The sequence below is a fragment of the Bacillus glycinifermentans genome, assembly GCF_001042475.2.
GTDB classification, from domain to species: Bacteria; Bacillota; Bacilli; order Bacillales; family Bacillaceae; genus Bacillus; species Bacillus glycinifermentans.
The window spans coordinates 114,213-228,153 of record NZ_LECW02000004.1 but is presented as its reverse complement, the minus strand read 5'-3'; the positions used below and the strand labels follow the sequence as shown (position 1 = coordinate 228,153).

Here is a 113,941-nt window from a genome sequence, read left to right as displayed (position 1 = left end):
TCGAAGCTGAATGCCGTATGCGCAAGGGGCGGCCTGCTCCGGCCGATCGAAGGCGGAACATACGAAGTGAATGATGCGATGATCAAGGATTTAAAAAACGGCTATGCCGGCGAGCACGCCTCAAATCTCGGAGGGATCATCGCCAGGGAAATAGCCGACGGCCTTAATATTCCGGCTTTTATCGTCGATCCCGTTGTCGTCGATGAAATGTCGGATGTCGCTAAAATTTCCGGCACTCCGCTTATTGAAAGAAGGAGCATCTTTCATGCCCTCAACCAAAAAGCGGTTGCCCGAAAAGCGGCTTGGCAGTTTGGCAAGCGCTATGAAGATATGAAAATGATCATTACGCACATGGGAGGCGGCATTACGATCGGCGTCCATTGCCATGGTCGGGTCATCGACGTCAACAACGGCCTTCACGGAGAAGGTCCGCTCAGTCCTGAGCGGGCCGGCACCATTCCGGCCGGTGACCTTATCGATTTGTGCTTTTCCGGTGAATATACGCGGGATGAGCTGATGAAAATGCTCGTCGGCGGCGGGGGGCTTTCCGGCTATCTCGGCACGACCGACGCTGTGAAAGTCGAAAAAATGATTCAGGAAGGCGACCAAAAAGCGGCGCTTATCTATGAAGCGATGGCGTATCAAATTGCGAAGGAAATCGGTGCGGCCAGCGCGGTATTAAAAGGGGAAGTAGACGTTATCATTCTGACGGGCGGACTGGCTTACGGAAAAACATTTGTTTCCTCGATCAGAAAATACATAGACTGGATTTCGGATGTCGTCGTTTACCCCGGCGAAAACGAGCTTCAAGCTCTGGCCGAAGGCGCTTTTCGGGTGCTAAACGGGGAAGAAGAAGCGAAAGAGTATCCGAACCAGAGGAGGGAAAGTCATGGCAACAGAATATGATCTCGTGATTCTCGGAGGCGGAACGGGCGGATATGTAGCCGCAATCAGAGCTTCACAGCTCGGATTGAAAACAGCGGTTGTCGAAAAACAAAAGCTTGGCGGCACATGCCTTCACAAAGGCTGCATTCCGTCCAAGGCGCTCTTGAGAAGTGCAGAGGTTTACCGAACCGCGAAAAAAGCGGAAGAATTCGGGGTGATGATTCCCGAAGTTAACCTTCAATTTTCCCGGGTTCAAAGCCGGAAGCAAAAGATTGTCGACCAGCTCTACAACGGTGTGAAGCATCTGATGAAAAAAGGAAAAATCGATGTATACGAAGGAATCGGACGGATTCTCGGACCGTCGATCTTTTCCCCGATGCCGGGAACAGTGTCGGTTGAGATGGCAAACGGGGGCGAAAACGAAATGCTCGTTCCGAAAAACGTCATCATTGCCACCGGTTCAAGGCCGCGCCCGCTTCCAGGACTCGAGCCGGACGGTGAACGCGTCCTCTCTTCTGACGAAGCCCTTGAACTCGAGAAGCTGCCGGCGTCCATCGTGATTGTCGGCGGCGGTGTCATCGGCATCGAGTGGGCTTCCATGCTCAACGACTTCGGCGTTGACGTCACGGTCATTGAATACGCGGAGCGGATTTTGCCGACCGAGGACGCCGACATATCAAAAGAAATGCAAACCCGCCTGACGAAAAAAGGCATCAAGATCATCACGGGAGCAAAAGTGCTGCCTGACAGCCTCGAAAAGGGAGAGGGAATCAGCATTCAAGCCGAAAAAGACGGTGAAACACTTGCGCTTTCCGCTGAAAAAATGCTCATTTCAGTCGGCCGGCAGGCCAATATCGAAGGAATCGGCCTTGAAAATACGGACATTGAAGTCAAAAACGGCTTTATCTCGACAAACAACATGTATCAGACGAAAGAGTCCCATATATATGCGATCGGCGATGTCATCGGCGGTTTGCAGCTTGCCCATGTCGCTTCCCATGAAGGCATAACCGCTGTCGAACATATCGCCGGCGAAGAGCCTCATCAGATGGATTACTCTCTTGTTTCAAAATGCATTTACTCTAGTCCTGAAGCGGCGTCGGTCGGTTTAACGGAAGAAGAAGCGAAGGCTGAGGGACGTAATATGAAAGTCGGCAAATTCCCGTTTCAGGCGATCGGAAAAGCGCTCGTTTACGGAGAAACGGAAGGCTTCGTAAAAATCGTCGCTGACAAGGATACGGATGATATTTTAGGGATCCATATGATCGGCCCGCATGTGACGGACATGATTTCCGAAGCGGGGCTTGCAAAAGTGCTTGATGCGACGCCGTGGGAAATCGGCCAGACGATCCATCCGCATCCGACGCTTTCTGAAGCCATCGGAGAAGCCGCCCTTGCGGTTGATGGAAAAGCGATTCATTTTTAAAAAGCATAAAGGAGTGAAAAAAATGAGCAATAATCGTCACGAAGCAGTGGGGTTAACAGATGAACAAGCAATCGATATGTACAAAACCATGCTTTTGGCAAGAAAGCTCGACGAGCGGATGTGGCTGTTGAACAGATCAGGCAAAATCCCTTTCGTGATCTCTTGCCAAGGTCAGGAAGCGGCCCAAGTCGGCGCGGCTTTCGCTTTAGACCGGGACAATGACTATGTTTTGCCTTATTACAGAGACATGGGCGTCGTGCTCGCGTTTGGAATGACGGCAAAGGATTTAATGCTTTCCGCTTTCGCGAAAGCGGAAGATCCAAACTCTGGAGGAAAACAAATGCCCAGCCACTTCGGGCAAAAGAAAATCCGGATCGTCACGGGCTCTTCGCCGGTGACGACACAAGTTCCGCACGCCGTCGGCGTCGCTCTCGCGGGAAGGCTGGACAACAAGAATATCGCTACATTTGTGACATTTGGCGAAGGCTCTTCAAATCAGGGCGATTTTCATGAAGGGGCAAACTTTGCCGCGGTTCATAAGCTTCCTGTCATTTTCATGTGCGAGAACAATAAATACGCTATTTCCGTTCCGTACGAAAAGCAGGTCGCCTGCGAGAAGATTTCCGACCGTGCCGTAGGCTATGGAATGCCCGGGATTACGGTTGACGGAAACGACCCGCTCGAAGTGTATAAGGTGGTCAAAGAAGCGCGGGAACGGGCTGGAAGAGGCGAAGGCCCGACATTGATCGAAACGATTTCATACCGGCTGACCCCTCACTCCAGCGATGATGACGACAGAAGCTACAGAGGCCAGGAAGAAGTGGCCGAAGCGAAGAAAAAGGATCCGATCATAACATACGCGCAGTATTTAACAGAAGCCGGACTTCTTACCGAAGAGTCAGAAAAAGCGATAGCAGACGAGATTGCGAATATCGTCAATGAAGCAACAGATTATGCTGAACATGCTCCGTATGCCGATCCTGAAGAGGCGCTGCGGCATGTTTATGCGGAGTAGGGAGGAAAACCAATGCCTGTAATGTCGTATATAGATGCTGTTACATTGGCTTTAAAAGAGGAAATGGAAAAAGACCCGCGCGTCTTTATTCTCGGCGAGGACGTCGGAAAAAAAGGCGGAGTCTTCAAAGCGACAGCCGGCCTTTATGATCAGTTTGGGGAAGAGCGGGTCATGGACACGCCGCTCGCCGAATCGGCGATTGCCGGAGTCGGAATCGGTGCCGCCATGTATGGCATGAGACCGGTAGCGGAAATGCAGTTTGCTGATTTTATCATGCCCGCTGTCAACCAAATTATTTCGGAAGCGGCAAAAATCCGCTACAGGTCGAATAATGACTGGAACTGTCCGATCGTCATCAGGGCGCCGTACGGCGGAGGCATTCACGGAGCGCTGTACCATTCCCAGTCCGTTGAGGCCGTGTTCGCCAATCAGCCTGGTCTGAAAATCGTCATGCCATCTACCCCTTATGATGTAAAAGGGCTCTTAAAAGCGGCCATTCGCGATGAGGATCCAGTGCTGTTTTTTGAGCATAAAAGAGCCTACCGCCTCATAAAAGGCGAGGTGCCGAATGACGATTACGTCCTGCCGATCGGCAAAGCTGACGTCAAACGGGAAGGCGAAGACATCACTGTCATTACCTACGGATTGTGCGTTCACTTTGCCCTTCAGGCGGCTGAACGGCTTGCGAAGGACGGAATTTCCGCTCATATTCTCGATTTAAGAACGGTATATCCGCTCGATAAGGAAGCGATCATTGAAGCAGCTTCCAAAACGGGCAAGGTGCTCCTTATGACTGAAGATACGAAGGAAGGCAGCGTGATGAGCGAAGTCGCCGCGATCATTTCCGAGCATTGCCTCTTTGATCTGGATGCGCCGATCAAGCGGCTGGCAGGGCCTGATGTACCGGCAATGCCGTATGCGCCGGCGATGGAAAAATATTTTATGGTCAATCCGGAAAAAGCAGAAGCGGCGATGAGAGAACTCGCAGAGTTTTAAAAACACGATAAGGAGGACAATCGTATGGCAGTGGAACAGATGACAATGCCCAAGCTCGGAGAGAGCGTAACCGAGGGAACGATCAGCAAATGGCTTGTCAGCGTCGGGGATCGCGTCAACAAATATGACCCGATCGCCGAAGTTATGACGGACAAAGTCAACGCTGAAGTGCCTTCCTCGTTTACGGGGACGATCAAAGAGCTTGTTGCAGAAGAAGGAGAGACCTTGCAGGTCGGTGATGTCATTTGCAACGTCGAAACAAATGAAGGATCAAAGCCGGAAACCTCTTCAGATACAGAGGAACATAAAGCGGAGGAACTGCCAAAAGCAGAGACGCAAGACGCGCCGAACAAAAAGCGCTATTCACCGGCGGTTTTGCGCCTGGCCGGTGAGCATAACATCGATTTGGACCAAGTGGAAGGAACCGGAGCCGGCGGGCGGATCACCCGCAAGGACATCCAGCGCATCATTGCATCCGGCGGCATTCCGGTTCAAGGCGCGGCAGCGGAAAAACAGCCGGCAGAACCGCAGAAAACGGCTCCGGCCCGCGCGCCGAAAGCTGCTGAAACGAAGGCGCCGGAAACGGCGGCCGGCGACATTGAAATACCTGTCACAGGCATCCGCAATGCGATTGCTTCCAATATGGTCAGAAGCAAGCATGAAATCCCTCATGCCTGGACGATGATGGAAGTCGACGTCACAAACCTTGTCAGCTACCGCAATCACATCAAAGACGAATTTAAAAAGAAAGAAGGCTTCAATTTGACCTTTTTTGCTTTCTTCGTCAAAGCGGTTGCCCAAGCGCTGAAAGAATTCCCGCAAATGAACAGCATGTGGGCCGGCGATAAAATCATTCAGAAAAAGGACATCAACATCTCGATTGCCGTGGCGACGGAAGATGCATTGTATGTGCCGGTTATTAAGCATGCCGATGAAAAAACGATTAAAGGAATTGCAAGAGAAATCGCCGATTTGGCCCATAAGGTGCGGAGCGGCAAGCTGACGAGCGATGATATGACCGGCGGAACGTTTACCGTTAACAATACGGGCTCATTCGGCTCTGTCCAGTCGATGGGCATCATCAATCATCCGCAGGCGGCGATTTTGCAGGTGGAATCGATCGTCAAGCGTCCCGTTGTGATGGACCACGGTATGATCGCCGTCAGGGATATGGTCAATTTATGCTTATCGCTTGACCATAGAGTGCTTGACGGTCTTATTTGCGGAAGATTCCTTGCCCGCGTGAAAGACATCCTTGAACACATCGATGCAAATACATCTGTTTATTGAATATAAAAAAAGCTGGCCTTTCCGGTCAGCTTTTTCTGTTGACGCCCGGCACGAGCATGCGGAGGTGTCCGTTCAGCACGTTGATGGCCGCCGGCGCCTTAGAATAAATTTCACCGTCTGTATCGGCGTCCATTTCTTCAGCAGTTTCCACTTTGATCGTTTTTCCCTGAAAATAAGACAGCTCTCCTTCGAAGGTTTCCCATTCAGGCTGATCCATGGAGAGAAGTTCCTTTAATGCCGAGAGGCTGGTATTCCGGCAAACGAGTACATCCGCTTTTCCGTCAGAAGCTGTGGCTTTGGGGAGGGGCAGACGGTTCGTCCCGATAAACTGTCCGTTCAGCACCAACACCATCACAGCTTCATCTGTCAGTTCCGCTCCGTCGATGGTCAGTTTGTAGGGGAAAGGCTTGAGCTTCGGGATCGTCCGCAATGCGCTCGTAAAATAGCTGATTCTTCCGAGGAGCGCCTTTTCGGTTTGATTGATGTGGCTTGAAGCCTCTGTAATAAAGCCCACGCCCCAAAAATTTAAACAATAATGATCATTTGCTTTCAGCACGTCTACGGAGGCTTTGTCTCCGTGTACTAGCGCTTCGGCCGCTTTTTCGATGTTTTGCGGAATCTTAAGCGTTCTTGAAAAATCGTTGCAGGTTCCGCCGGGCAATATCCCGATTGCGGGTTTCGTCTGAAGCGGGCTGATGCCGTTTATGCATTCGTGGACTGTGCCGTCCCCGCCTAAAATATATAATTCGTCAACGCCTTCTCCGATGTGCCGGCATAAGCGGAAAGCATCTCCCTTTTGCCTCGTCGGGTTGATGATCAGCTCATCTATGTATTCGGAAAGGATCGGAACGGCTGTGCCGAGCGTTTTTTTGATGTTTTTTTGTCCGGCATTGCCGTTGTAAATCAGCATGGCTTTCCTTTTGTTCATATGGCTCACCTGTCTCTTTCGTCTCTTTTTATAGGTTTCCCCGATTGTTCCCCGCACTAAACCATTAAGACGCGTGATTTGCGGTATGAACGGTTTCAAAGTATCATTAAAAAAGACGATGAAAAAGGAGAGGACTCAAAGTGAACATGGATTTTAATTTGTTTATGAACGATGTTGTGCGCCAGGCCAGGCAGGAGATCACAGCGGCCGGATACAAGGAATTAAAAACGGCTGAAGAAGTAGACGAAGCATTGGCGAAAAAAGGGACTACGCTCGTGATGGTAAACTCCGTCTGCGGCTGTGCCGGCGGAATTGCAAGGCCTGCCGCCTACCACGCCGTCCACTATGATAAGCGGCCCGATCATCTCGTGACGGTGTTTGCGGGCCAGGACAAAGAGGCCACGGCAAGGGCGCGCGAATATTTTGAAGGATATCCGCCGTCTTCCCCGTCATTTGCTTTGCTGAAGGACGGAAAGATTTTGAAAATGGTCGAGCGCCATGAGATTGAGGGCTATGAACCGATGGCCGTCATCACGAAGCTTCAGGGAATGTTTGAGGAGTACTGTGAAGAAGTATAATGAACAAAAGCCTGTCGGCATGAACGGCAGGCTTTTTGTATATTAATTTAATAAATATGCAATTTGAAGGGTAAAAACGACAGGATTCTATTATTTTATACAAGCTTTTCTAAAGGTTTTTTATGCATTTTTTTAAAATAGTATTGCATCATGATAAGAAAATGTTTAAAATACATATCAACGAATAAATATTCAAATGGATTCAGGGGGATACAACATGAAAAAATGGCTTTTACTGTTAGTGACGGTTTGTGCCGCATTTTCTTTGGCTGCTTGCGGGACGAGCAGCTCAAGCGATAAAAAAACATTGGTGATGGGAACTTCTGCAGATTACCCGCCTTTTGAATCGAAGGATGGAGACAATATCGTCGGTTTTGACGTTGATCTGGCCAAAGCGCTTGCCAAAAAGACGGGCCATGAACTCGAAGTTCAGGATATGGATTTTAACGGATTGGTGACAGCCCTTAAAACGAATAAAGTAGACATCGTGCTGTCAGGCATGACGCCGACTCCTCCGCGCAAAAAGCAAGTCGATTTTTCAAACGTTTATTATACGGCTCACAATATGATCGTGACGAAGAAATCGAGCGGCATCAAATCGCTTGATGACCTGAAAGGGAAAACTGTCGGCGTGCAGCTTGGTTCCATCCAGGAAGAAAAAGCGAAGGAACTGACGTCAAAGTACGATTTGAAGGTTGAAAACCGCAACCGCATTTCCGATTTGACCGAAGAGATTAAAGCGGGCCGTTTTGACGCAGCTATTATCGAAGACATCGTTGCCGAAAAATATTTAAATAAAAACAAAGAACTCACCGCTTTCAATCTTCCGAAAGACCCGGGCGATCAAGCCGGATCGGCGATCGCTTTCAAAAAAGGAAGCGATCTGATGGAAAAGTTCAACAAGGCGCTTAAAGAAATGGAGAAAAGCGGAGAGCTGGACAAATTGAAAGAAAAATGGTTTAGCGGAGAAACACAAAAGTAAGCACGAAAAGTTCAACTTTTTTGTTGAACTTTTTTTGCTAAAAGTGATTGGACGCCTCTCTTACTTGAGGCGGGAGAAGGAGAGTCATTATGAATTTTCTTGATTTTTCAAGTACGATACCTGAAATGCCTTTTATTCTGGAAGGTCTCGGGGTTACATTAAAAGTAGTCGTCGCTGCGGCGGTGTTCGGATTTTTGCTGGGGGTTTTCATTACCCTCCTGAAAATCAGCTCGATCAAGGTTCTTTCATGGATCGCTGATTTTTATACCTCAATATTCAGGGGGACGCCGCTCGTTCTGCAGTTAATGATCGTGTATTACGGCCTGCCCCAGGTTCTGGGTTTTGACATCGACGCCTATTGGGCAGCGGTTGTTGCATTTGGGTTAAACTCGGCCGCCTATGTGTCGGAAATCATCAGAGCCGGCATCAATGCGATCGACAAAGGCCAAAAAGAAGCAGCGATGGCTCTTGGCGTGCCATACTGGAAAATGATGAAGGATCTCTTGCTGCCCCAGGCCTTCAAAAACATTATGCCGGCCCTTGTCAACGAATCGGTTACGCTGACGAAGGAGTCAGCGGTTGTCACGGTCATCGGGCTCGGCGATATCATGAGACGGAGCTATCAGGCGGGAGCGGCGATCTACAGCCCTCTTGAACCGATGCTGTTTGCCGGCTTGATTTACTATGTGCTCGTTCTGATACTGACGTTTGCCGGTAAAGCGATTGAAAGGAAGCTGAATGCAAATGATTAATGTTAGCAATCTCTCAAAATCTTTCGGAAAACTTGAGGTGCTGAAAAATATTTCCGTTTCCTTTGAAAAAGGAGAAGTAGCGGCTGTTATCGGTCCGTCCGGTTCAGGAAAATCGACGTTTTTGCGCTGCCTGAACCTGCTCGAAAAACCGACGGACGGAAGCATTTTCATCAAGGATCAGGAGATTACGAACAAGAAAACAAACGTGCTGAAAATCAGAGAGAACATCGGAATGGTCTTTCAGCATTTTCATTTGTTTCCGCATAAGACCGTTTTGGAAAACATCATATATGCGCCTGTTAAAGTCAAAAAAGAAAGCAGGGAAGCGGCTGTCAAAAAAGCGGAAGAGCTGCTCGAAAAAGTCGGGCTTCTCAATAAAAAAGACGATTATCCGAACCGTTTGTCAGGCGGGCAAAAGCAGCGGGTGGCCATCGCCCGGGCCTTGGCGATGAATCCGGAGATCATGCTGTTTGACGAACCGACGTCGGCGCTCGACCCCGAGATGGTGAAGGAAGTGCTTCAGGTTATGCAGGACCTGGCGAAAACGGGAATGACGATGGTGATCGTCACGCACGAAATGGGATTTGCGAAAGAAGTCGCCGACAGAGTGCTGTTTATGGACGGAGGTACGATCGTCGAAGACGCCGACCCGACATCATTTTTTTCTTCTCCAAAATCGCAAAGAGCTCAAGACTTTTTGGAGAAAATACTATAAAATAAGCGGAAGAAGACATAGATCTTCTTCTTTTTTGGTTCATTTGATCCAACGATAGAAAAAAAGATTGGGGTTTACGATGTTTAAAATAGGTTATCGCACATTGAAAACAGCACTCGGAACGGCACTATCGATTTATATCGCCCAGCTTTTGGGCCTGCACAATTTTGTGTCAACAGGCATTATTACCATCCTTTGCATTCAGGTGACGCAAAAGCGGTCTCTCCTGGCGTCATGGGCCCGTTTTGCCGCATGCTGCCTTGCGATTGGGTTTTCGTATATTTTCTTTGAACTGATCGGCTATCATCCGGCTGTCATCGGTCTCATGCTTTTGTTTTTCATTCCGACAACCGTTATTCTGAAAATCAAAGAAGGAGTCGTCACAAGCTCGGTTATCATTCTTCATCTCTATATGTCTGAAGGAATCACGCTGCCTCTCGTTTGGAATGAATTCCTCATTATCATTACAGGCATCGGGGTTGCGCTGCTCATGAACTTGTATATGCCGAGCCTGGACAAGCAGCTCAAACAGTACCAGCAGAAAATCGAAGACAATTTCGCCAAAATCTTCGAAGAGATCGAGCGCTATTTGCTGACAGGGGAGCAGGACTGGACGGGAAAGGAAATTCCTGAGACGCACCGCCTGATCAATGAAGCAAAAACACTGGCGTACCGCGATGTGGAAAATCACTTTTTGCGCCATGAAAACCTTTATTACTACTACTTTAAAATGCGGGAAAAACAGTTTGAAATCATTGAACGGGCTCTTCCGAAGATTACGTCGATTTCGATGACGGTTGAACAGGGGCATATGATCGCAGCATTTATTCATGATTTGAGAGGAGCCATCCACCCGGGGAATACGGCTCATAAATTTTTAAAGCGCCTCGTGAAAATGAGAGAGGAGATCGAAGAGATGGAGCTGCCGACGACGCGCGAAGAATTTGAAGCGCGCGCAGCCCTCTTCTATTTTCTCGGTGAAATGGAGCAATATTTGGTGATTAAAAGTTATTTTAAAGGGATTAAATCTCCTGCTTGATCGCATGAGTTCCCCCTTCATTGGTCAATCTAATGAAAAGGGAGGAGCTCATGCTATTTTTTTATGAAAACACGCCGTTTTCCGGTCACAAAAAGCACCGCATCTGTATTAGAAAATCATGCTGATTCCCGTCAGCAGGCTCGTCAGCACCATGACGCCGATCATTAGAATAACCATGATTTTAATCATTTTTTGAGACAAGCTTTTCACCTCTGTTTCGATTGATCTCCTTCCATTTTATCCTGCTTTTGATCAGCGGACAAGTTTTACGGGGGAACACCATTTCGTAAACGAAGGAGCTAAAAGATGATGAATATGTTTGATAAAGTCGATGATTTATATAAAAGCCGCCAAATCGCCGCGCTTGGCGGAGGAACGGAAAAGATCGACAAACAAAAACGAAAAGGAAAGCTGACTGCCAGGGAGCGGATCGGGCTTTTGCTTGATCAGGGAAGCTTCGTCGAGCTGAACGCTTTTGTGAGAAGCAGACAGCCTGGAGGTCCCTTAGGCGATGGCGTCGTCACCGGATTTGGAAAAATTCATGGAAGGCCGGTCTATTTATTTTCCCAGGACTTTACCGTCACAGGCGGCGCGCTCGGAGAGATGCACGCGAAAAAAATCGCGGCCGTCATGGATCTTGCCCTGAAAAATAAGACGCCTTTCATAGGTCTTAATGACTCAGGTGGTGCGAGAATTCAAGAGGGTGTGCTATCATTAGATGGGTACGGCCACGTTTTTTATCGAAATGTCCTTTGCTCCGGCATCATTCCGCAAATTTCTGTCATTCTCGGTCCTTGTGCCGGCGGTGCCGTTTATTCGCCGGCTTTGACAGACTTTGTCTTCATGAGCGAAAAAACGGGGCAGATGTTCATCACAGGTCCAAAAGTCATAAAAACTGCAACGGGAGAGAATGTCACCCCCTGCGAACTGGGCGGTGCGTCCATACATAATTCAATCAGCGGCAATGCTCATTTTTCCGGGGATTCGGATGAGGCCGTCCTTCAAGAGGTGCGGAAGCTTTTATCCTATCTCCCCCAGCATCATGAAGAGAAGCCTCCTGCCGGGCCGAAACCTGTGAAAGACGATGATATGAGGCCGCTTCTCTTGACCTTATTGCCCGAAGACGGCCAACGGCCGTATGACGTGAAAAACATCATTCGCGAAATTGCTGACAGCGGTACATTTTTTGAGGTGCAGCAGCATTTTGCGAAAAACGCCGTGATCGGTTTTGCGAGGATTGCAGGAGAGGTGACGGGGATCGTCGCCAACCAGCCGAAGTATTTGGCAGGCAGCTTGACTATTGATGCATCTGATAAAATGTCCCGATTTATCCGTTTTTGTGATTCGTTTCAAATTCCGATTTTGACGCTTGTGGATGTGCCTGGCTTCCTTCCGGGAATACGCGAAGAACACGGCGGAGTGATCAGGCACGGCGCCAAAATCCTTTATGCTTACGCTGAAGCGGCAGTTCCGAAGGTGACGGTTATTTTAAGAAAAGCATACGGCGGTGCATATGTCGCTTTAAACAGCAAGGCGCTCGGAGCTGATGTCGTATTCGCCTGGCCGAACGCTGAAATCGCAGTCATGGGAGCCGAAGAAGCAACCGATATTCTGCTGACAAAGGGTAAAAACACAGAGGAAGCCGACAGAAAGCGGCTTATCGCGGAATGCATGAAAGCCGCAAGTCCCTTTACGGCGGCCCGGCATGGGATGATCGATGATATCATCGATCCGAAAGAGACGCGGAAGAGGCTGATTCAGACATTTGACATGCTGAAGAGCAAACGGGACATCCGGCCGAAAAGAAAACACGGAAACATACCGCTATAAAAATGGAGGGGAACAACCATGAATGAAAAACGCCTGTTGGAAGAGTTTCTGGAACTTGTGCAAATCGACTCTGAAACAAAACACGAAGCAGCCATCTGCAAAGTGCTGAAAGAAAAATTTACCGCTCTCGGACTGGATGTCATTGAGGACGACAGCGCGGAAAGAACCGGGCACGGCGCCGGCAATCTCATATGTACGCTTCACGGAACAAAAGAAGCCGATACCATCTATTTTACGTCACACATGGATACCGTCGTTCCCGGAAACGGTGTAAAGCCCGTCGTTGAAAACGGCTACGTGAAAACAGACGGCACGACGATTCTGGGAGCAGATGATAAAGCTGGGCTTGCGGCTATGCTTGAAGCGGTCAAAGTTCTGAAAGAGAAGAACATTCCGCACGGAACGATCCAATTTATTATTACCGCCGGCGAAGAGTCCGGACTTGTCGGAGCGAAGGCTTTGGACCGTTCGCTCATTACGGCTAAATACGGATATGCCCTTGATTCAGACGGCAAGGTCGGAGACATCGTCGTGGCCGCGCCGACGCAGGCGAAAATAAAAGCGTCGATCTTTGGAAAAACGGCGCACGCAGGGGTAGAACCGGAAAAAGGCGTTTCCGCCATTACGATCGCATCAAAAGCGATTGCCAAAATGCCTCTCGGCCGCATCGACGAGGAGACGACGGCAAATATCGGCCGCTTTGAAGGCGGAACCCAAACAAATATCGTCTGCGACCAGGTTGAAATATTAGCCGAAGCCCGCTCGCTCGTTCCCGAAAAAATGAAACAGCAGACAGAGAAAATGAAAGCGGCTTTTGAAACGGCAGCCGCTGAAATGGGAGGCCGCGCCGAAGTTGAGATTGCAGTCATGTATCCCGGCTTTAAATACAAGGACGGCGACCTCGTGGTGGAAATCGCGAAAAAAGCAGCCGAAAAAATCGGCCGCCCGCATAAACTGCTGACGAGCGGAGGGGGAAGCGATGCCAACGTCATCGCAGGACACGGCATTCCGACAGTCAACCTTGCCGTGGGCTATGAAGAGATCCATACGAAAAACGAAAAAATGCCGGTTGAGGAACTTGTCAAGACTGCAGAAATGGTCATTGCGATTATTGAGGAAGTTGCAAATCCATCATAAAGGCAGGGGTTTTACGTGGAAAATCAACACGCCATTCTTTTTCAAGTGCATCAGGAAGATTATGGGGCAGACATCCGTCACATTCTAGGAATTGAACGGATGGGACATCTGAAAAAGGTCAGCGGGCTGCCGCCGGAAGTCCGCGGGATTACCAAGGTCAGAGAGGAGATGGTCCCGGTCATAGACACGGGCGTCATCCTGCATCATAAGCCGCTTTCGATCGATGACAAAAGTAAGCTGCTGATTTTTTCATCACAAACAGGACCCGCCGGCTTGCTTGTCTCGGATGCAAAAGAGATGATTCCGATCAATGGCGGCGACATCAAGCCATTTCACATGCAGGCCGATTGCTTCACAGGCGTTCTTGAACGGAACGGTGAACTGATCATTCAATTAGATCCCGACGTCATCGTGGAAAAAATCGAAGGCTTTGAGGCGATTTCCGAACGCTTTGAACGCGAGGAAACGGCAGCCGGATCATAAACACAACAAAAAAGGCTGCGCCGCATTTGGCGCAACCTTTTTATTTTGAAGCCGAACCCGCAGGCTCGATTCCTTTATCCTTTTTATACATTTGATGAAAGACGACGTTCTGAACCGTCAGGAACAATCCGCTCGTCATCCAGTAGAGCGGGAGGGCAGCCGGTACGTTGATTGAAAAGATCGTCATCATGACCGGGAAAAAGAAGCCCATGATTTTTGCCGACTGCTGTGCCGCAGGGTTGGACTGCGCCGCGTTTTGGGCGTTTAATTTTTGAGATACATAGAACTGGATAAAATACATAAAGCCGGCGCATAAAGACATGAAAATGTCCGAATGTCCCAGGTTGAACCAAAGGAAAGTATGCGACGCGATTTCAGGCGTCGAACGGATGGCGTAATAAAAACCGATCAAAATCGGGAATTGAATCAGCATCGGCAGACAGCCGATCGCCAGCGGATTGATGTTATGCTTTTGGTAAAGCTGCATCATTTCCTGCTGAATCTCCCTTTGTTTAACGGGGTCTTTCGTCTTTTTCAGTTTGCTTTGAATGGCATCCATTTCAGGCTTGGCCAGCGCCATTTTTTCCTGCATGATCCGCTGCTTTTTATACTGATTGGCAAACAAAGGCATCACGAGAAAGCGGACGATGATCGTTACAACGATAATGGAAAGTCCGTAGCTGCCGTGGAAAAAACCGGCGATTCCTTTAATCAGATTTGAAAAAGGCAGCACGATATAATGTTGGAATATATTTCCGTTGTCTGCCGCAGCCGTTCCGGCGGCAGAAGCGTGCTCTCCTACAAATAAGGTCATCATCAAAAACATTGCAATCGTAACTATTCGCGTTAATTTCTTGTTCAACACATGTTCCTCCTTCTTCATTTGAGGGCTTTTTAGAGCCCTGTCTCCATTTAAATGGCAAGAAGAAGGAAACGATGGTCTTCATCATCATTCGACGAAGCCTTCATGCGAATGACTTTACTAATCCATAAGGTAATGCGATGATATAGGATAACGAGAAAATCGATTCGATAAATGAAATGAATCGTTTTATATTCTTCAATCCGTTTCGTTTTCCAATTTTCCCCCGTGCTGCAATGCTTGAGCAGAAGGGCGATTCCGATCGCCGTCAGCGCGGGCAGAATGATTGTGAAAAACTCAAACAGAAAAAAAGCATCGTTAAAGGATTCGAGAATCATGATTATCACTTCCGTTTCAATAACATCTTACTATATGTACGGTCGTATGTCTAATCAGAGCAAGGGAGGGAGCCGTTTTGAAAAAAGGAAGAGTCATTTTTCACATCGATATGAACAGCTTCTACGCGTCTGTTGAAACGGCGTTCGATCCTGCCTTGAGCGGAAAGCCCCTCGCCATCGCCGGCAATGCAAAAGAACGAAAGGGGATTGTCGTGACTTGCAGCTATGAGGCGAGAGCCCGCGGCGTAAAACCGCCCATGCCGCTCTGGGAGGCGAAGCGCCTCTGTCCGGACCTGATTGTCAAACCGCCGAACTTCGACCGCTACAGAAGCTCCTCGAAAGAAATGTTTGAAGTCTTAAGGGAATACACCGATCTCGTCGAGCCCGTTTCGATTGATGAAGGATACATGGATCTTACCGATACGCCGTATCGGGAAAAAGCGTACGAAACCGCCTTGGAGATTCAAAAACGCCTGCAGGAAGAGCTTCTGCTTCCGTCAAGCATCGGAATTGCGCCGAATAAATTTTTGGCCAAAATGGCATCGGATATGAAAAAACCGCTCGGCATTACCATTTTGCGAAAACGGGAGGTACCTGACGTACTCTGGCCGATGGATATCGGCGAAATGTACGGGATCGGCCAAAAAACCGCTGAAAAGCTAAGAACGCTGAACATCGAAAAGATCGGGGATCTGGCAGCCGCGGATGAAATCGCATTAAAACGGCTTTTAGGCATCAACGGCCCAAGGCTAAAAAGAAGGGCGAACGGAATCGATAACGGCGAGGTCAATCCCGACAGAATATACGAATTTAAAAGCGTCGGCAATTCGTCGACCCTTCCGCACGACAGCACGGATGAAAAGGAGCTGGGCAGGCTGTTTGACAAACTGGCCGGCTCGGTCAGCGACAGGCTGAGGCGAAAGGACGTCATGGCTTCGAAAATCTTTATCATGATCCGCTATGCCGACTGGACGAACATCACGAGGAGCAAGACCCTTCAAAACCCGACAGATCGGGCCGATGAGATTGCCAGCACAGCTAAAGCGCTTTTTCATCAGCATTGGCAGGGGAATGCGGTCAGGCTGCTCGGAGTGACAGGCACAGGCCTCGTGAAACGGGATGAAGCCTTCAAACAGCTCGATTTGTTTTCATTTCAGGAGGATGCCAAAGACGAACCGATTCAAAAGCTGATGAACGAGCTGAACGAAAAGTACGGTACTGACCTCATCAAAAAAGGGATCAGAGTCGTCAAAAAAGAGAGCAATACAAGCGGAACAAGCTTCAATAAAGATTTTTTCCAGGAACGGAGACAGGATCAATAGCTTGAAAATGTGGGTCAAAGTATGGTATTTTCATCTTACAAATACAAAATAAAAATCTATGCAAAGCGCTTTAGAAGGGACGTTAGACATGGCAAAACAGCAAATAGGTGTAGTTGGTTTAGCGGTAATGGGAAAAAACTTGGCTTTAAATATTGAAAGCCGCGGATTTTCGATTTCTGTATACAACAGATCAAGCGCGAAAACGGAAGAGTTTTTGGAAGAAGCCAAAGGCAAAAATGTCGTCGGCACATTCAGCATTGAAGAGTTTGTCGAGTCTCTTGAAAAACCTCGCAAAATCCTTTTGATGGTTAAAGCGGGAACGCCGACGGACGCTACGATCCAGTCGCTCCTTCCTCATCTTGAAAAAGGCGATATCCTGATCGACGGCGGAAATACATACTATAAAGATACGCAAAGACGCAACCAGGAGCTTGCCGAAAGCGGCATTCACTTTATCGGCACCGGCGTTTCCGGCGGTGAAGAAGGCGCGCTGAAAGGCCCGTCTATCATGCCGGGCGGACAAAAAGAAGCGCACGAGCTCGTCAAACCGATTCTTGAAGCGATTTCCGCAAAAGTTGACGGTGAACCTTGCACAACGTATATCGGGCCGGACGGCGCGGGCCACTACGTCAAAATGGTCCACAACGGCATCGAATACGGCGACATGCAGCTGATCTCCGAATCTTACTTCATTCTGAAAAATCTTCTCGGCTTATCATCTGATGAGCTTCACGAAGTGTTCTCTGAGTGGAACAAAGGAGAGCTTGACAGTTATCTGATCGAAATCACCGCCGATATCTTCACGAAAAAAGACGAAGAAACAGGCAAGCCGATGGTTGACGTGATTTTGGACAAAGCAGGCCAAAAAGGCACAGGAAAATGGACAAGCCAAAGCGCGCTTGACCTTGGCGTGCCGCTTCCGATCATTACGGAATCCGTGTTTGCCCGTTTTATCTCGGCGATGAAAGAAGAGCGCGTCAAAGCGAGCAAGCTGCTTACAGGTCCTGAAGCGAAACCGGTAACTGAAAACAAAGAAGAATTAATTGAAGCGGTCAGAAAGGCTCTCTTCATGAGTAAAATCTGTTCTTATGCGCAAGGCTTTGCCCAAATGAAAGCAGCTTCAGAAGAATACGGCTGGGATTTGAAATACGGCGATATCGCGATGATTTTCCGCGGAGGGTGCATCATCCGCGCAGCCTTCCTGCAAAAAATCAAAGATGCGTATGACCGTAATCCGGAGCTTGACAATCTGCTGCTCGACCCTTACTTCAAGGATATTGTGGAAAGCTATCAAGGAGCGCTCCGCAAAACGATTTCCCTTGCGGTTGAACAAGGAATTCCGGTGCCGTGCTTCTCAAGCGCACTCGCTTATTTTGACAGCTACCGCACAGCAACGCTGCCTGCCAACCTGATTCAGGCTCAGCGCGACTACTTCGGTGCCCATACGTATGAGCGCACAGACAAAGAAGGCATCTTCCATACCGAGTGGATGAAATAAACGTATATAAACGAAAACCGCAAGCCTATGGCTTGCGGTTTTTTCATGCATTCTTTCAGCTGTTCTGTGGCAACCTATCAACACACATCGTTTTAAATAAGGAGGAATCAAAAACATGTACCCGAGTCTAAGCGGAAAAACGGTTGTGATCACAGGTGCCGGAACAGGCCTTGGAAAAGCGATGGCGTTGCGGTTCGGTGCGGAAAAGGCAAATGTCGTCATCAATTATTTTAAAGAAGAAGAAAACCCTGAGGAAACGGTAAAAGAAATTGAAAAAAACGGTGCAAAGGCGGTCGCTCTCAGAGGAGACGTCTCAAAAGAAGAAGACGTCAAAGCGCTGATCCAAAAAGCGGTCGATTCGTTCGGCTCTGTCGATGTCATGGTGAATAACGCGGGAGTTGAAAACGAAGTCCCTTCGGAAGATTTGTCGCTTGAAGACTGGAACCGCGTCATTTCAACAAATTTGACGGGAATGTTTTTAGGGTGCCGGGAAGCGCTCAATTATATGCTTGATAACGGAATCAAAGGATCGGTCATCAATATGTCGTCCGTTCACCAGCAGATCCCGTGGCCTCACTTCGTCCATTATGCGGCAAGCAAAGGGGGAGCCAAGCTGCTTACGGAAACGCTCGCTCTCGAATACGCTCCGAAAGGCATCCGGGTTAACGCCATCGGGCCCGGCGCAATCGACACGCCGATCAACGCCGAAAAATTCGCTGATCCGGAATTAAAAAAAGGGGTCATCGAACTGATTCCGATCGGCTATATCGGAAAGCCGGAAGAAGTCGCGGCGTGCGCCGCCTGGCTTGCTTCAGATGAAGCGAGCTATGTTACGGGGCTGACGCTGTATGTTGACGGCGGAATGACGAAATATCCCGGATTTCAGGCTGGAAGAGGGTAAGACAAAAAGAAGGCGGCAAGCCTTCTTTTATCATAACGCAAAAAAATAAACATAAGATTAATAGAAAATATAAAACCTGTTTACAATGGTTTGATAGTGTAAGGTTGTCAGGAAATAATGCAGTAATGGAGGGAGTACATATGGGCTCTTTACGAAACAGGATCACAGGCATCGCATTGGCGGGGGCCGTGGCGTTAGGTTCTGCGGGTACAGGCAGCGCAGCAATGGAAACAGCGAAAAAAAAGGAAGATCGCAAAGTCAAAAACGTCATTATGATGGTGATGGATGGAACGAGCTCTACGGCGACAACCTTGGCCCGCTGGTATAAAGGTGAGCCTCTTGCGCTTGACAAAATCGTCACCGGCGGGGTCAGAACGTATTCAGCAGAATCGGCGATTACGGATTCAGCACCGGCAGGAACGGCGATGGCAACAGGGCACAAATCAAACTCTTCATATGTCGGAGTACTGCCTTCAGTGGTAAATTCGCCGGGAGCAGAACCCATCAGTGAGAAAGATCATTTCCGGCCATTAGCAAACGTATTGGAAGGGGCGAAGCAAACCGGCAGAGCAACCGGAATTATCGCCACATCTGAAATTCAGCACGCTACGCCTGCTTCTTACTCCGCACACCATTTGGACCGCAATAATTTCGAAGTGCTCGGCGAGCAGCAGGTTTACCAAAACATTGACGTCGTGCTCGGGGGAGGAAAGGAATCGCTTCAGCCGGGAACGAAGGAAAAAAGCCGCAAGGACAATGAAGACTTAGTGAACGTAATTAAAGATAAAAAATACGATTTTGTTGAAACGAAGGATGAGCTCGTCCGTTCAAAATCGAAAAAAATCTGGGGCGCTTTCTCCCAGCGCGATCTGGCTTATGACATGGATAGAAACAGGACGCATCCCGAGCAGCCGACGCTTGCCGAGATGACGAAAAAGTCGATTCAGACGTTATCAAAGGATAAAGACGGATTCTTCTTATTTGTTGAAGGAAGCAAGCCGGACTGGGCTGCGCACCAGAATGATCCGATCGGCATCATAAGCGATGTACTCGCATTTGATCATGCTGTCAAAGAGGCGCTGAAATTCGCTGAAAAAGATAAGAATACGATGGTTATCGCCGTTTCCGACCATGGAAACAGCGGGATATCGATCGGCAACAGCAATACGACGAAAGGCTATGATTCAACGCCTGTGTCGGCGTACATCGATCCGTTGAAAAAAGCAAAAATGACGCTTGAGGGTGCGACAGGCAAATTAAAAGACGATTTATCAAACATCGAAGAAGCCGCACAGCTTTACGGCCTCGACAATTTAACGGCATCTGAAAAAGAACAGCTGAAAGGTGCAAAAGACAAAAAAGCGGCTGCCTCGGTTTTTGTTAAGCTGCTGGCAAACCGAGCGAACCTCGGCTTTACGACAGGAGGGCATACGGGGGAAGACGTCTTCCTTTATTCCTACGGACCCCAAAAGCCGCAGGGGCTTCTCGAGAATACCGACATAGCCAAAACGATGGCAAAAGCGATGGGCTTTAATTTGGACAGATTGACAAACGACATCTTCAGCGAAGCACGCCAGGCGTTTAAGAAAGCCGGAGCGCGAGTCACAGTTGATAAAAAAGACCCTGCAAATCCGGTTGTTATCGCAGAACGCAAAAACGTCAAAGCAGAAATGCCGGTCAACAAAAACATCATCAGGATCAAAGGCAAAGAATACGAATTAAACAGCGTGATCGTAGAAAGCGACGGCTCGTTCTATGTGCCGAAAGAGGCGGTCCGCCTCTTTCAAAAAAAAGCACGGTAAATATATGCAAAAGCCCTCATCTGAGAGGGCTTTTTTTAGTCAAAATAAATACAAACATTTATTTTTAAATGTATAGACATTTAAAAATAAAAAGATATAATAATAGATAATGAAAGCGCTTTTAAAAAAGAAAGGGGATCAAACATGAAGAAAATTTTGTTGGCATGCAGTTCAGGAATGTCGACCAGCCTTCTCGTCACCAAAATGGAGGAGTATGCAAGATCAATCGGAGACGAGGCGAAAATTTGGGCGGTCGGACAAGATCAGGCGAAAAAAGAAATGGACCAGGCGCATGTTGTGCTAATCGGGCCGCAGATGAGCTTTTTAAAAAACGAGCTTCAAAAAGAAGCGGACAAATACGGAATTCGGGTCGATGTGATCGATATGGCGGCTTATGGAATGGCAGACGGAAAAAAAGCGTATGAACAGGCCATAAGCCTGATAGGAGATTGAATGTGATGGAAAAGACAACATTCGGCGAATTAACGCATGAGCAAATTTGCTTTCAGCTGATTCTTCACAGCGGAAACGCACGCAGCAAAATCATCCAGTCCTTGAGGGAATATAGAGAAGGAAGCATCGAGAAAGCGGAAGAGCTGCTCGTTCAGGCCGGTGACGATCTGCAGCAGTCCCACGACATCCATTTCCAAATGGTTCAGAAGGAAGCAGGCGGAGAAAAGCAGGATGTCTCCCTGCTTCTCTTGCATGCAGAGGACCATTTCATGTCGACGCTTTCGATGAAGGAGCTCGTTTATGAGCTGCTGGAAATCTTTAAAGATAAAATGACAGAATCAAAAAAATAGAAGGGGAGAGAAGGCCGTGTTTGAAAAACTGAGCAATATTTTGGTTCCGATTGCCGGAAAGCTCAATAACAACAGATATTTAGGCGTGCTTAGGGACGCGTTCATGCTGGCTTTTCCGCTTACGATTTTCGGGTCGATCATCGTCGTATTAACCAATTTGCCGTTCCTCGATAAAATGATGAGCAAATCTGCGCTTGAAGCGTTTCAATCCGCTTTAAGCATCGCGCCGAGTGCGACGATTAACATCATGTCCGTTTTCGTCGTCTTCGGAATCGGTTACTACCTGTCGAAAAGCTATGAGGTCGAGGCCGTGTTCGGGGGAGTCGTCGCATTGGCATCTTTCCTCGTTTTGACGCCGTTTATGTTAAACAGTGAAGGCGGAGAAACGATTGCCAATGTCATCCCGGTCGACAGGCTTGGCGCAAAAGGGATGTTTCTCGGAATGATCACCGCGTTTACATCAGCCGAGATTTTCAGATTTTTTGTCCAAAAAAATTATACGATCAAAATGCCTGCAGGCGTTCCGCCAGCCGTGTCAAAATCCTTTGCGGCGCTCATACCGGCCGTGATGACGCTGTCGGTCTATTTAATTATCAATATCATGATCACTCAGGCGTTCAACACGAATATGCACGATTTGATCTACAATCTCGTTCAGGCTCCGCTTGTCGGTCTGGGAAGCGGCATTATTCCGACTTTGATCGCGATATTTTTCACCCAGCTGCTGTGGTTTTTCGGGCTGCACGGCCAAATCATCATCAACTCTGTCATGGACCCGATTTGGAATACGCTTTCTCTGGAAAATTTGAACAGCTATACGGCCACAGGGGAAGTGCCGCACATTATCAATAAGCAGTTTATGGAAGTATATACCGTCGGAATGGGCGGAACCGGCATGACTTTAGCCGTCATCATCGCGATTTTGCTGTTTATGAGAAGCAAGCAGATGAAGCAGGTGGCAAAGCTTGGAGCAGCTCCTGGGATATTCAACGTCAATGAGCCGATTATTTTCGGGCTGCCGATCGTCATGAATCCGCTGATTATCATTCCGTGGGTCGTATCACCGATGGTCGTCACGCTGATTACGTATTTTGCCATGGCCTCAGGCCTTGTACCTCCGCCTACAGGCGTTACGATTCCTTGGACGGTTCCGATTTTTATCAGCGGCATGATGGCGACCAATTCCCTTGCTGGAGGCATCCTGCAAATCGTCAATTTAGCCGTCGTCTTTGCGATATGGTTTCCGTTCCTCAAATTCATCGACCGCATGAATCTGAAGAAAGAGCAGGAAATCAACGTTCCTGATCAAAACAAGACGATAGGATTGTAAAAGGAGATTGATCACATGTCAAAGACAGAAGCAAAAACAGAGCCGGTCCAATACCGTTTTCCAGAAGGCTTTTGGTGGGGATCGGCAGCCTCCGCCACCCAAATTGAAGGGGCGGCGGATGAAGGAGGAAAAGGGAAGAACATTTGGGATCACTGGTACGAAACAGAGCCGAACCGCTTTTTTGACGGCACGGGTCCTCAGAAGACCTCGCGTTTTTATGAGACGTATAAAGAAGACATCCAGCTGATGAAGGAGCTTGGACACCATTCGTTCCGTTTTTCGATTTCATGGTCGAGGCTTTTTCCCGAGGGAAAAGGCGAATTAAATCAGGAAGGCGCTTCCTTTTATCATAACGTAATCGATGAGCTGACAGCGGCGGGGATCGAGCCTTTCGTCAACCTTTACCATTTCGATATGCCGCTCGCCCTTCAGAACATCGGCGGCTGGGAAAACCGGGAAGTCGTCAGCCATTTCGTCTCCTATGCGGAAACCTGCTTCCTCCTGTACGGAGACCGGGTCAAGACATGGTTTACGCATAATGAGCCGATCGTCCCTGTAGAAGGCGGTTATCTATACGATTTTCATTACCCGAACGAAATCGATTTTCAAAAAGCGGTTCAGGTCGCCTATCATGAGATCTTATCGAATGCCAAAGCGATTGAAGCTTACCGCAGACTCGGCGGAGACGGAAAAATCGGCATCATCCTGAATGTAACGCCGTCTTATCCGCGAAGCCGGCATCCCGAAGATGTGAAAGCATCTGAAATAGCAGACGCCTTCTTTAATCGATCATTTCTCGATCCTGCGGTTAAAGGAGAGTTTCCTTCACTTTTAACCGATATTTTAAAAGAGGAAGGCTTCCTTCCAGACGTGAAGCCCGGCGATTTGGAGCTCATCAAAGCCAATACGGTCGATTTGCTCGGGATCAACTATTATCAGCCGAGACGGGTGAAGGCGAAGGAACATTTGCCAAACCCGAACGCGCCTTTTACGCCTGAGCGCTTTTTTGACCATTATGAAATGCCGGGCAGGAAAATGAACCGCCACCGCGGATGGGAAATCTATGAAAAAGGCATATATGATATTTTGATGAATCTCAAAGACAATTACGGCAATATTGAATGCTTTATTTCGGAGAACGGCATGGGTGTCGAAGGGGAGGAACGCTTCCGCGGCGAAGGCGGGATGATTCATGATGACTACCGGATTGAATTTATAAAAGATCACTTAAAATGGGTTCACAAGGCCATTCAGGAAGGCTCAAATGTAAAGGGATATCATCTGTGGACCTTTATGGACAACTGGTCATGGACGAACGCTTATAAAAACCGCTACGGCTTTGTATCAGTCAACCTTGACAAAGACGGCGAACGGACGGTTAAAAAAAGCGGATACTGGTTCAAACGCATGACAGAGATGGGCGGTTTTTAGCATTCGGCTGCTAAGGGTTTTGGAGGCAAAACGAATATAAAAGAGATGGTCTTTTCGGCCATCTTTTTATTTCCCTGAGGAAATCGATATAATGATAAAGAAGGCGCTTCATATCAAACAGAATCCTTAGTACTGGTGGTTAAAACATGAGAAAATACGAATATATTTCAAATGAAATGAGGAAAAGAATCCGGGAAGGATATTACCCGGACGATCAGCCGATACCTGATGAGCTGTCCCTTGCCAGAGAATTTTCCTGCAGCAGAATGACGATGAAAAGAGCGCTCGATATCCTCGTGTCAGAAGGCATGCTGTACCGCAAACGGGGGCACGGCACCTTCATCATCAAATCGTCCATTCAAGACCTTCCCGTCAGTGTGACAGATCGCGAAAACCTCGGCCTGACAAAACTTCTCGCCAACAAACAAATCGAAAGCACCGTCATTCAATTCGATGTCGAATTTCCGGCAGATGAAGTGGCAAAGCAATTATCAATCGAAAAAAGCGTTCCGGTTTACCATATTATCCGGCTGCGGAAAGTGGAAGGCGAACCGTATGTTATCGAGGAAACGTATATGCCTTCAAACCTGATTTCGGAATTGAATGAAGAGGTGCTGCACGGCTCCGTTTACCGGCATATTACCGAAACGCTGAAACTGACTATCGCCGGCTCCCACCGGAAAATCAGGGCCGATAAATCGAACGGGCTGGACAGAAAGTATTTGGAGTGCGCCAGTGACGACCCGGTGCTTGAAGTCGAACAGGTCGCTTTTTTAAATACCGGGGAGCCGTTCGAATATTCGTTTGCGCGGCACCGCTATGATAAATTTGTGTTTTCCAGCGTCCATATTCGAAAGTAGCGGTATTGTCATCCATTCCGCAAAAAACCAGCCTTCGAAATTGAAGGCTGGTTTTCATGAATATTAGATCGGCCACCAATGAAAACCGTCTTTTGCGAGCAGGTCGTCAGCGGCTTTCGGTCCCATTGAGCCCGCTTCATAGTTCGGTGACAATGTTTTGTTCTCTTCCCAGTATCGCGAAATCTCGTCGACAAAGCTCCAGGAAAGAGCCACTTCATCCCAGTGGGCAAAGTTTGTCGCGTCTCCGTGCAGGCAGTCGAGAATCAGCTTTTCGTAAGCTTCAGGCGTGTTGATGCCGTCGCCGCAGTTGTGGCAATAGTCCAGCTTGATCGGCTGGGCAAATGTGCCGCCGCCGAGTTTTCTCGCGTTTAGGTGAAGGGTGATCCCTTCATCTGGCTGGATGTGAATCACGAGAAGGTTCGGATGCATCGTATTGCCGTTTCCGTAATACAGATTCATCGGAATGTCTTTAAATTGGACGACGATCTGTGTCGATTTTTTCTTCATCCGTTTGCCCGTCCGGATATAAAACGGTACTCCGGCCCAGCGGAAGTTGTCGATTAAAAGTTTACCGGCAACGAATGTTTCCGTGTTCGAATCTTCCGCAACGTTCTGCTCATCGCGATAGGCGGGAACCGGCTGATCATCAATGACGCCGGCGTCATACTGACCGCGGACAAAATATTGGTCGACTTCGTCTTTTTGAATCGGCCGCATCGCTCTGAGCACCTTGACCTTTTCACTGCGGATCTCTTCGGTGTTCAGTTTGATCGGCGGCTCCATCGCAAGCAATGCGACCATTTGCAGAATATGGTTTTGAACCATGTCCCTTAGAGCGCCAGAGGTTTCGTAATACCTCGCACGGTCTTCAACGCCTAATTCCTCGCTTGAGGTGATTTGAATGTTGGAGATGTAGCGGTTTGTCCAAAGCGGTTCAAATATGGCGTTGGCAAACCGGATAACCTCGATATTTTGGACCATCTGCTTTCCTAAATAGTGGTCGATCCGATAGATTTGATCCTCTGAAAAGGCTTCGCGAATCTCCTGGTTGAGCGCTTTTGCACTCGGCAGATCATGGCCGAACGGCTTCTCGATGACAAGCCGCGACCAGCCGTTTGTCGATGTGACACCCTCCGATTTTAAAAACTTGGCAATCGTTCCGAAAAATTCGGGAGCCATCGCCAAATAAAACATCCGGTTATTCGGAATATTATATGTATGCTCGAGCTTTTCGATCAGCTCGTTCAGCTCGCTGTATGAGCCTGGATTTGTGACATCGAACGGATGGTAGTAAAAGTGAGACGTAAATTCCTCGACATCCTTCTCATTTAGCGGAAATTTTGAAATCGATTGCTGGACGGTGCTCCGCAAGTCCTCGTTTGTCCAAGGCCGTCTTCCTACCCCGACGACAGCGAATTCCCGGCCGATTTGGCCGTTTTCGTAAAGCCTGTGAATAGACGGGTAAAGCTTTCGTTTTGCCAAATCCCCTGTTGCGCCAAATATAACGATTACAGCTTTTGGTTCAATGTGTTCTTTTTTCAACTAAACGTACCTCACTTTACTCGAAGCATAAGTTTATTTTCTTCATTTTAAAGCTAATAGTCCCTTAAAGCAAACATTTGAGACCATTTGCTTTCGAAAAGCCGGGAAATTTTCCTTACACCATATCATAAACGCCTCCATTTCTTTTTTTTCAGACTTCCTGTATGCTTGTACATATATCATGTTTGATCAGTTACAGGAGGAACGACATTGGAATTATTATTTTTAGGAACGGGAGCGGGCATTCCGGCGAAAACGCGGAATGTAACGTCCATTGCGCTCAAGCTTTTAGAGGAAAGGCGGTCTGTCTGGCTGTTTGATTGCGGGGAAGCCACACAGCATCAAATTTTACATACATCGATTAAACCTGGAAAAATCGAAAAAATCTTTATCACGCACCTGCACGGAGACCATGTGTACGGCCTTCCGGGGCTCGTCAGCAGCCGCTCTTTTCAAGGCGGGGAAAGCTGTCTCACCGTCTACGGGCCAAAAGGAATCAAAGCATTCCTCGAAACCGCGCTTGAGGCAACAGGAACGCATTTGACGTATCCTTTAGTCATTGAAGAGATCGAAGAGGGGACGGTATTCGAAGATGACCAGTTCATCGTCACGGCTAAACGCGTTGTTCACGGAATTCCGGCTTTCGGCTACAGGGTGGAGGAGAAGGATGTTCAGGGAGCGCTCGATGCAGAGGCTTTAAAAGAGATCGGGATTTCCCCCGGACCGGTTTATCAAAAGCTGAAAAACGGGGAAACGGTGACATTGGAAGACGGCCGTACGGTCAATGGTGCCGACTTTATCGGTCCTCCGAAAAAGGGGCGGATTATTGCCATTTCCGGTGATACGAGGAAATGCGAGAACGTGAAGGTCCTGGCGGAACATGCAGATGTCCTCGTTCATGAAGCGACATTTGCAGGAGGCGACCGGGAGCTTGCCGGCGATTATTACCACAGCACGACTGAACAAGCTGCCGAAACGGCGAGAGAAGCCGGGGCGGAGAAGCTGATTTTAACCCATATCAGCGCACGGTATCAAGGCGAGAGCGTGAATGAACTGATAAACGAAGCGAAGGAAATCTTCCCGAACAGCACGGCTGCCTATGATTTTTACGAATATGAAGTGAAGCGGAGATAACAAAAAGCTTCCCGGTCCAACGAGGCTCGGGAAGCTTTTTGTTGACACGGATGAAAGATGCTGTATAATAAAACGTAATTATTACGATTTAAGAGGAGGATCAACATGAGAGTAAAAATTACGCTCGCTTGCACCGAAACAGGTGACCGAAACTATATCACAACAAAGAACAAACGGACGAATCCGGACCGGCTTGAATTGAAAAAATATTCTCCGCGTCTGAAAAAATACACGATTCACCGTGAAACAAAGTAAACCAGCGGCCTGTTAAAGGCTGCTGGTTTTTCTTTTAGTTGGCGGTTTGATATACATAACTGTGCTGCTTTCGGGCGGCATACCATACATCATATATCGCAAGCTGGACGATATGCGGCTCATCATGGTGGATCAGGTGGGAGCTGTTTTTGGCCTGAATCCAGCCGCTTTGATGCGATAAAGAAAGCAGTCTGCCGTGAAGCTTCAGCCATTCATGATGCGCTTTTTTGAAAGATTCCGAGCATTTTCCGGAAGAGAGCACAAGCAAAGGAACTGCCCCCAAATGTTTTTGCTCCTGTTTCAGCATATTCAGGCTTTGGATAAACTCTCCGTGGGAAGCCTCGAGTAAAAACTGCCTGAAATAATCGTCCTGCGCATCATTTGGCAAAAGCGGGAGCACATATTGCTCCTGGTCCTCACAAGCGGGGTCAAGCAGCACCATGCCGATGATGTCGCCTTTGTACCGGCTGGCAAACAGCCTGGCGATGACGGCGCCGAACGAGTGAGCGACGAAGACGTAAGGAGGTTTTACACCGGCTGCCTGAAGAAGCGCTTTTAATTCCTTCACCATCTGGTCAGCCGTTCTTGTTTCTCCGGCGGGTCCGCTTTTTCCGAGACCGGCGCGGTCGTATACAAAAAGACCCAGCTCTTCGTCTATATCAGGCAAAATCGGCTCCCACGTATCTGAAGAAAAACCGTAGCCGGCTTCAAAAATAATCGTTGCGTCTGTTTTTCCTTGTCTATGTTTCGTATAAAACGTACACCCTTCAACCGTATATGTTTTTTCTGCAATATCTGAACTCATGGAGGTCATCCTCTCTCTATATATGGTGTTCTATTAGGGAAGACGGATGAATACGGGGTAACGTTTCTCGAAAAAAAGAAATACCCCGAACATGCGGGGTATTTCTGAAACAATCTTACCAGGCTCTATCGTATTGAACAGGGCCTTCGATTGTTGTATTCAGCTGTTTTGCGGCCGTTTTCGGCCAGTATGGATCTCTCAGCAGCTCTCTTGCGACAAAGATCAAATCGGCCCTTCCGTTTTGAAGGATTTCTTCAGCCTGCAAGCCGTTTGTGATTAATCCGACCGCACCTGTTTGGATATCGGCTTGAGCACGGATCGTATCGGCAAAGCTTACTTGGTAGCCAGGGAAGACTTTGATATCGGCTGGTACGACTGCGCCTGAGCTGACGTCAATCAAGTCAACGCCTTGCTCTTTCATCCATTTGCCAAACACGACATAGTCTGAGACATCGAGTCCGTTTTCTTTATAATCAGAAGCCGAAACCCGCACGAATAAAGGACCGTCCCACACTTCTTTTACTGCGTCGATCACTTCGCGGAGCAGGCGGTAGCGGTTTTCCGGCGATCCGCCGTACTCATCTTCGCGGCGGTTGGAAAGCGGTGATAAAAATTCGTTGATCAAATAGCCGTGGGCACCGTGAATTTCGATGATGTCAAAGCCGGCCGCTTTCGCTCGCTCAGCGCCTTTTTTGAAGGCCTGTACCGTTTCTTTGATGTCTTCTTTTGTCATTTCGGCGGGCGTCCGTGAACTTTCGTCAAAAGGAACCGCTGAAGGGCCGTAGATCGTGCCTTCTACTTCGGCTTTTCTTCCGGCATGCGCCAATTGAATGGCCGTTTTGCTGCCGTAAGGCTTAATTTGTGATGTTAAAGACGCCAGGCCTTCGACGTGTGCGTCATCCCAAATTCCTAAATCCTGATCGGAAATTCTTCCCTGCGGCGTGACGGCCGTTGCTTCGATCATAATCAGCCCGACTTGTCCGACAGCGCGGGATACGTAATGGGTCAGATGAAAAGGCTGAACTTTTCCATCCTTTTCATGGGAGGAGTACATGCACATCGGTGACATGACAATGCGGTTTTTTAGTGTAACTCCTTTTAAGCTCCAGGGTGTAAACAATTTTCGATTACTCAATTTTTTTCGCCTCCCGTAAGTTTTCGAATCGATTATACCAATTATGACCATTCTCGTCATATAAACTGCTCAAGTTGTTTTCAAATATAAAATCTTCAGTAAAATGAAGGTGTATTCTATTTTTGGTAAAAACGCGCTGCACAATACATGATCAAGGGGGACCACGTTGTGACATGGCAGACAGAGGAAGAATTGAAACAGCTGTTGATTTCCTTCATTCAATACGAAAGCATATCAGGCACGGGCGGGGAAGTGGCGCTCGCTGAATATATGTACCATTTACTAAAAGGCCGCACCTATTTTCAAAAGCATCCCGAACATGTGAAGCTTCATCAGATGAAAGACGGCCGTTATGTGGTGACCGCGCTCGTTCAAAAGTCCGCGGCAAAAAAGACGGTGCTGCTGCTCAGCCATTTTGACGTCGTCGATACGGCAGATTACGGCGAATTTAAACAACTGGCGTGCAGACCGCTTGAGCTGATGGATTCCTTAGCTGCCAAAAAAGAGCTGCTGCCTGATCGGGCAAAACAGGATTTAGAAAGCGGCGAATGGCTGTTCGGAAGAGGCAGCATGGACATGAAAGCGGGCCTTGCGGTTCAATTTTCGATGCTTGAGCGGGCGATGAACGGCGAATTTGACGGGAATCTTCTTTTGGTCTCAGTACCTGATGAAGAAGTCAATTCACAGGGAATGATTGAAGCGGTTCCGGCCTTAAAAGCGTGGGAAAAGGAGTTCGATCTCGAATTTACAGCCTGTTTAAATTGCGAGCCGATGTTTGAAAAATACCCCGGGGATTCGAAGCTGTACGTATATTCGGGCAGCATCGGCAAGGCGCTTGCCGGCTTTTTCTGCAAAGGGATTGAGACTCATGTGGGCGAGCCGTTTTCCGGTTTGAACGCGAACCTCATGGTATCGGAAATCAACCGGCTCCTCGAATTGCATGTCGGCTATTGCGAGGAGGTTGACGGAGAGGTGCGCCTCCGCCGGTCAATCTGATGCAAAAAGATTTGAAGAAAGCCTACTCCGTGCAGACTCCGCATGCCGCGGTTTCGATGTTTAACGTTCTGATGATGAAGAGATCTGCGGCAGAGCTGCACAGCATGCTGCTGGACACCGCGAAAAAAGCGGCTATCAACATTAAAATCAATATTGAACATAAAACCCGTGATTATCAGCGTTTTGATGCCTTCACGCCAATTGAGCGGAACATCAGCGTTATGACCTTTGAGGAGCTGTGGAACAGGGCGAAGGAAAAAGCAGGAAAGGCGGAAGCGGAGCGTATCCTCAACTTTGCGTTTGCAAACAGGGGAGAGACGGGAGACCGTGATTTTTCAACTCTAATCGTGTCTGAACTGGCCTCGCTTTGTAAAGAAGACGCACCGATGATCGTCCTGTTTTACAGTCCCCCTTTTTATCCGGCCGTCTCTTCAAAAGACGAACCGCTCATTCGGAAGACGGTCAGCGATGTGACACGGTATGCCGGCAGCCGGTACGGTCTCGAGTTTGAAGAAATCCACTATTTTCCCGGTCTTTCGGATTTAAGCTATCTCCAGCTGCAAAAGCAGTCGGTCGATGTCTTTACAGCGAACATGCCGCTTTTTGACAAGGGCTATTATCTTCCAAGCGGTGCGGAAAACACGCTTTATGTACCTGTTATCAATATCGGACCTGTCGGAAAAGATCCCCATAAGTGGACGGAGCGCCTTCATGTTCCGTTTTCATTCGGAACGCTGCCTGATTTGCTCCAGCTTGCGATTCGCAGATTGCTGGCATAAAAAGCGCGGGAGGCAGCGCGCAAGCGTATTTAGCGGATGAAGGCAAAAAAGCCGGACCCATCCTTGGCTTCCGGCTCTTATACATTGGCTGTAAACTCGTCTCTGATCTCCGCGGACCGTTTCGCCGCTTCTTTGACACAGGCGGCTACCGTTTTTTCAAATTGAAGTTCATCGAGAACGCGGAGTCCGGATTCGGTCGTACCGCCCGGGCTTGTGATTTCCCTTCTCATCAAAGAAGGATCCTTTCCGGTTTCAAGCATTTTCGCAGCACCTGACATCATGTCGATGATCAGCCGTTTCGCCGTTGATTCGTCGAGACCCAATTCAAGGGCTGATGCCTGGAGCGCCTCAACAAACCGGTACACAAATGCCGGGCCGCTGCCCGCCACCGCTGTCACGGCATCAAGTGCGGATTCTTCAACAGCCGTGACGCTGCCGATCGTTTGAAAAAGGCCGGTCACTTCACGAATCTGGGCTTCTGTCACGAGCCGCCCGGCCGCAAAGGCTGTCGCCGATTTTTGGATCGAAGCGGACGTATTCGGCATCGCTCTGACAACAGGCAATTCTCCTCCGGCGTAGTGTTGAATCGTATCGATCGGAATGCCGGCAAGTATCGAAACCACGAGCTTCTCCTTTTGTAAATAAGGCCCGATTTCAGTGATGACGGTTTCGGCATCTTTCGGTTTTATCGCTAAAACGATCGTGTCGGACGCTTCCGCGACCTTCCCCGTATCAGGTTCGGTTCGAATCCCGTATGCCTCTTGAAGCTCCTTGAGCCGGGCTCTGTTGGAGTGATTTGTCGCGATAATTTGTCCGGGCTCAACCGCACCGCTTTTGACAAGTCCCTTGATCATCGCCTCCGCCATTGAACCGGCTCCGATAAAGCCTATATGTTTCATTTCGTCATTCCTCCTTCTTGAAAAACAAAAAAACCTTCCGTCATCTTATAGGACGAAAAGGTTTCGCGGTACCACCTACATTAGCATTCAGCATGCTCAGCTCTTGACCCGTAACGAGGGAAACGTTAGGTTTGTCTAAGCGCTCTGAGGGCAGGTTCAACAGGAAAGCGGGCTGTGAAATTTTTCAGCCTGGAATTTCACTCTCTTTTCGCCATTTACCTGTTTACTATTCCTCTTCATCGCATCTTTAATCATTCAAAATGATCGATCATTTATTTGTTGTTCATTATGCTACGGAGAACAAGCCTGTGTCAACAGGCATTTTGGCAAAAATGACACGCGCCGGAGAAAACGGTAAAATATGATCAACATCATTTTGCTGGATGAGGAGAAAAACGTAATGAAAGATGAAAAGGTCATTCCCATTTCGATACCGACTCCGTTTGCAGTCGGAGACGTCAATATTTATTTGCTAAAAGGAGAAGCGTTGACATTGATCGATGCCGGCCCGAAAACAAAGGAAGCAGCCGCTGTTTTAAAAAGCAAGCTTCTTGAGCTGAACCTGACCCTGGAGGATATTGACCAGGTTGTTCTGACTCACCATCATGCAGACCACGCCGGATTGCTTGATGAATTTCCTATAGATACAGCCGTTATCGGCCATCCGTTCAATGAGCCGTATATCAGCCAGGACCCTGTTTTTATCGAAAAACAGCAAACGTTTTTTACATATTTGTTCAAACGGTTCGGCGTCCCCGCCGATATGGAATCGGCAAGTCTCACGGTAAAGCGGTCTTATCGCCTGTCGTGCAAACGTTCTTTGACAAAGGCGGTGACAGAAGGCAGCCGGATCGACGGACTTGAAGGGTGGAAGGTGCTTGAGACGCCTGGACATGCTTCGTCGCATATCGCGCTTTATCATGAAAAAAGCGGAAGGATGCTCGGCGGAGATTTACTCTTAAAGCCGTCTTCGTCAAATCCTTTATTGGAAATGCCGCAAAAAGGGGAAAAGCGTCCGGCTCCGCTGCTCGATTATCTTGCATCACTCGAACGGCTGCTTGATCTGCCGCTCTCGGTCGTCTTTCCGGGTCACGGCGAAAGCATAACCGCCATACGGGAGCTCATCAAAAGACGCCTGGAAAAACAGCGGAACAGGGCAAGCGAGGTGTACAGCATGATAGCGGATAGCCCTCTCACCGCATTTGAAATATGCCGGAAGCTGTTTCCCGCCGTATACGAAAAAGAGCTGTTTTTGACAATGTCTGAAACGGTCGGACAGCTCGACGATTTGGAAACGCGCGGACTCATTACAAGCGGCGAAACTGGCGGACTCGTTTACTATATGATAAAGCAGGTGGAAAAATGGCAGACAGATTGAAAGGCAAAAACATTCTCATTACAGGCGCATCCGGGGGGCTTGGCGAACGGATCGCTTATTATTCGGCAGCGGAGGGGGCCGAGGTGATTCTCACTGCCCGCAGTGAAGCACGCCTTCAGACGGTACGGGAAAAAATCATTTCTGATCTTGGGGCAGCGTGCCGCACTTTTGTATTGGATGTCAGCCGGACAGAAGAAATCGAATCGGTTTTTAAAGCGGCCGGGCCGATCGACATTCTTGTCAACAATGCCGGCTTTGGAATTTTTGAGCCCGCCCTTGAAGCGTCTCTTGAAGACATGAAATCGATGTTTGAAGTCAATGTCTTCGGTCTGATCGCCTGCACGAAAATGGCGCTGCCCCATATGACCGCGCAAAACAGCGGCCACATTATCAACATTGCTTCACAAGCCGGCAAAATTTCAACGCCGAAGTCGAGCCTGTATGCCGCGACAAAGCATGCCGTTCTCGGGTTTTCAAACAGTCTGAGAATGGAACTTGCCGAAACAGGAGTCAATGTGACAACGGTAAATCCTGGACCGATCAGAACCGATTTTTTCAATGCCGCCGATAAAACGGGGGATTACGTCAAAAGCATCGGCAAATGGATGCTCGATCCTGATCAAGTGGCACAGAAAATCGTCTCCATTATGTTGACGAACAAGCGCGAAATCAATCTGCCCGTCTGGATGAGCGGAGTCAGCAAGCTCTATCAGCTGTGTCCGGCCGTTGTCGAAAAAATAGGACGCGGTGCTTTTTATAAAAAATAGGAAGACCGGTTTTTTACGAAAAGGAACAGATTTGCTTAAAGCGAGTCTGTTCCTTTTTTTTGATAACGCTTTCTATTCTTCTTTTATATGGTCAGCTATTCCCGCTTTTAAAAACTTGACGGCGTAAAAATTCATATAAAAGCAGGGAGACTTTGTCCCTCTTGGAAATTTTGGCCTCAAGGTCTTGTTCATACTTTTACCTTCCCGTGATCTGAAGGCACTTGGACAGTGTAAGGCGATCGTTATAAAAACAATATACAATGCGCTTTTCCGTGTCTCTGGAAACACGTGAGGGAACCCTGTGAAAAATAAGGTAAAGGTCGCTTTCACGCTATAGTTCTTGTTATATAAAATAGCAGATGAGTGAATATAAAAAGTAATTTTTTACCAATTATATGAAGAGGATGATGGGCAGCATATTAACGCGAAGGAACAGGAAGAAGGGAACCAGTTGATGAAAAAACGATGTATCATATCGTTGATCACGGCAGTGTGTATTGCAGTCTTATGGCAATGTCCGATCATGGCTTCAGGCGATAAGTACGCGAATTTTGCGGAGTTGGCAGAGAACGAAGTAGAAGGCGAGGATTACAGGATCGAATATACGGACATGGGCACTGATCTTCTGGTCTTATCCCCGCACGGCGGCGGCATCGAAGGGGGAGTCAGCGAACTGGTGCGCGCCTTCGGCGAAGAGTATTCAACGTATTTGTTCGAAGGAATTAAACCATCGAATAATTGGGATCTGCACATTACAAGCAGTCATTTTGATGAACCGACAGCATTGGAAAAAATTAGTGATCACAGCTATGTGTTAGCGATTCATGGGTATAGTGATACCGAAAAGCACACGATTGTGGGAGGAACGGACACAGAAGGCGGACAAGCGATCGTCGATGCGCTGTCTGAGCAAGGGTTTTCTGCTGAACTGGTGGATCAAAGTCACCGGCTTTCAGGTACGGATCCGGATAATCTGAATAATCTATGCAAAACAGGCAAGAGCATTCAATTGGAGATCAGCACCTCTCAACGGGAGGCTTTTTTTTCGCGGTTCGGACTGGTGACGAGGGCAAAATCCTACAATAAAGTGTTTTCTAAATATGTCGACGCCATAAAAGAGGTACTGAACGAAAGATATAAATAAGAACGGAATGTTTGTCGCACATTAAAAGAAAGACGTCAGGTTAGAGGTGAAGTTGTTGATCTATATTTATAATTGCTACGGCGGCACCCATTCATCAGCCCTCGCAGCCGCCTATCATCTCAAAAAACTTCCGTTCGGCAGAAAGCCGACCAAAGACGAAATTTTAAATACGGATGCTTTTAATCAATTAAGTCCAAAAGAAATGGGAAAACTCGTTTTTCACGGTCTTGATGAAGAAGGCAGCAAAGTATACACCATCGGCAGGGGATCATCAAAAGCCGTTATTCCGGCAATGCTCGGAATTCTGGAGATGTTTGAAAAAAACGGGACGCTAAACGATAGGGTGATCTTTTCAAACACATCCCCTACCGTGCCGGTGGCCATGACTTTCGGGGGCTTGTTTTCAAGGAGACTGAAGATCGATTTCATCGGTGTTCCTTTATTGGTGCTCGGTGCACAGCAATCCTATCAAAACGTTATCAAATTGGTAGAGCGCACAAAAAATCACGCCAAAATGACGTCTTCTTTAATTGAAGTGCTTGATAACGGTTTTACCGACTAGCCTTATACGTGCAGAATAGGCTTTCGTCATGCATTCCGTCAGGAAAAACACCTGGCGTTAGAGTAGAATGCATGACGGAAGCCTTTTTAGCATTTTGCAAAAAATCGAATTGTTGAATTGAACCGAATCTATTTTCATTTTTAGATCATTTGTAAATGGGGGATGTAATAATTCCGCTTTCATTTTGCTGGGGAAAGAAAATGGAAAGCGGAGGTGTTGTATGTTTAAAACAGCAGAAGAAAAGCGTTTTTTCCGGGGGCGATTTCGTTTATCTTACGATTTTCATTTGTTAGCTCAACGGCTTTTTTGATGTGGCTTTCGATATTGCAGATGATTTCTTCGTCTCAGACATTTCCGTCATCTGTTAAGACCGGCGTTAACTGTTTACCAGGAGTTGCCGACATGCTAAATCTAATCCTTTGAAAGGGTCCAAACTAAAAAGTACGGGCCTGCAGAAACGGTTGTCGGCTGCATGATTTATCAATATGATGCCGAACGGCACCGCCAAGTCAAGCTTTACATTTTGGATGGTTCAGCCGATCGGTATCACCGGAGAGTGTATATTAGCGGAGATGGAGTGGTGAAAGGCTATCTGAATAAGCCGGAGCTGACGGCCCGAAAGGTTCCTGCTGAACCCGTTTTTGCCCTGCGAAAGGATGTTCCGGACGGGAGATCTCGCAAGGATGCGGCCGGATGGGAATATCAAGTTTTTAGGACGGATCGGCAACCAGGTCAAAATTCGCAGGTATCGCATCGAGCTTGAAGAAATAGATTATTACGGCATAAGGATGTAAAGGAAACGGCTGTTGCCGCAAAAACGGATCACATCAGCATCCCGCATACGTCGTTTTGGAAAAAGGCAGAAAAGAAATCAGCCAAGCGGAAATAAAAGAGTTTTTGTCAAAAGAGCTTCCGGGTTGCATGGTTTGTCCTGTTTGCCGACGCTTGATGCATGGCCGTTTACGCCAAACGGAAAAGTTGATTTGAAGGCAATTCCTGAGGCGGACCGGAATGCAGCAGCGGAACCGGATTACGTGCCTCCGGCAATTGAACTTGAAGAAAAAATTGCTGCCATATAAGAAGACATCTTAAACATCAAACAGATCAGCATAAGCGCCAATTCATTCGATATCGGGGGAAACTCTTTACACGTCATATCATTTGCGTCAAGACTCTATACAGAGCTGGGCTTTAGAGTGCCGTTTAAGGACATTTTCGCCAAGCCGGCGATCGAAAAACTGGCGGGCTTCTTAAAAAATGCGCAGCAATTGTTAAAAGATTATACAGATGAGCAGTGGGCAGCCAAACAGCAAAACGTTGTTCTGTTTTCCGCCGGCGGCTTCAATGGGCATTGCCTGCATGGGCTTAGCCGAGCATTTGGATCAGTATTCCGTATACAGCTTCTTTATTCCAACTATCAGCCTTTTGCAGAACTTCCCCATGTCAATAAGCTGATCGAGCATGAAATAGAAATTTGCTTCCGAACGACCATTCGATTTTGTTTTTTTTCAATCGGTTTTTATTCCTCCTGTTTCACAAAAACACGGGCTGGCTGTGGCTTATCCTCGCATTCGCCGCAGGCATTTCCCGCATTTGGTCAGGCGTTCACTATCCCTTTGACGTTGCGGTCGGAGCGATCTTGGGGATGTTCTCGGCTCTGTTTGTATTCTTTGCAGCGCCAAAGCTGTCGTTCATCAACCGGTTGCTCGCCCAGTACATAGCAAAAGGTTTTAGCCGGTCTGCGAAAAAAACAGCCAAATATGCATGCCATTCATTTTTCAATGGTGCGCGTGGCGAATTTGTTTTGAAGAGAGGCGGCAATGTTTAAAGAGGAGAACGGAAGAGCTTCAGGGCGGTCCCAGCTTTCCAGTACAAGAAAGAGACTTCAAAGCCTGTTTAATGATTTTTGAAGGAAAAGAATGTAAAAAATAGGGATAAACTATTTTGATAGTAAAGGAAAAATATGTTATATTATTAATTGTGATAGGAGGTGATAATTTCCATTAGTCAATGATAAAATAGTCTGATTTGCTACGAATCTAGTTTTTCATCAATTAAACTAAGAATGTGCGACCGCAGGACCGTTGTTGTGATTCGGGATGATTTTTAGGGTGTCAGCTTAGAGGTACATAAAATATTAAAATACGGGGGGATATCAAATGAAAAAAGCGATTTTAGGGTTGTCTTTGTCAGCAGTCCTTTTGGTCCCGTCCTCATTTGCTGCTGCATCGGAGAGCGTCCAGCTGACAAACGAGCAGAAAGCGCTGCTTGAAGCAAAAACAGAATATGTCAGGTCGCTTCCTGCGCAGATGAACATCCAAAGCGGCCTTTCCGCTTATTCCGGGAAAAGGCTGACGATTAAAAGGGGCAGTTTTCTTGCCTGGTCAAAAGATTATATCGAATGGTATTACAACGGCAAAAAAATTTCGAGCAGCAACGGCTCACAGGATGTGGGGTACGTGTTTCCAAACATCGTGAAAGCGAAAGGGATTAACAGGTATTATAAATCTTCGGGTCTTCATAAATGGAGAGCCAAAAAAACGCACAGCATCGGAACCGTCACACCGTGGGGGGACGTCGTGCTCACCAGCACCTCCTTTACGGACAGAAGATGGGTCAATAAAAAAGGAAAGTACGGAAACGATTAATTAGGCAAATGGCATACAACGCTGCTAAAAGACTATTTTGGAAATTTTGGCAGCGTTGTATAATTGAAAATGCTGACATCACATCCTGCTATAGAGAAAGGATTATTGACATTGATCAAAATTAAAAATTTGACGAAAGCTTATGGGAGCAAGACGGTTTTCGACCGGCTCAATATGAATATCGAAAAACATAAAGTCAACTTCCTGATGGGGGAAAACGGCGCCGGAAAAACGACTTTGCTGAAATGCCTCCTCGGCCTTGAGCCTTTCAAAGGCGACATTCTGTACGATGATAAACCTCTTGGTGCGGTCCGTCATAAAGTGCACGTCGTTTATGACGACTCTCCGTTTTATCTTAATCTGACGGGATATCAAAATATCAGCATCCTGCTGAACAAACGTGTCGGAAAAGAAGAATTGGAACAGGCGGCAACGAAGTTTCTCGGCCATGCCCTGCTTAAAAAGAAGGTGAAGACGTACTCCTACGGGCAAAGGAAAAAGCTCAGCTTCATCATCGCCGTTTTAAACAAACCCGAGTACCTGTTATTGGATGAAATATCCAACGGTCTCGATTACCGCTCGATGATGGAGCTTCAGGACATCGTCAAAAGCTGGTCAAACGAGATGACTATTGTGGCTGCGGGCCACCAATTTGAATTTTATTCTTCAATCGTCGACCGGTTATTTGTGCTGAAAAACGGTTCGGCTTTGCATGTGGAATACTTTAAGACGAATGGAGCGGGATTGGGCGATGTTTATAAAGAATATTTATAGCATTTTACAGAAGGAGCTTGCTTACCAGTATCATGCAAAAGTATTTTTTATATTAGTCATTCCGCTGCTCATCGTTTCTTCAGGGATTATATATGTTCAATATAAAAATGCCGAAAGCAGCTACCAGCAGTTTTTGAAGACGGAATCGGAATACCGGGAACTCGGAATTGAAGTGAAAAAAGCGTTGGATTCACCCGTTAACGTAACGGAAGGGACATTAAAGAGCGAGGATGGGGACGGGGAGATCGTCGAAAATATTTTAAGGTACGATTATGAGCAGCTCATCCTGTCCCTTCATCTTATACAGCCGAAACAATCGGTCGTTGCGGCTATGGAATGGATGGGCTTTATTGCCTTACCTTTGGCGTTCACCCTTTACGCCATTTATATTTCGACGTATGACAACAGATTCCGGACGGTGAAGGTGAAGGCGGCAAGATATGACTGGAAGATGGTTCTTCTCGCCAAGCAATGTTCGGTCTACATCGTTATGCTTGTCACAACAGCGGCCGTTTTATGTTTGGCTTATTTGGCCGGTCTCTTCTTTTATGCATTGGCGGCAAGAACGATACCGGTCGATCAGTTCGCGGTTTCGGTTCCTTCTAAGAGCAATATGTTGAGTCAATGGTTCGTCGTTTTGGCAGTAAGCTTTATTTTTGCAACGATCGGATTTTATTTGGGGATATTATTCAGAAGCTTTATTACGCCGGCTTTGCTTTATATCATTTACGCCCTGCTCGTTCCCGTTCTGGGCAAATTTGATTTGAAAAACCTGCTTGCCAATCTGGGGCATGCGGTGTTCGATTTCAACGGCAGTTTTAAACTGTTTACGCCCGAGACAGTGGAATTCATTCCGATCATGTTGATTCTGCTCGTGTTTTCCGGCGTGTTTTCGGTTGTCGCCTATTATGCGGCACACAGGCAAAGCAAATATGTTGTATGATCGAAAAAGAAATCACTGGCAGCCGTCTCAGCTTGGGCGGCTTTTTTCGGGTTTGAAAAAATCTTGATCCCTCGTAAAAATTCGGAAAATTCTATATAATAGTAAGACGGCTTAGAACAGATGTCATAAGATGTTCAATTAAACAGCGTATGAATATGAGGGACAGGTGAGAAATGTGGCGAATCAAGATTTGAATTTACAAACGCTATATACGAGTCATACCCGCGGCGCCTGGGCGAATCTGGGCGGACATATGACAGTCGAGATGACGGAAGAGGAAGCGAAAGAACTTGAAGGTTTGAACGACTATCTGTCTTTGGAAGAAGTCGAAACGATTTACGTTCCGCTGGCACGGCTGCTCTACTTGCACCGGAATTCCCAATATGAGCGGAATATTCGGGTGAACGGGTTTTTGAATCATCCCCACGCAGCTAAAATTCCGTTTATCATCGGGATTGCCGGAAGCGTGGCCGTCGGAAAAAGCACGACGGCACGGATTATTCAGACGGTGCTGTCCCGTTTACAGGAACGGCTGAAAGTCAGCTTGATCACAACGGACGGTTTTCTGTATCCGAATGCGGTTCTGATCGAAAAGAACATCATGTCAAGGAAAGGCTTTCCTGAAAGCTATGATGTCAAGGCGCTGCTCGAGTTTTTAAACGATTTAAAATCGGGAAAGGAAACCGTCAAAGCACCGGTCTATTCCCATTTAACGTACGACAGGATGGAAGGCGTTTTTGAAACGGTCGAGCAGGCCGATGTTGTCATCATTGAAGGGGTGAACGTGCTGCAAACGCCGACGATTGAAGACGACAGAACAAAACCGCGCGTATTCGTATCCGATTTTTTTGATTTTTCGATTTATGTCGATGCCGAGGAAGACCTCATTATCAAATGGTATCTTGAGCGGTTCCGCATGCTCAGGGAGACGGCGTTTCAAGACCCGACGTCGTATTTCCATAAATATAAAGACCTTTCGGATACAGAAGCCGATTACATGGCGAAATCGATTTGGGAGACCGTTAACCGCCCGAACCTGTATGAAAACATTTTGCCTACGAAATTCCGCTCGGACTTAATTTTGAAAAAAGGGGAAGGTCACAAAGTCGAAAAGGTTTTAGTCAGACGGGTATAAGCGTCTAAAGAGAAAGCGGGGGAAAACCGATGATTCACCATATTGAGCTGTATGTATCAGATTTAGAAAGATCCAAGCATTTTTGGGGATGGTTTCTAGAAGAACTCGGATATGAGGTCTATCAGCGGTGGGAAGGGGGGATCAGCTGGAAAGCAAACGGCGCTTACATCGTATTCGTTCAAGCTCAAGGAGAGTTTTTAAAGGCGGGCTACCACAGACGCCGGGTCGGATTAAACCATCTTGCCTTTCAAGCGGCCTCAAGGGAGCAGGTCGATGAAATAACAGAGCAGCTGACCCGACGGGGCTATCAGCTGCTCTATGAAGACAGACATCCGTTTGCCGGCGGCAGCGGACATTATGCGCTGTATACGGAAGATCCGGACCGCATCAAAGTCGAGCTTGTGGCGCCTTGCTAACACGGCAGGTCTTAAAGCCTCCTTTAGTGATGCAACGTTTTTCCGGCAGGCCTTCCGTACTTTGCGTTTTTGACGTTTCGGAAGGCTGCAGCGAGGAAAGGGATTCCGAAAAGGGTCACAACCGACAGGATGGAAAAGGTGAAAAAAGGCTTTTCTGCCCCGAACACATCCAGCAGCATTCCGCCCGCCCACGGCCCGATAACGCTTCCGAGCTGGGTAAAGCCCATTGCTCCGAAGTAAGTCCCTTTTAGTTCCGGAGGCGCGATTTGATCGACCAATACATCCAGCATTGAAAACAGCAGCACTTCTCCTATTGTGAACAATACAACAATGAAGACGATTGACAAAACATCATGGAAAAACGAGAGGCTGAAGAGGCTTGCTGTGATCAGCACGTTCCCTGTCATCAATGACAAAATGGGGGAAAACCGTTTTGCGATATGAACGAGCGGATACTGCGTTACAAGCACGGCTACGGCGTTCAGCGTCAGCATCATCCCGAATATCTCAGTTCCGCCTTCAATAAATGGGCTTGCCGACATGTACTGCGCAAGCGTCGATGTGAAATGGGAGTAGCCGAACAAACAAAGAATCGAGCCGATCAGCGTCAACGAAAACACCCGGTCCGTTTTTGTCACCTGAAAGGCCTCCTGCATCTTGATCCGCTTATTCGTCTCAATCACCGGAACGGTGTGTTTTTTAAACTGAACGGCCAAAACCGCCGCATAGACGAAATAAATCAAACCCGCAATCAAAAACGGCATCGTCGTTTTTGAAGAGCCGAGATACAGTCCTAAAAGCGGTCCGAACACCACGCCGAGGTTGATGGCTGTATATCTGAGGTTGAAGACGAAGAGGCGGGTGTCAGGCTTGGATACGTCTGAGAGGAGCGCTCTTGAAGTCGGCTTAAAGAGAGCGCGGCACAATCCGTTTAAGGCATTCATCAAAAAGAAAGTCCAGACGTTGTCAGCGAGCGCAAAGCCCACGAACACAAGCGTCCAGCCGAAAATCGACAAAAGCATGATCGTTTTCCGGCCAAACCGGTCTGATACATATCCTCCATAAAAGCTTGCGGCAATCCCGACGAGGGAGCTTGCCGCAATAACGGCTCCTGCAAAACCGGCGGAAGCGCCCTTCACCTGCGTTAAATAAATTGCTAAAAAAGGAATGCTCATCGCGGTTCCCATACGCCCGAAAATCGTTCCGGCAATGATGGTCCAGCTGAGCGGGTGGATCTCTTTCCATTTTGGTTTCATGATGAACTCCCCACACTTGCAATCGTTTTATTGTATATCATACATGAAACAAACGGTAATGAATAGAGGATATTCAGGAGATAAGGAGAAATGAAAAAAGCTTCCCTGCCAGAAAGGAAGCCCCGTCAAGTTTATGAAAACATGCCTTGGTTTGTAACATAATCATAGATGACATCTTCAATATGGGCATGCAGCCCCTCGTCCGGCTCCTCGATCCGCCTTTCTTTCAAAGCGAGCTTCAGGATCTCCTTTTCGTGGGGGCTCAAGGGATCGATCGCAACATTTCGGCCGTATTGCCGCAGCGCCTGTCCCAGCATTTTTTCAATCAGTTTCTCATCCATTTTGTCTTCTCCTTTTAGGAGCGGTTTTCTTTTATCTTACTAAGAAAAAACGCCGTGCTCAAGGGAGTTTTCGTATCGAAGATTTAAGCATTGTTATAAATTGTGTTCTTTTTCTTCGTATAGTATAATGAGTAAATACAGCCACAAAAATGAAAGAGAGCCGGAATACGGTAACGTTCCGGCCTGCAAGACCATTCCCCGATCTTAAGGGATGGTCTATTTGTTTTTTATGAAGAAAGCACTTAAACATGCTTTCTCTAAAGCCAATTGGAGTTGCTAACCCATCTTTTATAATAGAATGTCAGGAGCTTTCTAACCGCGCGTTAATCTTGGACATGGTCCGTATTTTGCCGACCGCAGGCTCTAAAGAAGAAAGGTGTTTTAGTTTTGAGACGAATTATTAAATGGACAGTATTAGTCACGCTTTGTATGGGCTTATTCGCATGTATTGCAAACGGGAATACAAAGAATATTCATTATGCAAAAGCAGAACAGCAAACACTGGATATTTATACACCGAAGACGGCCAAGAAAGAAAAACATCCCGTTCTCATCTATATACATGGGGGAGGATGGACGGGCGGAGACAAGAGCAATGCTGCTTCAAAGCCGGCATTTTTCACAGAAAAAGGCTATGTTTTCGTGTCTGTAAACTATCGGCTTCATCCTGATGTTCAGTATGATGATATGGCCTATGATGTTGCCAAGGCGGTGAAATGGGTTGAGGATCATGCAGACGAGTATCAAATGGATCAATCGAAAATCAATATAATGGGGCATTCGGCAGGAGGGCACTTGGCGGGCTTAATTGCCGCAGATGCAAAATATTTAAACAGCGTTGGTCTAAAATCCGCATCGCTCAATTCGATTGTTATATTAGACGGACCTCTGAATCTCAAGCAATTTATCGAAGCGATCCCGTCTTACAAAAAGGTGTTTGGCCCTGACGAAAAGGTGTGGACAGAGGCTTCACCGCTCACCTACATGAACAATCAAAACCTGCCGCCGGCTTATTTGGTCACGCGCTGGGCAGATCCTTCTCTTTATCAATTTGCAGCAGCCTCAAACAAAGCGAAGGGATCTGATTTTGTTTATCAAGTCAAGAATCTGTCCCACAGCGGTTTAAATAAGATGTTCGGTTCTCCGGATGCACCACAAGAAGCGCAGGACATGACAAAAGCTGTTATGGCGTTTTTAGAGAAGAAAAATAAAGATGTTGAAAGGAAGCTGGTTCGGTCTCCGGCTCATGCACTGTTGCCAGGCCGCCGGCTTATGGTTATCACCGCGGGCTTCAGACACTTGCTGCTGCACTCGCAGGCTATACGTTATGCTCAGTTCCAAGTTGATTTTATAAAGCAAGATGCTATCGTTTCAATCCATCACCCTATTTTCCAGGGACTTGCGATGGAAGCATGCAAAACGCCTTCTTTCCAAAGAAGGTGTTTTTTGCTGCTTTCAGCCAGGATTTTCTTTGGATAAATTTACGCCTGGAACCGAACGTATATTCGCAGTATAGTAATCATACAATACACATGCGAACGTTAGTTCTTTTTTCGGGAGGATGCAGATATGGATTACAGTCAATATCCGGCGCGGTCGATTTTATGCGTTGATATGCGGAGTTTTTATGCGAGCTGTGCCGCCGTTTTGCTCGGGCTTGATCCGATGACTTGTTTTCTGGCGGTGGTCGGGAACACAGAGCGGCAGGGGAGCGTCGTTCTGGCCGCTTCCCCGGCTCTAAAAAAAGAGTTCGGCGTGCAAACGGGGACGAGGCTGTTCCAACTTCCGGACGATCCGCGCATTCAGCTGGTCAATCCAAAAATGGCGGTATTTGTCCGTGTTTCAACAGAGCTGACCCGGCTGTTTGGCCGCTATGTGCCGCATGATGCCATCCATACCTACAGCGTCGATGAAAGCTTTATTCAAGTGGACGGCGTTGAAAGCATGTGGGGGGACGCGCAGACGATTGCCGAAAAAATTCAAGACGACATGAACAGGGAGTTTGGCCTGCCCTGCACCGTCGGAATCGGTCCGAATATGCTGCTGGCAAAGCTCTGCCTTGACCTTGAAGCGAAGAAAACGGAAGGCGGAATCGCCGCATGGGATTATTACGACGTGAAAACGAAGCTTTGGCCCTTATCCCCCCTCCGGAAAATGTGGGGAATCGGTTCAAGACTGGAAAAGAGGCTGAACCGCATGGGGATTTTTACGGTCGGCCAGCTGGCGCAGTATGATCTCAAGCGGCTTGAGAAAGCATTTGGCATCATGGGAAACCAGCTTTACTATCACGCTTGGGGCATCGATCTTTCAGCGATCGGATCACCGATCATGAACGGGCAGATCAGCTATGGGAAAAGCCAGATTTTGCTCAGGGACTATCCCGATCCGGATGAAGTCAAGCGCGTCATCCTTGAAATGTGTGAAGAGGTCGCCAAAAGGGCCCGTGACCATCAGCAGGCGGGCAGGACTGTCAGCCTCGGGATTGAATACAGCCGCGATGAGTTCGGCGGGGGATTTTACCGTTCGAAAACGATGGAAAGTCCTTCAAATGTCACGCTCGACCTGTATCACACATGCCTTGCATTGTTTGACCGCTTTTATGAAGGGAAAACGGTTCGGAAAATTTCCGTTTCTCTTTCCAATATTCAGGATGACAACCTCATCCAGCTCGATCTTTTTCGTCCGGATCAGGAAAAAAAGCGGACGCTCGGGTACGTCATGGACGGCATCAGGGAACAGTACGGCTCAGCTGCGCTTCTGCGCGCCGTTTCCTATACAAGCGCCGGAACCGCCCGCCTGCGGTCAAAGCTTGTCGGCGGACATCAGGCATAGAAAGGAGAATGATGTATGCTGAAAGACAGAGGCAATATCAAATGGGTGTCTATGATGTTACCGGAACACGTTGAATTGCTTAAAGAATATTATGATAGTCTTGATAAAGTGAAAAAGCCGGTTTTGGACGAACAAAAATATGAAGAATTCAATGAAATCATTTGTGAAGCGATGGCGGAAAACGCACCTTTGCGATTTGCCTATTACCGGCAGGGGGAGGTCAAAACGCTTGCCGGCCGCATCCACTATGTTGACGTTCTTAAACGCGAGCTGCGCATCGTAAGCCATACGGATGAAATACGCATTTTAAAGATGGATGACATGATTGAGATTGAATATGATTTCCGTGTATAATGAAATCAGTATTCGGAGGTGGATAAAATGGTAAATGACATTCATTTGCCGGCTGCAGCGTCTCATGCAAAGCCTGTTATCTTGAAAGGCGATACTTTGCATGAGGCGGAACGTTAAACGAATCGCCTGATTGTAAGGTATCATTTCTGATCATCCGGCTTTGCACCTTATTTCAAAATATATATATAAATAAGGAGCTGGCAGAAATGGACCCTTTTATCAGAAATGATCAATATCATTTTATTACGTTTCAAACGGACAGTCTTGTCAAAGGACATGCGAACATCAAGGACGGAAACGTGCTTGATGCTTTGAAATCCAATGCTTTAGGCCAAGTATTACATCTGTTCCCTGACCTCAGCAGTGACCAAAAGGCTTTGCTTGGCAAGATGGTTGAGGTGAAGGACAGCAGCGGAGCCGCGAGATTTTCAGCTGAATTAGAGCATCATGTGATTCCATTTCAGCGGGTAACGGCAGAAAAGGCCAAAAAGCTGTTTTCTAAAGTGAAAAAGTTAAAGACTCCCGATTTTGGGGAGATTGATTTCAGGAGGTATTCCTACTTGGGATGGAATGATGCAGGCTCAGGCAGGAAATACATGATTGTCGATATCGACGGAAAACTGACAGGAATACACGGCACGATCAGATCCAGCAATAAAAAAGGAGTCTGCTCGATATGTAACAGGATCGAAGAGCTCGGACTGTTCATGGCCCGGGTGAAAAGCAGCAAAGAAACCTACACGGACAGAGGCAATTACATTTGCTATGACAGTGAAAAATGCAACCAAAATATGATGACGCTGGATCATCTGAACAAATTCGTCGCACAAGTAACGAAATATTAACGTGAACAACCCGGCTGGAAACACGAGCCGGGTTGTTTTATGATTCAGCCTTTATCCTTCCGCTCTCCGAAGAGCCGGCGGGTCAGCAAGGAAGCGGCCGCAGCTCGTGGGCAGCATTGAAAAAAGCGGACTTAGGAAGACGGCGACGGTCAAAACATCAAGGGCAATGAGGAAAATGTTAAAGCTTTCCGCAAACAGGAAACAGCTACGTTCCAAGGAGCAGAAAGAAAGGCATAATAGGAAAACAATAGGCACAATCAAGCGTTTTGCCATGTATGGTACGGATGTCGCTACATATAATCCGACCCTTGCAACAATTTTTCAGAAAAGGGTACAGGGGACGGTATAACTGCACATTTTCATTTTGCAAAACAGCTTTTCCAAATAAAATAGGTCTGCAAAAAAGGAAGCCCGAATAATGTGAAACAAAGGGGTTAGTGGCACGATTTGCACAGGGAAAAAATATACTGTTCATAAGATGCTGAAACAGCAAGTGAAAGGGGTCATTAGTGATGCTGATTACAGTCAAAATACGCCACACTGCTGAAAGCGAAGGCACGGATATAGGAGATTTCACTCCCGCTGAGATTGAAAATATTGTGCAGACCATCAGAAAATACGGAGCTTGGCTTTCACCTGATGCCGATGCAGATGACTATAAGTTTTCCTTTCAGGATGCCAAATACAATCTTGAGCAAAGAGTCTTTGAAATTATCGTAGAATAAAATATATCCGGGTCTCTCGGACACTGAATGAACGATTTCATATGCGTTTATTTAGAGTCCTTTTTATTTCCGGAGCGAAATGAACAGGGAGGCAGGCTCCTTTTCACGGATGCAGACGTTCAATCCGGCAGCCTGCTTATAAAGCGAAACCTTGGAGAGGCTTATCCCCCAAGGTTTTTGTCTTTTTTGGCTTCCTCAGTCGGTAAGCCCTTCTTTGATCAAAGCATCGACTTTGCTGCTGAATAAAAGGGCGACATGGCTTAGACCGGAAATTTGGATGTTTTCAGCGCCATCCAATTTAGACAGACTGTTTAAAACGATGAAATCGCTCGTGCTGTAAATCGAAGTAAATTTGGTGCCGCTGGGAGCGGAATTTGTGACCAAACCGTTTGCCCCTCCCAATGTGACGACATGCTCTACTTTGTCACCGCCTCCCAAGTTTTTAATATAATAAAGTGTGTTGGCTCCGCCCATGCTGTGGGCGACAATGTCCACTTTCTCGGCTCCCGTTTCGTTTAATACGTTTTTTACATACTCCGACAACTTCGGTGCATTATTCCTGTTGTTTCCGGTCTTATCTAAAAAATCGATAGCATAAAGATCCTTGCGAGGCCAGCCCTGGGATTCTAAATACGTTTTAATCCCCATGAAGTTATAAGAGCCGCCTCCGATTCCGTGAACCATGACGACAGGGTTGCGGGATTCGGCTGAAGCTTTGGAAGTTTGAACGGCAAACATGGAAACGGCGGACAGCATGCAAATGAATAGAATGGATAAAAATCGATAAAGGCGCATTGTTTCTCCTCCTGGATGTAATAAATTCACAACGACAATTCTATAAAAGGAAAATACGAAAACGAAGTGTAAATCTATCTATTTTTCTACCCGAAAAAAGAGTAATATATGAAACGCCTTTTTGCTTATGAGCCTGGCGGTCCCTAATTAAAAAAGGAGTTTGAGGCTTTTTGGAGAGATGGAGGAAAATCCTGTTCTGTTGAATAAGATCTAAGAACTTTATCCTATTAAACCAGTGCTGTACTGAAATGGCAAACAGAGTGGAAAAAACGGTATAATAAAACAGATACCATCTATTTCCGGGGAGGGGATGCGGAAGCTTCCGATGATGAGAGACTCGCACCGGCCATTAACGATTGGCGGGCATATGAAAGATAAGCCGAAAAAAGAAAAAACAATTTTTTAGAAAGAGGTTACATGCCAAATGAAAACAAAGTTTTTTAAAAAAACTGCAATTTCACTGCTTTTTACATGCGCAGCGCTTGCAGGGTGTTCAAATGACAGCGCCCACTCAGCACAGCCTAAACAAAGCGATCGACAGTCAAATCAATTTTCCAGGCTTGAGGATCAATATGATGCAAGATTGGGAGTCTTTGCGCTGGACACCGGTACGAACAAAACGGTAACTTACCGGGCAGATGAGCGTTTTGCATATGCATCTACTCATAAAGCTTTAGCCGTGGGGGCATTGCTGAAGCAAACATCAATAGCAGATCTGAATCAAAGAATCACCTATACCCGGGATGATCTTGTCAATTATAATCCGATTACAGAGAAGCATGTTGATACAGGAATGACCCTGAAGGAGCTTTGCGATGCTTCCATCAGGTACAGCGACAATACAGCCGGGAATCTCATACTGAAGCAGATCGGCGGACCAAGCGGGTTTAAACAATCGCTCAGGGAAATTGGCGACAACGTGACCAATCCGGAGCGAATAGAACCGGATCTAAACGAAGTGAAACCGGGAGAAACGCATGATACGAGCACACCGAAAGCGCTCGCTAAAAGCCTTCAGGCATTCACAGTCGGAGACGCTCTCCCGAAGGAGAAGCGCGAGATGTTAGTAGATTGGCTCAAAAGAAACACCACCGGCGATGCATTAATCCGTGTGGGAGTGCCGAAAGGATGGGAAGTAGCGGATAAAACAGGAGCGGGGTCATACGGTACGCGAAATGACATTGCTGTCATTTGGCCGCCGAAAGGAGACCCGATTGTGCTCGCGGTACTATCAAGCCGCGACAAAAAGGACGCCGACTATAACGACAAGCTTATTGCAGAGGCGGCAAAGGAAGTCATTAAAGTCCTGAAGTAGGACTGTACGAGGCGTTCAAATCATTTGATAGAGGGGAGTTTGCAGGAGATGATGATTCGTCATGCCGAAGCGCCGGATTATGAAAGAATCGTCCCGGTCATTAACGATTGGTGGGGCAGGAGGCAAATGAAAGATAAGCTGCCGAGACTATTTTTTGAGCATTTTCAAAATACGAGTTTTATCGCTGAGAAAGACGGGGAGCTGATCGGTTTCCTCAGCGGCTTTTTATCGCAGTCCAACCCTGCGGAATCGTATATTCATTTTGTCGGCGTCCATCCCGATTACAGAAAAGTCCAGGTCGGCAAACAGCTTTATGAAGCCTTCTATCGAAAAGCGAAGGAGGCGGGCTGCAAGACGGTCCGCTGCATCACCTCGCCCGTCAACAAAGTATCGATCGCGTATCATCGGAAAATGGGGTTCTCGATCGAAAAAGGGGATAAAACAACAGACGGCGTCCGCGTGTTTTCGAATTACGACGGACCAAATGAAGATCGTGTGCTGTTTGTCAAAGAGCTGTGAATAAAAGGGGGATGAACATGATTTCAAAAACGCCTGAGCCGCCGTATGATGCAGTCATTTTTGCATCGGTCAAAGCGGACGGCGAGATGGCTGCCGAGAGACGGCTCCGGAAGATGCTGAAGCTCGCCGGAAAGCCGTCCGGAATGAGCACGGAAACGGCATCACCGTTCCCTATTGGGAAAGCCTTGAAGCGATCGAAAAGCGGAAGCATCACGGCGAACGCCGGCAAGCGAAAGAAAGAGGCCGAAACGAGTGGTATGCTGACTTTGCCGTGCGCGTAACAAAGGTGGAAGCCGCCCGTTTTTTGAAGCGGACGGGACCAGTCTCCGGCTGACTACGCTAGCGGAGAGGAATCGCGATGATTCGATTATTAGATCATACAGATCCGCATACGGCACGCCTCATTGTACACGTTCAAAGGCCTGCTTATGAAAGGGAAGCGGACATCATTCAATTTAAGGGCATTCCCCAGCTGAACGAGACGGCCGGCGATGTCATGGATTCAGGCGAAACGTTCGTCGGCTGGTTTGAAGGCGGCGAATTGGCGGGGCTTGCTTCTTATAGAGCGACGCCGCAAGTGCTGACGATTTGCCGGCTGGCCGTCCATCCTGATCATGTCCGAAAAGGCATTGGAACGGCGCTTCTGCAGTTTTTGCTTGAGAAGGAAGCGGATATGTTTGAAGTGACGACGGGCGTTCACAATAAGCCGGCAAAAGCACTGTATCAAAAGTTGGGATTTTCTGAGATTGGACAATTTGAACCCGAAGAAGGCGCCGTTCTTTCAACACTGATCCTGCAAGCGCCGCGGAAGCTCGAAGTCGTTCCATACCGGCCGGAGTGGAAGCGCGAATTTTTAGAAGAAAAACAACGGCTTAAAGCGCTCTTTCAGGATGAAGTGCTCCATATCCATCATATCGGCAGCACGTCCATTCCGGGAATGAGCGCAAAGCCTGTCATCGATATGCTGCTTGAAGTAAAGGATCTCGGCGCCGCCGCAAGGCATGAAAACGGAATGAAAACGATGGGCTATACGCCGAAAGGAGAAAACGGCCTTCCGGGGAGAAGATATTTTCAAAAAGGCGGCCGCCGGCATACGCACCACGTCCATCTGTATGAAGCCGGGCATCCGGATATTAAGAGGCACCTGCTTTTCCGCGATTATCTCATAGCCCATCCGGAGCGGGCGAAAGAGTATGCGGAACTGAAAAAGAAGCTCGCGAAAAGGTTCCCGCTTCAGATCGAAGGCTACATAAAAGGCAAAAACGAATGGGTAAAAGAGACCGAGCGATTGGCTTTACGGTGGGGCAAAGCCGGAGAGGACAAATAATGTCCTTCCGGCTTTTTAGGTCCTTACGCAGGAGTCGAATGCTCCTTTATGGCTTCCGTCGCAGTAAGGCATCTTCAGCGATTTTCCGCATCTGCAAAGAGAAAAAGCCGCTTTTTTAGGGAATGGATTTCCTTCCATATCGATCAGTTCCACATCTCCGGTGACCCGAAATCCGCCGTTGTCCATTACTTTGATCTGCACTTTTTCAGACATAGATCCCACCTCCGAATCTCTTCATATGTATGATGAATGAATAGAAACGATGCGTGTTTGGCGGATCATGTGGTACAATGTCCGTAAATGAAACAAAAGAAGGATATGATATCATGCAGCTTCACATCACTGAACAGGCGAAACAAGCCATTCAACGGGCAAAGACGGCTTATCCCGATAAAAAAATTCAGCTCCGCTATGACATCGATGGCTGCGGGTGCGCAGTTAACGGGATTCCCGTCATTTGGCTGACGGATGAATTGACAGGGGAATGCGAGCTCTTGGAGACAAACGGCGTTCCGGTGTATATCCAGTCATCGCAAAAAGTTTTCTTTGATGACGCGATGACGGTCGATTATCATGAGAAAGCGGGGACGCTGATGCTGAAAAGTCCGGCACAGGTGCTTTCCCCGAGAATGGGCATATTAGTGAAATAGGGTGGCGTTCTTTTTGAATCAAAAGATGAAATCGTTAAAGCAAACCGCTCAAAACAAAACGTGGGTGTCGTTTCTTCACCAAAATCATCCGTACAGCCTTCTTCATTGGTCGATCGGAGGAACGGAAGCCGTCCAGAAGGATGTTTGGCTCATCCAGGATGAAATGACGTTTGAAACGAAGGAATTCGACCAGCTTGAGTCGGCCATTTCCTGGATCGGCGAGAATATGAGCGACATTACGGATGTTTTGTAGCGCAGAAAAAGGCGAACGGGCTTGTTATCCCAGTTCGCCTTTTTTATGTGCGTCCGGTGCCGCTTCCTGAAGAAATTCCCGCACCGCTTGTTTGTAGTCGTCCCGGTTTTGCGAATAGCTCATCGCATGTGCGCCTTTTTCCGCGATGTACAGCTTTTTCTTTCCTCTTTTTTTCTCATAGAGCATTTCGCTTGACTGTGCCGGGATATAATCGTCGTCTTTGCTGTGGATGAATAAAACGGGCTTTTCGACCCGGTCGATGACAGCCATAGGAGAGACATCTTTGATGCGATAGCCGTCCCGGAATTTCAAAAAGACGTCGGCAAGCGGCAAGATAAACCCCGGAAGGCGGAAATCCTCCTTCAGCCGGTAAATCAGCTGGTCTTCAAACGTGGCAAACGGGCAGTCTGCCACATAAAAATCGGCGCGGTCATCAGTCATTCCCGCGTACAGAAGCGTTGTCACCGCACCCATTGATTCGCCGTGAATCCCGATGACGGCCTCATCTCCATTCCGTTTCCTCAGCCAATTGACGACCGTTTTCAAATCTTCTTTTTCATAATATCCATAGCTCGTCGTTTTCCCGCCGCTCATCCCGTGTCTTCTGTGGTCGTAGATGACGGCGTTCCAGCCGAGTTCCAAAAACAGATTCATATATTTGACTGAATTCAGGAGATTCATAGTCACCCCGTGGCAAATAATCACGGTATGTTTCGTCTTGTGCGGATGGACATAGTACCCTTTAATCTCGTAGCCGAAAGGTGAGGAGAGGGTAATCTCTTCTTTCGGCAGGGCTTGAAACGCTTCTTCGGCATAATGTCCTTCCGCCGTTTCCCGCTCGATAATGAATTGATCGGTCCGTTTTTTAATATACATGATCTGATTCGTAAAAAATATTCCGAGTGCAGCAAGAAATAGCAGCACCGCTCCGAGAGCAGCAAGCCAAATGAACATCCCTGTTTTTCTTCCTTTCCTTAAAATGAAGCTTCCGTCGTCTATCTTAGCACATCAAAAGTGAAAAAGCCCAAGCTTTAGGCGCTGATGTACAAGTGTTCTGCTTGAGAAAATCCGTTTCTTCCTGATACACTAACATCACAAATCGGATGAACGGAGGGAATGACGTGGGAAAGAAAAAACAGGAAGCGCCAGATAAACAGCAGCTGAAGGACGCGCTCGCCGATGATTTAAAGCAAAAGCTTCAGCAAATGAAATCGGAATTAAAGGAAGAAGACGAAAAGAGGCAAGCGTGTGAGAGGGAACGCCTCATCAAGCAACGAAAAGAAAAGGAGAAAAACAAGAGCTTCGAAGAGCTGCTGAATGAGAGTGCGCTTGACTGGAAGCAGTATAAATAAAATGTTTTGTCCGAATTCTTTGTCGTCCTATTAAGCAAGTGAGCCTGTCTTCTAAGAGATTTCGGAACCAAAGAGGGTTACACCTGTATCCATGGCCATTCGGCAAATAAACGGTGAAAATGGATATCCAATTCATGGAACATCCTTTTATTGGCGGCATAGTTGAAGATATCCCGCATTACTTGAGTTGGTGTCAATTCCTCTATATGATCTGGCATCGAAATAACTTGTTTATTTTCAATGGGTGTGACCTAACAAACGGTCATGATTGAAAACGAGAGGTACTACCAAATTACATTGGAAGTTTGTATAGTATAGAAAGGTTGACAACAATATTTGAGAAAGGGATATATAAATGACAACTTCAAATAAAAATTTAAGGACTTGCAACAAAGGACACCAGTATTATAAAAGTAGTGATTGTCCGGTTTGCCCGATTTGTGAGCAGGAACGCAAACCTGACAGCGGATTTCTTTCATTGCTCTCCGCACCAGCAAGACGGGGCTTGGAACACAATGGAATAACGTCTTTGCAACAGCTATCAACATACAGCGAAAAAGAGATTTTGAAAATTCACGGTATGGGACCAGCGTCTTTGCCTAAATTAAGGGCAGCCTTGAAGGAAAATGGATTATCATTTAAAACGCAAAACTAAAACGGGGACTTTAATGGTATAAGCAAGGGACCTTCTAAACAAAGGAAGTTCCCTTGTTTTGTATAAATAAGACAGCCTTTTAGAGAAAAAGCTTTCCCGCATATCCAGCCAAGCTTGCTGGGTGTGTGGCAGCGGCTGTGAGGAGAATTGTTCACTCACATTTTGTTTTTCCCTTAACGGCAGCAGCGCAGCCTTTGCAGCTGTTTTGAATCGGCAACGTTTTCCGGCGGCAGACAACGATTTTGCCTGAGCCCCTTATATGTGTCTCGAGACGGGGCGCATTATAAAATCTCCAGCCTTTCTGTTGAGTATAGGAGTTTCAGAAAAAACAGCGTCCCGCTCCGTGTAACGGAATCGAACGCTGTTTTTTTACAAGCGCTTTACTCAATGACAGATCGAGCCGGTGAATCTGGATCTAATGTAAAATCATAAGACTCCTCGTCGCGATACATCGGATCGGCATAGATAGAACCAAGGTCATTGTTTGTAGCCTTTTGATAAGAGGAAAACGAGTCGTACTCCTTCTTTTTCCACATCCATAGACCGTCTTTATCCGCTTCTTTATGATAGACGTTATGGTTGACCGTATTCCCTTCATTTGTCGTAAATTCGTTTGCGATAAATAATCGCGAATCACTTGCCGTCAAGATATTCTTTTCAATCTTATTGTTTTTTGTATCGTGCTGAAGCAGCAGCTGTCCGCCATACAGCCCTTTGGTGTCGTTCCGGTAAACAATATTGTGGGCGATGACTGAATTGACGGTGCCTCCCCGGTCCTTGTCGTATCCGCCGATTGAAATGCCCGTATAAGCGTTCCGATACACCTTGTTGTCGGCTATATGAATATCCTCAGCGTATTTCCCTTTATGTTCAGACGTTGCTTCAATACCGAGATCGTTTTCGTAAACGGTGTTGTTCTTAATTTCAATGCTTTTTCCTCCATCGACATATATTCCGCCCGCTGAGTAATCATCCCCATAAGCAGGGTTTCCGTAAGTCGAGTTGCGGTAAACCGTATTGTTTTCGATGACGCCGTTTCGCGCATAATCGTTTTGATCCGCAGTTCCTTCATAGCCGATAAGATCAATACCGATATTGTTATTGTCACGGACCACATTGCCGCTTATCGTGAAACCGTCGATGTTTCCGTTCAGCACTACCGCTTCACTCGCTCCGAGCGTCAGTTTTTCAACCGTATTGCCCTGGATGCTGATGTCTTTCATACTGCCGGTTCCATAGATCGCAATTCCGTGGGCATTGCCTTCATCCGCCGTTGTCTTGATATCCCGGATATGGTTGTTCTTAATGGTAATATGACTGCTTGAGCCTGAAACGTAAATTCCCATGGCGGTTGCTTCTTCAGATGAAACAGAAAGATCCTGAATCGTCAGACCGCTGATTGTGACGTAATGTTTATTGTGAACGCGAACTAACGGTGTTTCGTATTTCGCGCCCGTAACAAAGTCTCCCTTAATCACGACCTGTTCATTCTGATAGTTGCGGAACGTAATAGGTTTTCCCTCTGTACCGCTGTGCTTTACGTCAAGCGTTTCTTTATACGTACCTTCCCGAATCAGCACAGTTGTGCCGGCAACAGCTTCTTTCGCGGCATGCGCCAATGTACGGAACGGCTTTTCTTTCGTTCCTTCATTTTGATCATTTCCATCTGGAGAAACATATAAGCAGTTTACCGGTTCTTCTTCATTCGCCTGCGTCTTATCGAAAGCCGAGGCGACGATAATGCAAGTTAAAATGCCTGCCGACAAAATAAAATACCATACTCTCAAACTCAGTTCTCCTTTCTATTTAAAATAGATTGCCAGCACAATTATAAATGATCCATATATGGAAAACCATCGCAAAAATGCGAAAGAATGCCGCGGTGCCATCCAAGCTTGGTCAATTGATGCTGCATATCAATTCTGAAGAATCTTAACGTGTTTTGAAGGAGGGGAGGAAACAAGCCGAGCGCCTTATTTTAGCTTAGCTGTTTTCGGGAAATGAAAGTGAAAAGAATCGCTACAAGGCATAATATTAAAGAAAGTTATAATTGTTTTATAAACGACACAATCATATAATTGAGTGAAAAAGGATGCGTATCATGCCGTTTAATTCTTTTGAAAACTATCCAATGAGCTGGAAGCCATCGATTGATAAAAATGAAAAACCCATTTATAAAGCACTTGCAGGGAAATTGGAACAGGATATATTAGACGGAGTTGTATTACCTGGAACAAAACTTCCTCCACAGAGAGAACTGGCTGATTATTTGGATTTAAATGTAAGTACCATTTCAAAAGCTTTTAAAGTTTGCGAGTTAAAGGGCCTGCTAAGTGCATCTGTTGGAAGCGGTACATTTGTATCTTACGATGCACTATCGAATGCGTATTTACTTGAAGATACAAAGCCGAAGCATTTAATTGAAATGGGAGCAACACTACCAGATCATGCTTCTTACGAGCCGTTGCTACTCCAACTAAAAAGTATGCTGCAAGAGACAGATTATGAAAAATGGTTTAGTTATGGCCGGGCAGGCGAAAGCCTCTGGCAAAAGGATGCAGCTGTAAAGCTGATCCGAAGAGGCGGATTTGAAACAACCGTTGATCGCATTTTATTTGCAAACGGGGGCCAAAATGCGATTGCTGCTATATTGGCAAGTCTTTGTAAGCCTGGAGACCGCATTGGGGTTGACCATCATACTTACCCCGGCTTAAAAACTGTTGCAGCAATGCTTAGTGTGCAAATCGTACCGATAAAATCAGAGAATGATGAAATGAGTCCAACGGCCTTTGAATATGCGTGTAAAAATGAAAATATTAAAGGCATCTACTTGATCCCGGATTATCATAATCCGACAGCTTCCTTTATGTCTGTTGAGAATCGAAGAATGATTGCAGAAATTGCCAAAAAGTATAAACAGTTCGTTATTGAAGATGCATCGTACCATCTTCTGGGCAAAAAACCACTTCCGGCACTCGCATCATATGCCCCCGAACAGGTTATATATATTGCAAGTTTATCTAAATCATTAGCACCCGGGTTGCGACTAGCCTATGTGGCGGTGCCGAGTCAATTTAAGGAGCCGATTTCGAAGGCGCTTTATAATTTAAATATAACAGTTTCTCCGCTATTAGCAGAACTTACAGCGCGTACGATTGTATCGAATCAATTTGAAGTCTTAATTGAAGGTCATCGGGAACAAACCATTCGCAGAAACCAAATTGTAAATCGATATTTTGCGGAATATACATGTTTAGGTGTTGAAACAGGCATCTTTCGTTGGTTGCTGCTGCCGGGTAAAATGACAGGTGCTGAATTTGAAAAATTAGCTGCACAACATGGAGTCCAAGTGTATGCGGCTGAACGCTTTGTGGTTGGAAACAGCTGTCCGGAAAGGGCTGTAAGGATTTCTGTATGCGCACCAAAAACGCTCGAAGAGCTGGAGCAGGGATTAATGATCCTTAAACGTTTGCTAAACGATCTTACCTAATATTGTTCGCCATACAATTATAATATTGTGTGGTTTTTTTGTGCGTGTTATGATGATCCAAATCTATTCAGCAGTTTATAAGAGGCTTTTCGAAAGGCAGGTTAGAGTATGTTGCACAAAGATACGGCATCGCTACAAAGCTTTATTAATTCTCCTGAAAAACAAAAAACGTTATACAAGCGTACATTATTCATTGTAAGTATTTCACAAATTTTTGGCGGTGCAGGTTTAGCAGCAGGCGTTACTGTCGGTGCACTTATTGCACAGCAAATGCTTGGTACAGATGCCTTTGCTGGTGTACCTTCTGCTTTATTTACTTTAGGGTCAGCAGGGGCTGCGTTATTTGTTGGGAGACTTTCTCAACGTTATGGTCGTCGAACAGGTCTATCAGCTGGTTTTATGATTGGCGGACTTGGAGCAATAGGGGTCATCATTGCAGCACTAATAAATAGCGTTTTTCTGTTATTTGCCTCATTGCTTATTTATGGTGCAGGAACAGCGACAAATTTACAAGCGCGTTATGCAGGTACGGACTTAGCAAATCATAAACAGCGGGCGACTGCTGTTAGTATTACGATGGTGTTTACAACATTTGGTGCAGTTGCAGGTCCGAATTTAGTGAATGTGATGGGTAATTTCGCTCTTTCTATTGGTGTTCCATCACTTGCTGGTCCTTTCATTTTAGCAGCAGCAGCATATATCCTGGCAGGTGTTGTCCTTTTCATCATGCTTCGTCCAGATCCATTAGTAATAGCAAGAACAATCGAAGAGCCTAGTGATAAAGGACATTTAGCAACAACTGATCATTCAGAAAACAAAAGAGGCATAATCGTCGGTGCCGCGATTATGGTTCTTACTCAAATTGTAATGGTGGCTATTATGACAATGACACCGGTTCATATGAGGCATAATGGACATGGCCTGGGTGCAGTAGGTCTTGTTATCGGTTTTCACATAGGTGCCATGTATCTCCCTTCACTGGTTACAGGTGTCCTTGTTGATAAGCTGGGGCGTACTGCGATGGCTGTTGCTTCTGGAACTACGTTGCTTCTTGCAGGTTTAATATCAGCATTTGCACCAGGAGATTCTATGGTTCTTCTAGTAATTGCTCTTTCTTTACTAGGATTGGGATGGAATTTTGGTTTGATAAGCGGGACTGCACTTATTGTTGATTCAACTGAAACTTCCACGAGGGCTAAAACTCAAGGTACAGTGGACGTTTTGATTGCGCTGTCAGGAGCTGCTGGCGGAGCATTGTCCGGAATGATTGTGGCAGGTTCAAGCTATCTGACTTTATCTTTCGCTGGAGGGATTTTATCCTTATTCCTAATTCCAGTGGTGATATGGTCTCGTGGAGGAAAAAATTAAGTCAGATTGCTTTGTGAAACTAGCGGAAATATGTGATCTCCTGTAATTTATCTATATTTTTTTAAAAAGTAAGGTCTTGATCAGAAATGAAGTTGCCGAAAAGTTTCCAGAACGATTAACGACCGGTATACCGGATGGAACTATTGTAGAAGGAGAACCCATCGTCCTTGGTCAGTGTGGCGTCGGCGGTATTCTAAGCTATGATGGAACGCTTTCTGTCTCGCAGACGATCTCATCCGATTAGTATGCGCCTTTGACTGCCGTTTCGGTTATGCCTAAACCGTTGTATAAGCGAAAAAAGTTATTGGCCCGCCTAAAAATAGATCATCTTCACATTAATATGGTCGATGGTTTCCCCGGCTAGTTAGAGATAACTTCAGATTAGCTCGGGAAGAAGAAGCGCGCCGATTCAACATCGGCAACGAAATATATGCTCTCGTTTACGAACAATACGACCCTATTCATGACGAGAGCCGCCAACATCAACAGGGAACTCCCGGTTGCGAATGAAAGCATAAGCACCGTCTATAAGGAAGACGGTGCTTTCCGTTTGTTATTCGCGGTGGGCCGTATACACATCGCGTTTCGTGTAAAAACGAAGCGCCTTGATTTCCTGTTCCGTCAGCGGGCGAGCGCTTGCGGCTTCGACGTTTTCCCTCAGCTGTTCGAGTTTGCTCGCCCCGGGGATCACCGCGCCGACAGCCGGCTGGGCGAGGATATATTTCATGGCGGTTTCGGTCGCGGTCAGATCCGGCGCCGTTTTTTCTATATCCGCCTTTGTTTTGACAAGCTCCTCATACGAATAGGATAAATAGCCGTTACTCTTTATATTGGCGTTCGCCTCTGAGACGGGCTTTTCCGTGAGGAGTCCTTTAGCCAGCGGTCCTCTTGCAATCACGCTGATTCCGTTTTCTTCAAGGATAGGAAGCCATTCCTCAGGCCGGCGGTCCAATAAGCTGTACTGCATCATGACAGTGATGATGCTTGATTTTTTGACATATTCTTTAATGACATTCGGGCGTATAGAAGAGATTCCATAATAACGGATGACGCCTTCCTCTTTTAATTCTTCGAAAGCTTCGATCGTTTCATCGATATTGTCTTCGATCGTTCCGCCGTGAAGCTGGTAAAGGTCGATGTAATCCGTTTGCAGGCGCTTTAAGCTGCGTTTGACCGCTTCCTTTATGTACGCTTTTGAAGGGTCCCAAAACCAGCCCGGCTTTCCTTCTTCCCAGCGGTTTCCCGCTTTTGTGGCAAGGATGACGTCTTTGCGCCTCGACTTGATGGCTTCCCCGACGATTTCTTCGTTAAGCCCGAAATCGTATAAATCGGCAGTATCCAAATAATTGATGCCAAGCTCCAGCGCTTCATCCAAAATGGATAAGGCGCGCTGTTTTTCCGTGCCGAGAGACATACAGCCGAGGCCGACTTCGCTCACCTTTAAATCAGATTGTCCAAGCGTCCGTTTTTTCATCGCGCTTCACTCCTTTCTTCCTTCTACCTGAACGTAATATAAAGGAGCGAAGTTTTCAACTAATCGGCACTTGAAACAACCGTTAAAAGCCTGCATACAACTCCAGCATCACGATGATGACGGAGACAATGGAACAAACCGCCGCAGGAATCGCCGTGAAAACAGATTGACGGGCCCGGAAAATGTGCGCATGGATCGCTCCCATCATAAGAAGGAAGAACAATATCCCTGCTGCGACAGCTAAATTAGGGTTCCATATTCCCCATGCCATTATAAACGCCCCGGCGATTTCGAGACAGCCGGTAAGCGTAAGAAACCATAAAGGGTATTGATAATGGCGCCAATGTTCTACTTGAAAGGGGATATGTAAAACTTTTATCACGCCTCCGGCGAACATAAAAGCAGCCAAACAGACTTTCATAATAATCGATATCATATTGTCTCACTCCGTTTCTGAAGCTTGTCCAGGCAGCAATCCGCGCATCATAAGATCCACAACCTGCACCGCAAGACTTGCAGGATCTTTCTTTCCGGTCAGCAAATAAAAATCTGTCAGATGTTCAATCATGCCGATCAAACATTCGGCAACAGTGTCCATTTCAAGTCCGAAGCGAAAATAGCCAAGCTGTTGTTCGGCTTCCAAGTTTTCTTTCAAAGCCATTGCCAAATCGCTTTTCACCTGTTTAGCATCTGGATTGAGAAAAAAGCCGATCCGGGTTAAATCCGGGTCAGCAGCAAGAAACTGAAAAACGGTTTCCACCGCAGCCAAAACCCGTTTTGACACGTCTTCTTGATTTATTCCCTGTTCCAGGCGGAATGACTTTGTCAGTTTTTTTAAATGAGAGCGGAAATCGGTCATTAACTCCTCGAAGATGGCATCTTTACTTTGAAAGTAAAGATAGAAGGAGGGCTGCGTCAGTCCGGCTCTTTTCACAATTGTACTGACCTTGGTGTCGTGAAATCCGTGAAGCGAAAATTCATTCGCGGCTGCTTTAAGCAATCGTTTCCGGCTCTCCTGTCCTTTGCGTCCTTTTCCGGATTTCAAAATAGAATCCCCCCTCAAAAATAATACTCGAAAGTAATATTACTCACGAGTATTATTTCATATCGCCCCAATGTTTGTCAAAGCCTGGCCTAAGGGGAAGTGACCCAATCTTTCACATATCGATAAGTCCGGCCGTATTCCTTCAGTTTGGCGCGGATTTCCCACGCTTTGCCGGACATCACGATTCCGTTCGGCAGACGATAGACCTTCATGGCGCCACCTCCCTTGATGGTGTATGATAAAATGTATGGGATAAAGAGCAGCAACAGAACGTAGGAGATGATCAAACTGAAACATTTAGAGGAAAAAACCATTTCAAAGGAAAAGCTTTTTTCAGGCAAGGTAATCGATCTTTATCTTGAGGATGTCGAACTGCCGAACGGCAAAACGGGCAAGCGGGAAATCGTGAAGCATCCGGGTGCCGTGGCGGTTTTGGCGCTGACGGATAATGGAAACATCATCTTCGTCAAACAGTACAGAAAAGCGCTTGAACGGACGATTGTTGAAATCCCCGCCGGGAAGCTCGAAAAGGGCGAAAAGCCTGAGTATACCGCGCTCAGAGAGCTTGAGGAAGAAACGGGATACACGGCGGCGAAACTAGAGAAAATCACCGCTTTTTATACATCTCCCGGGTTTGCGGACGAATTGGTCCATCTGTATTTGGCCGAACAGCTGACCCGCCTTGAAGAAAAACGGGAGCTTGACGAAGACGAATTTGTCGAAGTGATGGAGGTGTCGCTTGCCGACGCGCGGAAGCTTGTGGAAAGCCGGGATATTTACGATGCGAAAACGGCTTATGCCATTCAGTATTTAGAGCTGCGCGAAGCACTGCAGGCGAAGAAATGAAAGAAATATTCGCAGACATGCATATCCATATCGGGCAGACCGAATCAGGCCGGCCAGTTAAAATCACGGCGGCCAGATCGCTTACGCTTGACGAGATTTTGATAGAAGCAAGCGAACATAAAGGAATGGGGCTGATCGGCATTATTGACTGCCACTCGCCGGAAGTGCTGGCCGAAATCGAAAAAGGGGTGGCAAGCGGCCGTTATGCGGAACTTGCCGACGGCGGCATCAGATATAAAGAAACCGTGCTGCTTTGCGGGGCGGAAATCGAGATTTATGACGAGAAGTGCCGCGGTCCGATTCACGTTTTGGCATTCATGCCGACGATCGAAAAAATGAAGCGCTTCTCCGAATGGCTTTCAAAAAGAGTGACGAACATTCATCTCAGCTCACAGCGCATCTATGAGACAGGGCTCCGCCTTCAGCAAACGGTAAAAGAACTCGGCGGCTTATTCATCCCCGCCCATATTTTTACCCCCCATAAAAGTTTGTACGGAAAAGGAGTTAAGTCGTCACTGAAAGAGGTATTTGATGAACGTCTGATTGATGCGGTCGAGCTCGGGCTGAGCAGCGATACGCACATGGCGTCGCACGTGTCAGAGCTGAACGCCTATTGTTTCCTGACCAATTCGGATGCCCATTCGCTTGGAAAAATCGGCAGGGAGTACAACAAGCTGCTGATGAAGCACGCGAGCTTTAAAGAATTTTCGCTCGCGTTAAAGGGCGAAGCGGGCCGCTCAGTTGCCGCAAACTACGGGATGAATCCTGAGCTGGGCAAATATTATCAAACCGCCTGCGAATCATGCGGCCGCCTGAAAGAGGCGGATGACGGGACGTGCAAAGGGTGCGGCAGCGCAAAATTTACAAAAGGAGTCAAAACCCGCCTTGAGGAGCTTTATGATCAGGACGAAAGCCCGGTCAAGCGGCCGCCGTATGTCCACCAGGTGCCGCTTCAGATGATTCCGGGCATCGGACCGAAAACGATCGAGAAGCTGAAGGAGGTCTTCGGAACCGAGATGAACATTCTTCATCATGTGGCCGAAGACGATCTTCTCGGCATGCTGCGTCCGCAGACGGCCAAGCTTCTGATCAAAGCGAGAAAAGGAGACATGGAGCTTGAGGCCGGAGGCGGCGGAACCTACGGAAAAGTAAAAAGGGGATAGAGAGATGGACTGGAAACTGAAATCGTTTGAGGAATTGTCGAAAGAAGAGCTGTATCAAATCGTAAAGCTTAGAATCGACGTTTTTATCGTCGAGCAGGACTGTCCTTACCACGAGCTTGATGATATGGATCAAAAGGCGCATCACTTGTTTCTGGCCGAAGGAAGCGCGATTTTGGCTTATTGCAGACTGTTTCGGAGCGGCTGGGTTTATGATGAAGCATCGATCGGCCGCGTCATCGTCCGCAGCCGGGACAGGGGAAAAGGCCATGCAAAGGCCCTTCTGGACAAAGCGCTCAGCTTTTTGGAAAACGAATGGAAAGAAACGGCGGTCAAGATTAAAGGTCAGGACTATTTGCGTTCATTCTACAGGTCGTTCGGGTTTCAGGAAGTATCGGAAGTCTATCTGGAAGACGGCATCCCTCACGTTGACATGGTCAAAAGCTTTTCCGGCGCCCCAAGGTAACAACGGTTTTTCGTATTTTGGATGCCATCATCAGAACGCGTTTTTTGCCCTTGGCATAACATGTTAAGAACATGTTGAACACGAGGGGGCATAAATGGAATGGACCAGGCAAAGCAAATGTATCTTGAACTGTTAAAAAAAACGGTCTTATTCGAAATTTGGCAGGAGCATGAACGATATATTCCGATCGATGTGCCTGTCCCCGAATCGCTGCAAAAAGAAACCGGATTAAACGATTTGAAAATCGTACGCTGTGTCGTCCCAAATCCGGAATTGCGGAGAACGGGAACAGATTGGCCGCCGATTGCACACAGCATGATCGGCCGGGTGCGGATGAATCACTTGCAAAAGTGCATGGAGACGGTTTTACAGGAAAACATAGCGGGAGACTTTATTGAAACAGGCGTATGGCGAGGCGGAGCCTGCATTTTTATGAAAGGCTTTTTAACAGTTCATGGAGAAGACGGCCGTACGGTATGGGTGGCCGATTCGTTCGAAGGCCTGCCGGCGCCGGATATCGAAAAATATCCCCAGGATACGGGAGACCGCCATCATAAAGTTGATTTTTTAAGGGTGTCTCTGGAGGAAGTGATGCAGAACTTTGAAAAATACGATCTGCTTGATGAAAACGTTCAATTTTTGAAAGGCTGGTTTAAAGACACGCTGCCTGGGGCGCCTATTGAGAGGCTCGCCATTTTACGGCTGGACGGCGATATGTATGAATCGACAATGGACAGTTTGTCCAATTTGTACGAAAAAGTATCAAAGGGCGGTTTTGTCATCATCGATGATTTCTCTTTAAAGGGCTGCCATGCTGCTGTGCTCGATTTCCTTAAAGAACAAGGTCTGGATGAATCGATCCTCGTTTCCATCGATCCTTATTCGGTATATTGGCGAAAACCATAATCAAACGACAAGAGGCTCAACAAAAAGTCGAGCCTTTTTTATATTGAAGATGATTTAAAATACAGCCGCGTATAAACACGTGTCTCTGTATTCGCTTCGATCGTTCGACAGGTCATCGCTTCGCAGCACGGCCTCAAGCTCGAAACCGAGGCGCTCAGCCATTTTTCTGCTTTTCAGATTGAGGCTGTCACAGCATATTTCGAGCCGCTTTGCACCGAGATGACGACGGGCATAATCAATGAGTCCCTGAATCGCTTCTGTCATGTATCCTTGTTCCGCATGTGCGGTGCTGCACCAGTAGCCGATCTCAAACCTCCGGGCTTCCCAGTTCATGCGGTGGAGCCCTGTGCTGCCGACAAATTGGCCTGTTTCCCTATGAAAAATGTGCATCCTCAAGTCTTTGCGCAAAATGAAATCAGCCTGCGCACGCCTGATGTTGATTTTGACTTCGTCTTCTTTTGGTTCCTCTCTTGCAAACGGCATCCACGGTTTAAGATCAGGCAAAGATGTCCGGATCGCGTCGCAAACGGCTATGCCGTCACCGGCCTTCGGCGCCCTGACAAGCAGACGCCTGGTTTGAAAGCTGTCCGGAAAATCCAGCAATATCGGATTCATTGGACTCCTCCCATATCGATTTTGGTCTATTATCCTATAAATATATAAAAAAGTAAATAAATGGATTCGAATCCGAAAAGAAAAAAGCGACAGAAGCCTGGCAGGTAATGACCGGACAAGTTCCAATCCCCGCCAATGTCTTTCAAGCTGCTCCATCTATCAACAGCATAGGGGTATCCCGCTTCCGTGTCATCCCCTGTTCTGCATATTGCAGCGCCGGTCGCCCCGACATGGCATCGGATAAACTGAACAATTGATCCGGGGCTGCCCAACATTCATTACAAGGTGCCCGAAAAATTTTTTGCTTTGCAAGAAACACCCGTCCCTTTTGATCATAGGATAAAAGACCAGGTTACAAGTTTCCCGAAAGGAAATGAAAGCGTTTTCTATATCGGGCAGCCCGGTAAAACATAAGGAGGGATCGATTGTAAATGAAAAAAATCTTATTGGTCTGCGCGGCAGGCATGTCCACAAGCCTCTTAGTCAACAGAATGAAACAGCATGCGGAGCAGCTCGAAGAGGAAATTGAGATTACGGCATTGCCTGTTGCGGAAGCCGGGACGATAGCCGCCGAGGCCGACATCGTTCTGTTGGGCCCGCAGGTCCGCTACCAAAAATCACAGGTTGAATCAATGGCCGGGGACGTTCCCGTGGCCGTGATCGATATGAGGGACTATGGAACCATGAATGGCGAAGCTGTACTGGAAAAAGCTTTGCAGCTGATCAAATAAAAGGAGGGGGTCATTTTGAGCGGATTCATGGAGAAATTTGAACGAACCGTTGAACGATTCTTGGTTCCGATTGCGGCCAGGCTGAATGCACAGCGGCACATTTGCGCAATCAGAGACGCCTTTATTTTATGTTTTCCGATCATCATGGCAGGCTCGATCATCACGTTGCTCAATTTTGCGATTTTGTCTCCGGACGGTTTTATCGCCAACATTTTATTTCTCGATAAATTGTTTCCGAATTTAGCCGATTACCAGACGGTTTTTACGCCCGTTCTGCGGGGATCGCTTGACGTCATGTCCGTTTTTGTCGTATTCCTTGTCGCGCGCAATCTCGCCATTTCATTTCAAGCCGATGAGCTTCTTTCGGGGCTGACGGCAGTGTCATGCTACTTTATCATCTATCCGCCGTATCGGATCATTGACAATGAAAGTTTTTTAACGATGAAATGGCTTGGCGCCCAAGGGCTGTTCGTCGCTTTAATCATCGGCATCATCGTCGGCGAAGTATTCAGCAGGCTCGCCAATTCGAAACGCCTGCAAATTCATATGCCTCCGCAGGTGCCTCCGGCGGTCGCCAGAACGTTTAAAGTGCTGTTTCCGATTATTTTCATCACGATCGGTTTTGCGATCGTAAGCTTCGCTCTTACGTCCGTGACGAAAAACGGGCTTCATGAACTCGTCTATACCTTGCTGCAGGCGCCTTTACGGGATATGGGGACCAACATTTTCACGGTTGTTTTTCTCGGCATTGTCGCCAATTTTTTGTGGCTCTTCGGCATTCATGGGCCGAATACGATCGCGGCAATCAGAGAAACGATTTTTGCAGAAGCAAATCTCGATAATCTTGCTTTTGCAGCGAAAACAGGATCTGCGTGGGACGCTCCGTTTCCGGCGACATGGGCGCTGAATGATGCGTTTGCCAACTACGGCGGCTCAGGGATGACGCTCGGCCTTTTGATTGCGATCTTTATCGCTTCAAAGCGAAGGGATTATAAAGACATCGGTAAGCTCTCAATCGGCCCGGGGCTGTTCAATATTAACGAACCCGTCATTTTCGGCCTGCCGGTTGTGTTGAATCCGATTTTTATGATTCCGTTCATCATCGTGCCGGCCGTCAATACGTCAGTCGGGTATATGTTTATTAGTCTTAAGATCATTCCGCCGATCGCCTATTCCGTTCCGTGGACGACCCCGGGACCGCTGATTCCGTTTCTCGGAACGGGCGGGAACTGGGCCGCGCTTGCCGTCGGATTTCTCTGCCTCGCCATTTCAACGATCATTTACCTGCCGTTTGTAATGGCCGCTAATAAGACGGTGAAAACCGACAGCGGCGGGTAAGCGGAACATCTGAAAACGGTTTTGGGAAGGCAGACGCTTTTTTGCCTTCCTTTTTTAGATAAAACAGTCATGCCGCTCTCTTTTCTCTCATACAATCTATTAAAATCAAAAGCGCGTCTGGGAGGAAGATACATGCGGAAGCACTCGATGAAAGAGCTTATATTTCAGCATATGAAAGACCATCTGTCGATCTATTTATTCGTCTCCGTATTATTTTTAATGGGTGTGATTTTCGGTGCGGTTATTGTCAACAGCATGACGATCAGCCAAAAGGAAGATTTGTTTTATTATTTGAACCAATTTTTTGGACAACTCTCACAAGGAAAAGCGGCAAGCTCAAAAGACATGTTTTTGCAGAGCCTTCTTCACAATATGAAATATCTTGGATTGATGTGGATTCTCGGAATCTCGGTCATCGGCCTGCCCGTCATATTTATCATGGTCTTTTTAAAAGGGATCGTTGTCGGTTTTACGGTCGGTTTTTTAGTGAATCAAATGGGGATCAACGGGTTTTTCCTGTCGTTTGTCTCCGTGCTCCCGCAAAATCTTCTCCTGATTCCGGCATACTTGATCATGGGCACGTGCGCCATCGCATTTTCCATGAGGCTTATCAGACAGCTGTTTGTGAAGAGGAGCCTTACGGAAGCGCCTGTTCACTGGTTCGGCAGATATGCTTTCGTACTCGTTCTGATTCTTGTCATGTCGGTTATATCGTCTTTTCTTGAAGCTTTCCTTTCGCCGCTGTTAATGGAGAAGGTGATCGATTTGATTCAGGCCAAATCAAATTAATTTGTAATCATTATTAAAAAATATTCATTTTGTTTATCAATTTATAATAATTATAGTTGGCTCTCCGCGTTCGTTTTGTTATAATAAGCTAGGTAATGCGGCGTAGGAGGGAAAGTCAATGGAAACACGTATTGATCGAATCAAAAAACAATTGCATTCTTCCAGCTACAAACTCACCCCTCAGCGCGAGGCTACTGTAAGGGTGCTGCTTGAAAATGAGGAAGACCATTTAAGCGCAGAAGATGTATACCTCCTCGTAAAAGAGAAATCTCCTGAAATTGGTCTTGCGACAGTATATCGAACTCTTGAATTGTTAACCGAATTAAAAGTAGTGGATAAAATCAATTTCGGCGACGGCGTGTCAAGGTATGACCTTCGCAAGGAAGGGGCCGCCCACTTCCATCATCATCTCGTCTGCATGGAATGCGGGTCAGTCGTTGAAATCGAAGAAGATTTGCTTGAGGACGTTGAAGACATCATTGAAAAGGATTGGAAATTTAAAATAAAAGATCACAGGCTGACCTTTCACGGAATTTGCCATGACTGTCAGCAAAAAGAAGCCGAGTAAACCGGATGTGCGAGAACCCCTTCAATCTTTCCTGAACGGGTTCTTTTTTGATTCATACGTATAAAACTTGTCTCATTTGGCATAGGTTTTAGTAATCGAATCGATAGAAGGGACCTGAAAAGGAATGAAAATGCTGAAAACGGCCGCTGACATGATCAAAGTGTTTGTGCTGTTTACCGGTTTTACCGTCTTGTTTTATTATGCTATGATATGGATAAATTCAGAGTATGAAAACTATCATCGGTACGATAAACCCGAAGGAGCTGCCCTCAAGGTCGCCTCGATGGACGGGGACGAACGGGACGGCTGGTTTAACCGGTTAATCTTTTTTTATTTAAACGGGGAGTAGGATAGCGTGAAAGTTCATATTAAAGATTTTATCCATTATGCCGTGGTAGAGCGGGGGCTTTCCCATAATACGGTCGTGAGCTATGAACGGGATTTGAACAGCTATGCCGCCTTTTTGGAAGAAAAGGAGGGTTTGAGCTCCCTCAACGAAGTGACAAGGCTGCATATCATCCAGTTTTTAAAGCATTTGAAAGACTCCGGAAAATCCGGAAGGACGATCGCCAGACACCTGGCTTCCATCCGGGCCTTTCACCAGTTTTTGCTGAGGGAAAAAGTGACGGCGCAGGATCCGTCCGTCCACATCGAATCGCAAAAAACGGAGCGGACGCTGCCGAAGGTGCTGTCATTGCAGGAAGTGGAGACCCTTCTTGAGACCCCTAAGCTTGCGACTCCGTTCGGCTATCGTGACAAAGCGATGCTGGAATTGCTTTATGCGACGGGAATCCGCGTCAGCGAGATGATCGAATTGAAGCTTGCCGATGTGCATTTATCGATGGGATTCATCCGCTGCTTCGGAAAAGGAAGAAAAGAGCGGATTGTCCCGCTTGGTGAAGCGGCTTCGCATGCGATCGGGGAATACCTCGAAAAGGCAAGGGGAAAACTTCTTAAGAAAAACACGGAAGACGCCCTGTTTCTGAACCATCACGGCAGACAGATGAGCCGGCAGGGATTTTGGAAAAACCTAAAGAAAATCGCTTTGGAAGCAGGGATTCAGAAGGAACTCACCCCTCATACGCTAAGGCATTCGTTTGCGACGCATTTGCTTGAAAACGGAGCGGATTTGCGGGCCGTCCAGGAAATGCTCGGACATGCCGACATTTCGACGACGCAGATTTACACCCATGTGACAAAGACAAGGCTGAAAGACGTCTATAAGCAATATCATCCCCGTGCATAGCCGCATAAAGGCGAAGCGCGGTTTTTCATTTGCCGGAAAAATTGCGGGAAGTTTCTCACTATTTCCGTTCGTATTGTCAACCGTTGTGTAAACGGTTTATACTTGACTAACAGCGGCATTTATTTCTAGTATGCGAAAACTGGTCAGCTTAAAGATCATATGAAAGAAAAAAGGAGGCCGTCAGAATGCCTGCATATCAATATAACCGCGTTTTTTTAATCGTCATGGATTCCGTCGGAATCGGCGAGGCACCGGACGCTGAAAAATTCAACGACAAAGGGGCGGATACCTTAGGCCACATCGCCGAACATATGGGAGGCATCAACCTGCCGAACATGGCAAAGCTCGGGCTGAGCAACATCCGCCAGATCAAAGGAGTGCCGCGGGCCGAACAACCGCTCGCCTACTACGGAAAAATGAAGGAAGCCTCAAACGGAAAGGATACGATGACCGGTCATTGGGAAATCATGGGGCTGTACATAGACAAACCGTTCCGGGTATTCCCCGACGGTTTTCCGGATGAATTGATCCAGGAACTTGAAAAAAGGTCCGGAAGAAAAGTAATCGGAAACAAGCCGGCTTCAGGGACGGCGATTTTGGACGAACTGGGCGCAGAACATATGGAAACGGGGGCCTTGATCGTATATACCTCTGCTGATTCCGTTCTGCAGATCGCCGCTCACGAGGAAGTCGTTCCGCTTGAAGAGCTGTATCACATCTGCGAAATCGCTCGCGAGCTGACGCTTGACGAAAAATATATGGTCGGCCGCATTATCGCCCGTCCGTTCGTCGGAAATCCCGGCGAGTTTAAGCGGACGCCGAACCGCCATGACTATGCGCTGAAGCCGTTTGACAGAACGGTGATGAATGAAATGAAGGATGACGGTTTTGACGTCATTGCGATCGGCAAAATCTCAGATATTTATGACGGCGAGGGAATCACGGAAGCGCTCAGAACAAAATCGAATATGGACGGGATGGATAAGCTGATTCAGACGCTCGGCCAGGATTTCACCGGCATCAGTTTCGTCAACCTCGTCGACTTTGACGCGCTGTTCGGACACCGCCGCGATCCCGAAGGATACGGAAAAGCGCTTGAAGAGTTCGATGCGCGCCTTCCGGAAGTATTTGAAAAGATGCGTGAAGACGATCTATTGATTATCACCGCCGATCACGGGAACGATCCGATTCACCACGGCACGGACCATACGAGGGAATATGTTCCGCTGCTTGTATACAGCAAAAAGAACGAAAACGCGGCAGAGCTTCCGACCGCTGATACGTTTGCAGATATCGGGGCAACGATCGCCGACAATTTCAAAACGAAAATGCCAAAGTACGGAAAAAGCTTTTTATCCCTGCTTAAATAGGAGGATACGACGTGAAACAGATGATTTCAAACGCTGCTCAATATATTAAAAGCAAGGCAAAACACGAACCGGAAGTCGGTCTGATATTGGGATCGGGACTCGGCGTGCTTGCCGATGAAATTGAAGATGCCGTCCGGATCAAATATGAAGATATTCCGGATTTTCCGGTTTCTACGGTTGAAGGACACGCAGGGCAGCTCGTCATCGGAACGCTGAAAGGTGTGCCGGTCGTTGCGATGCAAGGGCGCTTTCATTTTTATGAAGGCTATCAACTCGATAAAGTCACGTTCCCGGTAAGGGTCATGAAGGAGCTGGGCATCGGCACGCTGATCGTGACGAACGCCGCTGGCGGTGTCAATGAATCGTTCCGTCCGGGCGACTTAATGATCATCTCAGATCACATCAACTATATGGGAACAAACCCGCTGATCGGTCCGAATGATTCAGCGCTCGGCGTCAGATTCCCGGATATGTCGCAAGCTTATGACAAAGAGCTTCGCCGCATGGCAAAGCAAACGGCCGAGGAATTGAACATTCCGGTTCAGGAAGGCGTATACACCGCGGTTTCCGGTCCGTCATATGAAACGCCTGCCGAGGTTCGTTTCCTCAGAACGATCGGTTCTGATGCCGTCGGAATGTCAACCGTTCCGGAAGTTATCGTGGCAAGGCATTCCGGCCTCCGCGTGCTCGGCATTTCCTGCATTTCAAATGCGGCAGCCGGCATTTTGGATCAGCCGCTGTCTCATGATGAAGTCATGGAAGTAACCGAAAAAGTAAAGTCAGACTTTTTGCGCCTCATCAAAGCCGCAGTCGCGAAAATCGGCGAGATAGCGTAACATATGGTACACGTACGAAAGCCAATGCATGGCCGAAGCAAGGACATGCATTGGCTTTTTTGTGTGGGGAGAAATTTTTACCAATCCATTCGTATAAATCCACCTCTATTGGAAAAAATAGAGAGGATTACGAAATGGAGGTCTGGGTGATGAAACGTCATTTATCCACATTGATGATTTTTACGATAATTCTTATGACAGCGCCGGCCGCATTTGCGGAAAAAAGCGATACGAAAACATCGGAGCTTGCCCATGAAGCGAAATCCGCCGTTTTGATCGAGCGGGACACCGGAAAGATCATGTATAACAAAAACAGCCATGAAAAGCTTCCTCCGGCCAGCATGACAAAGGTGATGACCATGCTTTTGATCATGGAAGCTCTTGATGAAGGAAAAATTAAAATGAAAGATAAGGTGAGAACGAGCGAATATGCCGCATCGATGGGAGGTTCGCAGATCTTTCTTGAACCCGGCGAAGAGATGACCGTCGAAGATATGCTGAAAGGCATCGCCATCGGCTCCGGAAACGATGCCTCTGTCGCGATGGCAGAGCATATCGCCGGATCTGAAGAGGAATTTGTAAAAAGGATGAACGAAAAGGCTGCAGAGCTCGGCCTCAAGGACACGTCTTTTAAAAATACGACAGGACTTCCTAAAGAAGGTCACTACAGCACGGCTTACGACATGGCCGTCATGGCGAAAGAGCTGTTGAAATATGATCAAGTCACGAAATTTACGGGAACGTACGAGGATTATTTAAGGGAAAACACCGATAAAAAGTTTTGGCTTGTCAATACAAACCGGCTGATCAAATTTTATCCGGGAGTCGACGGAGTTAAAACGGGATTCACAAATGAAGCGAAGTACTGTTTGACGGCTTCCGCGAAAAAAGGAAATATGCGTGTGATCGCCGTCGTCTTTGGCGCCAGTACGCCGAAAGAGCGAAATGCGCAGGTCACCAAAATGCTCGATTATGCGTTCAGCCAATACAATACCCATCCGATGTATAAGCGGAATGAAGTCATATCCGAATTAAAGGTCAATAAAGGCAGTGAGCAAAAAATCAATCTCGTTACTTCAGAACCGATTTCCCTTTTGACGAAAAAGGGCGAAAACATCAAAGCCGTCAAGAAGGAAATCAAAAAGAAAACGGATATCCAGGCTCCTGTCAAAAAAGGGACCGAGCTCGGCACGCTCGTACTGAAAAAGGACGGAAAAGTGCTGCATGAAAGCCCGCTTGTCGCGGAAAAAGACATGGACAAAGCGGGAATGTGGACATTGTTTAAGCGGACGATGACAAACTGGACGAAGTGGAATGAATAATGCCGAACGGTCACTAGTTTTGTCATGGTGAAGGAATTTAGAAAGCCTGAATCGAAACACTCATTATCCGATTTATATCAAGGAGGAATGAGGATGAGCCTCGGAATCGATTTTAACGTCAAAGAATCCGTGCTTTGTATTCGGTTGACAGGTGAACTCGACCACCATACAGCTGAAACCTTGCGAAACCAGGTGAGCGAACATATGGAACGATACGACATTCGTCATATCGTCTTAAATCTTGAAGAACTTTCGTTTATGGACAGTTCAGGGCTCGGCGTCGTGCTGGGCCGATATAAGGAAATCCAGCAGCTGGGCGGAGAAATGATCGTCTGCGCGATTTCCCCGGCCGTCAAGCGATTATTCGATATGTCAGGGCTGTTTAAAATCATCCGCCTTGAACAATCCGAACAGCATGCGCTTCAAACATTGGGGGTGGCATCATGAAAAATGAGATGAACATCCAGTTTACAGCGCTCAGCCAAAATGAATCGTTTGCACGGGTAACGGTCGCCGCTTTTATCGCTCAGCTTGATCCGACGATGGATGAACTAACCGAAATAAAAACGGTTGTATCAGAAGCGGTCACAAACGCGATCATCCACGGATACGAAAACTCAGGCGAAGGAACCGTGTATATCTCTGTCACACTGGAAGACCATATCGTCTATTTGACGATCCGCGATGAAGGAATCGGGATCACGGATCTGGAAGAAGCACGCCAGCCGCTGTTCACAACGAAGCCAGAACTCGAAAGATCGGGAATGGGCTTTACCATTATGGAGAACTTCATGGATGATATCACGATCGATTCCTCGCCTGAAATGGGCACCACAATACACTTAACAAAGCACTTATCGAAAAGCAAAGCGCTTTGCAATTAAGGGAGATTTGTTATGGATGTGGAGGTTAAAAAAGAACTGAATACCCAGCTTAAAGACCATGAGGTAAAAGAACTGATTAAAAACAGCCAGAACGGCGATCAAAGAGCAAGAGACCTCCTCATAGAAAAAAACATGCGTCTTGTTTGGTCCGTCGTTCAGCGTTTTTTGAACAGAGGGTATGAGCCTGATGACCTCTTTCAAATCGGCTGTATCGGCCTTTTGAAATCGGTTGACAAATTCGACCTTTCCTATGACGTCCGGTTCTCCACCTATGCCGTCCCGATGATCATCGGCGAAATTCAGAGGTTCATCAGAGATGACGGAACGGTTAAGGTGAGCCGTTCGCTGAAGGAGCTCGGCAACAAAATCAGGAGGGCGAAAGACGAGCTCTCCAAGACGAACGGACGAATTCCGACCGTTCAGGAAATCGCCGAACATCTCGGGATCTCTTCCGAGGAGGTCGTGCTGGCCCAGGAAGCCGTCCGTTCGCCTTCGTCCATTCATGAAACGGTATATGAAAACGACGGAGACCCGATTACGCTTCTCGACCAGATCGCCGACCAGTCGGAGGACAAATGGTTCGATAAAATCGCTTTGAAAGAAGCAATCAAGGACCTGGACGAAAGAGAAAAGCTGATCGTCTACTTAAGGTATTACAAGGACAAGACGCAATCAGAAGTTGCCGACCGCCTCGGCATCTCCCAGGTTCAGGTATCCAGGCTTGAGAAAAAAATCTTAAAGCAAATCAAAAACCAGATGGACCACAACGACAGCTAAACAGGCAGTCCCGGATACAAGCCGGCACCCGCGATGGGCCGGCTTTTTTGGTGTGGTAATTTATGGTCATTCATTCCGTACTGAATGATAAATGAAATGAACCTCATACTACAATTATAACCATCATATAGGAAGTGACCCAGATGGAACGTCAAGTTTTTATCAGGCTCCGCCACCGTCTAGTGGCCGATCCGGATGAATTGATCAAGCTCGGAGATATCGCACAGGTGGCGGGCGACCGGCGCTGCAAAAAAAAGCTTGAACAGCTGCCTGTATACAAGGTGAGCAAATCGGATCAAAACTTGGTGGTATTGGACGTGATGAAGGTGATTGAAGCCATACATAAGTCGTTTCCAGACCTTGATGTCCAAACCGTCGGCGGTGCCGAAACCATCGTGGAGGTTCAATATCCAAAACGGGGCTTATCCCCCGTGTTATTCATCGCTGTCTGGCTGCTTTTGTTCGTCGGTGCGGGGCTTACCGTGATGAATTTTCATGAAGATGTCAGCATGAGGGAAGTGCACATCCGGATTTATGAAATGATAACGGGAAAAGAAAACCGCTACCCCTATCTTTTGCAGGTTCCATACAGCATTGGCCTTGGCCTCGGGATGATTTTGTTTTTTAACCACTTATTTAAAAAACGCTTCAACGAAGAGCCCAGCCCCCTTGAAGTTGAGATGTTTAAATATCAGCTCGATTTGGACCAATATGTGGCCCTGCACGAAAATAAAGAAACGACAAAGGATATCCATGATCATTAACGCCATAATGATCATCTTTCTCGGTCTTGCGGGAGGGGTTGCAGTAGGTTCCGGCTTTGTCGCTTTTCTCACGGTGCTGGGCATCATTCCGAGGCTGATGCAGCTGACAAAAACGAGAGTGTATATCCAGGCATACGAATGGGCCGTCATTGCCGGCGCCGTCTTCGGAGGATGGGAGTCGCTGAATATGAACCGCTTTTTTTTATCGAAATGGTTCATGATTCCGATCGGTCTTTTCGCGGGCTTGTTTATCGGAATGCTTGCGGCCGCTCTTACGGAAGTGCTGAACGTGCTGCCGATTTTGGTCAAACGGATCGGCATGGGGGACAGGATTTTAATTTTATTGATGGCCATTGTCTTCGGAAAGATTATCGGATCTTTATTTCAATGGCTGATCTTTGTTCATTTGTCATAAAAGGAGGATGTTCATGTCAAGCTTAAAAGATAATTATCAGTCTAAAGTGAAAACGTATCAGCCCACTCCGCCTTATGTGCTGAACTGTTTAAAAGCGTTTCTCGTCGGCGGGCTGATCTGCATGATCGGCCAGGCGTTCCAAAACTTTTACATGGCCGTTTTTCATTTTGATGAAAAAACAGCGGGAAATCCGACGGTCGCCACGCTTATTTTAATATCTGCCCTGTTAACAGGGCTCGGAGTTTACGACAGAATCGGGCAGTTCGCCGGCGCCGGTTCGGCCGTTCCGGTGACGGGATTTGCCAACAGCATGGCGAGCGCGGCGCTCGAGCATAAAAGCGAAGGATATGTCCTCGGCGTCGGCACGAACATGTTTAAACTCGCCGGAAACGTGATCGTCTTCGGCGTTGTCGCAGCGTATATTGTCGGAATTATCCGCTACGCTTTTGACAAGCTGTTTTAGGAGGAAGATGTCATGAAAACAACGGGAAAGCAAACATGGGTGTTCCAAAACCCGCTGTTTGTCAATTCAAGCGGCACAGCGGTTGGTCCAAAGGAAAAGCAGGGTCCTTTAGGACATTTATTTGATCAAACATACGATGACATGCACTGCAACCAAAAAAATTGGGAAATGGCCGAGCGCAAGCTGATGGAGGATGCGATCGAATCAGCATTGACTAAACAAAACCTGAAAAAGGATGACATCGACATCTTTTTGGCAGGCGACCTGCTCAATCAAAATGTGACCGCCAACTTTGTGGCAAGGCATTTGAAGCTTCCGTTTCTTTGTTTATTTGGGGCCTGCTCCACTTCAATGGAAGCGATTGCGCTCGGTTCGGCGCTGATTGACGGCGGCTTTGCAAAACGCGCCCTTGCTGCGACGAGCAGCCACAATGCAACGGCTGAACGGCAATTTCGCTATCCGACGGAATACGGCGGGCAAAAGCCAGGCACCTCAACCTCTACTGTAACGGGAAGCGGAGCGGTGGTGCTCAGCCAACATCCGGGCGGGATCAAAATCACGAGCGCGACCATCGGAAAGGTCATCGATTTTGGAATCACCGATTCGCAGGACATGGGATCAGCGATGGCACCCGCTGCCGCCGATACGATCAAACAGCATCTCGAGGATCTCGGGCGCACTCCGGATGATTACGATTTGATCCTTACCGGCGATCTTTCCGGCGTAGGAAGCCCGATTGTAAGGGATCTGTTAAAAGAAGAAGGGATTCGTGTCGGCACAAAGCACAATGACTGCGGGCTAATGATCTATACGCCCGATCAGCAGGTGTTTGCAGGAGGAAGCGGATGCGCCTGCTCGGCTGTCGTCACCTTCGCCCATATTTTTAAAGAAATCGAAGCGGGAAGATTAAACAGGGTGCTTGTCGTAGCCACGGGTGCACTCTTGAGCCCGACCGTTGTTCAGCAGAAGGAGTCGATTCCGTGCATCGCCCACGGCGTTGTATTCGAACGGGCCGAAGGAGGGAACGCGTAATGGAATACATCATTGCGTTTATCGTCGGCGGCTTGATTTGCGTGGTCGGACAGCTCCTGCTCGATGTATGCAAAATGACGCCGGCGCATGTCATGTCAACCTTTGTCGTAGCAGGAGCGATCCTGGACGGCTTCGGCATCTATGACCGGCTCATCGAGTTTGCCGGGGCGGGCGCGACCGTGCCGATCGTCAGCTTCGGGCATTCCCTGTTGCACGGCGCGATGCACCAGGCTGAAGAGCACGGTTTTATCGGAATCGGAATGGGGATATTTGAGCTGACGTCCGCCGGTATATCCGCTGCCATTTTATTCGCTTTTCTCGTGGCTGTGATTTTTAAACCGAAAGGATAAGGAACAATGACAGCAAAACGCAAAGTCATTTTGGTAACAGACGGCGATATCTATGCTGCAAAATCGATTGAATATGCGGCAAGGCAGATCGGCGGCCGCTCGATTTCCCAGTCGATGGGAAACCCGAGCGTGAAAACGGGCCCCGAGCTCGTATCGATGATTCTTGAAACGCCGCATGATCCCGTGTTTGTAATGTTTGACGATTCCGGCCTCCAAGGGGAAGGACCTGGAGAGACGGCGATGAAGTATGTGGCTGCACACCCTGATATTGAGGTGCTCGGCGTCATCGCCGTCGCTTCGAAAACCCACTACGCGGAGTGGACAAAAGTAGATGTGTCGATTGATGCGGAAGGGGAGCTGACGGAGTTTGGAGTCGACAAGTACGGAGTCAGGGAATTTGATGTCAAACGAATGAGCGGAGATACGGTTTACTGCCTTGACCAGCTTGATGTGCCAATCGTCGTCGGAATCGGCGATATCGGAAAAATGGGCAGGAAAGACGATGTAAAAAAAGGGTCGCCGATCACAATGAAGGCGGTCGAGCTCATTTTAGAAAGGAGCGGGTATGATGAGTGCACAGGAAAAAGAGAAGACAAGAGTATTCCATGATCCTTCTAAGAATGAGTCATTTTTCAAACAGCGGGTCGGGATGGGAGAAAGTTTTGACCTCGGAGTCAGGAAGGTGTTTGTCCTCGACCGGGAAATCCAGATTTACTATGTAAACGGATTGTGTGATACGCAGTACATCATTCACCTGCTGAGGGAACTGGTTCATTTGAACGATTCGGAAAAAGAATCAGGCGAAGCCGAAGATATCGTTGAAAACAGGCTGCTGAACCAACAGGTGTCAAAAGCGAAAACGCTTGATGAAGCGGTCGACCAAGTACTGTCAGGACTGGTCGCTATCATCGTCGAGGATGCGGGCTTTGCTTTTATCGTCGATGTCAGAAGCTATCCCGGAAGGACGCCGGAAGAGCCCGACACAGAGAAAGTCGTCCGCGGAGCAAGAGACGGACTCGTCGAAAGCATTATCGTCAACACAGCCTTGATCAGACGGAGAATCAGGGACGAACGGCTCAGGTATAAAATGCTTCATATCGGAGAACGCTCCAAAACGGATATTTGCCTTTGTTATTTGGAAGATGTAGCAGACCCCGATCTTGTTGGCATATTAAAAAAAGAAATCGAAAATGTAAAAATCGACGGTTTGCCGATGTCTGACAAATCGGTTGAAGAATTCATCGTCGGGCAGGGCTTTAACCCTTTTCCGCTCGTCAGGTATACGGAAAGAGCCGATGTTGCCGCAAGCCACATCTTGGAAGGGCACGTCATTATTATTGTTGATACGTCGCCGAGCGTCATCATTACGCCGACTACACTGTTTCATCATGTCCAGCATGCGGAAGAGTACAGACAGGTACCGGCCGTGGGAACGTTTTTACGCTGGGTCCGCTTTTTCGGCATTCTGGCATCGACGTTTTTGCTGCCGCTGTGGATGCTGTTTGTCATTGATCCTTCGCTTCTACCGGAAAATTTGAGATATATCGGCTTAAACAAGGACTCCCACATCCCGATTATTATGCAGATTTTTTTAGCTGACCTTGGGGTCGAATTTTTAAGAATGGCGGCCATCCATACGCCGACGCCGCTTTCGACAGCCATGGGCTTGATCGCCGCCGTCTTAATCGGAGACATCGCGATCAACGTCGGCCTGTTTTCTCCTGAAGTCATTTTATACGTCTCGCTGTCTGCCATCGGAACATATACGACGCCAAGCTATGAGCTAAGCCTGGCGAACAAAATGGTGAAGCTCTTTATGCTCATATTGGTGGCGCTGTTTAAAGTGGAAGGGTTTGTCATTGGATTTACGATCTTAACGATGATCATGGTCTCGATCCGTTCTTTGGAGACGCCGTATCTTTGGCCGTTTCTCCCGTTTAACGGCAAAGCGTTTTGGAACGTTCTCGTGCGCACTTCTGTTCCGGGAGCCAAAGTCAGACCGAGCATCGTTCATCCGAAAAACAGGGTCAGACAGTGAGTCGTATCTTTCGAGGCTAATCAAGCCTCTTTTTCTTGTTTACGGGTGATATCTCTGCGTATAAGGCTGCATGCCTCTGTATTCATTGGCCGATATAGCAACGGCACGCAGGCTGCAAACATTGTTTGGCCTTCTGATGGGATAGGCGATATACAGCATTTCCCGGCCGTAAGGGTCAATGGCTGATGAATGGAGGAAAACTTCTGTTCCTCTGCGCCAGTATCTCGTATTCGCCGGAGCCGTAATGATTTGCCCTTCGAACGGCTCATAAATTCTATAGTCATACGCGCCGTCATCATAAGAATGGTCCGTAACATCAGAATGTGTATAAGGATAAAAATCTTGATACATACGAAAAACCTCTTTTCATCGTTTTTCTTGGCTTTATGCTTATGTATATATGCAGGTTAATGCCCAGCCGTATAGGCAAAGTCCTAGGTCAGCCGCTTTTATTTTTTCATGTGCAGGAATGTTGCTGATGCCTATTTCTATCAATTGCGGTTTTCTGTTATGCTATAAAAAATAGATGTTGGCTGCAGATTCACTGTCAAATGTAAATTAAGAAAATTTGAACAAAATGATGGTTTAGATTTTTGGACGAAATGTTATAATACACAATAAGAAATTGTAATACATTAAGCGAAAAAGATGTATCGGGCAGTGATCCGGACTGTCCCTTCCACTTTTGTAGATAGAGAAAGAGGGAATGACAATTGTTTTTACACGGTACAAGCAGACAAAATGAAAACGGACATCTCGAAATCGGAGGTGTCGATGTTTTATCATTGGCAGAAAGATATGGAACTCCCCTTTACGTATACGATGTCGCTTTAATACGGGAACGCGCCAGAAAGTTCCAGGAAGCTTTCAGGGAAGCCGATTTGAAGGCGCAAGTCGCATATGCAAGCAAAGCGTTTTCTTCGGTTGCGATGATTCAGCTGGCCGAAGAAGAAGGGTTGTCATTGGACGTTGTATCAGGAGGGGAGCTTTTTACAGCGATCAAAGCAGGGTTCCCTCCGGAACGGATTCACTTTCATGGAAACAACAAAAGTCCGGAAGAGCTGCAGATGGCGCTTAACCATAACATAGGCTGCATTGTGCTGGATAATTTCCATGAGATTTCGATCACGGAGGAGCTCTGTAAGCATGCGGGACAAACTGTGGACGTTTTGCTCAGAATCACCCCCGGTGTCGAGGCGCATACGCACGATTATATTACGACGGGGCAGGAAGATTCGAAATTCGGCTTTGACCTGCATAACGGACAGGTGGAACAAGCGATTGAGCGGGTTCTTCAGTCACCTGCTTTCCATTTGCTCGGCGTGCACTGCCATATCGGTTCGCAAATCTTTGATACCGCGGGATTTGTACTTGCGGCAGACAAAATATTTGAAAAGCTTGCGGAGTGGAGAGACGCCTATTCTTATACTCCGAAAGTGCTGAACCTCGGGGGCGGCTTCGGCATCCGCTATACAAAAGAGGACGAACCGCTCGCCGCCGATCATTACGTCAAAAAAATCATTGAAGCGGTCAAAGCAAACGCCGAGCATTTCGGCTTTAACATGCCGGAAATCTGGATTGAACCCGGCAGATCGCTTGTCGGGGACGCAGGAACGACGCTTTATACGATCGGTTCGCAAAAACAAGTGCCAGGCATTCGCAAATATGTGGCGGTCGACGGGGGCATGAACGATAATATCAGACCGGCGCTTTACGAAGCGAAGTACGAAGCAGCGCTGGCGAACAGAATGGATGCTGCCTGTGATGACACGGTATCTATAGCGGGTAAATGCTGTGAAAGCGGCGATATGCTCATTTGGGATTTGCAAATCCCAAAAGCAAAAGACGGCGACGTTCTGGCCGTATTCTGTACAGGCGCTTACGGCTACAGCATGGCCAACAACTACAACCGCATCCCGCGCCCTGCCGTCGTGTTTGTCGAAGACGGGGAAGCGCAGCTTGTCATTCAGCGGGAGTCATATGAGGATTTGGTCAAACTCGACTTGCCGCTGAAATCGAAAGTGAAACAATCGTAAAAGAATAGTGAAAGCCTGCAGGGACAAATCCTGCAGGCTTTTTTTATGATGACCGGAATTTGGCGGGCTGATGGAACGCCTTTTTTTATATCAAAAAGCTGCCGGGATCGTAGTCTCGGGCAGCAAGGCTTTATTTATGAACCAACTTTTTCCGCTTGGCGCATTCGCTTTTACTGTATGCTCTTTTTGCCTGTGATCGGTAATTTTAATGATGTAAATATACCGGCCGCTTTCTTTTTTCAGCTCAGATGATTTCACCGTGCCTTTGCATGTTTTTAGCGCGACTGAATGAGCTGTATGTCTTGTTTCACCACTTTGCCGCTCTCGCCGTTTACTTTTACAGAATGCGCATTGCCGTCTTGTCCAGGATGTTGATAAACCCCGTTTTTAAGTTCTGCAGATTTGCATTTCATTAAAGTGATGGAATGGGCTTTTGTTTTTGAAATGGCGACTTGTTTTTTTGGGACACGTTCTTTCAAATCCGCTTGCCAAAAGAATTCAGCACTTCCTGGGGAAAGGAAGTGTTTTTTTTATGAAAAAAGAACAGGTTCTGTATAGAACAGCATACAGGATAATTGTATATAATATTGGGAATTTAACAAAAACTTAATAAAGGAGATGGTTCAACTTATGATTCAAAGGAAGCAAGATGCTGTGTATTCCGAAGTAGAGGCGGGGTAGATGAAACCGACCAAAGTATCCCTACCCCGCCGTATGCTCCAATGCCTGAAGCAATGTGTTGATTGTAACACAGCAAACTGTTTTACATCAATAAACAGTTTTGTGAATATTTTCTTAATTCCTTTTGTGATTTTGATCCCGTCTTTTGCACTGGCTCATGACGGAGGGCCGACTGTGCTCTCCGACGATAAATATGCAAATTTCGAGGAGTTAAAACAAAATGAAGATCCTTCAGTATACCGAATCGCGACAAAGCAAGCAGGCAGCACGATGTTGATCTTGGCCATTCACGGCGGCGGAATCGAGCCTGGAACAAGCGAAATTGCAAACGAACTCTCGCGCACGTATTCCATGTATTTGTTTGAAGGATTGAAATTATCGGGGAATTCAAGCCTCCATATTACGAGTACCCATTTTGATGAACCGGGGGCGCTTGAGATGGCCGCCGGGCATCAGTATATTTTGTCGCTTCACGGATACTATGCTGAAGACCGCAATATCAAAGTGGGCGGCACAGACCGCAATAAAATGAGCAAATTGGTTGATGAATTGCATCAAGCAGGCTTTGCCGCCGAAATGCTTGGGCCAGGTGACAAATATGCGGGAACGAGCCCTGATAATATTGCCAACAAATCGATAACAGGTTTAAGCATTCAGCTCGAAATGAGCACAGGTTTTCGAAAGTCTCTGTTTGATACGTTTACATTAAAGGACAGAGCCTTGACGCAAAATGAGGACTTTTACCGGTTTACGGAGGTTCTGTCGCGGTTTATCAAGGACCATTACGACCCCCTTCACGCCTGACGCCCGCCAATGAAGAAAACACCCCCTTATGAGAGGAGGTGTTTTCCGTGTTCATTACCCGTTTGATTCTGTTGTTCCGCCTCCGGTAAATATGGAAACGATCGCGTTCCAGAGGGAGACAAAGAAATCGATCACTTGTTGAATGAAGTTTTTGCCTTCATCAGAGTTGATGAAGTTCGCAATTTTGTCTTTCGCTTTGTTGAGCTGGTCTCCAACCTGATTCCAGTCAATATTGATGTTTTTCATATTGTCGAATAAAGAGATAAGCGACTGCTTTTGGTCGTTCGTCAGTGTTACGTTTAATTCGGAAGCAGCCTGATCAATCTTTTTCTCCAATTCGTCCTGGGATTGCGGGACGCCGTTTTTCGCGATATCTTCTTTGACTTTTGCCATTAACGCTGACGCGTTTTCATCGCCGATTTTTTGGCCGAGCTTGGACGTGGTGACAAGCTCTTCATTGGCGACCTTTTTAACGTCGTCCGGAATTTTTTGATCAGATGATGTTTCATAAGCTTTCATTAACCCGGTCAGCGCAGCCGTTCCGGATACTTTAAACGGAGCGGTCACGTAAACTTTTGCATCCTTGACCCCGGCCGTCATCAGCGCGTTTAAATACATTTCATCCGTAATCTTGCCGATATTGTTTGTTTTGACTTCCAAACCGCTGCCTTCTTTTGCGACTGTAATCGATGAAGAAGAAATCGCTCTCGTTCCGATATCTGCTTTTGGTATATAATCTCCTAAATATTTATGCTCCTCAGCATTCGTCACCTCAATAATTGTCGCATTTTCAGGCGCATTCATTTCGTTCAGCACTTTTTGTCTGTCTTGAGCTGACAAGTCTTTACCGAGTGTAATGATCACGTCTCCAACTGCGGAGTCAGCATAGCTTATCTGCGGCATGATAAGCAGAAACAATGCTGTACAAATTCCAAGTATTGATTTTTTCAAGCTGTATGCCCTCCTTAAAAATGCAGGCTTCAGGCAGAAGATTGCTGTTCGTTTTGGGGAGAAGCCTGCCGGAACGATACCTTTATTCGCGATTCGTTCCGACAATATAGACGGATGAAAAGAGCGGGAGGTTTCAATTAAAATTTGCCTTTTTAATAGATTGAGAGTCCGGGGTTTAGCCATGCTCCTTTTGAAGTTGGCTCAGTGATTCCCTTCTATGCTATAATGAGCCTTGTGAAAACGAAAGGAGAGAATCATGATGGCTAAAAAAGGATACATACAATTAACAAACGGCAAAAAAATCGAGTTTGAATTATATCCGGAGGCAGCTCCAGGCACTGTCGCCAACTTTGAAAAACTTGCAAACGAGGGCTTCTATGACGGCCTGAAATTCCACCGCGTCATCCCGGGCTTCGTCAGCCAAGGCGGCTGCCCGTACGGTAACGGAACTGGCGGGCCGGGCTATACGATTAAATGCGAAACAGAAGGGAATCCCCATAAACACGAAGCCGGTTCTCTCTCTATGGCACATGCCGGAAAAGATACAGGCGGCAGCCAATTCTTTATCGTGCACGAACCGCAGCCTCACTTAAACGGCGTTCACACCGTTTTCGGAAAAGTCACCTCCGGCTTTGAAGCGGTCACTTCAATGGAGCAGGGGCAAGGAATGGAAAAAGTCGAAGTATTCGACGCATAAGGTAAGAAACAGTCCGCAGGTTGCGGGCTGTTTTTTTGCTGATGAACGGCGGATTCTCAAGTTGCCTTGACAAATAAGGCTCTATGTACCCTCACCGAACAGATTTTGATCAGCCTCGTAAATAAAAACAATTCTTATCAAAAAACAATTGTAAAAAAATGTCCCTTTATGTAAAATATATTCATCGATGCGCTGCATAAAGAACGTCAACTTGCTAAATGAAAGGGGCGGAAGGATTGGCTGTAAAAATTCCATCGGCGTCAGTAGGGGTTAAAATCAATGATTGGTATAATGCAATACGCAAATTCAATGTAACGGACGCGGAAATGCTCAAGGCAGAAATTGAGCGCGACATATTCCGTATGGAAGAAGATCAGGATTTATTATTGTATTACGCCTTAATGGAATTCAGACATAGAATCATGCTTGACTATATTAGACCTCTGGAAGAAGAAAAAGTTTCATCAGAATTTTCTGAAATATTAAAAGATATCGAAGATAAACAAGGCAAGCTGACGGGTTTGCTTGACTATTATTTTAACTTTTTCAGAGGGATGTACGAATATAATAACCATGACTATATTAAAGCAATCTCCTTCTACAGGCGTGCAGAAAAGAAGCTCCTGCATGTGGAAGACGAAATCGAAAGAGCGGAATTTCATTTTAAAATGGCTGAAATCTTTTATCATATGAAGCAAAGCCATGTGTCAATGAACTATGCGCTCCAAGCCATTGAGACGTATCAGGCGCATGAGACTTACAAAGTGCGGAGAATTCAATGTGAATTTGTGATTGCCGGGAACTACGACGATTTGGAATCGAGCGAAAAAGCACTGCCGCATCTTGAAAACGCCCTGAAGCTTGCCCGGGAAGAAGGCCAGCGGATTTTAGAAGGACATACTTTTTATAATTTGGGAAACTGCTATTACAAGATGAGGAAAGCAGATCAAGCAGCTGAATACTTTCACAAGGCTGTTGTGATTTATAAAGAAGAGACTTCTGATATTCTCCCAAAAGCATGTTTCAGTCTTGCCCTTGCGTATTTTAAGCTAAAGCAAAACGAACAGGCTCATGACATGTTTAACGAAGGCTTTAGAATCGCTCAACAATCAAATGATCCGATATATATATCAAAATTTCATTTCTTACAAGCTATATATATAAATGAAGACGGTATGGACTCATTATCGGAGACTTTTCAGCTGATGGAGTCAAGAAAAATGTATCCGGACATAGAAGACCTGGCTTTAGAAGCGGCTGAATACTATAATGAAATTGGGCGTTTGAGCGATTCGGTTTATTTCTATCAAATCGTATTCAACGCCCGCAAACAAATCAAAAAAGGGGACTGGTCGTATGAAGTCTAAGCTGTTGTTAACCGCCGCTGCTTCAGTCATTGGATTGTCTTTAACAAGTCTTGCGCTATCGGCAAAGACAGAAGATGTGAACACGGCAGAAAGAAATGTGACATCTAATACATCCCCGGTTCAAATCGCTGAAAGGAACGTAACATCGAAGCCATCCGCCCCGATTCAAACAGCGGAAAGAAACGTAACATCGAAACCGTCTGCACAGATTCAAACCGCAGAAAGAAATGTGACATAAAGGCATTTGACAGGAAAAAACGGCAGTGCTTCGCAGGCGGAGCACTGCTTTTTCGCTTTCAGTTTTCGGCGCGACACGCATAATTCATAAAGTGTGAGAACATTATAAAGTTACTATAAGATCAAGGAGGAAAGAGAATGGCATTAGTCCCTTATGATCCATTTAAACATTTGAATACCGTCAGAAGGGAATTTGATCGGATGTTTGCGGATTTTCCGGCAACTTTCGGAGGGGAACACGGCTTTGGCGATATTCGGGTAGACGTGCACGAAACTGAAAGTGAAATCGTAGCTTCCTGCGATATTCCCGGGCTCGAAAACAAGGAAGATGTTCATATTGATGTCGAAAACAATATGCTGCATATCAGCGGCTCAGTAAACAGATCAAACGAAATAAAAGAGGAAAACATCCACCGGAAAGAACGGTTTGTCGGGCGTTTTCACAGGTCGGTCACGCTGCCTGAACCCGTCTCGACTGAAGGGATCAAAGCGTCCTATAAAAACGGGGTGCTGGAAGTAAGAATGCCGAAAGACACGCAGGAGCTGAAAAAAAGAATAGACGTCGAATTTCATTAAGATGAGATCCCTTGAGTCAGAAATCTTTTTTTTGAAACAAATAGCAGAAACACTCGTATATTGTTAGAAGAAACCGAATCATGTTTATAATAAATCAAAACGAAAAGCGGCAAACGACATAGGTCTTTGGTTTTAATTAAATCGATGAGTCTTTTGGCATGCTTAGGTATCGGAAAAAGGAGGCCGTTTCTGATGAGCAAGAAAAGTTCTTAAAGATTCCTGGTAACCGTCAGAAAAGGGACCGTCCTATATAGGCGGGGATGAAGCCGTTCATTTTATTTTTGGAAATTATATCATCTTTTTGTCGCGATTTTTATCTTGTTTTACCATGTGCCCCGGAAAACAGAATGTACATTCGTAGGTTATTAGGAGTATTTCGAGGGGAAATGAAACGATTTGGCTTCATTTTGCGTTATACTTAAAAACCACGTATTTTCCGTCTGAAACGAATATGTTTTGATTTCATCAATTGAAGGGGAAAAACATATAGATAGTTCAGAACGTGTTCTGGAGGTTTTGATCATGGGGAAAATAAGAGTCAAGCTTACAATCCTGCTTGTGTTGGCGGCTGTCTTGGCAGGAGGCTTTTATTATTTAAAAAACGGAAGTATGAAAGATGTTTCGACGGCGCTCAGCCAAACGGTTTCATCTGAAGAAAAAAACTATACCGTTTACGAATATAAAATCACTAAGATCGATGGAACGGAGTATCAAGGAATTTCGGATAACGGCACAAAGATTATCTTTAATTCAAAAAATCTTGATCAAAAGCTGTCCGACATTAAAGAAGGAGACAAGGTAAAGGCTTACTTCAGCAATGCTAACAGAATTGACGGGTTGATCAGAGTCGTCAAAGTCACAAATTAACTCCCCTTGCCGCAAGGGGAGTTTTTATATGGCAGATTTGTTTTCATTGCAATTTGAATTTTCTGCGGCTATAATACGCATAAGGACAAGAAAATATCGATTGTATCCTTCGGGGCTGGGTGGAAATCCCGACCGGCGGTAGTAAAGCGATTACGCTTTAGAGCCCGTGACCCGCTTTTGCTTATGCAGGCGGTGGATTCAGTGAAAAGCTGAAGCCGACAGTGAAAGTCTGGATGGGAGAAGGATGATGAAAACTATGTAAAAAAACTGTAGCGCATAGTTTTATTTCTCATGCATGAAAATCAGACCCCGGAACGAATATTCCGGGGTTTTTTGTGTGATGCTTAAAAGAAGGGAGGGAATACGATGACTGATGAGCACTATATGAATCTCGCATTAGAGCTTGCAAAGCAGGGCGAGGGCCAGACGCGCGCAAACCCGCTTGTCGGAGCGGTCGTCGTCAAAGACGGACAGATCGTCGGAATGGGCGCGCATTTAAAATACGGCGAAGCGCATGCCGAGGTGCATGCCATTCAAATGGCGGGCCGGCATGCAGAGGGAGCGGTGATATACGTCACGCTTGAACCGTGCAGCCATTACGGGAAAACGCCGCCTTGTGCCGAGCTGATTATTCGCTCCGGTTTGAAGAGAGCGGTTGTTGCAGCCGAAGACCCGAATCCCCTTGTATCGGGAAGGGGAATCAGCATGCTGAAAGAAGCGGGGATCGAAGTCGCAACAGGCGTTCTCAAAGAACAGGCGGAAGAGCTGAATGAAAAATTCATGCATTTTATGCGGACGGGAATGCCGTATGTCACGCTGAAAGCCGCGGTAAGCCTCGATGACAAAACCGCCACGGTAACCGGTGACAGCAAATGGATCACCTCAAAAGAAGCCAGGCTGGATGCACACGCATACCGGAAAAATCATCAAAGCATTTTAGTCGGCGTAGGCACCATCAAAGCGGATGACCCGAGTCTGACATGCCGCCTGCCCGATACGGCACATCAGCCGGTCCGTGTAATCCTTGACACGAATTTGACGATCCCGCCTGGCGCGAAAGTCATTCATGACAAAGCAGCGCCTACTTGGATTTATGCAGGCGCCAATGCCGATCCCGAAACCGTCCGGTCTCTGGAAGACAAAGGCGTTCGGGTCACTGTGCTGGACACGGAGACGATTTCCGTGCGGGATGTGCTTTTGCACCTGGCGGAAAACGGCATCACATCGGTGTATGTCGAAGGAGGATCAACCGTTCACGCAAGCTTTGTCAAAGAAAGGCTTTATCAAGAAATCATCTTCTATCTTGCCCCAAAATTAATCGGAGGGCTCTCTTCTCCCAGCGCCATCTCCGGTGAAGGCTTTCAATCGATGAAAGATGTCCCCTTATTACGATTCACATCCATAACCAAAATCGGCCGGGATTTGAAACTTTCGGCAAAACCTTTAACAGAATAGGGTGGTGACCCATGTTCACAGGCATCATTGAAGAAATCGGAACGATCAAAGACATGAGAAAGACGGGAAACGCCATGTCTTTAGTCATTGCATCGAGAAAAGTGACCGAGGATGTCAAGCTTGGTGACAGCATTGCGGTCAACGGAGTCTGCCTGACCGTCACCGGCTACAAAAAAGATCAGTTCACAGCAGATGTCATGCTTGAAACGCTGAAAGCAACATCGCTCGGCGCTTTAAAAATCGGAAGCTCCGTCAATCTTGAAAGAGCCATGGCAGCAAACGGCCGCTTCGGCGGGCATATGGTGTCGGGGCATGTTGACGGCACAGCTTCCATTGTAAGGATAGAAAAAGCGGAAAACTCCATATACTATGATTTAAAACTGGACCCCGAGCTTGCCGAAATGCTCGTTTTGAAAGGCTCAATCGCTGTTGACGGCGTAAGTTTGACGATATTCGGCTTGACGGACGATGAGGTTACAGTTTCGCTCATTCCGCATACGCTTGACGAAACGATTTTTTCCGAAAAAAAGGTCGGAAGCATCGTCAATGTTGAGTGCGACATGATCGGCAAATACATCTACCGGTTTCTCCATCGGGCAAAGGAAGAAAAACAGACGAAAACAATCACTGAAACGCTTTTAAAGGAAAACGGGTTTTAAACGAAAGGAGGAGCGGCTTATGTTTCATACAATTGACGAGGCCATACACGAACTGAAACAAGGTAAAGTCATCATCGTCGTCGATGATGAAGACCGAGAGAACGAAGGCGATTTCGTCGCGCTGGCTGAACACGCAACACCGGAGGTAATCAACTTTATGGCGACTTGCGGCAGGGGGTTGATCTGTGCGCCGCTCAATGAAGAGATCGCTTCAAGGCTCGACCTGCATCCGATGGTGGACGAGAATACCGACTCCCACCACACCGCTTTTACGGTCAGCGTCGATCACCGCGATACAAAGACAGGAATCAGCGCCCAGGAACGGTCATTGACCGTAAGAGCCCTTATCGATAGACACGGGCGTCCCGAAGATTTTAAAAGACCCGGCCATATCTTCCCGCTGATTGCGAAAAAAGGCGGGGTATTAAAAAGAGCAGGGCACACGGAAGCGGCGGTCGACCTCGCCGAGGCATGCGGTTCCGTACCTGCAGGCGTGATTTGTGAAATCATGAATGAAGACGGCACGATGGCAAGGGTTCCCGAATTGAAGAAAATCGCCGATCAGCACGGTTTGAAAATGATTACGATCAAAGATTTAATTAAGTACCGCTACAGCAAGGGAACGCTGATCAACCGCGAAGTAAGCATTACACTTCCGGCGGATTTCGGGACGTTCAAAGTGTTTGGCTACACGAACGACATCGATCAAAAAGAGCATATCGCCCTTGTAAAAGGCGATGTCCCGTTTGGCGATGAGCCGGTGCTTGTCCGCGTCCATTCAGAGTGCCTGACAGGCGATGTGTTCGGTTCGCACCGCTGTGACTGCGGTCCGCAGCTTGCTGCAGCGCTTTCGCAAATTGAAAAAGAAGGGCGCGGTGTGCTCGTTTACTTAAGACAGGAAGGGCGCGGCATCGGCCTGATCAATAAGCTGAAGGCGTACAAGCTTCAGGAAGAAGGGTATGACACGGTCCAGGCGAACGAACAGCTCGGTTTTCTGCCCGATTTAAGAAATTACGGAATCGGCGCCCAAATATTGAGGGATCTCGGCGTGAAAAACATGAAGCTTTTGACGAACAACCCGAGAAAAATCGCAGGGCTTGAAGGATACGGCTTGACGATTGCTGACAGAATACCGTTGCAGATGGAAATGAATAAAGATAACGAAAACTATTTGAAAACGAAAAAAACAAAATTAGGTCATTTGCTTCATTTTTAATATAAAAACATTCACAAAAAAGGACGGGATTCATATGAATAAAATTGAAGGTCATGTAATTGGAACAGATTTGAAAATCGGTATCGTTGTTTCAAGATTCAATGATTTTATTACGAGCAAACTGTTAAGCGGGGCGGAAGATACGCTGATCAGACACGGGGTCAAATCAGAGGACATTGATGTTGCTTGGGTTCCCGGCGCGTTTGAGATTCCATTGATCGCAAAAAAAATGGCTGAAACGAAAAAGTACGACGCCGTGATCACCCTCGGAACGGTGATCAGAGGTGCGACAAGTCATTATGATTATGTGTGCAACGAAGCGGCAAAAGGAATTGCGCAGAGCAGCATGTCAACGGGCATTCCGGTCATCTTCGGCGTGCTGACGACAGATACGATCGAACAGGCTGTTGAACGGGCTGGAACAAAAGCCGGAAATAAGGGCGCCGAAGCCGCCGCAGCGGCGATTGAGATGGCGAACCTGACCCGGTCGCTTCATTAATTTCCCGAAAAAGAGTTTAAAAAGGTTATAAAAATGTTTATAATGTGATGTGAAGCGACCAGCCTTCGTTAAGATCCACATTTTGATATATTGAGGGGTATTTATGTTAATTCGTTATAAAAAGTCATTCGAAAAGATTGCGATGGGTCTCCTTTCGTTCATGCCGAATGAGAAGGACGTCAAGCAGCTTCAGCAGACAATGAAAGACTATGAAACGGACACTGACAGACAGCTGTTCCTTTGGAAAGAAGAAGAGGACATTGTCGGCTGTGTAGGGGTTGAAAAAAAAGATGAAGAAGTTGAAATCAAGCATATCAGTGTCAATCCGTCTCACCGTCACCAAGGAATCGGCAAAAAGATGGTTTCCGCCCTTTCACAAATGTTTGAACCTAAACCGCTGGTTCCGAATGAATTAACAAAAGGATTCTTTAAACGCTGTCAGGATCACGAAAATGAAGACATCACATATAACAAATGAGCAGAGGCAATTCATTAGCCTCTGCTCTTTTTTCGCCGCGCGATTTCCTTCTCCCTTTCAGCAAGCACGTCTGTCCGGTCTCTCAGCCTGTGTTTATGAATTAGGAAATCATCCGTCATTCGGCTGTTTTGCCCCCAATGGTAGGATTTCTGCTCGCACTCTCTCAGGCAGGCTTCGATCAGCGCTTCATCTGTGACGGGGAGCATGATGCTTTCGTAAGGCGAATGTGCTTCTATATGTTGAAGAGTCTCCCGCAGAAGGCTGACCAAGCGCTCATGATCTAAGCCGAGAGACTCGACGGCAGCTTTTTCGGCTTCAAGAATACGGATGCTGTTTGCCATCAGCCTCTTCGCTCCTGTGAAATTGTTTCTCCGCTGATGATAGAGGGCGACGGCAAGCTGAATCAAGCCGACCCAATAGATTTTCCGTTTTCCCGGAGGATCCTTTTTCCAATGCTCCTCCAAAATTTCATGGCACTCAAAATAATCTCTCGCGCCGTGAAACTCGGTTAAGTAATCGATATAGCTTTCGGGATACATCTGACATCCTCCTTTTGCCCTTCCGTTCAAGTGTATCACAGAGAAGAGACGGAGGAAAAATCATGCCTGCACCCCGGCAGGCGGCAGACGAAAAGCATGAACGAACCGATTTAACAGATCCAGGCCGCTCCTGCAATAACGGAATGACAATCAAAGCGAATCTTCCGCCGTAAGCGATGCCTCCCATGCTGTTTTCTCCTATTCCATCAACGATTTTATCCGGCTTTTCTATGTGCGTTTATCTCAATCTGTATAGGCGGAAGCCGTCGTTTCTTAAATTATGTTGGACTTCATGCAGACGCGTAATTTATACTTAAGGGTAGCCAGTTTGAAGCCGGCTTAGAAGCGATTTGAAAATGGTGAGAAATGATCATGGAATATCAGGTGAAGATCGAGGCGTTTGAAGGACCTTTAGATTTGCTTTTGCACTTAATCAACCGGCTCGAAATCGACATATATGACATACCTGTTGCGAAGATAACCGAGCAATATTTATTATATGTGCACACGATGCGCGAGCTTGAGCTTGACGTGGCAAGCGAGTATTTGGTGATGGCCGCCACTCTCCTCAGCATTAAAAGCCGGATGCTCCTCCCGAAACAGGAGGAGGAACTGTTTGATGAAGAGATGCTGGAAGAAGAAGAGGATCCGAGAGACGAATTAATCGAAAAATTGATAGAGTATAGAAAATATAAAAGCGCCGCACAGGCTTTAAAAGAACGCGAAGAAGAGAGACAAAAATCATTTGCCAAACCGCCGAGCGATTTAAGCGAATACGCCAAGGAAGTCAAATTAACCGAACAGAAGCTCTCTGTTACGGTATACGACATGCTCGGCGCGTTTCAAAAGGTGCTGAACCGAAAAAAAATCAGCCGTCCTTCGGAAACGAGAATTTCCAGGCAAGAGATTCCGATCGAAGAACGGATGACCCAGATCGTCGAATGTTTGAGATCGTCGGGGAAAAGAATGCACTTTATGGAATTGTTCCCTTTCGAACAAAAACAGCATTTGGTGGTGACATTTTTAGCGATTTTGGAGCTGATGAAAAATCAGCTGGTCATCATTGAACAGGAACGCAATTTTTCTGATATTTACATAACAGGGAGTGAAGCGATTCATGACGCTTGATATCGTGAATTGGAAGGCTATCGTCGAAGCTTTGCTGTATGCGGCGGGAGACGAAGGCCTCACCAAAAAACAGCTGCTGTCCGTGTTGGAGGTTGATGAAACCGAACTTCGGGATATCATGCTGGACGTCAAAGAAAGCTACGAAAAAGAAGACAGAGGCATAGAGCTTGTCGAATATGCAGATACGTACATGCTTTCGACAAAAAAAGACTTTGCCGTCTATTTAAAAAAATTGATCGAAGCCCCGTCAAAAGGACTATCCCAGGCGGCCCTCGAGGTGCTGGCGATCGTTTCCTACAAACAGCCGATTACAAGAGCCGAAATAGAAGAAATCAGAGGAGTCAAATCAGAACGGATTCTCCAAAGCCTTGTCGCAAAAGCGCTTTTGTGCGAAGTCGGACGTGCGGATGGTCCCGGCCGGGCGATTTTATACGGAACGACCGAGACATTCCTTGAGCAGTTCGGCTTAAAAGCGATCGAGGAGCTTCCGCCTCTGCCTGAAAACGTCGAAGAAGACGGGGTTCAGGAGGAAGCCGATTTGTTTTTCGAGAATTTCAATCAAACGTTTGAAGATATAAAATAGATTCACGTTATATCTGAAGTATGATAATATATATTATCGTATTTTTTATGTTTATTTGAATACGATTGTAACAAAGCAATGAGGGGAAGGTTGCCGACACCAATGGAACATTCAATGGCAAGAGCCCAAACCGAGCAGGCACAAGAATTTTTATCACAGGCCGTTCAGACGTTGAGCGCATTTTTAAATGATACAACGCTCGCATCATTGGAAAAGGAAGAGCCGGGGCGTGGCGATTATTACCGCGAGATCCTCAGCAATTTAAGAAGGCTTTCGGTTTACTGTGAAGAAGGGCTTGAGGCCTGCCGCATCAGGCTGCAGCAGGAGCCTTTTCAGGATGCTGCCGCCGAAAGGATGCTCTATCAGATTTATCATCGATGCATAGAAGAATTTTTTACGCCGAAAAAAGATACGTGGTACGAAGACTCTAGAGCAGCGTATACGGGGAAAAATGCCATTCGCTTTCGCGAACCGGCACCAGCCTCATTAAAGAATTTGATGGCTTCTCTTGAAACTGGATATCAATCGATGAGAGAAGAATTGGAATACTACGGGACGGACTATCGGATGAAGATGGTTCAATCCAGATAAAAAGAAACTCTCCCTTTGCGGGGGAGTTTTTTTGCGGAAATCGGACAATTGGTGTTCATAACCGTAAGACAAGCGCATAAACTTGTACAAACCACAGGCAAGGACGTGAGAAGATGCGCTTTCTAAAACAAGCTGCAGCAGTGTTCATCACGTTTTCTCTTTTTTTCTCTTCGCATCAAAACAGTAAAGCAGAGCCCTTCATCGATGTCAGCGCAAAAAGCGCGGTTATCATCGACGGGAACTCCGGAAGGGTGCTATTTGCAAAGGATGAGCATACAAAACGGCGCATTGCCAGCATCACGAAAATCATGACAGCTATTTTAGCGATAGAGTCGGGAAAAATGGAGGAGACGGTAACGGTCAGTGACAGAGCGGTCCGGACTGAAGGGTCTTCCATCTATTTAACAAGCGGACAAAAGGTAAAGCTCAAAGACCTCGTATACGGTTTGATGCTGAGGTCCGGAAATGATGCGGCCGTGGCGATCGCCGAGCATGTCGGCGGAAGCCTGGAAGGTTTCGTCTATATGATGAATCAAAAAGCGGCAGATCTCGGCATGGAAAACACCGTTTTTCATAACCCGCACGGACTTGATGATCATAAAGATCACTATTCAACCGCTTACGATATGGCGCTTTTAACGAAATACGCGATGACGAATAAGACATATCGGAAGATCGCAGGCACGAAACGTTATAAAGCGGAAACGATGCAAGGCATCTGGAAAAACAAAAATAAGCTCCTGACCGGTCTTTACCGGTATAGCACCGGGGGCAAGACGGGCTATACAAAACTTGCGAAACGGACGCTCGTATCAACCTCATCCAAAGACGGAACAGATCTGATCGCCGTCACGATAAACGCACCGGACGATTGGAACGATCACATCGCGATGTTCAACTATGTGTACGATCATTATAAAACCTATGTACTCGCCAAAAAAGGCGACATCCCCGAACTGAAGGATACGTTTTATGGAACGAAAGCATTCATTAAAAGGGATGTTACATATTTGTTGAATGATGATGAAAAAGAAGACGTGAAAATCGAGACAAAGCTTCTTGAGCCGAAAAAAAAGTGGCGTAAAGACAAACGGGCGATTCCGGACATCGTCGGCGAAATGAATGTGAAGCTGGGCGGGGAAACGATCGCCAAACTGCCGGTTTATTACGAAAACGAGCGGAACAAAAAACCGAAAAAATCGTTTATGGAAACCTTTCAATCCGTATTTAAAAAAGCCGCAGGCGGTCCGTCATGGTCAATATAATCTGGGTAGCCTTAACCGTCATCGGCCTTGTTTTCGCGCTTTTAAACGGAACGGTTCAGGAAGTCAATGAGGCCGTCTTCAAAGGTGCAAAAGAGGCGGTCACGATCGCGATCGGACTGATGAGCGTCTTAGTATTTTGGCTGGGGCTGATGAAAATAGCCGAGCTGGCCGGCCTTCTCGAAAAATTCAGCCGCATGTGCCGGCCGTTCATCTCGAAGCTGTTTCCGGAGATTCCTCCGGATCATCCGGCGATGGGGTACATTCTATCGAATTTAATGGCCAATTTTTTCGGGTTGGGAAACGCGGCGACGCCGCTCGGCATTAAAGCGATGGAGCAAATGAAATCGCTGAACCAAAACCGGCCTGAGGCAAGCCGCTCGATGATTACGTTTTTAGCGGTAAATACTTCAAGCATCACCCTCATTCCGACGACGGTGATCGCCGTGAGGATGACGTACGATGCAAAAGCGCCGACAGATATCGTCGGTCCGACGATTTTGGCCACGCTCATTTCAGGAATCTTCGCCATCATCATCGACAGGTATTTTTATTATCGAAGAAATAAAAAGGGGTGAGCATTTGGAGTTCATCAATTGGCTTTCTTTAGCCCTTATTCCGTTTATCATCGCCTCGATTCTTTTATATGGCACGTGGAAAAAAGTTCCGACGTATGAGGCCTTTGTCGAAGGGGGAAAAGAAGGGATCCAAATCGCGTTTTCCATCATCCCGTACCTGGTCGGAATGCTCGTTGCGATCACGGTCTTCCGGGCTTCCGGAGCGCTCGATTTTTTTATGGATCTCTTAAAGCCGGTTTTTTCAGCCATCGGAATCCCGACGGAAGTCGTGCCGCTTGCTTTGATCCGTCCGATATCGGGAACGGCCGCTCTTGGCATGACGACCGATTTAATCGCTGTCCACGGACCGGACTCTTTTATCGGCCGGCTTGCTTCCGTCATGCAGGGATCGACGGACACGACCCTTTACGTCCTGACCGTCTATTTCGGAGCGGTTGGAATCAAAAAAATGGGGGATGCTTTAAAGGTGGGACTGCTTGCCGATTTAGCGGGGATTATCGCATCCGTCATCATCGTGACGCTGCTGTTTGGAAGCGCCTGAAAAAGGGCGCTTTTTTTTCTTTGTTAAAACCGTTTTACTTTTTGCGCCAGAAAGGATACATTTAAGTGCGGAAGCTGTGCTTTTTAAGACATGCTGCCTGCACAAAAGGCATGCTTGTTTGTTCGTATGGAAAAAAGTAAGATAATACATGAGGTGAAAGATATGGAACGACTTCAAAAAGTGATCGCTCACGCCGGAATTGCGTCGAGAAGAAAAGCGGAAGAGCTGATAAAAGAAGGGAGAGTGACCGTCAATGGCAAAACGGTCAGAGAGCTCGGCATCAAAGTGACAAGCTCAGACCGCATTGAAGTGAACGGAATCCAGCTGGAAAGCGAAGAACCCGTTTATTTTCTCTTTTATAAGCCGAGAGGCGTGATTTCAGCGGTCAAAGACGATAAAGGGCGGAAAGTGGTAACCGACTTTTTTCAAGAGATCCCGCAGCGCATCTATCCGATCGGGCGTCTCGATTATGATACGAGCGGACTGCTCCTTTTAACGAATGACGGCGAATTCGCCAACAAGCTCATGCATCCGAAATATGAGATCGATAAAACGTATGTGGCAAAACTAAAAGGAATTCCCGCAAAAGAACACTTGAAAAAACTGGAGCGCGGAATCCGGCTTGAAGAAGGTAAAACCGCTCCTGCAAAGGTCAAGCTGCTGTCCATCGATAAGAAAAAACAGACAAGCATCGTCCAGATCACGATTCATGAGGGACGAAACCGCCAAGTCCGCAGGATGTTTGATGCGATCGGCCATGAAGTGCTGAAACTGAAAAGGGAAGAATATGCTTTTTTGAACCTGAAAGGCTTAAAAACGGGAGAAAAGAGAGAGCTGACGCCTCATGAAGTGAAACGGCTCAGAGCAATGGCGGAGCACGGGAAACACGCTTTCTAAATTTTCACACAACCTTCAAAAAAGGAAAAATGTGTGTCAGATTAGAGATGCTATAATAGTACTGAGTGTCTAAATGAGGGGGCGGATTATGAAAAAAAAGCGTTTTTACATTCGGACAGTCATCCTTCTTGTACTGCTGGCTGCGCTCGGCTATACGCTCTACAGCGCTGTATTCGATGATAAAGAGAGCGTAGCGGCAGGGGAGAAGGCTCCCAACTTTTCGCTTGAGGATGTTAACGGCAACCGTCTGAAACTGAGTGATCTCAAAGGCAAAGGGGTGTTTTTAAACTTCTGGGGAACATGGTGTGAGCCGTGTAAAAAAGAATTTCCATATATGGCGAACCAATATAAGGAGTTCAAAGATCAAGGAGTTGAAATCGTCGCAGTAAACGTCGGTGAATCAAATCTGGCCGTCCGTAACTTTATGAACGATTACGGGGTCAATTTTCCGGTCGTCCTTGATAAAGACAGGCAGGTTTTGGATGCTTATGATGTCACGCCGCTTCCGACTACGTTTTTGATCAATCCGGACGGAAAGATCCTGAAGGTTGTGACAGGCACTATGACAGAGAGCATGATCCATGATTATATGAATATGATAAAACCTGAGAGGTCTTCATGATGAAAGAAATCAAATGCGAGTGCGGGCACGTGAATCCGCTTGGGACCGTTTTGTGCGAATCGTGCGGAAAGCCGCTGCAAAAGCAGGATGCCAAATTGCTGGACATGCGGTATGACGGGAGCGCGAGACGCTCACAAACGTATAACAAAACGATCGTCGATAAAATCTGGAACTTCTTTTCGTCTGTAAAGGTAGGCGTCTGGCTGATCGTCATTACCTTGACGGCATCGGCTTTCGGAACGATTTTTCCGCAGGAGATATTTTTGCCGCCGGGAGCGCAGGCTGATACATATTATAAGGAACAATACGGACTGATTGGACAAATCTATTATACTCTAGGATTTCATAATCTATACGCTTCCTGGTGGTTTATTATTCTGGTCGCCTCAATCGGCGTATCATTGGTCATCTGCAGCCTTGACCGGGTTGTCCCGTTATACAGGGCCCTGAAAAATCAGGGGGTCACCCGAAACCCGAACTTTATGGAGAGACAGAGGCTGTTCAGCCGGACGGAAACGGAGCTTTCCGAAAAGGTCAGGACGGACATCATCGAGAAATTGAAAAAAAAGCGCTACCGGGTAAAAGAGGAAAACGGCAATCTGTTTGCCGAAAAAGGCCGCTTTTCGAGATGGGGGCCGTACGTCAATCATATCGGGCTGATCATTTTCCTCATCGGCGTCATGCTCCGCTTTGTTCCGGGCATGTACGTCGACGAAAGTCTCTGGATCAGAGAAGGCGAAACCGCTCCGATCCCGGGAACAGACGGGCAGTATTATTTGAAAAGCAACAAGTTTACGAAGGAAATGTACAACAGCGAAAATGAGAAAAAGGTATTTTCAGAGGCCATCAACAAAGCGGGAGACGGGATGGTCGCCAAATCGTATCAAACCGATGTCGAGCTATATGAAAGAAAAGACAGCAGTCTGCCCGGCGAATCGCCAAAGTTAAAAAAAGTGAAAAACGGCAAAATCAAAGTCAATGATCCGCTGAAATTCGGTTCCTATGCGCTTTATCAGCTCACCTACAAGGAAGGCGAGCTTAGCAAAATGGTGTTTCAGCTGATCGAAAAAGACACGGGGAAATCGTTCGGGAAGGTGTCAATCGATCTGTTCGAACCGAAGCAGGACTATGATCTTGGCAACGGTTACAAAGTGCATCTGGCAAGCTATCTTCCGGATTTTTATTTCAATAAAGACGGAGAGCCGAGCACGAAAACGAGAAACCCGAACAATCCGGCTTTTGTTTTCCAGATCACCGCTCCTGACAAGCCCGGCGGGGAGAAAAGCTTTGTGGCGATTCAGGAGACGATAGAAGGATCTAAAGACAACAAATATAAAATGAAATTTGACCATGTGGAAACAAAGAACCTGTCAGGGCTGACGGTCAGAAAAGACTTGACGCTGTGGGTATTGATGCTCGGCGGTGCCATCTTTATGATCGGGGTCATACAAGGAATGTACTGGCACCACAGGCGGATTTGGCTGCGCTCGATAGACGGGAATGTGCTCGTCGCCGGCCACACGAACAAAAACTGGTACGGACTGAAAAAAGATCTGCAGGCCGTACTGGCCGATACGGGAATATCCGAACCGGCTGATCAAAAAGAACTGCTCAAAGAAGAAAATAAACAGCCAGCATAGGGAGGGGTTTTCATGGCAGAGCTCAGCGGGAATTTATTGTACGCGGCATTTCTTTTGTATCTGGCTGCGGTCTTCTTTTTTGGGGGCTCGATCAGAAGCAAAACATCCGCGCCGAAAAAAAAGAATCGATGGGCGTCGATCGCCGTCTTGATTACGATCTCAGGGTTTGTATGCCAGCTCGGGTATTTTATCGCGAGATGGATCGCATCCGGTCATGCGCCGGTCAGCAATCTCTTTGAATTTACAACAGCTTTCAGCATGATGCTCGTTTTGGCGTTCATCATCATCTATTTTATTTACAAGTTATCGGCATTAGGGTTGTTTACGCTCCCTGTCGTGCTGCTTTTAATCGCATACGCCAGCATGTTCCCGACCGATATTACGCCGCTGATTCCGTCCTTGCAAAGCAGGTGGCTGTACATTCACGTAACGACGGCAGCGCTCGGTCAGGCGATTCTTGCGGTCAGTTTTGTCGCAGGCGTCATCTTTCTGCTCAAGCATGTGGATCAGTCGAATCCCGGCAGAAAAACGTTCTGGCTTGAATTCGTGATGTTTATGCTTGTTGCCACCCTGGCGTTTATCCTTGTGACAAGTGCATTCAGAATCGGCGGCTATGAGGCGAAGTTTAAGTGGATAAACAAAGAGAATGTAGAAGAAACGATGGTTTATGAGCTTCCGCCGCTTATCGGGCCGAACAAAGGCGAGCTGTTGACAGAGGGGAAAATGGAGCCGATTGTCAATGTTCCGCCGATATTTTCCGGCAGGAAATTAAATACCGTCCTCTGGTCGTTTGCTGTGGGAATCTTGCTTTACGGCGTCATCAGACTGATTGCGAGAAAACGGATCAGCGCGCTCCTTCAGCCGCTGGTGAAAAACGTCAACCTTGATCTCGTCGATGAAATCGGCTATCGGTCGGTATCGATCGGCTTTCCGGTTTTCACGTTGGGCGCGCTCATTTTTGCGATGATTTGGGCGCAGATTGCCTGGACCAGATTCTGGGGCTGGGACCCGAAGGAAGTATGGGCGCTCATTACCTTTCTGTTTTACGCCGCGTATTTGCATCTCAGGCTTTCAAGAGGATGGCACGGAGAAAAATCAGCCTGGCTTGCTGTCATCGGTTTTGCCATCATTATGTTTAATCTTATTTTTGTAAACCTTGTGATTGCAGGTCTGCATTCCTACGCATGATCCCTTGTATAAAGGAGGTTCGGGGCGATCCTTGAACCTCCGGTATCTTCAGGGTGTTCAGGAAACTGGAAAGCAAATCTCACTTGGATTACAGCAGCTTTTCTACTAAAATGGATGTAAGAAGATTCAATTTCGGGAGGTTTACCGATGGAACAGACAAAAGAGACAAAAATATTAGTAGTAGATGATGAGGCAAGAATCAGACGTCTATTAAAAATGTATCTCGAAAGGGAAAACTACAAGATTGAAGAAGCCGAGAACGGAGATGAAGCCATCGATAAAGCTCTTGGCCAGCACTACGATTTGATCTTGCTTGATTTGATGATGCCGGGTACGGACGGCATTGAAGTATGCCGGCAAATTCGCGATAAAAAAGCAACGCCGATCATCATGCTGACGGCGAAAGGGGAAGAAGCGAACCGGGTGCAGGGGTTTGAAGTCGGAACGGATGACTACATCGTGAAACCGTTCAGCCCGCGGGAAGTCGTGCTGAGGGTTAAAGCGCTTCTTAGGAGATCATCGCAAACTTCTTATCTCAATACGGATACGACGGCAAAAAATGTGCTTGTCTTTAACCATCTGTCAATTGATCATGACGCCCACCGGGTCATGGCGGACGGGACCGAAGTCAGCCTGACGCCGAAAGAATACGAGCTTCTCTACTTTTTGGCGAAAACGCCTGACAAAGTATACGATCGCGAAAAGCTGCTGAAGGAAGTTTGGCAGTACGAGTTTTTCGGAGATTTAAGAACGGTAGATACTCATGTCAAACGTTTACGTGAAAAACTGAACAAAGTCTCTCCGAAAGCGGCCAAAAAAATCGTGACGGTCTGGGGTGTCGGTTACAAATTTGAGGTCGGAAACGAATGAAGTTTTGGAAGAGCGTCGTTGGTAAACTGTGGTTTACCATCCTTCTCTTAGTCTCATTAGTCCTGATTATTTTAACCTTTTTTCTGCTTGAATTTATCGAAAACTATCATGTCCAGGAGGCCGAGGCGGATTTAACGAAGCTTGCCAACAAAGTGGCCGTCATTATTGAAAACCATGACGATCAGAAAGTCGCGAGGTCGATCACCTGGGAGCTTGCGGACGAGATGACCGCGATCGCCGTCATTAAAAATGAGAACGAATATTGGTATTCGCCGAATCAGGATAAAAAGCTGTCTTCTATTACGCTGAAGGAAATCAAAGGCGATCCCGATTTAAGCCGCGCGCTCGCCAATCATGAAAAGGTGCAAAAGAGGCTGTCCTTGAAAAACCAGAAGAACGATCAGCTGATCGTCGGCGTGCCTTATGGAAAAGGGAAGGGTGAAGGGATGGTGTTTCTTTCCCAGTCGCTTCTCGCGGTCAAGGATACGACAGAACATACGACAAGGTATGTCCTCTTTGCCGCTGCGATCGCCATCGTGTTAACGACGTTTTTTGCTTTCTTCCTGTCAAGCCGGGTCACCTATCCGCTCAGAAAAATGCGGGAAGGCGCTCAGGACTTGGCGAAAGGAAAATTTGATACGAAAATCCCGATCTTAACACAGGATGAAATCGGGGAACTGGCGATCGCTTTTAACCAGATGGGGCGGCAGCTGAAATTCCACATTACGGCTTTGAATCAGGAAAAAGAACAATTGTCAAACATTTTAAGCAGTATGGCTGACGGGGTCATCACCATCAACATCGACGGAACGATACTCGTCACAAACCCTCCAGCCGAACGGTTTTTGCAGGCATGGTATTATGAGCAGCACATGAACGTAAAGGAGGGGGATGAACTTCCTCCTGAAGCGCGGGAGCTGTTCCAAAACACCGTCAGCACGGAAAAAGAGCAAATGATCGAAATGACGCTGCAGGGAAGAACGTGGGTGCTGTTAATGAGTCCGCTCTACAATCAGTCCCATGTGCGCGGCGCGGTCGCCGTTTTGCGGGACATGACCGAGGAAAGACGGCTCGATAAGCTGAGAAAAGACTTTATCGCCAACGTCAGCCACGAATTGAGAACGCCGATCTCAATGCTCCAAGGATACAGCGAAGCGATCGTCGATGATATCGCGAGTTCCGAGGAAGAGAAAAAGGAAATTGCCCAGGTCATTTATGACGAATCGCTGAGGATGGGGCGGCTTGTCAACGATCTGCTCGATCTCGCCAGAATGGAAGCAGGGCACATTTCGTTAAACGTTGAAAACGTGGATCTCAGGGAGTTTTTCGAAAGGGTGTTCAGAAAGTTTTACGGCGTAGCCGCAGAAAAAGAGATCGGCCTTACCCATGACCTGGATTTACACGAAGCCAAATTTATGTTTGATCCGGATAAACTGGAACAGGTGCTGACCAATTTAATTGATAACGCCATCCGTCACACCAATCCAAACGGGAACGTCCACGTTGATGTCCAGTCTGTCGAAAGCGGCTTGAAAGTGGCCGTAAAGGACTCGGGCAGCGGCATTCCCGAAGAAGATCTTCCGTTTATTTTCGAGCGCTTTTATAAAGCGGATAAAGCGAGAACGAGGGGAAAGGGAGGAACAGGCCTCGGACTTGCCATCGTCAAAAATATTGTCGATGCCCACAACGGTTCGATCACCGTCCACAGCAAGCTGAACGAAGGTACGGCATTTACGTTCTACATTCCAAGAAAAAAGAAAGATGCTGGCCAAATTTGACGAAGAATATTGTTCCATAAGAAACAGAGAGCACCTGTTCATGCAGAACAGGTGCTCAGTCATTCGGAAGCAAACCATGCAATTTGATAGAAAATTAAGCATAATGGACGTTTAGAATCAAGGTTGAGAGTCAGAACTGGGAAGTAGCATGTTAGTCATCAAAATAACCAATTCACAACAGAGTGTAAAAATGCCTGTTTGTTAACCCGGGCGGAGAAAAATATCTGAATGCAAGGGATTTGTTGCAGAGACCGCAGATGCCCAACCGACGGAAAGAATATTGGATAGTACTTGGAGAATTGTTCGGACAAACGAAGCAAAAACATATGCCGGTCGACAAATATCTTGCAAATTTTAAATTGTTGAGCAATAAGCTATAATAAATTCGTAAGAGATACCTAGATAAATATAAGCATGAGACAGGGAATGATGATTTTTTATGGATAAAATCAAAATACTGATTATTGAAGATGATGAACCAATTGCCGATTTGCTTTCATACGGGCTTACGGGGGAAGGATTTCAAACGTGCACCGCGGCTAGCGGTGCTCTGGGGCTGAGCAAATTAGATCAATTCAAACCGGATCTTCTGCTGCTCGATTGGATGTTGCCTGATTGCAGCGGATTGGATATTTGTAAAAAAGTGACCGAGAGCTATAATATTCCGATACTTATGATCACTGCAAAGTCAGATATTACTGATAAAGTACTTGGATTGGAATTCGGGGCCGACGATTATATTACAAAGCCGTTTGACTTGCGCGAAGTTGTGGCCAGAATTCGTACGATACTTCGCCGTCTTGAACAAGCTCATCATTTGAACGAACGGGAAACGGCACAAGAGAATGTTATCAGGTTTAAAAATATTGTGATTGTTCCAGGCGAAAGACTGGTAAAAAAAGACGGGATAACCGTCGAATTGACTCCTAAAGAATTTGATCTGCTTATGACTTTGATCGGCCATCGCGGAAAAGTTTTTACGCGTTCAGAGCTTTTGGAATTCATTTGGGGGTACGATTTTGCAGGGGATACGCGTACAGTAGATACCCATATTCAAAGACTACGTAAAAAGCTTGATGCAAGTGACTTGATTACAACAGTATTTGGCATCGGATATAAATTCGAGAAACAGGAGGATTAGAGAGTGTTGCGAACCATCAAGGGTAAATTTATTATCGGGTTTTTACTGATTTTTTCGCTCTCTTTCCTCGTGCTCAATCAGACGGTAAAGAAAATCATTTGGTCAAGTAATGAAGAAATCGTTACTTCGGATTTAGTCGAACTGAAAAAAAACAGTATCGTCTATGTAAACCAAGCGTTTTTAATCAATCATTATAAAAGCAATGAGCTGTATTTCGGCGATATGGCCGATGAAATGGCAGATAATTTACATCGCTCAACAGGAAGCGATGTAAGTGTTTATAACGTGAATGGCGCTTTGTTGTCTTCTTCTAATAAGAAAGTGTTTTCCGGCAAGAGTGATGATGATCTTAAACAGGCCATCAAAGGAAAGACTGCCTATCATATATCCAATGACCGAAATAAAGCGGAGGTGTTTTTCTCATACCCGGTTGTCGTTGACGGTACAAAAGTAGGCATATTACGCTTTTCTAAAGATTTTAACCTGCTATATAAGCAAAGCGGAGAGATTCTGGATATTGTTTTTTATATCGCACTTGCAATATTTGTGGCAGCGTTCCTGTTCTCCTATATTCTCTCCAGACATATCACAATTCCGCTCGTCAAGCTGACAGAGGCTACATCACAAGTCAAAAAGGGCAAGTTGGATGTGGATATCCACTTTCGCAGAAAAGATGAGATCGGCCAGCTTGCCATTAATTTCAATGACATGATCAACAGGATTAGAGAGCAAATTTCAACCATCGAAAGGGACCGGGATCGGCTAAAGGAACTTAACGAACAGGAAAAACGGTTTTTTGACAATATGACGCATGAGCTGAAAACACCTCTGACTTCCATCCAAGGATATGCCGAAATCATAAAAGAAAAAGGCGAATCGGATCAGAAATTTTTTGATAAAGGAATGAACCACATTGTTGAAGAAAGCCGGCGTTTGCACAATTTGGTGATCAAACTTCTTGAAGTATCCCGGGAAACGTCTAAAGATCTTCAATTTGACAGGATCGACGCAGGGGAAATTTTAAAAGATGTTTGCGAATCTATGAAGTTTCGAGCAGAACGGTATAAGAAAAGGATCAGCTGTGACATCGAAGAAGGCCTGTACGTTCACGGCCAGGTGAACAGGCTGCGCCAACTTTTTATCAATCTGCTGGACAACGCGATCAAATACAGCTTATCTCATTCGGAAATCATCATTAAGGCCGGGATCGTTGGAGAAAAAGTTCTTTTTACGTTCAAGAATCCAAGTGCTCCATTTGAAAATAATCAATATTCCGAAATATTCCAGCCTTTTTATTCGGTAAACCAAAAGATCAAGGAAGAGGGAAGTGTGGGTTTAGGATTAAGCATTGTGAAAACAATTGTTGACGAACACGGAGGAACAATCAAGATGTTTTACAAGGAAAACCATACAGTGATTCATATTGAAATAGCTTACGCAAAGGTTGAGAAATGATGAAGAACAAACAGTTTATCATATGGTTAGGGGCGCTGTTGTTTCTCGTCGTTATCGTGTCCAGTTATAATGTAGGAAAACGGTCGGAAACCATTATTATACCAAGCAAGGAAGAGAGTCATATTGATGATCAGAAGACGCGCCCCTTTCAAGTGAAGACGATATATCGCCTCCCAACAGCAGATCAGTTGCTTGGGTGGTCTTCATCGGACTCCATAGTTGGTTTTTTCAAGGGTAAAGACACATCCGAACGTTCAACGCATCGTCTTCAGCGCTTTTTCGCCCCCTATGAAAAAGCCGAAAATCTGAAGGGTATTGAAAGCAATATGTTCAATCTTAAGGTGTCTCCAGACGGAAAGAGCGTCGCCGGATTGACCGTGTCATCAAATAAGACATCAATGAAGCTGATCTCGCTTGTAAACGGCAAAAAAACAGAAATCGCCAGCTTCACCTCCAGCTATGAGGTCTATGTCCAAGATGTTTCATGGTCAAATAATAGCAAATACATTTGTTATCTAGTCATAGATGCTGGGAAAGGCGGTCAGGCTGCCATTCGTGTTTTCGATACAGATTCCGGAACGCTCAAAACGTATTCATTGAAGGATTTTGACGAGAAAGATTCGCTTACGGGAGTTAACATCTCTGATAATGGACGCGAATTGCTGTTTACCGTGTTACAGCAATCGGAGCAAAACAGCACCGTGATGGGAACCATCAGCGGCAATCGCATCAATATTCAGGACAAGCGTCTGGATAGCCGGAGCGGACCTGTTTGGTTAAACAATGATCAATTTGTTTTCCTGGGTACCGGGGGAACCTTGTACGAATACGATCGCCGAAACGGAGAGCTTTCTGCTCTGCTCGAAAAAGTAGCCACCTTCAAAATCTCAAATGACCGAAAGAAAATCGCTTATTCTTTAGAGGATAAGGACAGTATTTATGCAGGTAAGCTCCAAGGAAAAAATATCCTGTATGAAGAACCGGTATATCACGGCACCATACCGTCGGAAATATATTGGAGTCCGGATGATAACAGTCTGCTCGTTCATGCTCAAAACCAGTATTCTTCCGTGGAAAGTCCATCACCGCAACTTTTTGACGACCAAGCTTATATCATTTCATTTAAATAACCTTTTAATTTTAGGCAAAAAACCTTATTTCAGTTAAATACCGAAATAAGGTTTTTTTCTTTTGTAAAGACGATTATGCCTCATGATTTCCAGCCTTTTAATCCCATCACACAATTTCATTACAGGGGAATATATCCGATTATTATTTTTTACTATCCCTCAAAAAATGATGTTTTTCTTCTTTTTGTGACATTTTGTTTACAAGTTGGTCGAACTTCTGCGATATCTCTACCTTATATTAAAAGAGCATCCTTCTTATCGAACTTTGTCTTCAAACATCAAAACTAAAAAATTGCCATTTGCGTATGACGAGTTTAAAAGAAATCTATAGTTGAGGAGTTGGAAAAAGTGTCAAATTCACCAAGAAAAGTTCATAAATTGACCGGACTGGGAAAAATAGTGTTGGGTATGCTGATCGTACTGGGTGTGACTTTGTTATGCATTTCTTGGAATGCGCTTGCTGGTTCAAAGCAGGAATCCATAAAAGAAAGCACCAACGGTTCAGCGCAGGTGTCCAAGAACCAACATTCAGGCAAACATCCAGTAGAAAAAAAGGATCGTAAGCAAACATCGCTGGAAACCGGAAAGGTCGTCTATTTGACATTTGATGACGGGCCGAATCCGGCTGCTTCAGAAAAAATCTTAAGTTTGCTCGATAAGTATCACGCAAAAGCAACGTTTTTCATGTTAAAACCGAATATTGAGCAGAATTCTAATATTGTAAGGAAAATGGTCAAAAACGGTCATTCCGTTGGGTCTCACGGAGTTACGCATCAAGTATCGAAAATCTATAAATCTCCTGAAAGCTTTGCAGCGGAGATGAACGATACGCTTCATACGATCAAAGAAACAACCAACGTCAACACACATTTGATCAGATCGCCTTATGGATCAAAGCCATACATTACTGGTCCATTTCAAGAAGCCATTAAGCGTGAGCATTTTAACATTTGGGATTGGACTGTTGATTCAGAGGACTGGAAGTCTGGAAATACAAATGGTCAATTCGTGAACAATGTGATTCAGCAAGTCAATAACCTTTACGGTGTTGAGCCGCTTGTCGTATTAATGCATGAAAAACCGACAACTGCAGCGCATTTGGAAAAATTACTGAAGTACTTTCAAGATAACGGATATGAAATGAAGGCAGTTCATGATTCGATGAAGCCGCTTCATTTCAGATGGAATTAATCAATCCGACAATCACGATTTCGAATGATAACATGCCGACTGCGAAAGCAATATTAGGTGCATCGGCAAGGAAGGGATATTCTAGTGAAAATGAGAAAAAGAAAATTAAAAATCAAAAATACGGTATTGTTTGTCCTGGCTTTATTGATCACTGTCGGCGGTTTGGTTTCTTACGGTGTTTACCGTAACGTAGCAAAATCAATAAGCAATATGTACGAACCTCTTCACCGGGATTCCGAGCAGAAGAAAGCAGCTCCGCACGATCCCATATCGATCCTTTTATTAGGGATAGACGAGCGGCCTGGTGATAATGGGCGCCCGGATTCTATGATTGTCATGACTGTAAATCCGGAGACAAAAAAAGCCACAATGACAAGTATTCCGCGTGATACGAGGGTATTTATACGATCAAAGAATACCTTTTCTAAAATGAATTCGGCATACACCTATGGCGGAATTGAAGGTACCGTTCAAACGGTAGAACAATTTTTGGACATTCCCATCAATTATTATATCAAAGTAAATATGGACGGGTTTAAAGATATTGTAGATGCGGTTGGCGGAGTCACGGTGAATAATCGTATCGATTTCACTCTTGAAGGAGTGCATCTATCAAAAGGGAAACTGCATCTTGACGGTAAGACTGCTCTTACATATGCCCGGATGAGAAAAGACGATCCGCGCGGTGATTTTGGACGCCAACAGCGTCAGCGTGAGATTATCAACCAAATTATTCATGAAGGTGCACAATTAAAATCATTAACAAACTATCAAGAGATTTTAACTGCATTGGAAAAAAACATAAAAACGAACTTGACGCTGGACAAAATGATCGATATTCAAAGCTCTTATAAAGAAGCCGCCAAGGATATTAAACAATTCGAAATTGAAGGTGAAGATAAAAAAATTGATGGCTTATGGTTCCACGTTGTAACTGACGAAAAGAGAAAGGAGATCTCAAAAAAGCTTCGCCGGCAATTGAACTTAAAATCATAGCACGATGAAAATCAGTCAATCTCAGAAAAGTATTAACCTTATTTGCTTGTCAAGATCAACAAGTCCGTCCGCAAGAACAAAAACCTGATTGAGGGGCGGTTGTAATGAAACTTGGGTTCCTCAGCAAGCTATAGCACCTGTTCATTTAGGACAGGTGCTTTTATGATGTGGTATAGTTAAATTTTAGTTTAACTTTAGGAAAATTCCCTTCCCATTTTCATATTTTCGTAATATAGTTGTAATAGTTGTAATGTAACTTTTTGTGATTGACAAACGACAATAAATTGAACGGAGGGGTTTCAAGTGGAAGAAACCTTTCAGAAAATATATGATACATATCATCAAGATTTATTTCAGTTTTTATTTTATATGGTAAAAGACAAAAGCCAGGCTGAAGATTTAGTTCAGGAAGTCTATATCCGCGTTCTGCATTCGTATGAAACATTTGAAGGCAGAAGCAGCGAAAAAACATGGCTTCTTTCAATCGCAAGGCATGTCGCCATCGATTGGTTCAGAAAACAGCAGACGATCCGCCAGCGGATCATGGGGACGTTTGACTGGGAGAAGCAGGATGTAAAAGACCGGCAACCCTTGCCTGAGGACATTTTGATGCAGAATGAAAATCTTAATGAAATCTTTAAAGCGCTTGATAAATGTACATTGGATCAACGATCTGTCATCGTGCTTCGGTTTATTCAAGGGTATTCGATTGCAGAAACAGCCCAAGCTTTACATTTTTCTGAAAGCAAGGTGAAAACGACTCAGCATCGCGGTCTGAAGGTACTTCGCAAACAGATGGAGCTTTTGAAGGAGGAGCAAAGGAATGAAGAAGTCAGAATGGAACGAAGAACGGCTAAAGATGTTACTAAGCCAACTTCCAACGGTTAAGGATGATCGTTCACCGTATCAAATCTATCAAAAGCTGCTTCACGCACAGCCGAAAAAAACTCCCTCAAAAAAACGGTTCGGGGCATTTGCTGCATCAGTTTGCGTTCTCTTTCTTCTTGTGCTGATAACTCCTCAATTGGTTGACCAGACAAAGCAAAACGGTGAAAATCCTGACATTGCTTCCGCCAGCCAAAGCAAAGTGGAAGCTAAGCATAAGGAAACCAAGACGGCTGCCGACCGGTCTGAACCCGCAAATACATATGTCGTTCCAAGCGATCAAAAAGACAACTATATCACCTTTGCATTTCCCGATGATTCGAAGTCGGTCGTCGTGCCGGTCAGCATTAGGAAAAAAGCCGGCATGAAGACTGTT

The 113,941-nt window shown here is 46.6% G+C and carries 127 protein-coding genes, 3 pseudogenes and 1 riboswitch (2 of these 131 only partly in view); of the genes and pseudogenes, 107 read left to right on the top strand and 23 right to left on the bottom strand.

Features of this window, described 5'->3' with window-relative positions:
* The 5 genes in view from buk to AB447_RS03930 are tightly spaced (at most 24 nt apart) and all read left to right on the top strand, a layout consistent with a single transcriptional unit that may run on beyond the window.
* On the top strand, positions 1-906 hold the 3' portion of the coding sequence (gene buk, locus AB447_RS03950) for a butyrate kinase (protein WP_048353345.1). It extends 207 nt beyond the left edge of the window; the window shows 906 of its 1,113 coding nt (coding positions 208-1,113); its start codon lies off the left edge, out of view; the stop codon is at positions 904-906.
* Complete coding sequence (lpdA, locus tag AB447_RS03945; protein ID WP_048353346.1) at positions 890-2,311, top strand: dihydrolipoyl dehydrogenase; 1,422 nt, start codon at positions 890-892, stop codon at positions 2,309-2,311. Before buk ends, lpdA begins: the two co-directional genes overlap by 17 nt.
* Positions 2,312-2,333: 22 nt before the next feature.
* Entirely contained in the window at positions 2,334-3,326 is a 993-nt protein-coding gene (locus AB447_RS03940; RefSeq protein WP_096892171.1) for a thiamine pyrophosphate-dependent dehydrogenase E1 component subunit alpha, read from the top strand.
* A 12-nt stretch (positions 3,327-3,338) separates the two neighbouring features.
* A complete protein-coding gene (locus AB447_RS03935; RefSeq protein WP_048356218.1) occupies positions 3,339-4,322 on the top strand; it encodes an alpha-ketoacid dehydrogenase subunit beta in 984 nt (327 codons plus the stop codon).
* 24 nt (positions 4,323-4,346) lie between these two features.
* A complete protein-coding gene (locus AB447_RS03930; RefSeq protein ID WP_048356219.1) occupies positions 4,347-5,612 on the top strand; it encodes a dihydrolipoamide acetyltransferase family protein in 1,266 nt (421 codons plus the stop codon).
* Between the two features lie 25 nt (positions 5,613-5,637).
* On the opposite strand, the gene AB447_RS03925 is transcribed toward AB447_RS03930, so the two are convergent.
* On the bottom strand, positions 5,638-6,540 hold the full coding sequence (locus AB447_RS03925) for a YegS/Rv2252/BmrU family lipid kinase (RefSeq protein ID WP_057957439.1): 903 nt from the start codon (positions 6,538-6,540) through the stop codon (positions 5,638-5,640).
* Between the two features lie 140 nt (positions 6,541-6,680).
* Between AB447_RS03925 and AB447_RS03920 the strand changes: the two genes are divergently transcribed.
* The 5 genes from AB447_RS03920 (at position 6,681) to AB447_RS03900 (ending at position 10,606) form a co-directional block, all read left to right on the top strand.
* Complete coding sequence (locus tag AB447_RS03920) at positions 6,681-7,118, top strand: BrxA/BrxB family bacilliredoxin (protein WP_048356220.1); 438 nt, start codon at positions 6,681-6,683, stop codon at positions 7,116-7,118.
* A gap of 217 nt (positions 7,119-7,335) precedes the next feature.
* A complete protein-coding gene (locus AB447_RS03915; RefSeq protein WP_048356221.1) occupies positions 7,336-8,100 on the top strand; it encodes an arginine ABC transporter substrate-binding protein ArtP in 765 nt (254 codons plus the stop codon).
* An 89-nt stretch (positions 8,101-8,189) separates the two neighbouring features.
* Positions 8,190-8,852, top strand: a complete 663-nt coding sequence (locus AB447_RS03910) for an arginine ABC transporter permease ArtQ (RefSeq protein WP_048356222.1) — start codon at positions 8,190-8,192, stop codon at positions 8,850-8,852.
* Complete coding sequence (locus AB447_RS03905; RefSeq protein ID WP_048356223.1) at positions 8,845-9,567, top strand: arginine ABC transporter ATP-binding protein ArtM; 723 nt, start codon at positions 8,845-8,847, stop codon at positions 9,565-9,567. Before AB447_RS03910 ends, AB447_RS03905 begins: the two co-directional genes overlap by 8 nt.
* A 79-nt stretch (positions 9,568-9,646) precedes the next feature.
* A complete protein-coding gene (locus AB447_RS03900; protein WP_048356224.1) occupies positions 9,647-10,606 on the top strand; it encodes an aromatic acid exporter family protein in 960 nt (319 codons plus the stop codon).
* 108 nt (positions 10,607-10,714) lie between these two features.
* On the opposite strand, the gene prli42 is transcribed toward AB447_RS03900, so the two are convergent.
* Complete coding sequence (prli42, locus tag AB447_RS25665; RefSeq protein WP_128748179.1) at positions 10,715-10,816, bottom strand: stressosome-associated protein Prli42; 102 nt, start codon at positions 10,814-10,816, stop codon at positions 10,715-10,717.
* A gap of 99 nt (positions 10,817-10,915) precedes the next feature.
* Between prli42 and AB447_RS03895 the strand changes: the two genes are divergently transcribed.
* The 3 genes from AB447_RS03895 to AB447_RS03885 are packed head-to-tail and all read left to right on the top strand — an operon-like array spanning position 10,916 to position 14,056.
* Positions 10,916-12,436, top strand: a complete 1,521-nt coding sequence (locus tag AB447_RS03895; RefSeq protein WP_082634627.1) for an acyl-CoA carboxylase subunit beta — start codon at positions 10,916-10,918, stop codon at positions 12,434-12,436.
* A gap of 18 nt (positions 12,437-12,454) precedes the next feature.
* A complete protein-coding gene (locus AB447_RS03890) occupies positions 12,455-13,573 on the top strand; it encodes a M20/M25/M40 family metallo-hydrolase (protein ID WP_048356226.1) in 1,119 nt (372 codons plus the stop codon).
* Positions 13,574-13,588: 15 nt separating this feature from the next.
* Positions 13,589-14,056, top strand: coding sequence for a chemotaxis protein CheW (locus AB447_RS03885; protein ID WP_048356227.1), 468 nt, complete (start codon positions 13,589-13,591; stop codon positions 14,054-14,056).
* Positions 14,057-14,096: 40 nt separating this feature from the next.
* Here AB447_RS03885 and AB447_RS03880 read toward each other — a convergent pair whose 3' ends face one another.
* Entirely contained in the window at positions 14,097-14,918 is an 822-nt protein-coding gene (locus AB447_RS03880) for a membrane protein insertase YidC (RefSeq protein WP_411801415.1), read from the bottom strand.
* A 50-nt stretch (positions 14,919-14,968) separates the two neighbouring features.
* Positions 14,969-15,256: a hypothetical protein gene (locus AB447_RS03875; protein ID WP_046131722.1), complete on the bottom strand. Its 288-nt coding sequence runs from the start codon at positions 15,254-15,256 to the stop codon at positions 14,969-14,971.
* 77 nt (positions 15,257-15,333) lie between these two features.
* Here AB447_RS03875 and AB447_RS03870 point away from each other — a divergent pair, with 77 nt between their 5' ends.
* The 9 genes from AB447_RS03870 (at position 15,334) to AB447_RS03830 (ending at position 25,203) form a co-directional block, all read left to right on the top strand.
* Positions 15,334-16,578, top strand: a complete 1,245-nt coding sequence (locus AB447_RS03870) for a DNA polymerase IV (protein ID WP_411801414.1) — start codon at positions 15,334-15,336, stop codon at positions 16,576-16,578.
* 88 nt (positions 16,579-16,666) lie between these two features.
* Positions 16,667-18,076 (top strand): NADP-dependent phosphogluconate dehydrogenase, encoded by a 1,410-nt coding sequence (gndA, locus tag AB447_RS03865; RefSeq protein ID WP_048352825.1) that lies wholly within the window; start codon positions 16,667-16,669, stop codon positions 18,074-18,076.
* Positions 18,077-18,191: 115 nt separating this feature from the next.
* Complete coding sequence (locus AB447_RS03860; RefSeq protein WP_048352826.1) at positions 18,192-18,977, top strand: glucose 1-dehydrogenase; 786 nt, start codon at positions 18,192-18,194, stop codon at positions 18,975-18,977.
* A gap of 140 nt (positions 18,978-19,117) precedes the next feature.
* Positions 19,118-20,779 carry an alkaline phosphatase gene (locus AB447_RS03855; protein WP_048352827.1) on the top strand — a complete coding sequence of 554 codons (1,662 nt, stop codon included), beginning with the start codon at positions 19,118-19,120 and terminating at the stop codon, positions 20,777-20,779.
* Positions 20,780-20,923: 144 nt separating this feature from the next.
* Positions 20,924-21,232 (top strand): PTS sugar transporter subunit IIB, encoded by a 309-nt coding sequence (locus AB447_RS03850; protein WP_046132371.1) that lies wholly within the window; start codon positions 20,924-20,926, stop codon positions 21,230-21,232.
* 5 nt (positions 21,233-21,237) lie between these two features.
* Complete coding sequence (locus AB447_RS03845) at positions 21,238-21,582, top strand: PTS sugar transporter subunit IIA (protein WP_048352828.1); 345 nt, start codon at positions 21,238-21,240, stop codon at positions 21,580-21,582.
* 16 nt (positions 21,583-21,598) lie between these two features.
* Complete coding sequence (gene celB / locus AB447_RS03840) at positions 21,599-22,912, top strand: PTS cellobiose transporter subunit IIC (protein WP_048352829.1); 1,314 nt, start codon at positions 21,599-21,601, stop codon at positions 22,910-22,912.
* Positions 22,913-22,927: 15 nt separating this feature from the next.
* The gene (locus AB447_RS03835; RefSeq protein ID WP_048352830.1) at positions 22,928-24,343 is read left to right on the top strand and encodes a glycoside hydrolase family 1 protein; all 1,416 of its coding nucleotides are present in this window, start codon (positions 22,928-22,930) and stop codon (positions 24,341-24,343) included.
* Positions 24,344-24,489: 146 nt separating this feature from the next.
* Positions 24,490-25,203 carry a GntR family transcriptional regulator gene (locus AB447_RS03830; protein WP_048352831.1) on the top strand — a complete coding sequence of 238 codons (714 nt, stop codon included), beginning with the start codon at positions 24,490-24,492 and terminating at the stop codon, positions 25,201-25,203.
* Positions 25,204-25,266: 63 nt separating this feature from the next.
* Here the strand turns inward: AB447_RS03830 and zwf are convergent, their stop codons facing one another.
* Positions 25,267-26,745, bottom strand: coding sequence for a glucose-6-phosphate dehydrogenase (gene zwf, locus AB447_RS03825; RefSeq protein WP_048352832.1), 1,479 nt, complete (start codon positions 26,743-26,745; stop codon positions 25,267-25,269).
* A gap of 210 nt (positions 26,746-26,955) precedes the next feature.
* On the opposite strand from zwf, the gene rnz reads away from it, so the two are divergent.
* Together rnz and rpmG are read left to right on the top strand one after the other, a co-directional pair.
* Complete coding sequence (gene rnz / locus AB447_RS03820; RefSeq protein WP_048352833.1) at positions 26,956-27,879, top strand: ribonuclease Z; 924 nt, start codon at positions 26,956-26,958, stop codon at positions 27,877-27,879.
* Between the two features lie 105 nt (positions 27,880-27,984).
* Positions 27,985-28,134 carry a 50S ribosomal protein L33 gene (gene rpmG / locus AB447_RS03815; protein ID WP_046132377.1) on the top strand — a complete coding sequence of 50 codons (150 nt, stop codon included), beginning with the start codon at positions 27,985-27,987 and terminating at the stop codon, positions 28,132-28,134.
* 34 nt (positions 28,135-28,168) lie between these two features.
* Here the strand turns inward: rpmG and AB447_RS03810 are convergent, their stop codons facing one another.
* Both AB447_RS03810 and namA read right to left on the bottom strand, forming a co-directional pair.
* Positions 28,169-28,939 carry an alpha/beta fold hydrolase gene (locus AB447_RS03810; protein ID WP_048352834.1) on the bottom strand — a complete coding sequence of 257 codons (771 nt, stop codon included), beginning with the start codon at positions 28,937-28,939 and terminating at the stop codon, positions 28,169-28,171.
* Between the two features lie 115 nt (positions 28,940-29,054).
* Positions 29,055-30,125, bottom strand: coding sequence for an NADPH dehydrogenase NamA (gene namA, locus AB447_RS03805; RefSeq protein ID WP_172796319.1), 1,071 nt, complete (start codon positions 30,123-30,125; stop codon positions 29,055-29,057).
* Positions 30,126-30,242: 117 nt separating this feature from the next.
* On the opposite strand from namA, the pseudogene AB447_RS03800 reads away from it, so the two are divergent.
* A pseudogene (locus AB447_RS03800) lies at positions 30,243-31,849 on the top strand (M20/M25/M40 family metallo-hydrolase).
* A gap of 77 nt (positions 31,850-31,926) precedes the next feature.
* On the opposite strand, the gene proC reads toward AB447_RS03800, so the two are convergent.
* Positions 31,927-32,748 (bottom strand): pyrroline-5-carboxylate reductase, encoded by an 822-nt coding sequence (gene proC / locus AB447_RS03795; protein WP_048352835.1) that lies wholly within the window; start codon positions 32,746-32,748, stop codon positions 31,927-31,929.
* Positions 32,749-33,148: 400 nt separating this feature from the next.
* On the opposite strand from proC, the gene AB447_RS03790 reads away from it, so the two are divergent.
* The 13 genes and pseudogenes from AB447_RS03790 (at position 33,149) to AB447_RS03735 (ending at position 42,515) form a co-directional block, all read left to right on the top strand.
* Entirely contained in the window at positions 33,149-34,126 is a 978-nt protein-coding gene (locus AB447_RS03790) for an MBL fold metallo-hydrolase (RefSeq protein WP_057957468.1), read from the top strand.
* Positions 34,111-34,893, top strand: coding sequence for an SDR family NAD(P)-dependent oxidoreductase (locus tag AB447_RS03785; protein ID WP_048352836.1), 783 nt, complete (start codon positions 34,111-34,113; stop codon positions 34,891-34,893). The genes AB447_RS03790 and AB447_RS03785 overlap by 16 nt, the downstream gene beginning before the upstream one ends.
* A gap of 454 nt (positions 34,894-35,347) precedes the next feature.
* Complete coding sequence (locus AB447_RS03780; RefSeq protein WP_048352837.1) at positions 35,348-36,037, top strand: poly-gamma-glutamate hydrolase family protein; 690 nt, start codon at positions 35,348-35,350, stop codon at positions 36,035-36,037.
* 55 nt (positions 36,038-36,092) lie between these two features.
* On the top strand, positions 36,093-36,599 hold the full coding sequence (locus AB447_RS03775) for a DUF3189 family protein (protein ID WP_048352838.1): 507 nt from the start codon (positions 36,093-36,095) through the stop codon (positions 36,597-36,599).
* 472 nt (positions 36,600-37,071) lie between these two features.
* Positions 37,072-37,362 carry a hypothetical protein gene (locus AB447_RS27195; protein WP_048352839.1) on the top strand — a complete coding sequence of 97 codons (291 nt, stop codon included), beginning with the start codon at positions 37,072-37,074 and terminating at the stop codon, positions 37,360-37,362.
* 154 nt (positions 37,363-37,516) lie between these two features.
* Positions 37,517-37,678, top strand: coding sequence for a hypothetical protein (locus AB447_RS27190; protein WP_156183622.1), 162 nt, complete (start codon positions 37,517-37,519; stop codon positions 37,676-37,678).
* Between the two features lie 6 nt (positions 37,679-37,684).
* Positions 37,685-37,840 (top strand): annotated as a pseudogene (locus tag AB447_RS27185) (phosphopantetheine-binding protein); the annotation flags it as partial.
* A 171-nt stretch (positions 37,841-38,011) separates the two neighbouring features.
* Positions 38,012-38,427: pseudogene (locus AB447_RS24960) on the top strand (phosphatase PAP2 family protein); the annotation flags it as partial.
* Between the two features lie 331 nt (positions 38,428-38,758).
* Positions 38,759-39,247 (top strand): hypothetical protein, encoded by a 489-nt coding sequence (locus tag AB447_RS03755; protein WP_048352841.1) that lies wholly within the window; start codon positions 38,759-38,761, stop codon positions 39,245-39,247.
* Between the two features lie 111 nt (positions 39,248-39,358).
* Positions 39,359-40,021: an ATP-binding cassette domain-containing protein gene (locus AB447_RS03750; RefSeq protein ID WP_048352946.1), complete on the top strand. Its 663-nt coding sequence runs from the start codon at positions 39,359-39,361 to the stop codon at positions 40,019-40,021.
* The gene (locus tag AB447_RS03745; protein ID WP_048352842.1) at positions 39,999-40,964 is read left to right on the top strand and encodes an ABC transporter permease; all 966 of its coding nucleotides are present in this window, start codon (positions 39,999-40,001) and stop codon (positions 40,962-40,964) included. The genes AB447_RS03750 and AB447_RS03745 overlap by 23 nt, the downstream gene beginning before the upstream one ends.
* Before the next feature lie 175 nt (positions 40,965-41,139).
* A complete protein-coding gene (gene coaA, locus AB447_RS03740; protein WP_048352843.1) occupies positions 41,140-42,099 on the top strand; it encodes a type I pantothenate kinase in 960 nt (319 codons plus the stop codon).
* A gap of 29 nt (positions 42,100-42,128) precedes the next feature.
* The gene (locus AB447_RS03735) at positions 42,129-42,515 is read left to right on the top strand and encodes a VOC family protein (RefSeq protein WP_048352844.1); all 387 of its coding nucleotides are present in this window, start codon (positions 42,129-42,131) and stop codon (positions 42,513-42,515) included.
* Between the two features lie 23 nt (positions 42,516-42,538).
* Here the strand turns inward: AB447_RS03735 and AB447_RS03730 are convergent, their stop codons facing one another.
* Complete coding sequence (locus tag AB447_RS03730; RefSeq protein WP_048352845.1) at positions 42,539-43,771, bottom strand: MDR family MFS transporter; 1,233 nt, start codon at positions 43,769-43,771, stop codon at positions 42,539-42,541.
* Positions 43,772-43,902: 131 nt separating this feature from the next.
* Positions 43,903-44,112 carry a YqzH family protein gene (locus AB447_RS03725; RefSeq protein ID WP_048352846.1) on the bottom strand — a complete coding sequence of 70 codons (210 nt, stop codon included), beginning with the start codon at positions 44,110-44,112 and terminating at the stop codon, positions 43,903-43,905.
* A gap of 387 nt (positions 44,113-44,499) precedes the next feature.
* On the opposite strand from AB447_RS03725, the gene AB447_RS03720 reads away from it, so the two are divergent.
* The 5 genes from AB447_RS03720 (at position 44,500) to AB447_RS03695 (ending at position 48,868) form a co-directional block, all read left to right on the top strand.
* The gene (locus tag AB447_RS03720) at positions 44,500-45,591 is read left to right on the top strand and encodes an alpha/beta hydrolase (RefSeq protein ID WP_231592425.1); all 1,092 of its coding nucleotides are present in this window, start codon (positions 44,500-44,502) and stop codon (positions 45,589-45,591) included.
* Between the two features lie 90 nt (positions 45,592-45,681).
* The gene (locus AB447_RS03715; protein WP_048352847.1) at positions 45,682-46,944 is read left to right on the top strand and encodes a Y-family DNA polymerase; all 1,263 of its coding nucleotides are present in this window, start codon (positions 45,682-45,684) and stop codon (positions 46,942-46,944) included.
* 15 nt (positions 46,945-46,959) lie between these two features.
* Positions 46,960-47,298: a YolD-like family protein gene (locus AB447_RS03710; RefSeq protein ID WP_048352848.1), complete on the top strand. Its 339-nt coding sequence runs from the start codon at positions 46,960-46,962 to the stop codon at positions 47,296-47,298.
* 206 nt (positions 47,299-47,504) lie between these two features.
* Positions 47,505-48,143, top strand: a complete 639-nt coding sequence (locus AB447_RS03705; protein WP_048352849.1) for a FusB/FusC family EF-G-binding protein — start codon at positions 47,505-47,507, stop codon at positions 48,141-48,143.
* Positions 48,144-48,655: 512 nt separating this feature from the next.
* Positions 48,656-48,868: a hypothetical protein gene (locus AB447_RS03695; RefSeq protein WP_046129778.1), complete on the top strand. Its 213-nt coding sequence runs from the start codon at positions 48,656-48,658 to the stop codon at positions 48,866-48,868.
* A 195-nt stretch (positions 48,869-49,063) separates the two neighbouring features.
* On the opposite strand, the gene AB447_RS03690 is transcribed toward AB447_RS03695, so the two are convergent.
* Positions 49,064-49,663, bottom strand: a complete 600-nt coding sequence (locus AB447_RS03690) for an esterase/lipase family protein (RefSeq protein WP_048352851.1) — start codon at positions 49,661-49,663, stop codon at positions 49,064-49,066.
* A 424-nt stretch (positions 49,664-50,087) separates the two neighbouring features.
* On the opposite strand from AB447_RS03690, the gene bla reads away from it, so the two are divergent.
* The 4 genes from bla (at position 50,088) to AB447_RS03670 (ending at position 52,824) form a co-directional block, all read left to right on the top strand.
* The gene (gene bla / locus AB447_RS03685; protein ID WP_048352852.1) at positions 50,088-50,978 is read left to right on the top strand and encodes a class A beta-lactamase; all 891 of its coding nucleotides are present in this window, start codon (positions 50,088-50,090) and stop codon (positions 50,976-50,978) included.
* 48 nt (positions 50,979-51,026) lie between these two features.
* Complete coding sequence (locus AB447_RS03680) at positions 51,027-51,497, top strand: GNAT family N-acetyltransferase (RefSeq protein ID WP_057957437.1); 471 nt, start codon at positions 51,027-51,029, stop codon at positions 51,495-51,497.
* 17 nt (positions 51,498-51,514) lie between these two features.
* Positions 51,515-51,778, top strand: a complete 264-nt coding sequence (locus tag AB447_RS03675) for a hypothetical protein (RefSeq protein WP_326076303.1) — start codon at positions 51,515-51,517, stop codon at positions 51,776-51,778.
* Between the two features lie 77 nt (positions 51,779-51,855).
* Complete coding sequence (locus tag AB447_RS03670) at positions 51,856-52,824, top strand: bifunctional GNAT family N-acetyltransferase/GrpB family protein (RefSeq protein ID WP_048352853.1); 969 nt, start codon at positions 51,856-51,858, stop codon at positions 52,822-52,824.
* 15 nt (positions 52,825-52,839) lie between these two features.
* Here the strand turns inward: AB447_RS03670 and AB447_RS03665 are convergent, their stop codons facing one another.
* Positions 52,840-53,037, bottom strand: coding sequence for a CDGSH iron-sulfur domain-containing protein (locus AB447_RS03665; RefSeq protein ID WP_048352854.1), 198 nt, complete (start codon positions 53,035-53,037; stop codon positions 52,840-52,842).
* 113 nt (positions 53,038-53,150) lie between these two features.
* On the opposite strand from AB447_RS03665, the gene AB447_RS03660 reads away from it, so the two are divergent.
* Positions 53,151-53,474 carry an iron-sulfur cluster biosynthesis family protein gene (locus AB447_RS03660; RefSeq protein WP_048352948.1) on the top strand — a complete coding sequence of 108 codons (324 nt, stop codon included), beginning with the start codon at positions 53,151-53,153 and terminating at the stop codon, positions 53,472-53,474.
* A 13-nt stretch (positions 53,475-53,487) separates the two neighbouring features.
* The gene (locus tag AB447_RS03655; protein WP_048352855.1) at positions 53,488-53,727 is read left to right on the top strand and encodes a DUF2552 family protein; all 240 of its coding nucleotides are present in this window, start codon (positions 53,488-53,490) and stop codon (positions 53,725-53,727) included.
* 24 nt (positions 53,728-53,751) lie between these two features.
* On the opposite strand, the gene AB447_RS03650 is transcribed toward AB447_RS03655, so the two are convergent.
* Entirely contained in the window at positions 53,752-54,681 is a 930-nt protein-coding gene (locus AB447_RS03650) for an alpha/beta hydrolase (RefSeq protein ID WP_048352856.1), read from the bottom strand.
* A gap of 149 nt (positions 54,682-54,830) precedes the next feature.
* Between AB447_RS03650 and AB447_RS03645 the strand changes: the two genes are divergently transcribed.
* Positions 54,831-55,079 carry a YqkE family protein gene (locus AB447_RS03645; protein WP_048352857.1) on the top strand — a complete coding sequence of 83 codons (249 nt, stop codon included), beginning with the start codon at positions 54,831-54,833 and terminating at the stop codon, positions 55,077-55,079.
* Positions 55,080-55,434: 355 nt separating this feature from the next.
* Complete coding sequence (locus tag AB447_RS24955; RefSeq protein WP_082142477.1) at positions 55,435-55,734, top strand: RNA polymerase alpha subunit C-terminal domain-containing protein; 300 nt, start codon at positions 55,435-55,437, stop codon at positions 55,732-55,734.
* Between the two features lie 380 nt (positions 55,735-56,114).
* Here the strand turns inward: AB447_RS24955 and AB447_RS03635 are convergent, their stop codons facing one another.
* Complete coding sequence (locus AB447_RS03635; RefSeq protein WP_048352859.1) at positions 56,115-57,521, bottom strand: right-handed parallel beta-helix repeat-containing protein; 1,407 nt, start codon at positions 57,519-57,521, stop codon at positions 56,115-56,117.
* Between the two features lie 314 nt (positions 57,522-57,835).
* Between AB447_RS03635 and AB447_RS03630 the strand changes: the two genes are divergently transcribed.
* Positions 57,836-59,224, top strand: coding sequence for an aminotransferase-like domain-containing protein (locus tag AB447_RS03630; protein ID WP_048352860.1), 1,389 nt, complete (start codon positions 57,836-57,838; stop codon positions 59,222-59,224).
* A gap of 108 nt (positions 59,225-59,332) precedes the next feature.
* Positions 59,333-60,592: an MFS transporter gene (locus AB447_RS03625; RefSeq protein WP_048352861.1), complete on the top strand. Its 1,260-nt coding sequence runs from the start codon at positions 59,333-59,335 to the stop codon at positions 60,590-60,592.
* Positions 60,593-61,145: 553 nt separating this feature from the next.
* On the opposite strand, the gene AB447_RS03620 is transcribed toward AB447_RS03625, so the two are convergent.
* From AB447_RS03620 to mciZ, 4 genes are all read right to left on the bottom strand, one after another.
* Positions 61,146-62,066 carry an aldo/keto reductase gene (locus tag AB447_RS03620; RefSeq protein WP_048352862.1) on the bottom strand — a complete coding sequence of 307 codons (921 nt, stop codon included), beginning with the start codon at positions 62,064-62,066 and terminating at the stop codon, positions 61,146-61,148.
* A gap of 82 nt (positions 62,067-62,148) precedes the next feature.
* Positions 62,149-62,502 (bottom strand): DoxX family protein, encoded by a 354-nt coding sequence (locus AB447_RS03615; RefSeq protein ID WP_048352863.1) that lies wholly within the window; start codon positions 62,500-62,502, stop codon positions 62,149-62,151.
* Positions 62,503-62,508: 6 nt separating this feature from the next.
* Complete coding sequence (locus AB447_RS03610; RefSeq protein WP_048352864.1) at positions 62,509-63,111, bottom strand: TetR/AcrR family transcriptional regulator; 603 nt, start codon at positions 63,109-63,111, stop codon at positions 62,509-62,511.
* An 89-nt stretch (positions 63,112-63,200) separates the two neighbouring features.
* Positions 63,201-63,323: a Z-ring formation inhibitor MciZ gene (gene mciZ / locus AB447_RS03605; protein ID WP_048352865.1), complete on the bottom strand. Its 123-nt coding sequence runs from the start codon at positions 63,321-63,323 to the stop codon at positions 63,201-63,203.
* Between the two features lie 76 nt (positions 63,324-63,399).
* Between mciZ and AB447_RS03600 the strand changes: the two genes are divergently transcribed.
* The 4 genes from AB447_RS03600 (at position 63,400) to AB447_RS03585 (ending at position 66,489) form a co-directional block, all read left to right on the top strand.
* Entirely contained in the window at positions 63,400-63,957 is a 558-nt protein-coding gene (locus AB447_RS03600; protein WP_096892170.1) for an NUDIX domain-containing protein, read from the top strand.
* Positions 63,954-65,120, top strand: a complete 1,167-nt coding sequence (locus tag AB447_RS03595) for a TIGR00375 family protein (RefSeq protein WP_048406592.1) — start codon at positions 63,954-63,956, stop codon at positions 65,118-65,120. The genes AB447_RS03600 and AB447_RS03595 overlap by 4 nt, the downstream gene beginning before the upstream one ends.
* A gap of 4 nt (positions 65,121-65,124) precedes the next feature.
* Positions 65,125-65,583: a GNAT family N-acetyltransferase gene (locus AB447_RS03590; RefSeq protein ID WP_048352867.1), complete on the top strand. Its 459-nt coding sequence runs from the start codon at positions 65,125-65,127 to the stop codon at positions 65,581-65,583.
* Between the two features lie 99 nt (positions 65,584-65,682).
* Complete coding sequence (locus AB447_RS03585; protein WP_048406591.1) at positions 65,683-66,489, top strand: TylF/MycF family methyltransferase; 807 nt, start codon at positions 65,683-65,685, stop codon at positions 66,487-66,489.
* 54 nt (positions 66,490-66,543) lie between these two features.
* Here AB447_RS03585 and AB447_RS03580 read toward each other — a convergent pair whose 3' ends face one another.
* Positions 66,544-67,104, bottom strand: a complete 561-nt coding sequence (locus AB447_RS03580) for a GNAT family N-acetyltransferase (protein ID WP_048352868.1) — start codon at positions 67,102-67,104, stop codon at positions 66,544-66,546.
* A gap of 431 nt (positions 67,105-67,535) precedes the next feature.
* Here AB447_RS03580 and AB447_RS03575 point away from each other — a divergent pair, with 431 nt between their 5' ends.
* From AB447_RS03575 to AB447_RS03485, 19 genes are all read left to right on the top strand, one after another.
* Positions 67,536-67,835, top strand: a complete 300-nt coding sequence (locus tag AB447_RS03575; RefSeq protein ID WP_048352869.1) for a PTS sugar transporter subunit IIB — start codon at positions 67,536-67,538, stop codon at positions 67,833-67,835.
* 27 nt (positions 67,836-67,862) lie between these two features.
* The gene (locus AB447_RS03570) at positions 67,863-69,173 is read left to right on the top strand and encodes a PTS sugar transporter subunit IIC (RefSeq protein ID WP_048352949.1); all 1,311 of its coding nucleotides are present in this window, start codon (positions 67,863-67,865) and stop codon (positions 69,171-69,173) included.
* Positions 69,174-69,305: 132 nt separating this feature from the next.
* Positions 69,306-69,962: a stage II sporulation protein M gene (gene spoIIM, locus AB447_RS03565; protein WP_048352870.1), complete on the top strand. Its 657-nt coding sequence runs from the start codon at positions 69,306-69,308 to the stop codon at positions 69,960-69,962.
* Positions 69,963-70,080: 118 nt separating this feature from the next.
* The gene (fur, locus tag AB447_RS03560) at positions 70,081-70,530 is read left to right on the top strand and encodes a ferric iron uptake transcriptional regulator (protein WP_048352871.1); all 450 of its coding nucleotides are present in this window, start codon (positions 70,081-70,083) and stop codon (positions 70,528-70,530) included.
* 124 nt (positions 70,531-70,654) lie between these two features.
* On the top strand, positions 70,655-70,879 hold the full coding sequence (locus tag AB447_RS03555; RefSeq protein ID WP_046129798.1) for a YqzK family protein: 225 nt from the start codon (positions 70,655-70,657) through the stop codon (positions 70,877-70,879).
* Between the two features lie 6 nt (positions 70,880-70,885).
* Complete coding sequence (gene xerD, locus AB447_RS03550; protein WP_048352872.1) at positions 70,886-71,776, top strand: site-specific tyrosine recombinase XerD; 891 nt, start codon at positions 70,886-70,888, stop codon at positions 71,774-71,776.
* A 185-nt stretch (positions 71,777-71,961) separates the two neighbouring features.
* On the top strand, positions 71,962-73,146 hold the full coding sequence (gene deoB / locus AB447_RS03545) for a phosphopentomutase (protein ID WP_048352873.1): 1,185 nt from the start codon (positions 71,962-71,964) through the stop codon (positions 73,144-73,146).
* A 20-nt stretch (positions 73,147-73,166) separates the two neighbouring features.
* Complete coding sequence (locus tag AB447_RS03540; protein ID WP_048352950.1) at positions 73,167-73,982, top strand: purine-nucleoside phosphorylase; 816 nt, start codon at positions 73,167-73,169, stop codon at positions 73,980-73,982.
* 149 nt (positions 73,983-74,131) lie between these two features.
* Entirely contained in the window at positions 74,132-75,304 is a 1,173-nt protein-coding gene (locus AB447_RS03535) for a D-alanyl-D-alanine carboxypeptidase family protein (protein WP_048352874.1), read from the top strand.
* 93 nt (positions 75,305-75,397) lie between these two features.
* Entirely contained in the window at positions 75,398-75,751 is a 354-nt protein-coding gene (spoIIAA, locus tag AB447_RS03530) for an anti-sigma F factor antagonist (RefSeq protein WP_046129802.1), read from the top strand.
* Complete coding sequence (spoIIAB, locus tag AB447_RS03525; RefSeq protein WP_046129803.1) at positions 75,748-76,188, top strand: anti-sigma F factor; 441 nt, start codon at positions 75,748-75,750, stop codon at positions 76,186-76,188. Before spoIIAA ends, spoIIAB begins: the two co-directional genes overlap by 4 nt.
* A gap of 12 nt (positions 76,189-76,200) precedes the next feature.
* Positions 76,201-76,965: an RNA polymerase sporulation sigma factor SigF gene (gene sigF, locus AB447_RS03520; protein ID WP_046129804.1), complete on the top strand. Its 765-nt coding sequence runs from the start codon at positions 76,201-76,203 to the stop codon at positions 76,963-76,965.
* A 143-nt stretch (positions 76,966-77,108) separates the two neighbouring features.
* Positions 77,109-77,729 carry a stage V sporulation protein AA gene (locus AB447_RS03515; protein WP_048352875.1) on the top strand — a complete coding sequence of 207 codons (621 nt, stop codon included), beginning with the start codon at positions 77,109-77,111 and terminating at the stop codon, positions 77,727-77,729.
* Positions 77,719-78,144 (top strand): stage V sporulation protein AB, encoded by a 426-nt coding sequence (locus AB447_RS03510; protein WP_048352876.1) that lies wholly within the window; start codon positions 77,719-77,721, stop codon positions 78,142-78,144. Before AB447_RS03515 ends, AB447_RS03510 begins: the two co-directional genes overlap by 11 nt.
* A gap of 13 nt (positions 78,145-78,157) precedes the next feature.
* Positions 78,158-78,607, top strand: a complete 450-nt coding sequence (gene spoVAC / locus AB447_RS03505; protein ID WP_046129807.1) for a stage V sporulation protein AC — start codon at positions 78,158-78,160, stop codon at positions 78,605-78,607.
* A gap of 12 nt (positions 78,608-78,619) precedes the next feature.
* Positions 78,620-79,639 carry a stage V sporulation protein AD gene (spoVAD, locus tag AB447_RS03500; protein WP_048352877.1) on the top strand — a complete coding sequence of 340 codons (1,020 nt, stop codon included), beginning with the start codon at positions 78,620-78,622 and terminating at the stop codon, positions 79,637-79,639.
* The gene (spoVAE, locus tag AB447_RS03495; RefSeq protein WP_048352878.1) at positions 79,639-79,989 is read left to right on the top strand and encodes a stage V sporulation protein AE; all 351 of its coding nucleotides are present in this window, start codon (positions 79,639-79,641) and stop codon (positions 79,987-79,989) included. Before spoVAD ends, spoVAE begins: the two co-directional genes overlap by 1 nt.
* A gap of 6 nt (positions 79,990-79,995) precedes the next feature.
* Positions 79,996-80,598 (top strand): stage V sporulation protein SpoVABEA, encoded by a 603-nt coding sequence (gene spoVAEA, locus AB447_RS03490; RefSeq protein ID WP_048352879.1) that lies wholly within the window; start codon positions 79,996-79,998, stop codon positions 80,596-80,598.
* Positions 80,558-82,027 carry a spore germination protein gene (locus AB447_RS03485; RefSeq protein WP_048352880.1) on the top strand — a complete coding sequence of 490 codons (1,470 nt, stop codon included), beginning with the start codon at positions 80,558-80,560 and terminating at the stop codon, positions 82,025-82,027. The genes spoVAEA and AB447_RS03485 overlap by 41 nt, the downstream gene beginning before the upstream one ends.
* A gap of 39 nt (positions 82,028-82,066) precedes the next feature.
* On the opposite strand, the gene AB447_RS03480 is transcribed toward AB447_RS03485, so the two are convergent.
* Positions 82,067-82,378: a hypothetical protein gene (locus AB447_RS03480; protein ID WP_048352881.1), complete on the bottom strand. Its 312-nt coding sequence runs from the start codon at positions 82,376-82,378 to the stop codon at positions 82,067-82,069.
* A 362-nt stretch (positions 82,379-82,740) separates the two neighbouring features.
* On the opposite strand from AB447_RS03480, the gene lysA reads away from it, so the two are divergent.
* Complete coding sequence (gene lysA / locus AB447_RS03475) at positions 82,741-84,063, top strand: diaminopimelate decarboxylase (protein ID WP_048352882.1); 1,323 nt, start codon at positions 82,741-82,743, stop codon at positions 84,061-84,063.
* A 275-nt stretch (positions 84,064-84,338) separates the two neighbouring features.
* On the opposite strand, the gene AB447_RS03470 is transcribed toward lysA, so the two are convergent.
* Positions 84,339-84,542: a hypothetical protein gene (locus AB447_RS03470; protein WP_053075364.1), complete on the bottom strand. Its 204-nt coding sequence runs from the start codon at positions 84,540-84,542 to the stop codon at positions 84,339-84,341.
* Between the two features lie 202 nt (positions 84,543-84,744).
* Here AB447_RS03470 and AB447_RS03465 point away from each other — a divergent pair, with 202 nt between their 5' ends.
* The gene (locus AB447_RS03465) at positions 84,745-85,548 is read left to right on the top strand and encodes a poly-gamma-glutamate hydrolase family protein (RefSeq protein ID WP_048352883.1); all 804 of its coding nucleotides are present in this window, start codon (positions 84,745-84,747) and stop codon (positions 85,546-85,548) included.
* Positions 85,549-85,602: 54 nt separating this feature from the next.
* Here the strand turns inward: AB447_RS03465 and AB447_RS03460 are convergent, their stop codons facing one another.
* Positions 85,603-86,451, bottom strand: coding sequence for a DUF1002 domain-containing protein (locus AB447_RS03460; protein WP_411801417.1), 849 nt, complete (start codon positions 86,449-86,451; stop codon positions 85,603-85,605).
* A gap of 307 nt (positions 86,452-86,758) precedes the next feature.
* Here AB447_RS03460 and AB447_RS03455 point away from each other — a divergent pair, with 307 nt between their 5' ends.
* From AB447_RS03455 to AB447_RS03410, 10 genes are all read left to right on the top strand, one after another.
* Positions 86,759-87,196: a peptidylprolyl isomerase gene (locus tag AB447_RS03455; protein WP_046129819.1), complete on the top strand. Its 438-nt coding sequence runs from the start codon at positions 86,759-86,761 to the stop codon at positions 87,194-87,196.
* Positions 87,197-87,432: 236 nt separating this feature from the next.
* A complete protein-coding gene (locus AB447_RS03450) occupies positions 87,433-88,563 on the top strand; it encodes a response regulator aspartate phosphatase (RefSeq protein WP_048352884.1) in 1,131 nt (376 codons plus the stop codon).
* Entirely contained in the window at positions 88,553-88,801 is a 249-nt protein-coding gene (locus tag AB447_RS03445) for a hypothetical protein (RefSeq protein WP_048352885.1), read from the top strand. The genes AB447_RS03450 and AB447_RS03445 overlap by 11 nt, the downstream gene beginning before the upstream one ends.
* A 137-nt stretch (positions 88,802-88,938) precedes the next feature.
* Complete coding sequence (locus AB447_RS03440; RefSeq protein ID WP_057957436.1) at positions 88,939-89,376, top strand: Hsp20/alpha crystallin family protein; 438 nt, start codon at positions 88,939-88,941, stop codon at positions 89,374-89,376.
* Positions 89,377-89,898: 522 nt separating this feature from the next.
* Complete coding sequence (locus AB447_RS03435) at positions 89,899-90,243, top strand: hypothetical protein (RefSeq protein ID WP_048352887.1); 345 nt, start codon at positions 89,899-89,901, stop codon at positions 90,241-90,243.
* 101 nt (positions 90,244-90,344) lie between these two features.
* Positions 90,345-90,492, top strand: a riboswitch (FMN riboswitch).
* Positions 90,493-90,609: 117 nt separating this feature from the next.
* Positions 90,610-91,698 carry a bifunctional diaminohydroxyphosphoribosylaminopyrimidine deaminase/5-amino-6-(5-phosphoribosylamino)uracil reductase RibD gene (gene ribD, locus AB447_RS03430; protein WP_048352888.1) on the top strand — a complete coding sequence of 363 codons (1,089 nt, stop codon included), beginning with the start codon at positions 90,610-90,612 and terminating at the stop codon, positions 91,696-91,698.
* An 11-nt stretch (positions 91,699-91,709) separates the two neighbouring features.
* A complete protein-coding gene (ribE, locus tag AB447_RS03425; RefSeq protein ID WP_048352889.1) occupies positions 91,710-92,357 on the top strand; it encodes a riboflavin synthase in 648 nt (215 codons plus the stop codon).
* A 19-nt stretch (positions 92,358-92,376) separates the two neighbouring features.
* Entirely contained in the window at positions 92,377-93,573 is a 1,197-nt protein-coding gene (locus tag AB447_RS03420) for a bifunctional 3,4-dihydroxy-2-butanone-4-phosphate synthase/GTP cyclohydrolase II (RefSeq protein ID WP_048352890.1), read from the top strand.
* Positions 93,574-93,607: 34 nt separating this feature from the next.
* Positions 93,608-94,072: a 6,7-dimethyl-8-ribityllumazine synthase gene (gene ribH, locus AB447_RS03415; RefSeq protein WP_048352891.1), complete on the top strand. Its 465-nt coding sequence runs from the start codon at positions 93,608-93,610 to the stop codon at positions 94,070-94,072.
* A 103-nt stretch (positions 94,073-94,175) separates the two neighbouring features.
* Positions 94,176-94,550, top strand: coding sequence for a GNAT family N-acetyltransferase (locus AB447_RS03410; protein ID WP_048352892.1), 375 nt, complete (start codon positions 94,176-94,178; stop codon positions 94,548-94,550).
* Positions 94,551-94,564: 14 nt separating this feature from the next.
* Here AB447_RS03410 and AB447_RS03405 read toward each other — a convergent pair whose 3' ends face one another.
* Entirely contained in the window at positions 94,565-95,089 is a 525-nt protein-coding gene (locus tag AB447_RS03405) for a DUF309 domain-containing protein (RefSeq protein ID WP_048352893.1), read from the bottom strand.
* 369 nt (positions 95,090-95,458) lie between these two features.
* Between AB447_RS03405 and AB447_RS03400 the strand changes: the two genes are divergently transcribed.
* From AB447_RS03400 to AB447_RS03310, 19 genes are all read left to right on the top strand, one after another.
* Positions 95,459-96,217, top strand: coding sequence for a segregation/condensation protein A (locus tag AB447_RS03400; protein WP_156183593.1), 759 nt, complete (start codon positions 95,459-95,461; stop codon positions 96,215-96,217).
* Complete coding sequence (gene scpB / locus AB447_RS03395) at positions 96,207-96,800, top strand: SMC-Scp complex subunit ScpB (RefSeq protein WP_048352895.1); 594 nt, start codon at positions 96,207-96,209, stop codon at positions 96,798-96,800. Before AB447_RS03400 ends, scpB begins: the two co-directional genes overlap by 11 nt.
* Before the next feature lie 102 nt (positions 96,801-96,902).
* Positions 96,903-97,391, top strand: a complete 489-nt coding sequence (locus tag AB447_RS03390; RefSeq protein ID WP_048352896.1) for a YpuI family protein — start codon at positions 96,903-96,905, stop codon at positions 97,389-97,391.
* A 113-nt stretch (positions 97,392-97,504) separates the two neighbouring features.
* Positions 97,505-98,656, top strand: coding sequence for a D-alanyl-D-alanine carboxypeptidase family protein (locus AB447_RS03385; protein WP_048352897.1), 1,152 nt, complete (start codon positions 97,505-97,507; stop codon positions 98,654-98,656).
* On the top strand, positions 98,644-99,231 hold the full coding sequence (locus AB447_RS03380; protein ID WP_048352898.1) for a nucleoside recognition domain-containing protein: 588 nt from the start codon (positions 98,644-98,646) through the stop codon (positions 99,229-99,231). The genes AB447_RS03385 and AB447_RS03380 overlap by 13 nt, the downstream gene beginning before the upstream one ends.
* Positions 99,232-99,235: 4 nt before the next feature.
* Positions 99,236-99,772, top strand: coding sequence for a spore maturation protein (locus AB447_RS03375; protein ID WP_048352899.1), 537 nt, complete (start codon positions 99,236-99,238; stop codon positions 99,770-99,772).
* A gap of 162 nt (positions 99,773-99,934) precedes the next feature.
* Positions 99,935-100,669 (top strand): 23S rRNA pseudouridine(2605) synthase RluB, encoded by a 735-nt coding sequence (gene rluB, locus AB447_RS03370; RefSeq protein WP_048352900.1) that lies wholly within the window; start codon positions 99,935-99,937, stop codon positions 100,667-100,669.
* 85 nt (positions 100,670-100,754) lie between these two features.
* The gene (gene resA, locus AB447_RS03365) at positions 100,755-101,291 is read left to right on the top strand and encodes a thiol-disulfide oxidoreductase ResA (RefSeq protein ID WP_096892169.1); all 537 of its coding nucleotides are present in this window, start codon (positions 100,755-100,757) and stop codon (positions 101,289-101,291) included.
* Positions 101,291-102,931: a cytochrome c biogenesis protein ResB gene (gene resB / locus AB447_RS03360; RefSeq protein ID WP_048352901.1), complete on the top strand. Its 1,641-nt coding sequence runs from the start codon at positions 101,291-101,293 to the stop codon at positions 102,929-102,931. The genes resA and resB overlap by 1 nt, the downstream gene beginning before the upstream one ends.
* A gap of 12 nt (positions 102,932-102,943) precedes the next feature.
* On the top strand, positions 102,944-104,119 hold the full coding sequence (gene ccsB / locus AB447_RS03355; protein ID WP_048352902.1) for a c-type cytochrome biogenesis protein CcsB: 1,176 nt from the start codon (positions 102,944-102,946) through the stop codon (positions 104,117-104,119).
* 147 nt (positions 104,120-104,266) lie between these two features.
* A complete protein-coding gene (locus tag AB447_RS03350) occupies positions 104,267-104,989 on the top strand; it encodes a response regulator transcription factor (RefSeq protein WP_046129841.1) in 723 nt (240 codons plus the stop codon).
* Positions 104,986-106,767, top strand: coding sequence for an ATP-binding protein (locus AB447_RS03345; protein ID WP_048352903.1), 1,782 nt, complete (start codon positions 104,986-104,988; stop codon positions 106,765-106,767). Before AB447_RS03350 ends, AB447_RS03345 begins: the two co-directional genes overlap by 4 nt.
* Positions 106,768-107,206: 439 nt before the next feature.
* Positions 107,207-107,908, top strand: coding sequence for a response regulator transcription factor (locus AB447_RS03340; protein ID WP_048352904.1), 702 nt, complete (start codon positions 107,207-107,209; stop codon positions 107,906-107,908).
* Positions 107,909-107,911: 3 nt separating this feature from the next.
* Positions 107,912-109,363, top strand: coding sequence for a HAMP domain-containing sensor histidine kinase (locus tag AB447_RS03335; RefSeq protein WP_048352905.1), 1,452 nt, complete (start codon positions 107,912-107,914; stop codon positions 109,361-109,363).
* Positions 109,360-110,493, top strand: a complete 1,134-nt coding sequence (locus AB447_RS03330) for a WD40 repeat domain-containing protein (protein ID WP_048352906.1) — start codon at positions 109,360-109,362, stop codon at positions 110,491-110,493. The genes AB447_RS03335 and AB447_RS03330 overlap by 4 nt, the downstream gene beginning before the upstream one ends.
* Positions 110,494-110,841: 348 nt before the next feature.
* Complete coding sequence (locus AB447_RS03325) at positions 110,842-111,684, top strand: polysaccharide deacetylase family protein (protein ID WP_048352907.1); 843 nt, start codon at positions 110,842-110,844, stop codon at positions 111,682-111,684.
* A 90-nt stretch (positions 111,685-111,774) separates the two neighbouring features.
* Positions 111,775-112,680, top strand: coding sequence for an LCP family glycopolymer transferase (locus AB447_RS03320; RefSeq protein ID WP_048352951.1), 906 nt, complete (start codon positions 111,775-111,777; stop codon positions 112,678-112,680).
* A 303-nt stretch (positions 112,681-112,983) separates the two neighbouring features.
* Positions 112,984-113,568 carry an RNA polymerase sigma factor SigX gene (gene sigX, locus AB447_RS03315; RefSeq protein WP_046129843.1) on the top strand — a complete coding sequence of 195 codons (585 nt, stop codon included), beginning with the start codon at positions 112,984-112,986 and terminating at the stop codon, positions 113,566-113,568.
* A protein-coding gene (locus AB447_RS03310) for a hypothetical protein (RefSeq protein ID WP_048352908.1) crosses the window boundary here: on the top strand, positions 113,504-113,941 show its 5' end (the start). The gene runs 687 nt beyond the window's last position; only the first 438 of its 1,125 coding nucleotides appear in the window; the start codon lies at positions 113,504-113,506; its stop codon lies beyond the right edge, outside the window. Before sigX ends, AB447_RS03310 begins: the two co-directional genes overlap by 65 nt.

Bases quoted from the DNA above. Each gene is read 5' to 3' on its own strand.
- lpdA (WP_048353346.1), top strand. From the start codon at position 890: ATGGCAACAGAATATGATCTCGTGATTCTCGGAGGCGGAACGGGCGGA.
- AB447_RS03940 (WP_096892171.1), top strand. From the start codon at position 2,334: ATGAGCAATAATCGTCACGAAGCAGTGGGGTTAACAGATGAACAAGCA.
- AB447_RS03935 (WP_048356218.1), top strand. From the start codon at position 3,339: ATGCCTGTAATGTCGTATATAGATGCTGTTACATTGGCTTTAAAAGAG.
- AB447_RS03930 (WP_048356219.1), top strand. From the start codon at position 4,347: ATGGCAGTGGAACAGATGACAATGCCCAAGCTCGGAGAGAGCGTAACC.
- AB447_RS03925 (WP_057957439.1), bottom strand. From the start codon at position 6,540: ATGAACAAAAGGAAAGCCATGCTGATTTACAACGGCAATGCCGGACAA.
- AB447_RS03915 (WP_048356221.1), top strand. From the start codon at position 7,336: ATGAAAAAATGGCTTTTACTGTTAGTGACGGTTTGTGCCGCATTTTCT.
- AB447_RS03910 (WP_048356222.1), top strand. From the start codon at position 8,190: ATGAATTTTCTTGATTTTTCAAGTACGATACCTGAAATGCCTTTTATT.
- AB447_RS03905 (WP_048356223.1), top strand. From the start codon at position 8,845: ATGATTAATGTTAGCAATCTCTCAAAATCTTTCGGAAAACTTGAGGTG.
- AB447_RS03900 (WP_048356224.1), top strand. From the start codon at position 9,647: ATGTTTAAAATAGGTTATCGCACATTGAAAACAGCACTCGGAACGGCA.
- AB447_RS03895 (WP_082634627.1), top strand. From the start codon at position 10,916: ATGAATATGTTTGATAAAGTCGATGATTTATATAAAAGCCGCCAAATC.
- AB447_RS03890 (WP_048356226.1), top strand. From the start codon at position 12,455: ATGAATGAAAAACGCCTGTTGGAAGAGTTTCTGGAACTTGTGCAAATC.
- AB447_RS03875 (WP_046131722.1), bottom strand. From the start codon at position 15,256: ATGATTCTCGAATCCTTTAACGATGCTTTTTTTCTGTTTGAGTTTTTC.
- gndA (WP_048352825.1), top strand. From the start codon at position 16,667: ATGGCAAAACAGCAAATAGGTGTAGTTGGTTTAGCGGTAATGGGAAAA.
- AB447_RS03860 (WP_048352826.1), top strand. From the start codon at position 18,192: ATGTACCCGAGTCTAAGCGGAAAAACGGTTGTGATCACAGGTGCCGGA.
- AB447_RS03855 (WP_048352827.1), top strand. From the start codon at position 19,118: ATGGGCTCTTTACGAAACAGGATCACAGGCATCGCATTGGCGGGGGCC.
- AB447_RS03850 (WP_046132371.1), top strand. From the start codon at position 20,924: ATGAAGAAAATTTTGTTGGCATGCAGTTCAGGAATGTCGACCAGCCTT.
- AB447_RS03845 (WP_048352828.1), top strand. From the start codon at position 21,238: ATGGAAAAGACAACATTCGGCGAATTAACGCATGAGCAAATTTGCTTT.
- AB447_RS03835 (WP_048352830.1), top strand. From the start codon at position 22,928: ATGTCAAAGACAGAAGCAAAAACAGAGCCGGTCCAATACCGTTTTCCA.
- AB447_RS03830 (WP_048352831.1), top strand. From the start codon at position 24,490: ATGAGAAAATACGAATATATTTCAAATGAAATGAGGAAAAGAATCCGG.
- rpmG (WP_046132377.1), top strand. From the start codon at position 27,985: ATGAGAGTAAAAATTACGCTCGCTTGCACCGAAACAGGTGACCGAAAC.
- AB447_RS03810 (WP_048352834.1), bottom strand. From the start codon at position 28,939: ATGAGTTCAGATATTGCAGAAAAAACATATACGGTTGAAGGGTGTACG.
- namA (WP_172796319.1), bottom strand. From the start codon at position 30,125: ATGGTCATAATTGGTATAATCGATTCGAAAACTTACGGGAGGCGAAAA.
- proC (WP_048352835.1), bottom strand. From the start codon at position 32,748: ATGAAACATATAGGCTTTATCGGAGCCGGTTCAATGGCGGAGGCGATG.
- AB447_RS03790 (WP_057957468.1), top strand. From the start codon at position 33,149: ATGAAAGATGAAAAGGTCATTCCCATTTCGATACCGACTCCGTTTGCA.
- AB447_RS03785 (WP_048352836.1), top strand. From the start codon at position 34,111: ATGGCAGACAGATTGAAAGGCAAAAACATTCTCATTACAGGCGCATCC.
- AB447_RS03780 (WP_048352837.1), top strand. From the start codon at position 35,348: ATGAAAAAACGATGTATCATATCGTTGATCACGGCAGTGTGTATTGCA.
- AB447_RS27195 (WP_048352839.1), top strand. From the start codon at position 37,072: ATGATTTATCAATATGATGCCGAACGGCACCGCCAAGTCAAGCTTTAC.
- AB447_RS03755 (WP_048352841.1), top strand. From the start codon at position 38,759: ATGAAAAAAGCGATTTTAGGGTTGTCTTTGTCAGCAGTCCTTTTGGTC.
- AB447_RS03745 (WP_048352842.1), top strand. From the start codon at position 39,999: ATGTTTATAAAGAATATTTATAGCATTTTACAGAAGGAGCTTGCTTAC.
- AB447_RS03735 (WP_048352844.1), top strand. From the start codon at position 42,129: ATGATTCACCATATTGAGCTGTATGTATCAGATTTAGAAAGATCCAAG.
- AB447_RS03730 (WP_048352845.1), bottom strand. From the start codon at position 43,771: ATGAAACCAAAATGGAAAGAGATCCACCCGCTCAGCTGGACCATCATT.
- AB447_RS03725 (WP_048352846.1), bottom strand. From the start codon at position 44,112: ATGGATGAGAAACTGATTGAAAAAATGCTGGGACAGGCGCTGCGGCAA.
- AB447_RS03715 (WP_048352847.1), top strand. From the start codon at position 45,682: ATGGATTACAGTCAATATCCGGCGCGGTCGATTTTATGCGTTGATATG.
- AB447_RS03710 (WP_048352848.1), top strand. From the start codon at position 46,960: ATGCTGAAAGACAGAGGCAATATCAAATGGGTGTCTATGATGTTACCG.
- AB447_RS03705 (WP_048352849.1), top strand. From the start codon at position 47,505: ATGGACCCTTTTATCAGAAATGATCAATATCATTTTATTACGTTTCAA.
- AB447_RS03695 (WP_046129778.1), top strand. From the start codon at position 48,656: ATGCTGATTACAGTCAAAATACGCCACACTGCTGAAAGCGAAGGCACG.
- AB447_RS03690 (WP_048352851.1), bottom strand. From the start codon at position 49,663: ATGCGCCTTTATCGATTTTTATCCATTCTATTCATTTGCATGCTGTCC.
- bla (WP_048352852.1), top strand. From the start codon at position 50,088: ATGAAAACAAAGTTTTTTAAAAAAACTGCAATTTCACTGCTTTTTACA.
- AB447_RS03680 (WP_057957437.1), top strand. From the start codon at position 51,027: ATGATGATTCGTCATGCCGAAGCGCCGGATTATGAAAGAATCGTCCCG.
- AB447_RS03675 (WP_326076303.1), top strand. From the start codon at position 51,515: ATGATTTCAAAAACGCCTGAGCCGCCGTATGATGCAGTCATTTTTGCA.
- AB447_RS03670 (WP_048352853.1), top strand. From the start codon at position 51,856: ATGATTCGATTATTAGATCATACAGATCCGCATACGGCACGCCTCATT.
- AB447_RS03665 (WP_048352854.1), bottom strand. From the start codon at position 53,037: ATGTCTGAAAAAGTGCAGATCAAAGTAATGGACAACGGCGGATTTCGG.
- AB447_RS03660 (WP_048352948.1), top strand. From the start codon at position 53,151: ATGCAGCTTCACATCACTGAACAGGCGAAACAAGCCATTCAACGGGCA.
- AB447_RS03650 (WP_048352856.1), bottom strand. From the start codon at position 54,681: ATGTTCATTTGGCTTGCTGCTCTCGGAGCGGTGCTGCTATTTCTTGCT.
- AB447_RS03645 (WP_048352857.1), top strand. From the start codon at position 54,831: ATGAACGGAGGGAATGACGTGGGAAAGAAAAAACAGGAAGCGCCAGAT.
- AB447_RS24955 (WP_082142477.1), top strand. From the start codon at position 55,435: ATGACAACTTCAAATAAAAATTTAAGGACTTGCAACAAAGGACACCAG.
- AB447_RS03630 (WP_048352860.1), top strand. From the start codon at position 57,836: ATGCCGTTTAATTCTTTTGAAAACTATCCAATGAGCTGGAAGCCATCG.
- AB447_RS03625 (WP_048352861.1), top strand. From the start codon at position 59,333: ATGTTGCACAAAGATACGGCATCGCTACAAAGCTTTATTAATTCTCCT.
- AB447_RS03620 (WP_048352862.1), bottom strand. From the start codon at position 62,066: ATGAAAAAACGGACGCTTGGACAATCTGATTTAAAGGTGAGCGAAGTC.
- AB447_RS03615 (WP_048352863.1), bottom strand. From the start codon at position 62,502: ATGATATCGATTATTATGAAAGTCTGTTTGGCTGCTTTTATGTTCGCC.
- mciZ (WP_048352865.1), bottom strand. From the start codon at position 63,323: ATGAAGGTCTATCGTCTGCCGAACGGAATCGTGATGTCCGGCAAAGCG.
- AB447_RS03595 (WP_048406592.1), top strand. From the start codon at position 63,954: ATGAAAGAAATATTCGCAGACATGCATATCCATATCGGGCAGACCGAA.
- AB447_RS03590 (WP_048352867.1), top strand. From the start codon at position 65,125: ATGGACTGGAAACTGAAATCGTTTGAGGAATTGTCGAAAGAAGAGCTG.
- AB447_RS03585 (WP_048406591.1), top strand. From the start codon at position 65,683: ATGGACCAGGCAAAGCAAATGTATCTTGAACTGTTAAAAAAAACGGTC.
- AB447_RS03580 (WP_048352868.1), bottom strand. From the start codon at position 67,104: ATGAATCCGATATTGCTGGATTTTCCGGACAGCTTTCAAACCAGGCGT.
- AB447_RS03575 (WP_048352869.1), top strand. From the start codon at position 67,536: ATGAAAAAAATCTTATTGGTCTGCGCGGCAGGCATGTCCACAAGCCTC.
- AB447_RS03570 (WP_048352949.1), top strand. From the start codon at position 67,863: ATGGAGAAATTTGAACGAACCGTTGAACGATTCTTGGTTCCGATTGCG.
- spoIIM (WP_048352870.1), top strand. From the start codon at position 69,306: ATGCGGAAGCACTCGATGAAAGAGCTTATATTTCAGCATATGAAAGAC.
- fur (WP_048352871.1), top strand. From the start codon at position 70,081: ATGGAAACACGTATTGATCGAATCAAAAAACAATTGCATTCTTCCAGC.
- AB447_RS03555 (WP_046129798.1), top strand. From the start codon at position 70,655: ATGAAAATGCTGAAAACGGCCGCTGACATGATCAAAGTGTTTGTGCTG.
- deoB (WP_048352873.1), top strand. From the start codon at position 71,962: ATGCCTGCATATCAATATAACCGCGTTTTTTTAATCGTCATGGATTCC.
- AB447_RS03540 (WP_048352950.1), top strand. From the start codon at position 73,167: ATGATTTCAAACGCTGCTCAATATATTAAAAGCAAGGCAAAACACGAA.
- AB447_RS03535 (WP_048352874.1), top strand. From the start codon at position 74,132: ATGAAACGTCATTTATCCACATTGATGATTTTTACGATAATTCTTATG.
- spoIIAA (WP_046129802.1), top strand. From the start codon at position 75,398: ATGAGCCTCGGAATCGATTTTAACGTCAAAGAATCCGTGCTTTGTATT.
- spoIIAB (WP_046129803.1), top strand. From the start codon at position 75,748: ATGAAAAATGAGATGAACATCCAGTTTACAGCGCTCAGCCAAAATGAA.
- sigF (WP_046129804.1), top strand. From the start codon at position 76,201: ATGGATGTGGAGGTTAAAAAAGAACTGAATACCCAGCTTAAAGACCAT.
- AB447_RS03515 (WP_048352875.1), top strand. From the start codon at position 77,109: ATGGAACGTCAAGTTTTTATCAGGCTCCGCCACCGTCTAGTGGCCGAT.
- AB447_RS03510 (WP_048352876.1), top strand. From the start codon at position 77,719: ATGATCATTAACGCCATAATGATCATCTTTCTCGGTCTTGCGGGAGGG.
- spoVAC (WP_046129807.1), top strand. From the start codon at position 78,158: ATGTCAAGCTTAAAAGATAATTATCAGTCTAAAGTGAAAACGTATCAG.
- spoVAD (WP_048352877.1), top strand. From the start codon at position 78,620: ATGAAAACAACGGGAAAGCAAACATGGGTGTTCCAAAACCCGCTGTTT.
- spoVAE (WP_048352878.1), top strand. From the start codon at position 79,639: ATGGAATACATCATTGCGTTTATCGTCGGCGGCTTGATTTGCGTGGTC.
- spoVAEA (WP_048352879.1), top strand. From the start codon at position 79,996: ATGACAGCAAAACGCAAAGTCATTTTGGTAACAGACGGCGATATCTAT.
- AB447_RS03485 (WP_048352880.1), top strand. From the start codon at position 80,558: ATGAGTGCACAGGAAAAAGAGAAGACAAGAGTATTCCATGATCCTTCT.
- AB447_RS03480 (WP_048352881.1), bottom strand. From the start codon at position 82,378: ATGTATCAAGATTTTTATCCTTATACACATTCTGATGTTACGGACCAT.
- AB447_RS03465 (WP_048352883.1), top strand. From the start codon at position 84,745: ATGAAACCGACCAAAGTATCCCTACCCCGCCGTATGCTCCAATGCCTG.
- AB447_RS03460 (WP_411801417.1), bottom strand. From the start codon at position 86,451: ATGCCGCAGATAAGCTATGCTGACTCCGCAGTTGGAGACGTGATCATT.
- AB447_RS03455 (WP_046129819.1), top strand. From the start codon at position 86,759: ATGGCTAAAAAAGGATACATACAATTAACAAACGGCAAAAAAATCGAG.
- AB447_RS03445 (WP_048352885.1), top strand. From the start codon at position 88,553: ATGAAGTCTAAGCTGTTGTTAACCGCCGCTGCTTCAGTCATTGGATTG.
- AB447_RS03440 (WP_057957436.1), top strand. From the start codon at position 88,939: ATGGCATTAGTCCCTTATGATCCATTTAAACATTTGAATACCGTCAGA.
- AB447_RS03435 (WP_048352887.1), top strand. From the start codon at position 89,899: ATGGGGAAAATAAGAGTCAAGCTTACAATCCTGCTTGTGTTGGCGGCT.
- ribD (WP_048352888.1), top strand. From the start codon at position 90,610: ATGACTGATGAGCACTATATGAATCTCGCATTAGAGCTTGCAAAGCAG.
- ribE (WP_048352889.1), top strand. From the start codon at position 91,710: ATGTTCACAGGCATCATTGAAGAAATCGGAACGATCAAAGACATGAGA.
- AB447_RS03420 (WP_048352890.1), top strand. From the start codon at position 92,377: ATGTTTCATACAATTGACGAGGCCATACACGAACTGAAACAAGGTAAA.
- ribH (WP_048352891.1), top strand. From the start codon at position 93,608: ATGAATAAAATTGAAGGTCATGTAATTGGAACAGATTTGAAAATCGGT.
- AB447_RS03410 (WP_048352892.1), top strand. From the start codon at position 94,176: ATGTTAATTCGTTATAAAAAGTCATTCGAAAAGATTGCGATGGGTCTC.
- AB447_RS03405 (WP_048352893.1), bottom strand. From the start codon at position 95,089: ATGTATCCCGAAAGCTATATCGATTACTTAACCGAGTTTCACGGCGCG.
- scpB (WP_048352895.1), top strand. From the start codon at position 96,207: ATGACGCTTGATATCGTGAATTGGAAGGCTATCGTCGAAGCTTTGCTG.
- AB447_RS03390 (WP_048352896.1), top strand. From the start codon at position 96,903: ATGGAACATTCAATGGCAAGAGCCCAAACCGAGCAGGCACAAGAATTT.
- AB447_RS03385 (WP_048352897.1), top strand. From the start codon at position 97,505: ATGCGCTTTCTAAAACAAGCTGCAGCAGTGTTCATCACGTTTTCTCTT.
- AB447_RS03380 (WP_048352898.1), top strand. From the start codon at position 98,644: ATGGTCAATATAATCTGGGTAGCCTTAACCGTCATCGGCCTTGTTTTC.
- rluB (WP_048352900.1), top strand. From the start codon at position 99,935: ATGGAACGACTTCAAAAAGTGATCGCTCACGCCGGAATTGCGTCGAGA.
- resB (WP_048352901.1), top strand. From the start codon at position 101,291: ATGAAAGAAATCAAATGCGAGTGCGGGCACGTGAATCCGCTTGGGACC.
- ccsB (WP_048352902.1), top strand. From the start codon at position 102,944: ATGGCAGAGCTCAGCGGGAATTTATTGTACGCGGCATTTCTTTTGTAT.
- AB447_RS03350 (WP_046129841.1), top strand. From the start codon at position 104,267: ATGGAACAGACAAAAGAGACAAAAATATTAGTAGTAGATGATGAGGCA.
- AB447_RS03345 (WP_048352903.1), top strand. From the start codon at position 104,986: ATGAAGTTTTGGAAGAGCGTCGTTGGTAAACTGTGGTTTACCATCCTT.
- AB447_RS03340 (WP_048352904.1), top strand. From the start codon at position 107,207: ATGGATAAAATCAAAATACTGATTATTGAAGATGATGAACCAATTGCC.
- AB447_RS03330 (WP_048352906.1), top strand. From the start codon at position 109,360: ATGATGAAGAACAAACAGTTTATCATATGGTTAGGGGCGCTGTTGTTT.
- AB447_RS03320 (WP_048352951.1), top strand. From the start codon at position 111,775: ATGAGAAAAAGAAAATTAAAAATCAAAAATACGGTATTGTTTGTCCTG.